The 114901-nt window shown below is 71.1% G+C and carries 94 protein-coding genes, 2 tRNA genes and 1 rRNA gene (1 of these 97 cut by a window edge); 37 read left to right on the top strand and 60 right to left on the bottom strand.

Annotation, left to right across the window (positions count from 1 at the left end; translation table 11 throughout):
* The 4 genes from RWH44_RS04515 to RWH44_RS04530 form a co-directional block, all read right to left on the bottom strand.
* Nucleotides 1-116: ribosomal RNA gene (locus RWH44_RS04515) — 16S ribosomal RNA — on the bottom strand; the annotation flags it as partial.
* A 543-nt stretch (nt 117-659) separates the two neighbouring features.
* Nucleotides 660-2003 carry a glycosyltransferase gene (locus RWH44_RS04520; RefSeq protein WP_316003632.1) on the bottom strand — a complete coding sequence of 448 codons (1344 nt, stop codon included), beginning with the start codon at nt 2001-2003 and terminating at the stop codon, nt 660-662.
* On the bottom strand, nt 2000-2992 hold the full coding sequence (locus RWH44_RS04525; RefSeq protein ID WP_316003633.1) for a glycosyltransferase family protein: 993 nt from the start codon (nt 2990-2992) through the stop codon (nt 2000-2002). Before RWH44_RS04525 ends, RWH44_RS04520 begins: the two co-directional genes overlap by 4 nt.
* Nucleotides 2989-3930, bottom strand: a complete 942-nt coding sequence (locus RWH44_RS04530; RefSeq protein ID WP_316003634.1) for a WcbI family polysaccharide biosynthesis putative acetyltransferase — start codon at nt 3928-3930, stop codon at nt 2989-2991. The genes RWH44_RS04525 and RWH44_RS04530 overlap by 4 nt, the downstream gene beginning before the upstream one ends.
* Nucleotides 3931-3997: 67 nt before the next feature.
* Here RWH44_RS04530 and RWH44_RS04535 point away from each other — a divergent pair, with 67 nt between their 5' ends.
* From RWH44_RS04535 to RWH44_RS04550, 4 genes are read left to right on the top strand one after another with little or no spacing between them, the layout of a single operon-like run.
* On the top strand, nt 3998-5137 hold the full coding sequence (locus RWH44_RS04535) for a glycosyltransferase (protein WP_316003635.1): 1140 nt from the start codon (nt 3998-4000) through the stop codon (nt 5135-5137).
* Nucleotides 5137-6270 (top strand): glycosyltransferase, encoded by a 1134-nt coding sequence (locus RWH44_RS04540; RefSeq protein WP_298877085.1) that lies wholly within the window; start codon nt 5137-5139, stop codon nt 6268-6270. Before RWH44_RS04535 ends, RWH44_RS04540 begins: the two co-directional genes overlap by 1 nt.
* The gene (locus RWH44_RS04545; protein WP_316003636.1) at nt 6264-7271 is read left to right on the top strand and encodes a hypothetical protein; all 1008 of its coding nucleotides are present in this window, start codon (nt 6264-6266) and stop codon (nt 7269-7271) included. Before RWH44_RS04540 ends, RWH44_RS04545 begins: the two co-directional genes overlap by 7 nt.
* An 8-nt stretch (nt 7272-7279) precedes the next feature.
* The gene (locus RWH44_RS04550; RefSeq protein WP_316003637.1) at nt 7280-8089 is read left to right on the top strand and encodes a glycosyltransferase family 2 protein; all 810 of its coding nucleotides are present in this window, start codon (nt 7280-7282) and stop codon (nt 8087-8089) included.
* A gap of 10 nt (nt 8090-8099) precedes the next feature.
* Here the strand turns inward: RWH44_RS04550 and RWH44_RS04555 are convergent, their stop codons facing one another.
* From RWH44_RS04555 to RWH44_RS04575, 5 genes are read right to left on the bottom strand one after another with little or no spacing between them, the layout of a single operon-like run.
* Nucleotides 8100-9257 carry a serine hydrolase domain-containing protein gene (locus tag RWH44_RS04555; protein WP_316003638.1) on the bottom strand — a complete coding sequence of 386 codons (1158 nt, stop codon included), beginning with the start codon at nt 9255-9257 and terminating at the stop codon, nt 8100-8102.
* Complete coding sequence (locus tag RWH44_RS04560; RefSeq protein ID WP_316003639.1) at nt 9254-10213, bottom strand: glycoside hydrolase family 68 protein; 960 nt, start codon at nt 10211-10213, stop codon at nt 9254-9256. Before RWH44_RS04560 ends, RWH44_RS04555 begins: the two co-directional genes overlap by 4 nt.
* A 33-nt stretch (nt 10214-10246) precedes the next feature.
* Nucleotides 10247-11071, bottom strand: a complete 825-nt coding sequence (locus RWH44_RS04565; protein WP_298875823.1) for a carbohydrate ABC transporter permease — start codon at nt 11069-11071, stop codon at nt 10247-10249.
* Nucleotides 11068-12039 (bottom strand): carbohydrate ABC transporter permease, encoded by a 972-nt coding sequence (locus RWH44_RS04570; protein ID WP_316003640.1) that lies wholly within the window; start codon nt 12037-12039, stop codon nt 11068-11070. Before RWH44_RS04570 ends, RWH44_RS04565 begins: the two co-directional genes overlap by 4 nt.
* Entirely contained in the window at nt 12039-13391 is a 1353-nt protein-coding gene (locus RWH44_RS04575) for an ABC transporter substrate-binding protein (protein WP_316003641.1), read from the bottom strand. Before RWH44_RS04575 ends, RWH44_RS04570 begins: the two co-directional genes overlap by 1 nt.
* 178 nt (nt 13392-13569) lie before the next feature.
* On the opposite strand from RWH44_RS04575, the gene RWH44_RS04580 reads away from it, so the two are divergent.
* The gene (locus RWH44_RS04580) at nt 13570-14592 is read left to right on the top strand and encodes a LacI family DNA-binding transcriptional regulator (protein WP_316003642.1); all 1023 of its coding nucleotides are present in this window, start codon (nt 13570-13572) and stop codon (nt 14590-14592) included.
* 183 nt (nt 14593-14775) lie between these two features.
* On the opposite strand, the gene RWH44_RS04585 is transcribed toward RWH44_RS04580, so the two are convergent.
* The 4 genes from RWH44_RS04585 to RWH44_RS04600 are packed head-to-tail and all read right to left on the bottom strand — an operon-like array spanning nt 14776 to nt 19644.
* Complete coding sequence (locus RWH44_RS04585; RefSeq protein ID WP_437127267.1) at nt 14776-16539, bottom strand: glycoside hydrolase family 13 protein; 1764 nt, start codon at nt 16537-16539, stop codon at nt 14776-14778.
* Nucleotides 16497-17423 (bottom strand): carbohydrate ABC transporter permease, encoded by a 927-nt coding sequence (locus tag RWH44_RS04590; RefSeq protein ID WP_316003643.1) that lies wholly within the window; start codon nt 17421-17423, stop codon nt 16497-16499. The genes RWH44_RS04585 and RWH44_RS04590 overlap by 43 nt, the downstream gene beginning before the upstream one ends.
* Nucleotides 17420-18334: a carbohydrate ABC transporter permease gene (locus tag RWH44_RS04595; RefSeq protein ID WP_316003644.1), complete on the bottom strand. Its 915-nt coding sequence runs from the start codon at nt 18332-18334 to the stop codon at nt 17420-17422. Before RWH44_RS04595 ends, RWH44_RS04590 begins: the two co-directional genes overlap by 4 nt.
* A complete protein-coding gene (locus RWH44_RS04600) occupies nt 18331-19644 on the bottom strand; it encodes an ABC transporter substrate-binding protein (RefSeq protein ID WP_316003645.1) in 1314 nt (437 codons plus the stop codon). The genes RWH44_RS04595 and RWH44_RS04600 overlap by 4 nt, the downstream gene beginning before the upstream one ends.
* A 111-nt stretch (nt 19645-19755) precedes the next feature.
* Here RWH44_RS04600 and RWH44_RS04605 point away from each other — a divergent pair, with 111 nt between their 5' ends.
* Together RWH44_RS04605 and RWH44_RS04610 are read left to right on the top strand one after the other, a co-directional pair.
* Nucleotides 19756-20985 carry an ROK family protein gene (locus RWH44_RS04605; protein ID WP_316003646.1) on the top strand — a complete coding sequence of 410 codons (1230 nt, stop codon included), beginning with the start codon at nt 19756-19758 and terminating at the stop codon, nt 20983-20985.
* An 84-nt stretch (nt 20986-21069) separates the two neighbouring features.
* Entirely contained in the window at nt 21070-22353 is a 1284-nt protein-coding gene (locus tag RWH44_RS04610) for an alpha-amylase family glycosyl hydrolase (RefSeq protein ID WP_316003647.1), read from the top strand.
* 269 nt (nt 22354-22622) lie between these two features.
* Here RWH44_RS04610 and RWH44_RS04615 read toward each other — a convergent pair whose 3' ends face one another.
* Nucleotides 22623-23273: a response regulator gene (locus tag RWH44_RS04615; RefSeq protein WP_298875852.1), complete on the bottom strand. Its 651-nt coding sequence runs from the start codon at nt 23271-23273 to the stop codon at nt 22623-22625.
* Nucleotides 23270-24964, bottom strand: a complete 1695-nt coding sequence (locus tag RWH44_RS04620) for a sensor histidine kinase (RefSeq protein WP_316003648.1) — start codon at nt 24962-24964, stop codon at nt 23270-23272. Before RWH44_RS04620 ends, RWH44_RS04615 begins: the two co-directional genes overlap by 4 nt.
* A gap of 115 nt (nt 24965-25079) precedes the next feature.
* Here RWH44_RS04620 and RWH44_RS04625 point away from each other — a divergent pair, with 115 nt between their 5' ends.
* Nucleotides 25080-26606, top strand: coding sequence for a CitMHS family transporter (locus RWH44_RS04625; RefSeq protein WP_298875854.1), 1527 nt, complete (start codon nt 25080-25082; stop codon nt 26604-26606).
* A gap of 141 nt (nt 26607-26747) precedes the next feature.
* Here the strand turns inward: RWH44_RS04625 and RWH44_RS04630 are convergent, their stop codons facing one another.
* The 7 genes from RWH44_RS04630 to RWH44_RS04660 form a co-directional block, all read right to left on the bottom strand.
* Nucleotides 26748-29990, bottom strand: a complete 3243-nt coding sequence (locus RWH44_RS04630; RefSeq protein ID WP_316003649.1) for a LamG-like jellyroll fold domain-containing protein — start codon at nt 29988-29990, stop codon at nt 26748-26750.
* Nucleotides 29991-30129: 139 nt separating this feature from the next.
* A complete protein-coding gene (locus RWH44_RS04635) occupies nt 30130-31143 on the bottom strand; it encodes a LacI family DNA-binding transcriptional regulator (protein ID WP_298875859.1) in 1014 nt (337 codons plus the stop codon).
* Nucleotides 31136-32677, bottom strand: coding sequence for a sugar ABC transporter ATP-binding protein (locus RWH44_RS04640; RefSeq protein WP_437127277.1), 1542 nt, complete (start codon nt 32675-32677; stop codon nt 31136-31138). The genes RWH44_RS04635 and RWH44_RS04640 overlap by 8 nt, the downstream gene beginning before the upstream one ends.
* Before the next feature lie 43 nt (nt 32678-32720).
* Nucleotides 32721-33740, bottom strand: coding sequence for an ABC transporter permease subunit (locus RWH44_RS04645; RefSeq protein WP_316003651.1), 1020 nt, complete (start codon nt 33738-33740; stop codon nt 32721-32723).
* Nucleotides 33740-34783 carry an ABC transporter permease gene (locus RWH44_RS04650; protein ID WP_316003652.1) on the bottom strand — a complete coding sequence of 348 codons (1044 nt, stop codon included), beginning with the start codon at nt 34781-34783 and terminating at the stop codon, nt 33740-33742. Before RWH44_RS04650 ends, RWH44_RS04645 begins: the two co-directional genes overlap by 1 nt.
* Nucleotides 34780-36354, bottom strand: coding sequence for a sugar ABC transporter ATP-binding protein (locus tag RWH44_RS04655; RefSeq protein WP_316003653.1), 1575 nt, complete (start codon nt 36352-36354; stop codon nt 34780-34782). Before RWH44_RS04655 ends, RWH44_RS04650 begins: the two co-directional genes overlap by 4 nt.
* Nucleotides 36355-36477: 123 nt before the next feature.
* Complete coding sequence (locus RWH44_RS04660; RefSeq protein WP_316003654.1) at nt 36478-37455, bottom strand: ABC transporter substrate-binding protein; 978 nt, start codon at nt 37453-37455, stop codon at nt 36478-36480.
* Between the two features lie 248 nt (nt 37456-37703).
* Between RWH44_RS04660 and RWH44_RS04665 the strand changes: the two genes are divergently transcribed.
* Complete coding sequence (locus RWH44_RS04665) at nt 37704-38264, top strand: flavin reductase family protein (protein ID WP_298875877.1); 561 nt, start codon at nt 37704-37706, stop codon at nt 38262-38264.
* 135 nt (nt 38265-38399) lie between these two features.
* On the opposite strand, the gene RWH44_RS04670 is transcribed toward RWH44_RS04665, so the two are convergent.
* Nucleotides 38400-39290: a DUF808 domain-containing protein gene (locus tag RWH44_RS04670; protein WP_316003655.1), complete on the bottom strand. Its 891-nt coding sequence runs from the start codon at nt 39288-39290 to the stop codon at nt 38400-38402.
* Nucleotides 39291-39443: 153 nt separating this feature from the next.
* Between RWH44_RS04670 and RWH44_RS04675 the strand changes: the two genes are divergently transcribed.
* Genes RWH44_RS04675 through RWH44_RS04685 form a run of 3 tightly spaced genes read left to right on the top strand, consistent with a single transcriptional unit; the run spans nt 39444 to nt 41022 of the window.
* Nucleotides 39444-40034, top strand: a complete 591-nt coding sequence (locus RWH44_RS04675) for a molybdopterin-dependent oxidoreductase (RefSeq protein WP_316003656.1) — start codon at nt 39444-39446, stop codon at nt 40032-40034.
* Entirely contained in the window at nt 40031-40762 is a 732-nt protein-coding gene (locus RWH44_RS04680) for an FAD-binding oxidoreductase (protein WP_316003657.1), read from the top strand. The genes RWH44_RS04675 and RWH44_RS04680 overlap by 4 nt, the downstream gene beginning before the upstream one ends.
* Nucleotides 40762-41022: a DUF6510 family protein gene (locus RWH44_RS04685; RefSeq protein WP_316003658.1), complete on the top strand. Its 261-nt coding sequence runs from the start codon at nt 40762-40764 to the stop codon at nt 41020-41022. Before RWH44_RS04680 ends, RWH44_RS04685 begins: the two co-directional genes overlap by 1 nt.
* Before the next feature lie 70 nt (nt 41023-41092).
* Here RWH44_RS04685 and RWH44_RS04690 read toward each other — a convergent pair.
* From RWH44_RS04690 to RWH44_RS04700, 3 genes are all read right to left on the bottom strand, one after another.
* Nucleotides 41093-41181: transfer RNA gene (locus RWH44_RS04690), tRNA-Ser, on the bottom strand.
* A gap of 101 nt (nt 41182-41282) precedes the next feature.
* A complete protein-coding gene (locus RWH44_RS04695; protein WP_316003659.1) occupies nt 41283-42572 on the bottom strand; it encodes an LCP family protein in 1290 nt (429 codons plus the stop codon).
* Nucleotides 42573-42938: 366 nt separating this feature from the next.
* Nucleotides 42939-43023: transfer RNA gene (locus tag RWH44_RS04700), tRNA-Ser, on the bottom strand.
* Between the two features lie 84 nt (nt 43024-43107).
* On the opposite strand from RWH44_RS04700, the gene RWH44_RS04705 reads away from it, so the two are divergent.
* Nucleotides 43108-44358, top strand: coding sequence for a DUF2254 domain-containing protein (locus RWH44_RS04705; protein WP_316003660.1), 1251 nt, complete (start codon nt 43108-43110; stop codon nt 44356-44358).
* 13 nt (nt 44359-44371) lie between these two features.
* Here RWH44_RS04705 and RWH44_RS04710 read toward each other — a convergent pair whose 3' ends face one another.
* Complete coding sequence (locus RWH44_RS04710; RefSeq protein WP_316003661.1) at nt 44372-45265, bottom strand: HAD family hydrolase; 894 nt, start codon at nt 45263-45265, stop codon at nt 44372-44374.
* The gene (serS, locus tag RWH44_RS04715; protein WP_316003662.1) at nt 45262-46530 is read right to left on the bottom strand and encodes a serine--tRNA ligase; all 1269 of its coding nucleotides are present in this window, start codon (nt 46528-46530) and stop codon (nt 45262-45264) included. The genes RWH44_RS04710 and serS overlap by 4 nt, the downstream gene beginning before the upstream one ends.
* Before the next feature lie 166 nt (nt 46531-46696).
* Between serS and RWH44_RS04720 the strand changes: the two genes are divergently transcribed.
* Nucleotides 46697-47986, top strand: a complete 1290-nt coding sequence (locus tag RWH44_RS04720; RefSeq protein WP_316003663.1) for a diacylglycerol/lipid kinase family protein — start codon at nt 46697-46699, stop codon at nt 47984-47986.
* A gap of 201 nt (nt 47987-48187) precedes the next feature.
* Nucleotides 48188-49558 (top strand): cryptochrome/photolyase family protein, encoded by a 1371-nt coding sequence (locus RWH44_RS04725; protein ID WP_316003664.1) that lies wholly within the window; start codon nt 48188-48190, stop codon nt 49556-49558.
* Between the two features lie 6 nt (nt 49559-49564).
* Here the strand turns inward: RWH44_RS04725 and RWH44_RS04730 are convergent, their stop codons facing one another.
* From RWH44_RS04730 to RWH44_RS04745, 4 genes are all read right to left on the bottom strand, one after another.
* Complete coding sequence (locus RWH44_RS04730) at nt 49565-50917, bottom strand: hypothetical protein (RefSeq protein WP_298875908.1); 1353 nt, start codon at nt 50915-50917, stop codon at nt 49565-49567.
* A complete protein-coding gene (locus RWH44_RS04735; RefSeq protein ID WP_264632209.1) occupies nt 50914-51333 on the bottom strand; it encodes a hypothetical protein in 420 nt (139 codons plus the stop codon). Before RWH44_RS04735 ends, RWH44_RS04730 begins: the two co-directional genes overlap by 4 nt.
* Before the next feature lie 117 nt (nt 51334-51450).
* Nucleotides 51451-51876: an Asp23/Gls24 family envelope stress response protein gene (locus tag RWH44_RS04740; RefSeq protein ID WP_316003665.1), complete on the bottom strand. Its 426-nt coding sequence runs from the start codon at nt 51874-51876 to the stop codon at nt 51451-51453.
* 123 nt (nt 51877-51999) lie between these two features.
* Nucleotides 52000-52248, bottom strand: a complete 249-nt coding sequence (locus tag RWH44_RS04745) for a hypothetical protein (RefSeq protein ID WP_316003666.1) — start codon at nt 52246-52248, stop codon at nt 52000-52002.
* A 115-nt stretch (nt 52249-52363) separates the two neighbouring features.
* On the opposite strand from RWH44_RS04745, the gene RWH44_RS04750 reads away from it, so the two are divergent.
* Nucleotides 52364-53413: an LLM class flavin-dependent oxidoreductase gene (locus RWH44_RS04750; protein WP_316003667.1), complete on the top strand. Its 1050-nt coding sequence runs from the start codon at nt 52364-52366 to the stop codon at nt 53411-53413.
* 195 nt (nt 53414-53608) lie between these two features.
* Here RWH44_RS04750 and pheA read toward each other — a convergent pair whose 3' ends face one another.
* Nucleotides 53609-54571 (bottom strand): prephenate dehydratase, encoded by a 963-nt coding sequence (gene pheA, locus RWH44_RS04755; RefSeq protein WP_316003668.1) that lies wholly within the window; start codon nt 54569-54571, stop codon nt 53609-53611.
* Nucleotides 54572-54700: 129 nt separating this feature from the next.
* On the opposite strand from pheA, the gene pgm reads away from it, so the two are divergent.
* A complete protein-coding gene (gene pgm, locus RWH44_RS04760; protein ID WP_298875943.1) occupies nt 54701-56347 on the top strand; it encodes a phosphoglucomutase (alpha-D-glucose-1,6-bisphosphate-dependent) in 1647 nt (548 codons plus the stop codon).
* 687 nt (nt 56348-57034) lie between these two features.
* Here the strand turns inward: pgm and RWH44_RS04765 are convergent.
* The 12 genes from RWH44_RS04765 to RWH44_RS04820 form a co-directional block, all read right to left on the bottom strand.
* The gene (locus RWH44_RS04765) at nt 57035-58081 is read right to left on the bottom strand and encodes an NAD(P)-dependent alcohol dehydrogenase (RefSeq protein WP_316003669.1); all 1047 of its coding nucleotides are present in this window, start codon (nt 58079-58081) and stop codon (nt 57035-57037) included.
* Between the two features lie 138 nt (nt 58082-58219).
* Nucleotides 58220-58855: a bifunctional 4-hydroxy-2-oxoglutarate aldolase/2-dehydro-3-deoxy-phosphogluconate aldolase gene (locus RWH44_RS04770; RefSeq protein WP_316003670.1), complete on the bottom strand. Its 636-nt coding sequence runs from the start codon at nt 58853-58855 to the stop codon at nt 58220-58222.
* Nucleotides 58852-59862 carry a sugar kinase gene (locus RWH44_RS04775; protein ID WP_316003671.1) on the bottom strand — a complete coding sequence of 337 codons (1011 nt, stop codon included), beginning with the start codon at nt 59860-59862 and terminating at the stop codon, nt 58852-58854. Before RWH44_RS04775 ends, RWH44_RS04770 begins: the two co-directional genes overlap by 4 nt.
* Nucleotides 59862-60710: a 5-dehydro-4-deoxy-D-glucuronate isomerase gene (kduI, locus tag RWH44_RS04780; RefSeq protein ID WP_316003672.1), complete on the bottom strand. Its 849-nt coding sequence runs from the start codon at nt 60708-60710 to the stop codon at nt 59862-59864. The genes RWH44_RS04775 and kduI overlap by 1 nt, the downstream gene beginning before the upstream one ends.
* A 65-nt stretch (nt 60711-60775) precedes the next feature.
* Nucleotides 60776-61540, bottom strand: coding sequence for a 2-dehydro-3-deoxy-D-gluconate 5-dehydrogenase KduD (gene kduD / locus RWH44_RS04785; protein ID WP_316003673.1), 765 nt, complete (start codon nt 61538-61540; stop codon nt 60776-60778).
* Nucleotides 61537-62388 (bottom strand): fumarylacetoacetate hydrolase family protein, encoded by an 852-nt coding sequence (locus tag RWH44_RS04790; protein WP_316003674.1) that lies wholly within the window; start codon nt 62386-62388, stop codon nt 61537-61539. Before RWH44_RS04790 ends, kduD begins: the two co-directional genes overlap by 4 nt.
* The gene (locus RWH44_RS04795; protein ID WP_316003675.1) at nt 62382-63581 is read right to left on the bottom strand and encodes a glycoside hydrolase family 88 protein; all 1200 of its coding nucleotides are present in this window, start codon (nt 63579-63581) and stop codon (nt 62382-62384) included. The genes RWH44_RS04790 and RWH44_RS04795 overlap by 7 nt, the downstream gene beginning before the upstream one ends.
* Nucleotides 63582-63599: 18 nt before the next feature.
* Entirely contained in the window at nt 63600-64274 is a 675-nt protein-coding gene (locus RWH44_RS04800) for a DUF624 domain-containing protein (protein WP_316003676.1), read from the bottom strand.
* Nucleotides 64275-64276: 2 nt separating this feature from the next.
* Entirely contained in the window at nt 64277-65191 is a 915-nt protein-coding gene (locus tag RWH44_RS04805; protein ID WP_298875968.1) for a carbohydrate ABC transporter permease, read from the bottom strand.
* Nucleotides 65191-66129 (bottom strand): carbohydrate ABC transporter permease, encoded by a 939-nt coding sequence (locus RWH44_RS04810; protein ID WP_316003677.1) that lies wholly within the window; start codon nt 66127-66129, stop codon nt 65191-65193. The genes RWH44_RS04805 and RWH44_RS04810 overlap by 1 nt, the downstream gene beginning before the upstream one ends.
* A gap of 69 nt (nt 66130-66198) precedes the next feature.
* Complete coding sequence (locus tag RWH44_RS04815; RefSeq protein WP_316003678.1) at nt 66199-67500, bottom strand: ABC transporter substrate-binding protein; 1302 nt, start codon at nt 67498-67500, stop codon at nt 66199-66201.
* Entirely contained in the window at nt 67497-69515 is a 2019-nt protein-coding gene (locus RWH44_RS04820; RefSeq protein WP_316003679.1) for a DUF2264 domain-containing protein, read from the bottom strand. Before RWH44_RS04820 ends, RWH44_RS04815 begins: the two co-directional genes overlap by 4 nt.
* 150 nt (nt 69516-69665) lie before the next feature.
* Here RWH44_RS04820 and RWH44_RS04825 point away from each other — a divergent pair, with 150 nt between their 5' ends.
* From RWH44_RS04825 to RWH44_RS04835, 3 genes are read left to right on the top strand one after another with little or no spacing between them, the layout of a single operon-like run.
* Nucleotides 69666-71588 (top strand): heparinase II/III domain-containing protein, encoded by a 1923-nt coding sequence (locus tag RWH44_RS04825; protein WP_316003680.1) that lies wholly within the window; start codon nt 69666-69668, stop codon nt 71586-71588.
* Nucleotides 71585-72685 (top strand): substrate-binding domain-containing protein, encoded by a 1101-nt coding sequence (locus RWH44_RS04830; protein ID WP_316003681.1) that lies wholly within the window; start codon nt 71585-71587, stop codon nt 72683-72685. Before RWH44_RS04825 ends, RWH44_RS04830 begins: the two co-directional genes overlap by 4 nt.
* A complete protein-coding gene (locus RWH44_RS04835; RefSeq protein ID WP_316003682.1) occupies nt 72682-74274 on the top strand; it encodes an acyltransferase in 1593 nt (530 codons plus the stop codon). The genes RWH44_RS04830 and RWH44_RS04835 overlap by 4 nt, the downstream gene beginning before the upstream one ends.
* An 81-nt stretch (nt 74275-74355) precedes the next feature.
* On the opposite strand, the gene RWH44_RS04840 is transcribed toward RWH44_RS04835, so the two are convergent.
* Nucleotides 74356-78219, bottom strand: a complete 3864-nt coding sequence (locus RWH44_RS04840) for an RICIN domain-containing protein (RefSeq protein ID WP_316003683.1) — start codon at nt 78217-78219, stop codon at nt 74356-74358.
* A 145-nt stretch (nt 78220-78364) separates the two neighbouring features.
* Nucleotides 78365-79411, bottom strand: coding sequence for a LacI family DNA-binding transcriptional regulator (locus RWH44_RS04845; protein ID WP_316003684.1), 1047 nt, complete (start codon nt 79409-79411; stop codon nt 78365-78367).
* Nucleotides 79412-79521: 110 nt separating this feature from the next.
* Between RWH44_RS04845 and RWH44_RS04850 the strand changes: the two genes are divergently transcribed.
* The 6 genes from RWH44_RS04850 to RWH44_RS04875 all read left to right on the top strand — a co-directional run bounded on the left by RWH44_RS04850 (nt 79522) and on the right by RWH44_RS04875 (nt 86685).
* A complete protein-coding gene (locus tag RWH44_RS04850) occupies nt 79522-80445 on the top strand; it encodes a carbohydrate ABC transporter permease (RefSeq protein ID WP_298875988.1) in 924 nt (307 codons plus the stop codon).
* On the top strand, nt 80442-81380 hold the full coding sequence (locus RWH44_RS04855) for a carbohydrate ABC transporter permease (RefSeq protein WP_298875990.1): 939 nt from the start codon (nt 80442-80444) through the stop codon (nt 81378-81380). The genes RWH44_RS04850 and RWH44_RS04855 overlap by 4 nt, the downstream gene beginning before the upstream one ends.
* A 90-nt stretch (nt 81381-81470) precedes the next feature.
* Nucleotides 81471-82820: an ABC transporter substrate-binding protein gene (locus RWH44_RS04860; RefSeq protein ID WP_316003685.1), complete on the top strand. Its 1350-nt coding sequence runs from the start codon at nt 81471-81473 to the stop codon at nt 82818-82820.
* Between the two features lie 72 nt (nt 82821-82892).
* Nucleotides 82893-84413, top strand: a complete 1521-nt coding sequence (locus tag RWH44_RS04865) for an alpha-N-arabinofuranosidase (RefSeq protein WP_316003686.1) — start codon at nt 82893-82895, stop codon at nt 84411-84413.
* Between the two features lie 14 nt (nt 84414-84427).
* Nucleotides 84428-86149, top strand: a complete 1722-nt coding sequence (locus RWH44_RS04870) for a glycoside hydrolase family 35 protein (protein ID WP_316003687.1) — start codon at nt 84428-84430, stop codon at nt 86147-86149.
* Between the two features lie 98 nt (nt 86150-86247).
* Nucleotides 86248-86685 carry a cupin domain-containing protein gene (locus RWH44_RS04875; RefSeq protein ID WP_316003688.1) on the top strand — a complete coding sequence of 146 codons (438 nt, stop codon included), beginning with the start codon at nt 86248-86250 and terminating at the stop codon, nt 86683-86685.
* A gap of 160 nt (nt 86686-86845) precedes the next feature.
* Here the strand turns inward: RWH44_RS04875 and RWH44_RS04880 are convergent, their stop codons facing one another.
* Entirely contained in the window at nt 86846-87862 is a 1017-nt protein-coding gene (locus tag RWH44_RS04880) for a LacI family DNA-binding transcriptional regulator (RefSeq protein ID WP_298876003.1), read from the bottom strand.
* Nucleotides 87863-88002: 140 nt separating this feature from the next.
* On the opposite strand from RWH44_RS04880, the gene RWH44_RS04885 reads away from it, so the two are divergent.
* The 4 genes from RWH44_RS04885 (at nt 88003) to RWH44_RS04900 (ending at nt 93297) form a co-directional block, all read left to right on the top strand.
* Nucleotides 88003-90066 (top strand): beta-galactosidase, encoded by a 2064-nt coding sequence (locus RWH44_RS04885; RefSeq protein WP_316003689.1) that lies wholly within the window; start codon nt 88003-88005, stop codon nt 90064-90066.
* Nucleotides 90063-90992 carry a carbohydrate ABC transporter permease gene (locus RWH44_RS04890; RefSeq protein ID WP_298876007.1) on the top strand — a complete coding sequence of 310 codons (930 nt, stop codon included), beginning with the start codon at nt 90063-90065 and terminating at the stop codon, nt 90990-90992. The genes RWH44_RS04885 and RWH44_RS04890 overlap by 4 nt, the downstream gene beginning before the upstream one ends.
* The gene (locus RWH44_RS04895; RefSeq protein WP_298876009.1) at nt 90989-91894 is read left to right on the top strand and encodes a carbohydrate ABC transporter permease; all 906 of its coding nucleotides are present in this window, start codon (nt 90989-90991) and stop codon (nt 91892-91894) included. The genes RWH44_RS04890 and RWH44_RS04895 overlap by 4 nt, the downstream gene beginning before the upstream one ends.
* Nucleotides 91895-91968: 74 nt before the next feature.
* Nucleotides 91969-93297 (top strand): ABC transporter substrate-binding protein, encoded by a 1329-nt coding sequence (locus RWH44_RS04900; protein WP_316003690.1) that lies wholly within the window; start codon nt 91969-91971, stop codon nt 93295-93297.
* 169 nt (nt 93298-93466) lie between these two features.
* Here the strand turns inward: RWH44_RS04900 and RWH44_RS04905 are convergent, their stop codons facing one another.
* Nucleotides 93467-94747, bottom strand: a complete 1281-nt coding sequence (locus RWH44_RS04905) for an MFS transporter (RefSeq protein ID WP_316003691.1) — start codon at nt 94745-94747, stop codon at nt 93467-93469.
* A gap of 68 nt (nt 94748-94815) precedes the next feature.
* On the opposite strand from RWH44_RS04905, the gene RWH44_RS04910 reads away from it, so the two are divergent.
* Nucleotides 94816-95400 (top strand): TetR/AcrR family transcriptional regulator, encoded by a 585-nt coding sequence (locus RWH44_RS04910; protein ID WP_316003692.1) that lies wholly within the window; start codon nt 94816-94818, stop codon nt 95398-95400.
* 142 nt (nt 95401-95542) lie between these two features.
* On the opposite strand, the gene RWH44_RS04915 is transcribed toward RWH44_RS04910, so the two are convergent.
* The gene (locus tag RWH44_RS04915) at nt 95543-96508 is read right to left on the bottom strand and encodes a LacI family DNA-binding transcriptional regulator (RefSeq protein WP_316003693.1); all 966 of its coding nucleotides are present in this window, start codon (nt 96506-96508) and stop codon (nt 95543-95545) included.
* Nucleotides 96509-96558: 50 nt separating this feature from the next.
* Here RWH44_RS04915 and galT point away from each other — a divergent pair, with 50 nt between their 5' ends.
* Both galT and galK read left to right on the top strand, forming a co-directional pair.
* Nucleotides 96559-97734: a galactose-1-phosphate uridylyltransferase gene (galT, locus tag RWH44_RS04920; RefSeq protein WP_316003694.1), complete on the top strand. Its 1176-nt coding sequence runs from the start codon at nt 96559-96561 to the stop codon at nt 97732-97734.
* Nucleotides 97731-98882 carry a galactokinase gene (galK, locus tag RWH44_RS04925; RefSeq protein WP_316003695.1) on the top strand — a complete coding sequence of 384 codons (1152 nt, stop codon included), beginning with the start codon at nt 97731-97733 and terminating at the stop codon, nt 98880-98882. Before galT ends, galK begins: the two co-directional genes overlap by 4 nt.
* Before the next feature lie 188 nt (nt 98883-99070).
* On the opposite strand, the gene RWH44_RS04930 is transcribed toward galK, so the two are convergent.
* The 4 genes from RWH44_RS04930 to RWH44_RS04945 all read right to left on the bottom strand — a co-directional run bounded on the left by RWH44_RS04930 (nt 99071) and on the right by RWH44_RS04945 (nt 103556).
* Nucleotides 99071-100054 (bottom strand): LLM class F420-dependent oxidoreductase, encoded by a 984-nt coding sequence (locus RWH44_RS04930; protein ID WP_316003696.1) that lies wholly within the window; start codon nt 100052-100054, stop codon nt 99071-99073.
* A 376-nt stretch (nt 100055-100430) separates the two neighbouring features.
* Entirely contained in the window at nt 100431-101399 is a 969-nt protein-coding gene (locus RWH44_RS04935; RefSeq protein WP_437127278.1) for a DNA-methyltransferase, read from the bottom strand.
* A complete protein-coding gene (lplAB, locus tag RWH44_RS04940) occupies nt 101396-102445 on the bottom strand; it encodes a lipoate-protein ligase LplAB (RefSeq protein ID WP_316003698.1) in 1050 nt (349 codons plus the stop codon). The genes RWH44_RS04935 and lplAB overlap by 4 nt, the downstream gene beginning before the upstream one ends.
* Nucleotides 102446-102614: 169 nt before the next feature.
* On the bottom strand, nt 102615-103556 hold the full coding sequence (locus tag RWH44_RS04945; RefSeq protein ID WP_316003699.1) for a DMT family transporter: 942 nt from the start codon (nt 103554-103556) through the stop codon (nt 102615-102617).
* A gap of 71 nt (nt 103557-103627) precedes the next feature.
* Here RWH44_RS04945 and RWH44_RS04950 point away from each other — a divergent pair, with 71 nt between their 5' ends.
* Nucleotides 103628-104536, top strand: a complete 909-nt coding sequence (locus tag RWH44_RS04950) for a LysR family transcriptional regulator (protein WP_316003700.1) — start codon at nt 103628-103630, stop codon at nt 104534-104536.
* Between the two features lie 178 nt (nt 104537-104714).
* On the opposite strand, the gene RWH44_RS04955 is transcribed toward RWH44_RS04950, so the two are convergent.
* Nucleotides 104715-105563, bottom strand: coding sequence for an alpha/beta fold hydrolase (locus tag RWH44_RS04955; RefSeq protein ID WP_316003701.1), 849 nt, complete (start codon nt 105561-105563; stop codon nt 104715-104717).
* Nucleotides 105564-105679: 116 nt separating this feature from the next.
* Here RWH44_RS04955 and RWH44_RS04960 point away from each other — a divergent pair, with 116 nt between their 5' ends.
* The 3 genes from RWH44_RS04960 to RWH44_RS04970 all read left to right on the top strand — a co-directional run bounded on the left by RWH44_RS04960 (nt 105680) and on the right by RWH44_RS04970 (nt 109245).
* A complete protein-coding gene (locus RWH44_RS04960) occupies nt 105680-106141 on the top strand; it encodes a MarR family winged helix-turn-helix transcriptional regulator (RefSeq protein ID WP_316003702.1) in 462 nt (153 codons plus the stop codon).
* 8 nt (nt 106142-106149) lie between these two features.
* Nucleotides 106150-107511: an MFS transporter gene (locus RWH44_RS04965; protein WP_316004263.1), complete on the top strand. Its 1362-nt coding sequence runs from the start codon at nt 106150-106152 to the stop codon at nt 107509-107511.
* 123 nt (nt 107512-107634) lie between these two features.
* Nucleotides 107635-109245: a DHA2 family efflux MFS transporter permease subunit gene (locus tag RWH44_RS04970; protein WP_316003703.1), complete on the top strand. Its 1611-nt coding sequence runs from the start codon at nt 107635-107637 to the stop codon at nt 109243-109245.
* 64 nt (nt 109246-109309) lie between these two features.
* Here RWH44_RS04970 and RWH44_RS04975 read toward each other — a convergent pair whose 3' ends face one another.
* The 5 genes from RWH44_RS04975 to RWH44_RS04995 form a co-directional block, all read right to left on the bottom strand.
* Complete coding sequence (locus RWH44_RS04975; protein WP_298876051.1) at nt 109310-109621, bottom strand: winged helix-turn-helix domain-containing protein; 312 nt, start codon at nt 109619-109621, stop codon at nt 109310-109312.
* Nucleotides 109618-110049 (bottom strand): chemotaxis protein CheY, encoded by a 432-nt coding sequence (locus tag RWH44_RS04980; RefSeq protein WP_298876054.1) that lies wholly within the window; start codon nt 110047-110049, stop codon nt 109618-109620. The genes RWH44_RS04975 and RWH44_RS04980 overlap by 4 nt, the downstream gene beginning before the upstream one ends.
* Before the next feature lie 135 nt (nt 110050-110184).
* Entirely contained in the window at nt 110185-111441 is a 1257-nt protein-coding gene (locus RWH44_RS04985; protein ID WP_316003704.1) for an alpha-hydroxy acid oxidase, read from the bottom strand.
* 65 nt (nt 111442-111506) lie between these two features.
* Nucleotides 111507-112937 (bottom strand): rhamnulokinase, encoded by a 1431-nt coding sequence (locus RWH44_RS04990; protein WP_316003705.1) that lies wholly within the window; start codon nt 112935-112937, stop codon nt 111507-111509.
* Nucleotides 112934-114901, bottom strand: the 3' portion of a protein-coding gene (locus RWH44_RS04995) for a bifunctional aldolase/short-chain dehydrogenase (RefSeq protein WP_316003706.1). 69 nt of this gene lie beyond the right edge of the window; only the last 1968 of its 2037 coding nucleotides appear in the window; its start codon lies beyond the right edge, outside the window; it ends in the stop codon at nt 112934-112936. Before RWH44_RS04995 ends, RWH44_RS04990 begins: the two co-directional genes overlap by 4 nt.

Genomic DNA, 114901 nt, shown 5'->3' on the forward strand with positions numbered 1-114901 from the left:
TGTTACTCACCCGTTCGCCACTGATCCACCAAGCAAGCTTGGCTTCACCGTTCGACTTGCATGTGTTAAGCACGCCGCCAGCGTTCATCCTGAGCCAGGATCAAACTCTCCGTAAAAAAGAAATGCACACAACACCGGGAAAACGATGCTGCAGCGAGTTTGAAACTGACCAAAGAGAAACATCATTACTGACGTATCCATATGCCAACCCCCAAAAGGGCTGGTCTTTGATCCAAAGGAATTTCTCGCAATCCAACAAAAGTCAGACCGACGAGGAATAAATTGGCATTTGACAAGTGCACGCTGTTGAGTTCTCAAGGAACGGACGCACCCACAGAAACAGTCATCTCGACCTACCCGTGAGGCAGTTCACTACCTTCACGCCTTCCAGACACGACGAAACAGCTTCGAGAAACTGGTTTCAGGATGTGTGCCGAACGGCAGAACCCCAACTGTAGACCAGAGAATCGAAACTCTCAAGACCAGGTGTTGGGGGTGGTTCGCTACATGAGGGGCTGCGGGGCCTTTCGGCCGCTCCGCTCTCCCCTGTGGGGCGAACAAGTAATAAGTTACGCCCGAACCGCACCCCCGTCGAATCGAGACGACAGCCCGGGCGTGTCGCGCCGTCCGCAGTCGGCATGGGCATGCGCCGGTCGCGGTCAGACGAAGCGTGCGGGGCTCCCCCAGCCTCCGACCCAGGCCTCCACGTGCGGCTGCTGCCGGAGGACGTGCACGCCGGCCACGGAAACGGTTCGTCGGGCGAGTCCGAGGTCGTTCCCCCATCGTGCGGAGCGCCGACGCGCGCGTCTGCTGCGCGCCCGTCCCACGGTCACGCCCTCCGTCGTCGTCAGCACGACGGTGCCCACCTCGCCTTCACTCAGCACCGCCAACGCCGTGTCGAGATCCGCCCGGTCCACGACGACGAGCGGGACATCGAGCTCCAGAGTGACGCGCGCGTCGAGCGGGGTCCGATCCTCCCGAACGCGCGGGTCGTGCGCGAGCGCACTGCCGGCCGGGATGGCATCCATCGTCACCGTCGCCCGGGGGAAGGCCGCGAGGAACGAGTCGACGCAGACGAAAGCGGCCGGCGCGGTCAGGCCGCCGGGAACGCGCACCTCGAGGTCGGGCGTGCGCGGGAGCAGACCGCGGCCGGCGGATCCGTCGACGGGGATCAGGTGCGCGAGCTGGAGGCTCTGGCGATTACCCTCCGCCGCACGATCGCGGTCGTCGCGACCGGCCCAGTCGGGTCCGTCGTGCCAGGCCACGGCATCCGGGACGTGGGCGAATACCGCGCCGGCCTGCCAGGCGCGGTGCGCCCATTCCCAGTCCTCCCCCCCGTAAGCGGAGAACGCCTCGTCGAAACCGCCGACCTCGTCGAAGAACGCGCGGGAGCAGGCGAGGACCGCGCTGATGACGTAGCGGTAGGAACGGTCGTCGGCGCGGAGGAGGTCGCCGCTGTCGGCGTAGGCCTCTCGCAACCAGGCGGGCTCGGTCACCTCCACCGTCGGTGCCGCCTGGGCGATCGGCGCATCGACCGGCACGTCGGCGAGATCGGCGTGGCGGCGGCGCCCGACCGTGACCGCCTCGGGCAGCAGTGCCGGCAGACGGGTGAGCGTGCGCACGTACTCGGGCTCAGGCGTCGTGTCGGCGTCGAGGAAGCAGAGCACGTCGCCGGTGGCGACCGACGCCCCCAGGTTGCGCGCCGCCGCCGCGCGGAAGCCGCGGTCGTCCTGACGGACGAGACGGACGCCGTCGGGAACCACGGGCGGCTCGGGAGAACCGTCGTCGGCGACGACGATCTCGAGACGGTCCGCCGGGTGGTCCTGACGCGCGAGGGCGGCGAGCGTACGCGCCAGCTCCCGGGGCTGCGCATAGTGAGTGACGATCACGGTGACCCGCGGCGGCTCCGGCTCGCGGTGCGACACCAGGTCCCACCGGTTTCCCGGCACCCAGGGCATCCGGTCGTTCCAGTCCTCCGGGACCTCCGGGATGTCGGCGGTCATGACGCGCGCCCTCCCCACCACCGCAGGTAGGCACGTGCGGCGTCGGCGCGGCCGAACGGCAAGGGGGCGACACCGTGCCACGTCGACGACGCGTCCGCGCGGGCGTGCGCGATGGCCCCGGCGAGCGCCTCGGGCTCGACGACGGTGAGGGTGCCGGGGCGCAGGCTCGCCATCTCGTCGACGTAACGGTTGCGCACGGCCACCGGGCGGCGGCCCCATCCGATCCACGAGGTCAGCGAACCCGACGCCGACACGTGGCGGTGCGCGATCACGGGCACCGCGACGCGGGACACGCGCGCGGCCATGTCGGCGCCGTCGAGCCAGCCGGTGACCTCGACGGCGACGCCGGCGGCATCCGCTCGGCGGACGAAGGACTCGAGGTCGGCGGCATGGCCCTCCGAGGCACGGCCGAGCACCGCGAGTCGCGGAATCCCCGCGGCGACAGCGGCGGCGAGCGCTTCGTCGTGCCCCTTGCCGGGGTAGAAGTAGCCGAGCACGCCGATGGCGCCGTCGGAAGAGGCGGGGGCGGGGGCGGGCTCCTCGTCGACCGGGAGCGGCACGACGGCGACGGCCCCATCCCAGACGTCTTCCTCGCGGAGCAGCTCGCGTTCGTGCGCGCTGTTGACCGCGACGGCGCGTGCCGCCTCGGTGACCGCGCGGTAGAAGGCACGACGACGCGGTCGGTTGCGTTCGCCGTCGGACACCTGGGGCACGTCGTGCAGAGTGACGGTGAGCGGATGCCGGGAGGCCAGAGCCGCGACGGTGCGCGTCGCCTCCTCGGGAGAGGCGCCCCACAGGCGGTCGGTCACGTGGGCGTGCACCGGTGTTCCCGCGGCCAGCGCGGCGAGTGCGTCGGGGGTGACGATGCGGGTCCCGGGGTGCAGACGGACCACCTCGGCGGCGATGTCGCGGGCGTACACCGCGACCCCGTGCGGTCCGGGGTGCACGAGGAGCACCGGGGGTGCGGCATCCGCGTTCGGGAGACTCATGCGGCGGCCGCCCAGGTGGCGAGCAGCGGCGCCATGCGGTCGACGACCGCGGCCAGGAGCGCGGGACGCTCGCGGTAATAGGCGAGGTGGGCTTCGCGCACGGTCTCGGCCGGGAGGATCTCTCCGGCGACGATCCAGTCGGGGCGGGGCGCGGCATCCAGGTTCCAGGCATCGACCACCCACTCCTCGAGCGGCGCCCGCACCGACGCGAGGATCGGACGCCCCGGATCGACGGCACCGCCCGGTACGCCGAGGGCGGCGACGATCCGCTCGCCGAGCGGAAGGAACAGCGCGTTGCCGGGGTGGTTGACCGTGCGCGCGAGGTCTTCCACGACGGGATCGAACAGATCGGATGCCGTGACGTCGAGCCCGCGCGCCTCGCGGCGACGCAGTTCGGCGCGCGAGCCGTCCGCGATCTCGTGCACCGCGGCCGGACCGAGGGCGGCGGGGACGTCGAGGCGCGCCGCCTCGGCGACCGTCCGGACGTCGTGGTACGCCACCAGCGGCGGATCTTCGGGGAATTCGGGTAGGCGCAGCACCGCCTGGAACGGGTGCAGGCCCGCGAAGCGCACCGCCGGAACCGTGACGACGCGGGCGGACGGCGGCAGCGACGCCCGGAGCTGCGCGGTGCCGAGGGGAAGGCCCCGGTAGTCGTCGCGGACCGGCTGGCTGACCAGGAAAGACGCGCCCCGCAGCAGCTCGTGCACCCTCACGGCATCGTCGGCCGACAGCTCGTGCACCGCCGGCATCCGCACCGCAGGGAGGACGTCGGAGGAGACGACCAGGCGAAGCGACTCGGCCTGGCAGTTGCCGACGATCAGGCCGTAACCGGCGGGCAGCGGAGCGTCTCCGTAGAAGGCGGCGTAGTGGGCGCGGCGCGCTATCACCGCTTCGCCGTGGTCCGCAAGGCTCTGCACCCGCGTCGTCTCGCCGCCCATGATGTGAACGTATCCGTCGGTGTCATCGTCGTCCCAACCGCCCCGTTGCATTGCGATGTGCCTGGCGATGCGGTACACGCACCGTCACGCACGCCTGCACGAGGAGGAAGAGAAGATCGTCACCAGCACCGTCCCCCCGGTTAGAGTCGCCGCCGTCCCCTCGGGACATCCGTACGTCACCGCCGTCGCGGATCCCACGCACGTCACCCTGCTCGCCGATCCGCCTCCGCCGGGAGCCCCCGCCGGTCGCTGGTGGCCGCCGCAGATCCTCCTTCCGGAGTGGCTGCGTGACAACGCCGCGGATTTCGACCTGGTCCACGTGCATTTCGGCATCGAGTCGTATACGCCCGAGGAGCTCTCCGAGACCGTCGCCGCGCTGCGCGCGCTGAACCGCCCCCTCGTCTACACGGTGCATGACCTCGAGAACCCGCAGCTGCTGTCGCAGGAGGCGCACCGCGCCTCGCTCACGGTTCTGGCGGAAGCGGCCGACGAACTCATCACCCTCACCGGCACGGCCGCCGACGAGGTCTTCGCGTTCGCCCGGCGCCATCCCACCGTGATCGCCCACCCGACGCTGCTCGGCGATGCGGAGCGCCCCTCCGGCGTGGCCCACGATGCGACCCGCATCGGCGTGCACCTGCGCGATCTGCGCCCCAACATCGACGGGGTGGGCACGACGGCGACGCTCGTTCGCGCCGTGGCCGATCTGCGGGCCCAGGGGGCGCGTGTCGAGGCCGTGGTGCGGATGAACGAGAACGTCCGCGACGCGGAGGCTGCGGCATCCATCGATCTGCTCGCCCGCGACGCCGAGGGCGTCACCGTCGAGCGCGGGGAGCGCCTCGACGACGACGCTCTGGCCCGGTGGCTCGCCGACCTCGACGCGTGCCTGCTGCCCTACCGGCACGGCACCCAGTCGGGATGGGCGGAGCTCTGCTACGACCTCGCCGTACCGGTGATCGGCACGCGCGTGGGGCACATCGCCGCCCAGCACCCGGGCGACTTCCACAGCTTCGACGTCGGCGAACCCGTGTCGCTCGCCCGGGCGATCGTGGATGCCACGGACGCGGCGTGGTCGACCCCCGGATCGCCACGGCGGACGGCTGAAGTCGAACGCCGTCTCTCCGACCGCCTCGCCGAACGGGATGCCGTGTGCGCCGCGCATCTCGCGCTCTACCGACGCGCGACGGCGACGGAGGAGGCGGCGTGATGCGGACCGGGACGACCCTGCGGGTGCTGGTGGTGGCCCCCTCGCGCTACGCCCTGCGCCAGCCGCACGCCGGCGGCCTGGAGGCCTGCGTCTGGGATCGCGTGCGGTGGCTGCGGGAGCGTGGTCACGAGGTGACGCTGTGCGCCGCGGACGGTTCGGACTTCCTCGGCGACGTGCCCGAGTTCCGGCTGCCGACCCCGGAGTGGACGCGCCCCGAGGAGTCGTCCGACACCGAGTACCCCGCGGGGTACGCCGCTGCCGTCGACGCCGCGTACGACGCGGCCCTCGAGCGCTTGATCGCGGACCGCCACCTGTACGACGTGGTCGACAACCACAGCCTGCATCCGGCGCCCATCCGGTGGAGCCGGGAGGCCGGCATCCCGGTCGTGACGACGCTGCACACCCCTCCCCTGGAGCCGATGCTCGAGGCGGCCGCGGACGTGCGCGACAGCCCGCACCGCTTCGTCGCGGTGAGTCAGGCCACGGCGCGCGCGTGGTCGATCGAGGGCGTGGACGCGTTCGTCTTCCCCAACGGCATCGACACCGACCAGTGGACGCGCGGGTCGGGCGGCACGTCGTGGGTGTGGTCGGGGCGCGTCGTGCCCGAGAAGGCCCCGCATCTCGCGATCGAAGCGGCGCGCGAGGCGGGGGCGCACATCGTGCTGGCCGGCCGGATCGGCGACGTGGACTACTTCGAGCAGGAGATCGTGCCGCGCCTCGGCGTCCACGCCCGCTACGTCGGCCCGCTGCGCCAGCCCGATCTGTGCCGGCTCGTGGGGTCGTCGGCCGTCGCGCTGGTGACGCCGATGTGGGAGGAGCCGTTCGGGCTCGTCATCGCCGAGGCGCTGGCCACGGGCACTCCCGTCGCCGCGTTCGACATCGGCGGTGTCTCGGAGGTGCTCAACGGGATGCCGGGATCGGCGACCGTCGTACCGGGCGATATCGTCGCCCTCGCGAAAGCCGCCGCGGAGCTGGCCGCGCACGGAGCGCGCGAGCCGCTGACCCGTGTCTGGACCCGCCGCGCGGCCGTGCGGCAGCACTCGCTGGCCCAGCGCTACCGCGAGGTGGAGCGCGTCCTCGCCCACACCGCCCAACCGGTCTCGGTGCGGCGCGCACCGGCGGTGGCGTGGTGATCGGCTGGTACGTCCACCACCACGGCTACGGCCACGTCGCTCGCTTCCTGGCGGTGCAGCCTCACGTGCGAGTGCCCGTCGTGGCGTTCTCGTCGATGCCGCGCCCCTCGACGCTGCCCGCCGCGGTGGAGTGGATCGAGCTGCCTCCGGACGCGGATGAGTTCGAGAGCGCCGACGGCTCCCGGCGCGACCCGCGCGACGCCGACCCGACCGTGCGCGGTCACCTGCACTGGGCTCCGCACGGACACCCCGGTCACCGGTCCCGGCTGGCGGCGATCGCCACGGCATCCGTCGACCGGAACCTCGATGCCTTCGTCGTCGACGTGAGCGCCGAGGTGGTCGCGTTCGCGCGCCTGCTGGGGCTGCGCACCATCGCGGTGACCCAACCCGGCGCGCGCACCGATGCCCCGCACGCTCTCGCCTACGGGCTCGCCGACCGCATCGTCGCGCCCTGGGCGCACGGGGCCGTGCCCACCGCGGGTCTGACGGCGCACGCCGACCGGGTGATGTGGACGGGCGGCATCTCGCGCTACGACGGACGCGCCCCGGACGGCCCGCGCGAGGAGAGGTCTGTGCTCGTGCTCGGTCGCGTGCTCGAGGACGCGGTGCGGGAGGAGGCGACCGCACGCCTGCGCGAGCGCGGGTGGGACGTCACGGCCATCGGTCACGACGCCGCCTCGCGCGTGGACGACCCGTGGCCGCTGCTCTCGCGCAGCACGGTGGTGGTCAGCGCCGCCGGACAGAACAGCGTCGCCGACCTCGCGAGCGCCCGGGCGCGCGCGGTGGTCGTCGCGCAGGAGCGCCCGTTCGACGAGCAGGCCCACACCGCCGAGGCCCTCGAGCGCTGGGGCCTGGCACGACGGGCCGATACGACGGTTTCGGCCGACGCCCTCACGGCCCTCGTCGAAGCCGCCGCCGACGACGAACCGGACTGGTCGCGCTGGCAGGTGGCCGGAGGCGCCGAGCGCATGGCGGCCGCCGTCGAGGCGGTGCTGTCGTGAAGACAGCGGTGATCACGGTCGCATCGCGGGCGCGCGCGGAGCACCTCGCGCGCCAGCGTCGCGTGCTCGCGGAGGTCGCATCCGACCTCGTGCGCGTGGAGGCGTGGCTCGACGCGACGCCGCCCGACGGCATCCCGGATGCCGGCACCCTCACGTTGCACGTTCCGCCGGGGCCCCACGGCATGCGCGTGGGCGAGGGACGCAATCGCGCCGCCGCCGCGGCCATCGCCGCCGGCGCGGACCTGCTGGTGTTCCTCGACGTCGACTGCCTACCGGGGGCCGGGTTGCTGGAGTCCTATCGCGCCGCGGCCCTCGCTCACCCCGCCGCGATCCTGTGCGGAGCGGTCACGTACCTCTCGAGCGTGCAACGCCCCGAAACGGCCGCGGACCTGCCCTTCCTCGTGCGCCCGCATCGCGCCCGGCCCGCTCTCGCCCCGGGCGTGACACGGGCGGCCACCAACGCGGAGTACGACCTGTTCTGGTCGCTGTCGTTCGCCGTGACCCCCGCGACGTGGAGCACGCTCGGCGGCTTCCATGCGGGCTACGAGGGCTACGGCGCGGAGGACACCGATCTCGCGTGGACGGCGCGCGCCGCCGGCGTCGAGATGCGCTGGGTCGGCGGGGCGGATGCCTTCCACCAGTGGCATCCGGTGTCCTCTCCCCCGTGGCAGCACCTCGACGACATCCTGCGCAACGGCGCCACCTTTCACGAGCGGTGGGGATCGTGGCCGATGGGCGGGTGGCTGGAGGCCTTCGCCGCGGCCGGCGCGATCGAGCAGCGCGACGGCGTGTGGGAACGGGTCGCCACGCCCGCGTGAGGGCGGGGGGTCAGACCAGGGAGCGGAGGGCGTCGACGATGCGGGTGGCGCGGGGGTCGTCGGCCTCCATCCAGTTCGTCACGAACGCGAAGCCCACCCGGGCCGCGCGATCGGCGAAGGCGACCTGACCGCCCGCGCCGTCGTGGCCGAAGCTCGTGGGACCGAGGTACCGGCGTGCCTCCGAGTCGAGCTGGAACCCCGCCGCCCAGCGCGGCCAGGGGGCCGGGGCGGCGAAGACCGGGGCGCCCGCCGTCCGCTCGCGCGTGACGAGGTCGAGGGTGTCGTCGTCGAGCAGACGGATGCCGTCGGTCTCGGCGACCGTGGCCGACCACATCGCCGCGACCGCCCGTGCGGTGGCGACGGCTCCGGCGCCGGGGATGACCGCCGCGCGCACGTCGTCGGCGTTGAAGCCGTCGTCGTCGGTGACCAGCGTGGCCGGCAGCACCCCGCCGAGGGTCATCGCCCGGTCCAGCCAGTCGACGACCCCGGGAGCACGCTCCGCGGCCTGGCGCGCGACGAGGGCGGCGAGCGTCGGCCCCACCCGCAGGTGAGCCGCGGATGCCGCGACCTCGGTCGGCATCCCGAGCCAGGCTCCACCGCCCACGGCCTCGGCCATCGCCGCGAACGCGTCACCCGGTGCGACGCCGCCGGCCCGGCGCACGATCTCGCCCGACAGCCATCCGTGCGTGAGAGCGTGGTACGCCCACCCGGCGCCGGGCCCCCACAGCGGTTCCTGCTCGGCGCAGATGCGTGTCATGACCTCGAAATCGAGGAGCTGCTCGCGCGTGACGTCGACCCTCGGCGCCGAGACGCCCGCCCGGTGGGCGAGGGCGTCTCCGACGCTCACCCGGTCCTTGCCGTGCACCCCGAACTCGGGCCAGAGCTCGGCGAGAGGTCGATCCAGGTCGAGCAGTCCGTCTTCGACGAGGCGCGCCGCGAGGATCGACATGAGCCCCTTCGTGCACGAGAAGACCACCGAGGGGGTGTCCCTCTCCCAGGGCCGGCCGTCGCGGCTGTCGGCGGTGCCGCCCCAGACGTCAACGACGGAGCGGCCGTCGACGCGGACGGCGAGGGCGCCGCCCATCTCGGGCAGCCCCTCGAACGCGGCGGCGAAGGCGTCGCCCACCGCCTCGAACCCCGGGGCGACGAGGCCGTGCACCGCGGTCATCGAACGACCTCCGCGACGACGAGGCGGTCGCCGTCCCAGCGCAACGGGAGCGGGTCGGACAGGGTGCCGACGAAAGCTCCGTCGGTCGTGACGTTCTCGAAGGCCAGCATCACGGCCCGCCCGTCGGCGTCGTCGGCGACGACGCGGCCGCTATACAGGCGCTCGTCGGCGACCAGCGTCGCCCGCTCCACGGGGTACTGGCCCCGCGGGTCGTCGAGGGCGACGGCCCAGATCCCTCCGCCCCGACCCGCGCGCTCACCCGCGAGATGCGTGGCATCGCACGAGAAGACCAGGGCCCACCGACCCTCGATCTGCACCACCTGCGGAACCTCGAGGTGCGCGAACCCGGCGCCCGGCGTGCTGCGCGGCGGGCGGACCTCCCAGTGGTGCAGGTCGCGGGACCACGCGTGACCGATGACCCCGCGGTCGCGCTCGCGACCGTCCCGCGCGCGGGCCGTGACGAGCATGTGCCACCCGTCGCCGTCGGGATCGGCGAAGACCCACGGATCGCGCCACGCCTCCTCGTGCCAGGTGCCCGCGTCGAGCGTCTCGTACCAGCGCGCATCGGCCGCCACGACGACGTCGGGATCCTTCGTCCAGGTCGCGAGGTCGGTCGAGGTCGCGGCCAGCACCGTCTCGACGTTCGTGATCTCGCCGTCGCGCAGGAACCGCGATCCGGTGTAGAACATGCGCCAATCGGCATCCGCCCCGACGATGCTGCCGGTCCAGGTGGCCGTGGCATCCGGAGCGTCGCCGCCCGAGGGCTCCAGCACGGTGCCGTGCACGGTCCACGAGCGCAGATCGTCGCTCGTGGCGTAGCCCACGCTCGCGTTGCGGTGACGCAGGTCGGGGTCGCCCAGGCTCGTCGGCGCCTGGAGGAACATCATGTGGTGGGTGTCGCCGTCGCGGGCGAGCCAGAAATCCCAGACCCAGTGGTCGGGCAGCGTGAACGTCATGAGATCCGTTTCGAAGGTGGCGAGAGGGCGCGGTCAGCCCTTGACGGCGCCCTGCACGAGGGCGCGGATGAACTGCCGCTGGAACACGAGGAACAGCAGCACCGCGGGCGTGATGATGATGAGCGCCCCCGCGTTCAGCAGCGGGATGCTGAGCGAGTACTGCCCCTGGAAGAAGGTCAGCGCGCCCGCGACAGTGCGCTGGAGCGGGTCGGCGATGAGCACCACCGGGAGAAGGAACTGGTTCCACGTCCAGATGAACAGCAGGATCGCCAGGGCCGACAGCGCAGGGGCGGCCAGCGGCAGCTGGATGCTGCGGAACTCGCGCCACAGCGACGCCCCGTCGACCCGCGCGGCCTCGGACAGCTCGCGGGGGACGTTGATGAAGTGCGCGCGCATCCAGAAGACGCCGAAGGGCATGTAGAGGCCGATGAGGGGGAAGATCACGGCCCACGGGGTGTTCACGGTGCCCATCGACTGCGCCTGGTAGTACAGCGGGATGATGAGGGCCTCGAAGGGGATCGTGAGCCCCAGCACGAAGAACACCAGGATGCCGCGGCCGAAGCGCACCTGCAGGGAGCCCAGCGCGAAGCCCGCGAGGGTGGCGGCGACCAGGCTCAGGGGCACGACGCCCAGCACGATCACGAGGCTCGAGCCCATGAGCTGCCACACGTGACCGGTCTCGAAGGCGGTGGCGAAGTTGCCCCACTGGGGATCGGTCGGCCAGGTGAGGCCGGTGGGGTTGCGGTCGGCGGGCTGCAGCGCCGCCGAGAACATGCTGATCAGGGGCAGGAGCGTCACGATCGCGGCGACGCTGAGCAGGATGATGCCGAGCAGGCGCTCGGTACGGCTGGCGATCACGAGTCGCTCGCTCTCGAGAGGCGTTGGATGGGGAGCACCACGACCAGCACCAGCACCATGAGCACGATGCCGAAGGCGGAGGCCAGGCCCACGTCGCTCTGGGTGAAGCCGATGCGGAAGATCGACAGGCCCGGCACGAGGGTCGCGCGGCCGGGGCCGCCCTGGGTCGAGGTGTAGATGATGTCGAAGCTCGACAGCGCGGCGATGACCGTGACGGTGACGAGCACCGCGATCTCCTGCCGCAGGCCGGGCAGCGTGATGGTGAAGAACTCGCGCCACCACCCGGCGCCGTCGAGGCGGATCGCCTCGTAGAGCGACACGTCGATCTTGCCGAGGCCGGTGAGCAGCAGCACGGTGCACAGGCCCGTGAGCACCCACGACCCGATCAGGCCGACGGCCGGCAGAGCCGTGCCGTAGTCGGCGAGCCACGGGCGGGTGATCCAGCCGAGGCCGACCCAGCCGAGGATCTGGTTGACCGCGCCGGTCTGCGCGTACATCCACGACCACGCGATGCCCGCGGCGGCGAGGGGGATGATCTGCGGCAGGAACAGCACCGTCTGGGCCGCCGCCGCGAACGCCTTGAAGCGGATGCCGCGGATCAGGGTCGACAGCACGAGGCCGAGGCCGACGGGGATGAACGTGAAGAAGGCGATGAGGACGAAGGCGTTGCGGATCGCCCCGAGCAGGTCGGGGTCGGTGAACACCGTGAGGTAGTTCTCGACGCCCACCCAGCGGGCCACGCCGATGCCGTTCCAGTCGTAGAACGAGTACTGCACGCCCTGGATCAGGGGCCAGATCACGAACCCGATGTAGAAGCCGAGGGCGGGGACGAGCAGCAGCCATCCGGCGAGGGTCGCCCGCCGGGCCACTGCGCGTGCAGCGGCCCGGCGAACGGGTGCGGTCGCCGTCGCCGGGTCGGCGGCGTCTGGTCGAGGGGCCGCCGCGACGGCGACCGCACGGTCGGTCATTACTCCCCGACCTCGCTCTCGTAGAACTTCTGCACGCGGTCGACGAACTCCTGGCCGGTGATCTGACTGGTCACCAGCAGCTGCGACTCGGGGATGATCGAGCCCGCGTAGATGCCGGCGGTGGTGTTGGCCATGAAGTCGACCTGGCCGTTCTCGGCGCCGATCTGCGCCGACATCTTCAGCGCGTTCTCGATGAGCGAGCCGGCCTCGACCGTGGGCAGCTCCTGCGCCGGGTCGCCGCCGGGAGATGCGCCCGTGACGTCGACGATGATCTGACGAGCGGTCGGGTCGGTGTGCACCCAGTTCAGGAAGTACGCGACCTCGTTGATGTGCGGCGACTTGGCCGCGACCGAGAACGAGTTCGCCGCGCCCATGGCCACGTGATCGGCCCCGGCCTCGGCCGGCGGGACGAGGAAGAACTCGACGTTCGAACCGAGCGCCTTCTGGTAGTTCGCGGCCTCCCAGTTGCCGTTGAAGGTGAACAGGCCCTCGCCCGCCGAGAAGCGGCTGGTGAAGGTGAAGTAGTCGATCGCGTTGATGTCGGACGGGAAGTACCCGGCATCCGCCCATGTGCGCACGAGCTCGGCACCCTGCACGTTTCCGGACTCGTCGTAGCGCGCACCCGGCTCGTTGAACATCCATGACAGGAACTGGTCCTTGTCGACGTACTGGTTCATCGCGGCCTGGACCACGAAGTTGACCACGCCGTCCTTGTCGCCGGCCATGATCGGCAGGATGCCGGCGGCCTTGGCCTTCGCCATGTCTTCCTCGAGCTCGGCGAGCGTCTGCGGCGGGGCGTCGATGCCCAGCTGGTCGGCGAGCGTGGTGTTCATGTAGATGCCGGTGATGCTGTAGCCCAGGCCCAGCTGGTACAGCGAGCCGGACCCGCGGACGCCCTCGTCGTTCATGCGCAGCGGGGCGAGCTGCGAGGCGGGCCAGGCGTCCCACCCGTAGGCGTCGAAGTACGGATCGAGGTTGGCCACGAGACCGTCGCGCACGGTGTCGCCGAGGGTGGGGAGGCGGATGAGGTCGGGCGGGGTGGAGCTGGCGAGCAGCTTGGGGGCGTTCGCGGTGAGGTTCTGGAACGTGTCGCGGTTGATCGTGAAGGTGACGTTCGGGTGCTGCTTGGTGAACTCCTCGGTCAGCTTGTCGGTGACCGGGAAGCCCGTCTCGTCGGCGATGGTGAGCTCGACGGGGTCGCTCGTGAGCTCGGTGCTCACCTCGACGTCGTTCTGCGCGGTCGGTGCCGCGCTGCCGGGCGCGCACCCGGTGAGGGCAGCGCCGGCGAGGCCGGCGATGGCGAGCAGGGCGAGGGATGCCCCTCGACGCCGGCGCGGGATGCGGGTGTTCATGTCGACTCCTTCGTCTGTGCTGCGTGCCGGCGCTCGGGCTGTGCCGGCGGCGGACTGCTGGTGCGCTAACCTGTGCTGAAAGGATTTAGCACGATCATTCACGCAGACGCGCGGAGCGCTGTCAAGATCACTGCGAAGATCGTGACCGCGGCGCCGATGCCGCAGAACGGGAGCACCGATGGGCAAGAGGGTCACACTGGCCGACGTCGCCCGGCGAGCGGGCCTGTCGCCCGCGGCGGCCTCCATGATCTTGAACGGGCGCCCCGACACCCGCCTCTCGCAGGACGCGCACGAGCGGGTCCACGCCGCCGCCGCCGAGCTCGGCTATCGCCCCAACATGTCGGCCCGGGCGCTGCGCACCGACACCTCGCACACCGTCGGTTTCGTGTCGGACCTCGTCGCCACCACCCGCTTCGCGAGCGGCCTCATCAAGGGCGCGCTCGGCGCGGCGGAGGCCGCCGGCCAGGTCGTGCTGGTGGCCGAAACCGGGGGCGAGCCCGAGCGCGAGGCCGAGGCGGTCTCGGCCCTGCTCGACCGGCAGGTCGACGGCATCATCTTCGCCTCGATGCGCGCGCGCGAGACCTTCGTCCCGCGCCTGCCCACGGGGCTGCGCACCGTCATGCTCAACGCCACGAACGAGCTGCACCGCTGCAGCGTGCTGCCCGACGAGGAGACGGGAGGGCGACGCGCGATCGAGCTGCTCCTGGCGGCGGGGATCCGCGACGGCATCCTGCTCCTCGGATACGACGCGGATGCCGAGCGCGATCTGTTCCGCTCGGCTACGGTGGCGGCGCGCGTGCGCGGGATCTCCGCGGCGATGGCCGATGCGGGCGCGGCCTTCCTGCACGAGGAGTCGATCTGGCTGTGGGAGCCCGCGCCCGGCTACGAGTTCACGGCGCGCCTGCTCGCTGGGGGAATGCGCCCGCGGGCCATCGTGTGCCTCAACGACCGGCTGGCGTTCGGCGCCCTCCAGGCGCTGGGGGATGCCGGCCTGCGCGTACCCGAGGACGTCTCGCTGGTGTCATTCGACAACGACGAGCTCGCCGCGTACCTGCGTCCGGGCCTGACGACGATCGGCCTCCCGCACGAGGACATGGGTCGCCGCGCCGTCGAACTCCTGCTCGCCCCGGGCGGCCCGCCCGAGGGGCAGCACCTCGTCGAGATGCCGGTGGTGATCCGCGACTCGATCCGTCGCCCCTGAGTCGCGCCCGGCACACGCGGCCGCCAGGCGGCGTCGAGTGTCCAGAACACCCGGGGCCGTTCGGAATCCGTCCGGGTGTTCCGGACGGTCGGCGAGTGCGGCGAGCGGATGCCGTGTGCCGGGGCGTCCACGACGGATGTGCGGAAGCCCCGGCACCCGAGGGCGCCGGGGCTTCCGCGCGAGTCAGGCGCGTCGCATCCAGACCGTCGTCTCACCCGGCAGCGTGCCCCCCTCGACTGGGAGGCTCGAGACCACGACCTCGCCCGCGGGAAGCGGGGCGGGCTCGGTGCCGAAGTTCGTGACGACGGTCCACCCGTTGGGGCGCTCGAACGCCACGACGTCGTCGCCGGGGGTGTCGACCCAGGAGAGCTGCTCGTCGGTCTGCAGCTCGTGGCGAAGCGCCAGGGCGCGACGGTACAGCGACAGGGTCGAGGCGGGGTCCCCGTCCTGCACATCGACGGCAGAGGCACCGAACCACTCCGGCTGCGGCAGATGCGCTCCGCCCTCGCCGAACCCGAACGCCGCGCCCGACGCCGTCCACGGCAGCGGCACCCGGCATCCGTCGCGTCCGAGATCGACACCGGGGCTGCGGAAGAACGTGGGGTCCTGCCGCCGGTCGTCGGGGATGTCGGCGACCTCGTGCAGGCCCAGCTCCTCGCCCTGGTACAGGTACGCCGATCCCGGCAGCCCGAGCACGAACAGCGCCGCCGCACGCGCGCGACGCTCGCCGCGCTCGGCGTCGAGGGCCGGCGTGCGACCGCCGGAGAGCAGCCATTCGTTGCCGTGCTTGAGCGTCGGGCGGCCGTCGGCATCGCGCTCGGCGTCGGGCAGGCCGTAGCGCGTGGCGTGGCGCACGACGTCGTGGTTCGACAGCACCCACGTCGTCGACGAGCCCGACCGCGCGGCCAGGGAGAGGTTGTCGGCGACGATGCGGCGGAACTGTCCCGCGTCGAAGTCGGCCTCGAGAAGGTCGAAGTTGAACGACTGACCGAGGCTCTCGGCGCTCGCGTACAGCGGCACGCGCGAGGGGTGCACCCAGGCTTCGGCCACCGCGGTGCGAGGCGGGTCGTACGAGTTGAACACCGCGCGCCACTCGGCGTAGACCTCGTGCACGTCGTCGCGGTCGAGCAGCGGGTGGGTGCCGTCGATCGGCATCGCCTCGAGCTCCGCCCGCGAGGGAAGGGGCTCGCTGAGGTCCTTGGTCAGCATGTGCGCGACGTCGATGCGGAACCCGTCGACGCCGCGGTCGCTCCAGAAGCGCAGGGTCTTCACGAAGTCGGCGCGCACCTCGGGGTTCGCCCAGTTCAAATCGGGCTGCGAGACGTCGAAGTTGTGGAAGTACCACTGGCCGTCGTCGACGCGCTCCCACGCGGATCCGCCGAACACCGACTCCCAGTCCGTCGGCGGCTCCGCACCGTCGGGCCCGGTCCCCTCGCGGAAGATGTAGCGGTCACGCGCGGCGGAGCCGCGGCCGGCGGCGAGCGCCTCCTGGAACCAGGCGTGGTCGTTCGAGGTGTGGTTCGGCACGATGTCCACCACCACCCGGATGCCGTGGGCGTGCAGCTGCGCGATGAGCTCGTCCATGTCGGCCAGAGTCCCCAGCCGCGGGTCGACGTCGCGGTAGTCGGCGACGTCATAGCCTCCGTCGGCGAGGGCCGAGGGGTAGAAGGGACTGAGCCAGACGGCATCCACCCCCAATTCCGCCAGGTACGGAACGCGCGAGGTGATACCGGGGATGTCGCCCAGTCCGTCGCCGTCGGTGTCGGCGAAGCTGCGCGGATAGACCTGGTACACCACGGCCTGGCGCCACCAGTCGGGGGCGTCGGAGAGCTCGCGGGTGCGCGCTGCGGGGGCGGCGGTGGGTGCGGCGGTGGTCACGGTGTTCCTTTCGAGGGGATGGTCGGTCAGCCCTTGACGGCGCCCTGCGTGACGCCCGCCATGACCCATCGCTGGGTGAAGAGGTAGGCGACGATCGCGGGGGCCATGGCCATGAGGTACGAGGCGAAGGCGACGTTGTAGTTGTTGCTGAACTGCGTCTGGAAGAGGTTCTGGCGCACCGGGAGGGTCTGAAGCGCCGGATCGCTGATGATGAGCGAGGGCATCATGAAGTCGTTCCACGCGTAGAGGAACGCGAAGATGCCGACGGTGGCGCTCATCGGGGCGAGCAGCGGGAAGATCAGCCGCCAGAACGTCTGCCACGTGGTCGCACCGTCGATGCGCGCGCTCTCTTCCAGCTCGAGCGGGATCGAGCGCAGGAACGCGGTGAACAGCAGCACGCTGAAGCTCAGCTGGAACATCGTGGCGAGGATGATCACGCCCACGGGGTTGTCGAGCCCGACCCGGCCGGTGAGCTGGATCTGCGGCAGCGCCACGACGGGGAACGGGATGAACATCGCCGCGAGCAGGTAGAAGAACGAGTAGCGGAACAGCTTGCGGTCCCAGTTGCGGGCGATCGCGTACGAGGCGAAGGCGGCGAGGATGATCGTGGCCACGACCGTGCCCGCGGTCACCAGCAGCGAGATCGCGAGCCCCACCGGGAACTTCGTCAGCGTCCACGCCTGGACGAACCCGTCGAAGCTGATCGGCGACGGAAACGAGAAAGCGTTGCCGTCGACGACCTGCGTGCCGCTCTTCAGCGCCATCGAGACCGTGACGTACAGCGGCAGCAGGACGGTCAGGGCGCAGAGGATCAGGATGGTCGTCGTCGACCAGTTGACGCGCTCCGCGCCGACGCGGCGGAAATGACGACGCGGGGGCTCGGCGCCCTGGCGCTCGGGGACGGTGAGCTCGGCCTGCTCGAAGGCGAGGGCGGGCTGGTTGAGGGCGGTCATGACAGGGTGTTCCTTCCCCGGGTCAGCGAGAGCTGCAGGAGCGAGATGACGACGGCGACGACGAAGAAGAGCGCGGCGTTGGCCATCTGGTATGCGTAGTCGCCGCCGTTGAAGCCGAGGATGATCGACATCGCGACGCTGCGGGTCGCGGTGCCGGGCCCTCCCCCGGTCAGACCGACGATGATGTCGTAGGCGTTCAAGAAGCCCTTGAAGCCCAGGATGACGTTGATGACGACGTATCCGGCCACGAGCGGCAGCGTGATGCGCAGCAGCTGCTGGGTCTTGCTCGCCCCGTCGAGACCGGCGGCCTCGTACACGTCGCCCGGGACCGCGAGCAGTCCCGCGATGTAGATCAGCAGAGTGCCCGGGATCGCCTGCCACGCGGTGACGATGACGATCGCGACCCACGCGAGATCGGGGTTGGCGAGCAGGCTCGTCTCCAGCCACGGGATGCCGAGCGAGGCCCCGGCCTGCGGGACGGAGTTGCTGAACAGGAAGTTGAAGACGTAGGCGATGATGATGCCCGAGATCACCATCGGGATGACGAAGACCGTGCGCAGCGCCTTCTTGAAGCGGATCTGCGCGGTGAGCCCGACCGCCAGCAGGAACGCGGCGATGTTCACGACGATGACCGTCGCCACCGAGAACCCGAAGGTGAACAAGTAGGCCTGCAGGATCGCCGGGTCGCTGAAGATCGCGATGTAGTTCGTCAGCCCGGTGAAATTCCACTCCCCCAGACCGATCGAGTCGGTGAAGCTGAAGAAGATGCCGATGAGACCCGGGACCGTGATCGCGAGCGTGAACAGCGCGAGGGTCGGCAGCAGGAAGAGGTAGTAGATGGGCTCGACGCGGCGCGTGCTGCGACGAGCGGTCGCCTTGCCCCCCGTGACGATCGTCGTGGTGGTGGTCATCGCGCGGCCTCCTCGCCAGCGGCATCGTTCGTCGAGGCCGGGGGCTGGCGGAACGCCAAGCGCGCCCAGTCCTCGTCCATGGTGCGCAGGGTGGCCTCGGGCGAGGCGCCGAAGATCATCGCCTGGGCGTAGTTGAAGGTGGGGATGGTCTTGGGCACGAGCACCGAGGCGCCCTGGTAGATGCGCCCCTCGTCGTAGTACGGGATCATCCCGGCCACCCGCGGGTCGCTGGGCGACGGCGCGTCCTTCGTGGGCGCGAAGCCGAGCTGCGACTCGTTGTACGCCTCGATGATCTCGGGCTGATACAGGTACTCGAGGAAGTCGCGCGCGGCATCCTGGTGGCGGGAGGCCTCGGGGATGATCGCGGCGAGGTCCATGTTGACCCGCACCTTGAGGTCGTCGGGATCGTCGGTCATCGGCAGCGGGAAGGTGCCGACGGGCAGATCGGGCGACGTCTTCGCGATCTCGCCGAGCGCCCACGGACCCTGCAGGTACATCGCGGCCTCGCCCTGGGCGAACGCGAGGTTGCCGTCACCGTAGGCGCGGCTCTCGGCATCCGCGTTGGTGTAGTCCTGCGCGAGCTGGAGCATGCGGTCCATCGGCTCGGTGAAGTCTTTCGCGAACGACACCGACGAGTCGGCCCCGACCTCATCGCCCTCGGCGGCGAGGCCGTCGAAGAAGTCGATCACGTCGAGCGAGCCGCCGACCGAGTAGTCGTACCACCCCTGGGCGACGGTCCAGTCGTCTTTGAACGTGCCGTAGAACGGGGTGATGCCGTTCTGCTTGAGCGTGTCGGACACCTGCAGCAGCTCGTCCCACGTGGTGGGGACCGAGAGCCCCAGTTCGTCGAAGATCTGCGTGTTGTAGATGACGGATGCCGCCATCACCGAGTACGGAAGGGCACTGGTGCGCCCCTCGCACGAGCCGTACTGGTCCATGAGCGGCTGGAGGTCTTCGCGCACGCTCGCGGCGGCGGCGGTGCCGCTGAGATCACTGAGCGCGCAGCGCTGCACGAACCGGGCGACCTCGTAGTTGTAGTTGGCGAGCATGATGTCGGGCGGGTTGCCGCGGACGAAGCTCGCCGAGACGACGTCGACGCCGGAGCTGTCCATCTCCACGCGCACCTTGTCCTGCGAGGCGTTGTACTGCGCGACGACGTCGTTCATGAACGACAGCGCCTCGCGCTTGCTGAAGGTGAAGCGGATGGTCTCGCGCCCGTCGGCGGAGCATCCGGCGAGCAGACCCGCGCCCAGCACCCCCACCGCGGTCACGGCGAGCCATCGCCGCCCCGCTCTCGTCTTCGTCGACACCTGCGTCCTCCTCGCTGCACTGCGAATTTGTTGTGTCGCCGAGTAAATTTACTCGCCAAATCAACTTCGTGAGGGCAGTATTGCATCGGAGGCGAGAGGGGTCAAGACCGAATGACGGATGCCATCCCGGCGGCGGCCACGTTGCGCCGACGCAGCCTCGAGGGCGTCCTCGCCCATGCCTGGGACGCGGACGCGTTCACCGCGAGCGACGTGATGGGAGCCGTGGGCCTCACACGATCCACGACCATCGACGTGCTCGACGAACTCGTCGCGCGCGGACTCCTCGCCGAGATGCCGAACGCCCGCAGCGTCGGCGAGTACTCGAAGGGGCGCCCCGCGCGCCGTTTCGCGTTCCGCCCCGATGCGGCGGTGGTGGTCGGCGTCGACGCCGGCCGTGGGCACGTCACCGCCACCGTCGCCGATCTGCGCGGACACACGCTCTCGACCTCACGTCTCGCGGTCGACCCCGAGCGCGACTCCCCGGACCGGCGTCGACGTGCCGCCGAGGCGACGGTCGACGCCACTCTCACGCGCGCGCACCGCGATCGGTCCGACATCGCCGCGCTCTGCGTGGGCGTCCCCGCGCCGGTCGATCGGTCGGGCCGTTCCCCCCTCCACCACGACCGGTTCTGGGAGCGCATGAACCCGGGCTTCGTCGACACGTTCGCGGACTGGGCGCCGGTGGTGCGCGTCGAGAACGACGCGTCTCTCGCGGCCGTCGCCGAGCGGGCGCGCGGCGCCGCTGTCGGCGTCGACGACTTCATCGCCCTGCTCGCCGGCGAGAGGTTCGGAGCGGGGATCTGGGTCGACGGCCGGCTGCTGCGCGGGGCCCACGGCGGCGCCGGCGAGACCGTCGCCTTCGATCGGGTCACGGGTGTCGGCGGCGCCGAAGGCCTGGCTCCGCGATGCGTCGACGCGGCCCGCGCCGCCATCGCCTCCGGACGACTCCCGCCCGGATCGGCTCTCGCGAGCACCGACCCCGCGGCGCTCGACGCCAAGACCGTCCTCGACCTGGCCCGAGCGGGCGACGCCGGGGCGCTCGCGATCGCGCAGGAGGTGGGCGGCGCCCTCTCCATCGTCGCCGCGACCCTGGGCAGCCTGTTCGACGTGCGGAGGGTCGTCGTCTCGGGCGCGATCGCCGCGGGTGCCGAACCGATCATCGCGGCGGCCCGAGCCGCACTCCCCCGCGCTCTGGATCTGCCGGCGCCCGAGATCGTGGCATCCCCCCTCGGGGCCGACATCGTCTCGATCGGCGCGGTCGCCGCGGCCGTCGACGCGGCGCGGTCGCACGCGCTCGACCTGCTCGCCTTCGCCCCGACCGACGCCCGCGCGCGCGCCTGAACGCTCCCGTCCGCGGGCGCCCGGCCCGACGGCCGCGCCGCAACCCCGTCCCGCGATCCGCGAGACCTCGATAGCGTCGGGAACATGCCCGATTGGCCCGAACACGTCCTGTGGTGGCACCTCTACCCGCTGGGGTTCGTCGGTGCGCCGATCCGCGACGGCGTCGACCCGGATGCCGAGCCCGAGCACCGTCTGGACCGTCTCGAACCGTGGCTCGACCACGTCATCGAGCTCGGGCTGAACGGGCTGCTCCTCGGACCGGTCTTCGCGGCCGAGACGCACGGATACGACACCGTCGACCACTTCCGCATCGACCCCCGGCTCGGGGATGACGCCGATTTCGACCGTCTCGTCGCCGCGGCGCGGGAGCGCGGCATCCGGATCCTGCTCGACGGCGTCTTCAACCATGTGGGGCGCGGGCACCCGGCCTTCCGCGATCAGAGGGAGGACGGGCCGCAGCTCTTCCGCGGTCGGTGGATCGACGGCCGTTTCGAGGCGGACGTGTTCGAGGGGCATGACGCACTCGTCGCCCTCGACCACTCCTCGCCCGCCGTGGCCGACCTCGTCGTCGAGATCATGTGCCACTGGCTCGAACGGGGCGTGGACGGATGGCGATTGGATGCCGCGTACGCCGTTCCGCCGACCTTCTGGGCCGAGGTGCTGCCGCGGGTGCGGGAGCGCTTCCCCGGGGCGTGGTTCCTCGGCGAGGTCATCCACGGAGAGGCGGCACAGATCGTGCAGGAGTCGAGCATGGACTCCCTGACGCAGTACGAGCTGTGGCAGGGCATCTGGCACGGCATCGCCGACGGCAATCTGTTCGAGCTCGGCCACGCCATCGAGCGGCACGACGAGCTGCTGCGGGTGTTCGTCCCCCAGACCTTCGTGGGCAACCACGACGTCACGCGCATCGCCTCGGCGGTGGGGGTCGACCTCGTGCCGCACGCGCTCGCGGTGCTGTTCACCGTCGCCGGGACGCCGTCCGTCTACGCGGGCGACGAGTTCGGGTGGACCGCGGTGAAGGAGGAGCGCCTCGGCGGCGACGACGCCGTGCGACCGGAGTTCCCCGCGTCACCCGCCGACGCCGAGGGCGACGCGCGCATCTTCGAGGCGCACCGGGCGCTGATCGCCCTGCGGCGCCGCAAGCCGTGGCTGTGGCGTGCGCACACCGACGTGGTCGAGCTCGCCAACACGGCGATCGTGCTGCGGACGGCGACCGCTGACGACGCGGTTGTGGTGGCGCTGAACATCGGCGACGAGCCGGTGACGCTTCCGGCCGCCGACGCCCGCGCGGTCGTCACCGGCGACGGGACGCTCGCCGACGGCCGGGTCGAGCTGGGCCCGCGGGGGTGGGCGGTGCTGGAGGCCTGAGCCCGTCGGACTCTCGCGACGCCCGGCGCCCCCAGGTCCCTGAGCCCGTCGAGGGGACCGGAACCCCCGCGACGCCCGGCGGCTTCGACAGGCTCAGCCCCCTCCCCTCCGCCTGACCTCTCCCCCGCACCCAGGTCCCTGAGCCCGTCGAAGGGACCGGAACCCCGCAATGCCAGGCGCCCGCAGGTCCCTGAGCCTGTCGAAGGGACCGGGACCCCCGCGACGCCCGGCGGCTTCGACAGGCTCAGCCACCCCTGCCGCCCCTGGCCTCACCCGCCGGCGCGGAACCGATGCTCGGGGCGCCCCGTGGAGCCGTAGCGCAGACTCACCTGAACGAGCCCCCGCTCCGCGAGCGCGGTGAGGTGACGCTGCGCCGTGGCTCGCGAGACCCCGATGCGCTCCGCCACCTCCGAGGCCGAGGCTTCCTCTCCGGCCAGCGCCGCCAGCACCGTCTGCTCGGTCGCCGAGCGCGCGAGCGATGCCCCCTCGCGCTCCCCCCGCATCAGGGCGGCCGCGCGGTCGATGTCGTCCTGCGAGAGGGGCCGGACGCTGCTCAGCAGGTTGCGGTACCGGGCGTAGCGTTCGAGGCGTTCGGCCAGAACGCGGGTGTCGAACGGCTTGACGAGGTACGCGAGGGCCCCGGCCGAGAACGCGCGGCGCACGGTCGCGGCATCCGTCGCCGCCGACAGCACGAACGCATCGGCGTCGATCGAGCGCACCAGGTCGATCCCGTCGCCGTCGGGGAGATAGACGTCGGCCAGCACGAGGTCGGGGGCGTGGGCTGCGATCGCGGCGCGCGCCTCGCCGACCGTGCGCGCCGGCTCGAGGGCGACGAACCCGGCGCGCGCGGCCACCGCCTCGCGATGGAGCCCCGCCACGCGGAAATCATCGTCGACCACCAGAACCCGGATGCCGCTCACGCGCCGCCATCCCCTCTCATCACGTCGTCCCCGCCTCGCCGTACATCGGGCAGGCGTGCCGCCACCACCGCCCCGTGCCCCGCACCGCCCGCGTCGACGACCCACACTTCTCCGCCGCGGCGCCGGGCGAACTCGCGCGACAGCGGCAGGCCGATGCCGAGACCGTGCACCCGGTCGGTGTCGGTGTCGGCGCCTCGCTCCCGCTGCGCGAAGATCTCGTCGACGTCGGCGATCCCACCCCCGCTGTCGGACACCGTCATCACCACGGCGTCGCGATCGTCGAGAACGCTCACCTCGACCGAGCGGGGCGCGGGAGCCGCCGCGGCGGCCGTCACGGCGTTGTCGATGAGGTTGCCGAGCACCGCCACGACGTCTTCGACGTCATCGATGGGCTCCCGCGAGAAGGTGTCGTCGGCCACGCGCAGTGCCACGCCCCGCTCGCGGGCAGCGAGCGCCTTGGCGCCGAGGAACGACTGCAGCATCGCGTCGCCCACGAGCTCGATCCCCGGCACGGCCCAGTCGACCGAGCCCCGGTCGACGAGGTCGGCGAGGAATCCGCGCGCCTCTTCGACGCGGCCCGCATCGAGCAGTCCCACGGCCGCGTGCAGGCGGTTCGCGTTCTCGTGTCGCTGGACGCGCAGGGCATCGCCCATGGCGCGCACGCTGTCGAGGCGGCCCGACAGGGCCATCACGTCGGTCCGGTCGCGCAGCACGGCCACGCGGCCGAGGGCGCGTGCCCCGCGGCGCACGGGCCGCACGTCGATGAAGACGACGCGGTCGCCCAGCGGCAGACCGGCGGACGCCCCGGGCCCCGACAGCGCCGCGGCGACGGCGGGCGCGAGACCGAGGTCGCCGAGGGGCCGGCCGACGGCGCCGGTCACGCCGAGGAGCCGCTCGGCGGTGGCCGTGCACACCCGCACGATCCCCGCCTCGTCCAGTGCGAGAACCCCCTCGTCCGCCCCCTCGAGCACGGCCGTCTGGGTCTGCACGAGAGCGGCGAGCTCCTCGGGCTGCACGCCCAGGGTGAGGCGCTCGAGCCGTCGCCGCATGAGCAGGGCCACGATCGCGCCGATGGCCACGGCGAGCGCGACCGCGACGGCGATGCCCGCGATCAGCGCCGGGAGATCGTCGAAGACGCTCGCCCGTTCGAATCCGACGCTCACCTCGCCCACCGGCGAGCCCCCGCCCGGAGGGTAGATCGGCACCTTCGCGCGCGCCGATTCGCCCAGCGTCCCGGTCTCCCAGGTCACCACCTCCCGACCGGCCAGGGCGTCGGCGAAGCTCGTGCTCACCACCTGGCCCAGTCGATCGGGGTCGGGATGGGCGAGGCGGATGCCGTGGTCATCGGTGATGACGACGAAGAGCCCTTGCGTGCGGCTCGTCACGTCGGCGGCGTAGTGCTGCAGCGCTCCCTCGCGGAGCGCGGCGGCGTCGGGGGTTCCGGGGTCGGCGGAGAACGCGGTCACGAGCGAGCGCACGTCGGGGGCCTCGGCGACCGAGCGTGCGATGTTCAGGGCCGACGAATCGGCCTCGGCCTTGAGCTGCTGCACGCCGAGCCACGCGAAGACGGCCGTGCACACCGCGACGACGACGAGTTGGGTCGCGACCTGCACCACGAGCATCCGGGTGGCGAACCGCATGCGCACCTCCCGGTCGGCGACGTCGTCGTGCGCGAAATGCGCAGAAGACACGGTACGCGCATAAGGGCGCTCAATGCGAGCAAACGCGCGCTCGAGGGTCCGGTGTCCGTACGGTCAGCAGATGGCTGGCGCACCAGGCGCCGATGTCCACGACGAAGGAGTCGCGATGACCCCCCTGATCCTTGCGGCTGAGGCCGAAGAGTACGCGGTGGCCTACACGCCCGCCGACGGCGTGCTCGTCGCCCTCGGCTTCCTCATGGTGCTGTCGTTCATGGCGCTGATCATGACGCGCCGGATGACCCCGATGGTCGCCCTCATCATCGTGCCGACCGTGTTCGGCCTGATCGCCGGCGCCGGTTTCGGTCTCGGCGACATGGTGATCGACGCGATCGGCAAGATGGCACCCACCGCCGCCCTGCTGCTGTTCGCGATCATGTACTTCGGCATCATGATCGACGTCGGCCTCTTCGATCCGCTCATCCGCGTGATCACGCGCTTCCTGGGCGACGACCCGGCGAAGATCGTGCTCGGCACGGCGATCCTCGCCGGCGCCGTCTCGCTCGACGGCGACGGCTCGACCACCTTCATCATCACCACCTCGGCGATGCTGCCGCTCTACCTGCGTCTGGGCATGAGCCCCGTCGTGCTCACCTGTGTCGCGGGCCTGATGAACGGCACGCTGAACATCGTCCCGTGGGGCGGCCCGACCGTCCGCGCGGCGACCGCACTGGGCCTGCAGCCCACCGACGTCTTCGTGCCGATGCTGCCCTCGCTGCTCGCGGGCCTGGTCGTCGCCCTCGCGTTCGCGTGGTTCCTCGGTCTCAGCGAGCGCAAGCGTCTCGCGGGCTCGGTCGACACCTCCAAGATCGACGGCCCCGGGGGCTTCGGCCGCCTGGGCGCACCGAAGATCTTCCGCGGCGCGGAGCACAAGCCCGGCGCCCTCGCGTCGCTGCGCACGGGCAACATCGTCACCGTGCGCGGTGGGCAGGGCGGCGTCGCCGCGCCGCAGCTCGTCGAGGCCGCCGACACCGCGATGGCCGACACCATGCTCGACCCCAACCGCGCAACGCTGCGCCCGAAGCTCATCTGGTTCAACCTCGCACTGACCGTCGCGGTCATGGTGCTGCTGGTGATGGACCTCTTCCCGCTCGCGTTCGTGTTCATGGTCGGCGCGGCGATCGCCCTCATCGTCAACTTCCCGAAGCTGCGCGGTCAGGCCGACGAGATCGTCGCGCATGCACCGAGCATCGTCGGTGTCGTGTCGATGGTCCTCGCCGCCGGCGTGCTGGTGGGCGTGCTCAACGGCACGGGCATGGTCACCGCGATGGCCGACTGGATCACGCAGGTGATCCCCTCGTCGATGGGCCCGTTCCTCGCCGTCATCACGGGTGTGCTGTCGATCCCGTTCACGTTCTTCATGTCGAACGACGCGTTCTACTTCGGCATCCTCCCGGTGCTCGCCGAGAGCGCCGCGAACTACGGCATCGCGCCGGTCGAGATGGCCCGCGCCTCGATCACCGGTCAGCCCGTGCACCTGCAGAGCCCGCTGGTTCCGGCGATCCTGCTGCTCGTCTCGCTCGCGGGCGTCAACCTCGGCGACCACCACAAGAAGGTGCTGTGGCGCGCGACCGTCGTCTCCCTCGTGATGCTCGCCGTCGGCGTGCTCGTGGGGGCGGTGCCGCTGCTCGGCTGATCGCGGCAGACGCGCGCGAGTCGCCAGGATTCGTCGCCACCGGAGGGCCGGAAGCGACAGATTCTGGCGACTCGCGCACCGGCGAAGACGGAGAAAGGGACCCGGATGCCACGGCATCCGGGTCCCTTCTCGTTCAGCGGATCAGGCGTCGGTGCGGCGCGGGCGACGCATCGCCCACACCACCGCACCGGCGACCAGCAGGAACGCGGCGAGCAGACCCGCACCCAGGGGCGCCTGCGCGCCCGTCGCGGCGAGCTGTCCCGCGGCGACCACGGTGATCGGCACGCTGCGGATCACCGAGCCGTCGGCCCCGGAGACCACGATCGTGTGCGCGCCCGCGGCGAGGTCGCCGGGGATCTGCACGTCGAACGTGACGCGGCCGGCCGCGTCGGCGGCGGGGATGCCGGCGATGCGGATCGGGTCGCTGCGCAGTTCCGCGGTGACCTGCTCACCCGCGGCGAGACCCGTGACGGTCACGCGCACGATCCCCCCGCGCTCGACCGTGGTGGTCGAGACGGACACCGAGGGGGTGGCATCCGGGGTGCTCGTGGCGGATGCCGACGGACCCGGTGTCCCGTCCGGCGTAGCCGTCGGCGAAGCACTAGGCGTGGCCGTGGGCGTCGCGGTCGGCGTCGGCGTGGGCGTGGCCGTAGCGCTAGGCGTCGGCGTGGCCGTCGGCGTCGCGGTCGGCGTCGCGGTCGGCGTGGCCGTCGGCGTGGGCGTGGCCGTCGGCGTAGGCGTAGGCGTGGGCGTGGGCGTAGGGGTCTGCGCCGCAACCTCTGATGCCGACAACGCGCGGTCGTACAGCGAGAACTCGCGCAACTGTCCCTTCAGCAGGTTGTCGTTCGTGTAGACCGATTTGCCGATGTAGTTGGCCAGCGTGCTGCCGCCGCCGATGTCGCCGGGTCGGACGGTGACGTTGGTGTTCACCGCGACCTGCTGACCATCGAGGTACAACCGTGCCGTCGACCCGCTCAGCGTGTAGGCCAGCGTGACCCAGCGGTCGCGCGGGAGAGCCGCGGTGGACTTGGCCTCCTGCTCCCCGCTCCAGTTGCCGTTGGACAGAGCGGCCCGATACACGCTGTTGCCGGTGGCGAACAGGTAGCCGTTGCCGGCTCCGTTCCCGCCGGTGTTGCCGAGGCCGTACAGGAAGTACGGATTGCGCTGCGCCGCGTCCACCCGCACCTGTGCGGTGACGGTGAAATCGTTCACCCCCGCGAGCACGTTGTCGGGGAGGTCGATGTAGTCGTCGACGCCGTCGAGCGTCAGCGCGCCATTGCTCCACGCGGCATTGCCCGTGATCTGCGCGTCACGACCCGCACCCGAGCGGTCGTGCAGCGTGCTGCCCGACCCGTCGGTGAAGTCGTAGCTGAGCAGCTGCCCCTGGTCGTTCGCCTCGAGAGGCTGCGGCAGGTTCGCGCGCAGGGCGGCCAGTTCGCCGGCCGTGACGGGCATGACCGTGCCGTGGCGCGGGCTGGCGGGAAGGCGGTAGCTCGCCGGCACCTTCCAGTCGGGGTGGGCGATGTCGGACGTCGCGAGCGGGATGTACCCACGGCCGCCGTACTCGTCGACGAACAGGTAGTACTTGTCGCCGTTGACGTCGCCCGGGTTGGACGTGAAGATGCTCGGCCCCTCGACCGCTCCGGTGCCGGCGTTCTTACCGATGCACGTGGTGACGGGTGACCACTTGTCCAGCGGTGCGGTCAGCACGGGCGAGCTCTCCTGGATGATGTCGGTGCAGCCCGTGACGCCGCCCTCGTCCTTCGTGAAGCGCTGGTAGACGCCGTTCGCCTTGATCACGGTCGAGTCGATGCGCGACGTGCCGCCCTGCCAGACCTTCGTGTCGCTGAAGGTGACGAAGTCGCGCGTGGTGGCGTACAGCATGCTGTTGGCCACGTTCGAGGTGTGGTCGGGGTCGTCGGTCGGGTAGATCTTCGACGCCCAGAACACGACGTACTCGCCGAGCGAGTCGTCCCAGTAGGCCTCGGGGGCCCAGGTGTTGCCCGCGGTGTCGGGCGAGACCTTCACGTGACGCTGGTCGCTCCACGTGATCAGGTCGTGCGACTCCCACACCTCGATGTACTTCGAACCCTGTCGCTGCGCGCGATCCCAGTCCCCGTTGCGGCCGATCGAGAGGTCGGTCGCGATGAGGTAGAACGTGTCGCCCTCGGGAGAGCGGATGAGGAACGGGTCGCGCAGACCCTTCTCCCCGTACGTCGAGGTGAGCTTGGCCTGTCCGTTGTTCAGCTCGGTCCACGACAGGGCGTTGTTGCCGTTGCTGGCCGCGAAGTAGATGTTCTCTCCGGCGACGGAGTTGCCCGTGAAGTAGGCGAACGTGTACCCCGCGAACGGCCCGATGTCGGCGGACTTGCGGACGGCAGCCGAGAACGTTCTCCTGAGGGTCACGGCACCCTTCGTGACGGATGCCGTGAGCGCGACGGTCGTGTCGGCATCCGGCCGCGTGACGTCGCCGTCGTCGGTGATGACGTCGGTGTCGGCCGACGACCAGGTGACGTCGAGACCCTGCGAGGAGGCGGGCAGCGTCAGGTTGCCGCGCACGTCGTCGATGTTGGTCACCGTGAGCGCGTCGAGCGCCGCCTGGGCGGACGCGGTGTCTTCGGGCGTCTTCACGAGCCCCTTGACCTCGTCGGCGGACAGCGCGTGGTCGTACACGCGGAAGTCGCGAAGGCTTCCGGCCAGGCGCTTGTCGGGTGTGTAGTTCGATCGTCCGAGGTAGTTCGCCGTGGTCGTGCCCCCGCCGATCGAACCCGGCGTGATGGTCGTGTTGGTGTTCTCGGCGATCTGGGTTCCGTCGAGGTACAGGCGCGAGGTCTTGCTGTCGGCGTCGAGCGTGTAGGTCAGGGTCTTCCAGACGCCGCGCTCGAGGTTGCTCGACCCGCGGGTCTCCTGCTCGGTCGACCAGTTGCCGCTCGCGATCCCGGTGCGCGTCGGGTCGCCCGTGGCGAAGAGGTAGCCGTTGCCGTACCAGGACGTGGTGTTTCCGAGGCCCCAGATGAAGTAGCTGCCGGACTGCTCGGGGCGCACGATCACGTCGGTGCTGACCGTGACCGAGGTGAGCCCCTTGAGGATGTCGTTGGGAAGGCGCACGTAGTCGTCGGCGCCGTCCAGGCGCACGCCGTCGGCGCCGCTCAGGGTCGGGTCGCCGACGTATGCAGCGTCACGACCGTTGCCGGACGTGTCGTGCGCCACGGTGCCGGACGTCTCGTCGAGGGAGTAGGAGACCACCAGCCCCGAGGACGGGACGGCCGCGAGGGCGATCAAGGGGACGGCGATCGGTGCCGCGACGAGCGCGGCGACAACCGGAACGGCGAGCGTCCAGGAGTGGCGACGGCGTGGGGAAGCCGTCCGATGGAGCGTGAGCACGGGACTGGGAGTCCTCTCGTGAATGCGACATTGCATGCACCGTCGTCGATGACGGATGCCAGAATGTTAGCGCTCACACTCCTGTTGACGTCAACATCTCCGCCGAAATTCGCCCGCGGGCCGGCGATGGCGAGGGCCGTCAGGGACGGCTCGGGGCGGAGTCCCGCACCACGAGACGGGTCGGCAGAGGCGTGCTCTCGCTGACGGTGTCGGGCTCCTCGACCATCAGCAGCACCTTCTGCATGAGGATCTCGCCGAGGGCGGCGAAATCCTGCCGCACCGTCGTGAGCGAGGGGTACACGAAAGACGCCTCGGGGATGTCGTCGAACCCGACCACGCCGATGTCGTCGGGTACGCGCAGCCCGCGCTCCCGCAGCGCCGACAGCACGCCGATCGACATCTGGTCGTTCGCGACGAAGATCCCCTCACCCGGGGCGAGGTCGGTCTCGGAGGCGATGCGATAGCCGCTCGCGGCCGTCCAGTCGCCGTGCAGAGGCGGGGTCGACTGCGCCCGGGCGGAGGCGATCTCCTCACGCCACCCCCGCAGTCGTTCGATCGCGTCGGGGTTGCGCGCGGGTCCCGCGATGTGACGCACCGTCGTGTACCCCGACTCCAGCAGGTGCCGCACGGCCGCGCGCGCGCCGCGGTACTGGTCGATCGCCACCAGCCGGGGGTGGGGCCGCGGGGTCGCCGCCGCGGCGACGACGGGCACGTCGAGTTCGAGGGCCTGCACGGCGGCGAGCACTTCGGCGTCGATGACGATGAGCACGATGGCATCCACCCGCTGCTTCAGCAGACCGTCGATCGCGATCCGCACCTCGGCGACATCGGTCTGGGCGGAGCTGATGGCATCCACGTTGTAGCGGGCGGCGCGGGCGGCGAAGTTGAAGTTCATCGCGATCGACGAGGGCCCGTAGTCGACCGTGCCCGGGGTGACGAGCCCGATGGTCCGCGTCCGCCGGGTGACGAGGGCCCGGGCGGCGGGTGAGGGACTGTAGCGCAGCTGGGCGATGGCCTGCTCGACGCGCGCCCTGGTCGCCGGCCGCACGTTCGGCATGTCGTTGAGCACGCGCGACACCGTCTGGTGCGAGACCCCGGCGAGCCGGGCGACGTCGAAGATGTTCGCGGTGCGGGAGGCCTTGTCGTCAGCCACCGCCGCCGCCTTCCGGGGTGGTGTGGCCCGCGACGAGGGCGAGCAGCGCATCGGAGGTGAGGCCGGTCGCCGGCACGATCTGGGCGAGGACACCGTCGCGCATGACGGCGACGAGGTGGGCCACCCGCAGCACCTCGTCGAGTTCGGCCGAGATGTAGACGATCGATAGGCCGTTGTCGCTGAGCTCGCCGACCAGCCGCTGGATCTCGGCCTTGGCTCCCACGTCGATGCCGCGGGTGGGCTCGTCGAGCACGATGAGTCGCGGCGAGAGCGCGAGCAGCCGCGCGAGCAGGACCTTCTGCTGGTTGCCGCCCGAGAGCGTCGAGACGGGGCGATCGATGTCGGCGGGACGGATGTGCAGCGCCTCGACCCAGCTGACCGCCAGCTCCCGCCGACGGGCCGTGCTCAGGCGGTGGAAGATCCCCCGCTGCGCCTGCAGCGCGAGGGTGATGTTGTCGAGCACGCTGAGGTCGCCGATGATGCCCTCCGTGCGTCTGTTCTCCGACGAGTAGGCCACGCGGCGGCGGATCGCCTCGCGGGGGGTGTCCAGGCGCACGAGATCGCCGTCGATCGCGACCTCGCCGGCATCGGGACGGTCCACGCCCGTGATCGATCGCGCCAGTTCGGTGCGCCCCGACCCGAGGAGCCCCGCGACGCCGATCACCTCCCCCTCGCCGATGTCGAGGTCGGCCTCGCGCAGACGCGTTCCGGATGCCAGTCCCCGCGCGCTCAAGACGCTCGGCCCCTCCGCGGGCTCCGCGAGGCGCTGCCCGAGCGGGGCGAGGGCGTCGGCGGCGGCGCCGAGCATCTTCTCGACGAGGTCGATGCGCAGCAGCTCGCGCGTCCCGTACTCGCCGACCAGGCGCCCCCCGCGCAGCACCGTCACCCTGTCGCAGATCTCGTAGACCTGGTCGAGGAAGTGCGAGACGAAGACGATCGCGATCCCCTGCGCCTTGAGGTCGCGGATGACGCGGAACAGCTCGGCGACCTCGTCGGCATCCAGGCTCGAGGTGGGCTCGTCGAGCACGAGCACCTTGACCTCGGTCGACACGGCGCGCGCGATGGCGACGAGCTGCTGCACGGCCAGCGGATGAGAGGAGAGGACCGACGCGGGATCGACCTCGACGCCCAGCGCCTCGAGCGCCCTCTCGGCGCGCACGCGCATCTCGCGGTGGTCGATCACGCCGAAGCGGCGGGGCTCGCGCCCGAGCGAGATGTTCTCAGCGACGGTGAGGTTGGGCAGCAGGTCGATCTCCTGGTACACCGTCGAGATCCCGCGCGCCTGCGCGTCGGCGGGCGAGGAGAAGCGCATCCGCTGCCCGTCGAGCAGGATCTCGCCGTCGTCGAGTCGCAGGGCCCCGGTGATCGCCTTGATCAACGTCGACTTGCCGGCGCCGTTCTCGCCCATGAGCGAGTGCACCTCGCCCGCCCGCAGGCGGAAGTCGACGTCGGCGAGGGCGCTCTCGACCCCGAAACGCACCGTCGCTCCGCGCACCTCGAGGAGGGGCGGAGCGACGGCGGACATGGGCTCCATCATGCCCGCGCCCGGGCGGGAGTGCGAACGCGTCGAGAGCGTGTCACCGCCGCAGCGCCGACCGCGAGACGATCACGCGCTGGACGACGACGAACAGCAGCAGCAGCGCGCCGACGGTGATGCGCGTCCACGACTGCTCGGCACCGGAGAACGAGATGATCGTGCGGATGAGGCCGTAGACGAACACGCCGATCATCGAGCCGATGACGAAGCCGCTGCCACCCGTGAGGAGCGTGCCGCCGATGACCACCGCGGCGATGGTGTCGAGCTCCGTCCCCACGCCGTTCAAGGGGTACCCCGCACCCGAATAAGCGGTCAGCACGATGCCGGCGAGACCGGCGCACACCCCGCTGATCACGTAGACCGACAGCTTGGCGCGCACGACCGGGAGCCCCATCAGCCGAGCCGACTGCTCGTTGCCGCCGACCGCGTAGACGGTCCGCCCGAAGCGCGTAAAGCGCAGCACGAAGGCCGCGATCGCGACGGTGAGCAGCGCGATCACCCCGGTCGGCGTGATGTACCAGCCCGCGAACGAGAAGCGCGTGGACTGCAACCACAGCAGTCCCTCGTTGTCGACCTTGATCGACTCGAGGCTCACGACGAACGCCAGGCCGCGTGCGAGGAACATGCCGATCAACGAGGCGATGAACGGCTGGACGTCGAAGAACTGCACGAGCACTCCGATGAGCAGGCCGATCGCCGCGCCGATGAGGACCATCGCGGGAAGGGCCACAGCGACCGGGACCCCGTCGGACAGCATCTTCGCGCACAGGATGCCGGTGAACGCCATGACCGCGCCGACCGAGAGGTCGATGCCACCGGTCAGGATGACGAAGGTCATGCCCACGGCCAGCACGAGCAGATAGGCGTTGTCGAGGAGGATCGACGACAGGATGCGGGGCAGCTGGAAGTTGGGGAACCACCACATCGCCCCGGCGATCATGACGACGAGGATGACGACGGCCGCGAACACCGGCACCCACGAGACGTGGCGGCTGAGGAAACGGCGGTAGGGGCTCACGGGCACGGTGGCCGCGCGGCGCTCTTCGGTGAGAGTGGCCATCAGGACAGCACCTTCGCATCGGGACGACGGGACAGGGGGCGGACGGCGCTGCGGCCGGCCGTGTGGAGGAACGCGCGGAAGCGGCGCGACTGCAGCAGCACGACCACCAGCACGGCCGCGGCCATGAACACCGGACTGACCGCGGGCGGCACGCCCAGGAAGGTGATGGTGCTCTTGAGCGTCTGGATGGTGAAGACGCCGACGACCGTGCCCGCGATGCTGAACTTGCCGCCCGCGAGCGAGGTACCGCCCAGGACGACGGCGAGGATGGCATCCAGTTCGATGTAGAGGCCGGCCGCGTTCGCATCGGCGGCCATGATGTTCGAGCTGTAGAGGATGCCGGCCATCCCGGCGAGCGCGCCGCTGGCGATGTAGGCGCCCCAGATGATGCCGCGCGAGCGCACGCCCGCGAGGCGGCTGGCCTCGGGATTGATGCCCACCGCCTCGGTGAGCATGCCCAGCGCCGTGCGCCGTTCGAGCACGCCCACCACGACCACCGCCGCGAGGGCCACGAAGAACGCGAAGGGCAGCCCCAGCACGTACCCGCCCGCGATGAACTTGTAGGGGTCGCTGTTGATCGTCGTGATGAACCCGCCCGTGATGAGCAGGGCGACGCCGCGGCCCGCGAGCATCAGCACGAGGGTGGCGATGATCGGTTGGATGCCGAGCACCGACACGAGGAAGCCGTTCCAGACGCCGAGCAGCAGGGCGACGCCGACGGCGGCGGCGATTGCGGTGAAGACGACGCCGAGGTTGCCGGAGTCGGGGGCGGCCTCGATGATCGTCAGCGCCACCGCTCCGGAGACCGCCATGATCGCGCCCACCGAGAGGTCGATGCCCCGGGTGGCGATGACCAGCGTCATGCCGAGGGCGACGAGCATCAGGGGCGCGCTGTTGCGCAGGATGTCGATGAGCGACCCGTAGAACTGACCGTTCTGCACGGTGACGCTGAGGAAGGACGGCCGCGAGATCGTGTTGATCGCGATGAGGGCGATCAGCGCCGCGATCGGCCAGACGAGGCGGTGAGTGAGGAATCTCTTCATGCGATCTTCTCCCGATCGGACGACGGTGTCTCGGGGACGGTGACGGGGGCGCCCTCGGGCTGCCCGTCGGCGATGTAGGCCACCAGGCCGTCGAGGTCGACGTCGAGGGTGGCGAGCTCGCCGATCTTACGACGGTCGCGCAGAACGGCCACGCGCTGCGCGATGCGCAGCACCTCCTCGAGCTCGGAGGAGATGAAGACGACGGCGAGACCCTTCTCGGCGAGCTCGGCGACCTTGCGCTGGATGTCGGCCTTGGCGCCCACGTCGATACCGCGGGTCGGTTCGTCGAGCACCAGGAGCTCGGGGGCCGTGGCCAGCCAGCGGGCGAGCAGCACCTTCTGCTGGTTGCCGCCGGAGAGGTTGCGGATGAGCGCGTCGGGGTTGGCCGGCCGCACGCCGAGGGCGGTGATGTACTCGTCGACGAGCGCCTGCTTCTCGGCCGCCTTCATGCGGCGCAGCGGCCCGCGCCGGGCCTGGACGCCGAGGATGATGTTCTCGGCCACCGTGAGGTCGCCCACGATCCCCTCGGCGCGTCGGTCCTCCGACGAGAACGCGATGCCCCGGTCGAGGGCGTGCCGAGGCGAGCCGGTGCGCGCCGGCGTCCCCGCGACCTCGATCGTGCCCTCGTCGGCGCGATCCGCGCCGGCGAGGAGGCGGGCGAGCTCCGTACGGCCGGATCCCAGCAGGCCCGCGAGTCCGACGATCTCGCCCCCGTACACGTCGAGGTCGACGGGCTCGAGCGCGTTCTTGCGTCCGAGGCCGCTCGCGCGGAGCACGGGGATGCCCGAGCGGTCGATCGATCGTTCGGCGCTGGCCGAGATGGCATCCAGCTCTCCGAGCTCGCGGCCGATCATCTTGGCGACGAGTTGCTCGCGACCGAGCTCGCCCACGGGGTACTCCCCCACGAGCGCGCCGTTGCGCAGCACCGTGAGGCGGTCGGAGATCTCGTAGATCTGGTCGAGGAAGTGCGAGACGAAGAGGATCGCGACGCCCTTGTCGCGGAGGTCGCGGATCACGCCGAACAGTTGCTCGACCTCGCCCCGGTCGAGGCTGGAGGTGGGCTCGTCGAGCACGAGCACCTTGGTGTCGACCACCATCGCGCGGCTGATGGCGACCAGCTGCTGAACCGCGATGGAGTGACTGGCCAGGATCGAGCGGGTGTCGATGTGCACCCCGAGCTCGGCCAGGTGGGTCGCTGCGGCGGTGTGCGTCGCCCGCCAGTCGACGACTCCGGCCCGGCGCACCTCCTCGCCGAGCATCACGTTCTCACCCACGGTGAGGTTCTGGCAGAGGTTGACCTCCTGGTAGACGGTCGCGATGCCCGCGGCTTGGGCGTCGGCGGTCGAGCGGAACTGACGCTCGTCGCCGTCGACACGGATGGATCCCTCGTCGATGCCGTAGACACCGGTGAGGGCCTTGATGAGGGTGGACTTCCCGGCGCCGTTCTCCCCCATGAGGGAGTGCACCTCTCCCGGATAGAGGGTGAAGTCGACGCCGTCGAGCGCCTTCACCCCGGGGAATCGGATGCTGATGCCGCGCATGGCCACGACGGCGGCACGTTCGCTTGTCATGCTCGATCGCTTTCTGAAGAGCGGTGGAGCGTGCGGGGCCGGGTGACCGGCCCCGCACGCGGGGAGGGATCTGCAGCGAGGGATCCGTGCCGCCGAGGGGAGTCGGCGGCACCGGAGCCGCGATCAGTAGGGGCGGCTGTCGAGAACCTTCTTGGCCTGCTCCTGGTCGAACGCCTGGTCCTCGACGATGTAGCTCTTGTCGACGGACTCCCCCGCGACGACCTTCTTCACGACCTCGGCGGTCTTCTCCCCCAGCAGCGGGTTGCACTCGACGATGTAGTTGAACTCGCCGTTGGAGAGGGCGGTCATGCCGTCCTTCACCGCGTCGATGGTGACGATCTTGATGTCGGTGCCGGGCTTCATGCCCGCGGCCTTGATGGCTTCGAGGGCGCCGAGACCCATGTCGTCGTTGTGTGCGAAGAGCAGGTTGATCTGCGAGCCGTACTTCTGCAGGAAGCCCTCCATGACCGTCTTGCCGTCGGCGCGGGTGAAGTTGCCGGTCTGCGAGTCGAGGACCGTGATGTCGGTGCCCTTGACGGCCGAGTCGAAGCCGGTGGCCCGGTCGGTCGCCGCCGACGAACCGGTCGTCCCCTCGAGCACGACCATGTTGGTGGGGGTCGATCCGAAGTTGTCGGCGACCCACTTGCCGGCGGTCTCGCCCTCCTTCTCGAAGTCGAGGCCGATCCAGCTCGCGTACAGATCCTCGGATGCCGAGACGGTGCGGTCTTCGAGGATGACGGGGATGTTGGCATCCTTCGCCTCCTTCAGCACGTCGTCCCAGCCGTCGGTGACGATGGGGGCGAGCACGATGGCGTCGACGCCCTGGTTGATGAAGCTGCGCACGGCGGCGATCTGCGCCTCCGGCTTGTTGTCGGCCGCGTTGAAGATCAGGTTGAAGCCGTTGGCCTCGCTGAACGCCTCCTTCATCGACTCGGTGTTGGCGCTGCGCCAGCCGCTCTCCGACCCGGTCTGCGCGAAGCCGACGGTGATGACGCCGTCACCGCCGCCACCCGCGCTGCCGCCGCCACCGGCGCAACCGGTCGCCGTGAACGCGATCGCTCCGACCAGCGCGATCCCCGTGATGATCTTCTTCGCCTTCATGATGAAACCTCCTCGTTTCGCCGGCTCCGATGCCGGTTCATGTGATGCAGCCCCTCGGGTGAGCCGTGTGGGAATGTTAGCGCTCACACAAAGGGCGCTGTCAAGTAAAAACAGGCCCTCTGACATCACGGATCGGTAAATGTGAAGCCTCACAAATGCCAAGACGGGAGGTTTCTCTCGAAGAGGAGCGTTTCCCCGTGTTGCGCCGGACGGCGCCGGTTCACCCGCGAACGCCTACCGTCGTAGGTATGACTTCGCTTCCGCACAGCACCCCGGAGAGCACGCCCGCCATCGGCACCTCGGTCTCGGCGGACGACTTCAAGCGCGCGTTCCGCGGCCACCCCGGCGGCATCGCGGTCATCACCGCCTACGGCGAGAACGGCCCCGTCGCCCTCACCGCGTCGAGCGTGTCGTCGGTCAGCGCCGACCCGCCGCTGCTGATCTTCTCGGTGTCGGCCCTGTCATCGGCGACGCCGACGATCATCGCCGCCGACACGATCGTGGTGCACCTGCTCGACGCCGAAGACATCGGCCTCGCCCGCGCCGGAGCCACGAGCGGACTCGATCGCTTCGCCGACACCTCGACCTGGTCGCGCCTGGCGACGGGCGAGCCGGTGTACCACGGCGTGCGGGCGTGGCTGCGCTGCAAGATCGTCAGCCGCATGGATGCCGGCGGCTCCACCGTCATCGCCGCTCAGGCCCTGCAGGTCGACGTCGAACGCGACCTCGAGCCGGGCGAGCCGGGAGCCGCACTGGTGTACCACAACCGCGCGTGGCACCGCCTGGGCGAGCACTCGCGGCTCGACTGACCCGCACCCCGCGGACGGGGCGTCCGATCAAACGCGCCACGTCGCACGCCGCGGCGGGTGCGCTCGGCGACATCGCGTGGTGCGGGCGCGACCTCGCGTCCGGCCGTGGGGCGGAGCACCGGCGACGCCTGGGCCTCAGTGCGCGGCCGGCTCACCGCGGCGTGCGACGCGCTGGACCCCCGTGACGATCCCGACGATGATCAGGCCGAGCACCAGTCCGAAGATCGCCGACATCGCCGTCTCCACGATCCACACGATCACCGGCCCCGCCGCCTCGATCGCGTGCGTGACGAGGTGGACGAGCTCGTACGGGCCGGCCCAGAACGTCTCCTCGAGGTTCTGCAGCACGAGGTGACCGCCGACCCACAGCATCGCGACGGTGCCGATGACGCTGATCACGCGGAACACCGCGGGCATGGATGCCACGACCCGCACCCCGAAGCGACGGACGCCGCGTGAGGGACTCTTCATGAACCGGAGCCCGATGTCATCCACCTTCACCAGGAGCGCGACGGCGCCGTAGACGACGAGCGTCATGGCCAGGCCGATCACGAGAAGGGAGGCCAGCGTCATCCAGATGCTCAGGCCCGGGTCGAGGCTGGAGAGGGCGATGAGCATGATCTCGGTGCTGAGGATGAGGTCGGTGCGCACCGCGCCGAGGACGAGCTTCTTCTCGTCGCGGGGTTCGTCGGATTCGTGCTCGCCGTGGCCCGCCCCGAACCACTCGAGCACCTTCTCGGCGCCCTCGAAGCAGAGGAAGCAGCCGCCGATGATGAGCAGGTAGGGCAGCACCCACGGCGCGAAGGCGGTCAACAGCAGCGCGATCGGGATGATGATCACGTACTTGTTGATGATGCTGCCGAGCGCGATCTTCCACACCACGGGCAGCTCCCGGGCGGGAGTGAGCCCCTGGACGTACTGCGGCGTCACCGCCGCGTCGTCGATCACGACTCCGGCCGTTTTCGCGCTCGCGCGCATCGCCGCGCTGAGGATGTCATCGACGACGGCGAGCAGACCGACCGACATATGCGTATCTCCCGGGGGTGAGGGATGCGACGCGTGCACGCCGCGGGACGACACTAGCGGGTGCCCACGATGACGGGCGGCGGGCACCTGCCCCTGTTGACACGCGTCGGCTCTCATTAGGGTGATGCTCACGGGATCGGCAGGGGGAAGCGCATGTCATTCATCACTCGAGGCTTCGGCGGCCGCCGTCGGGAGCGCGATCCCCGCCTCCCTCCGGGCCAGACGCTCGTGGGCGACTGGCCCGTGCTGTCGGCCGGGCCGACTCCCCGTATCGCCGACGACGAGTGGGAGTTCGCCGTCGGCACCGAGAACGGCGCGCACCGCTGGACCCGTGACGAGCTGCAGGCCCTCGGTATGGAGGACATCACCGTCGACATCCACTGCGTCACGCACTGGACCAAGCTCGACATGCCGTGGCGCGGCGTCTCGCTCGACCGGATCTTCGCCGAGGTCGACACCGCCCACCGCTACGTGATGGTGCACTCGTTCGGCGGGTACACGACCAATGTCGCCCTCGACGACCTCCTCGGCGGCAGGAGCTGGATCGCCTTCGAGGCCGATGGAGCGCCCCTCACGCCCGAACACGGCGGCCCCGCCCGTCTGCTCGTTCCGCACCTGTACTTCTGGAAGAGCGCGAAGTGGGTGCAGGGCCTCATCACGATGCCGACCGACAAGCCCGGGTTCTGGGAGCAGAACGGCTACCACCTGCACGGCGACCCGTGGCGTGAGGAACGCTACGGGTGAGCCGGCGCACGGCATCCTGGCACGTCGCGACCGTCGCCGACACGCGGCCCGAGACCTCGACCGCACGCCGGATCGAGCTCGAGGTCCCGACCTGGCCGGGCAACGACGCGGGCTCGCACCTCGACGTGCGCCTGACCGCGCCCGACGGGTATCAGGCGAGCAGGTCGTACTCGATCGCGTCGTCGGGCGAAGGCCCGCGGATCACGCTCGCGGTCGACGAAGTGCCAGACGGCGAGGTCTCGCCCTTCCTCGTGCGCGACCTCCGCGTCGGCGATCAGATCGAGGTGCACGGCCCACTCGGGGCGTTCTTCGTGTGGATGCCGTCGGGCGACCCCTCGCCGGTGCAGCTCATCGCGGGAGGGTCGGGGGTGGTGCCGTTGTTCGCGATGGCATCCGCTCACGCGGCGAGCGGCGACGAGGCGGAGTTCCGGTTGCTGTACTCGGTCCGCTCCCCCGACGACGCGTTCTTCTCGGACGAGCTCGACGCCCTCGCGGGCGAGCGGCTCACCCTCGACCTGGTCTACACGCGCCAGGCGCCGCCCGGGGCGCAGGTGCCGCCGGGCCGGCTCACCCCGGAACGCCTCGCTGCCGCGGTGGCGCCGCCGCAGAACAATCCCCGCGTCTACGTGTGCGGACCCACCCCGTTCGTCGAGGCCGTCGCGGGCTGGCTCATCGACGCAGGCCACGACCCCGCCCGCATCCGCACGGAGAGGTTCGGAGGTTCGTGATGGCCCTTCTCGACGGCAACGCCCTGGCCGGGCGCCTCGACGACCTTCTGGGGTGGGATGCCACCGGCTCCGAGGTGCGCTGCACGCACTGCGGACTCCGCGGTCTGCTCGCCACGGCCGCCGTCTACGCCTCCGCGATGGGCGCCGTCGTGCGGTGCCGATCCTGCGACGCGGTGCTTCTCACGGTCGTCGATGCCCCGGACGGTCGTTCCTGGCTCGGGATGCCGGGACTCAGCGCCGTGGAGCTGCGGCGCGGGTAGAACCCGGTGGTCGGCGCGGCCGACGGCATCCGGGAACGAGAAAAGCCCCGGCGAACCGGGGCTTTTTCTGCGGAGACGGAGGGATTTGAACCCTCGGTCCCCTTACGGGGACTCCACCTTAGCAGGGTGGTGCACTAGGCCTGACTATGCGACGTCTCCAGGTGATCGAGCCTTGCGGCGCGAGCACACCGGTCAATACTAACCGGATGCCGCCCGGCATCCGAAACCGAGGTCCGGATGCCGGGCGGCGGGGCCGGGCGTCACTGACGCACGTTGCCGTTCGAGCAGGTCGCCTGCGCGGCGGTCTGGCCCGCGATGCCCTCGGGGAGCACGACCGTGCCGGAGGTCGATCCGGGGGTCGGGGTCGGGTCGGCGCTCGCGGTCGGGGCGTCGGACGGCGCCTGAGTCGCGGCGTCGGTCGGCGCCTGCGTGGCGTTCTCCTCCGCGATCACGCCGTTGCCGTCGCTGAGGTTGCCCGACAGCTGCAGGGGCTGGTTCGCGGCCAGGGCCGCCCACAGGGTGTCTGCGTCTTCGCTGTCGGGGACCACGCGGTTCGCGTCGTACGGGTCGGTGTAGGTCGGGTACTGGATGAAGACGATCTCGCTGAAGGGGACGTCCTTGACCGCGGAGGCGATCTGCACGAGCGTCAGCGGGTTGGTCAGAGACGTCGACGGATCGACGTTGCGCAGCGCGGTCGAGGCCAGCTTGTACAGCGTCGCCGGGTTCGAGAGCACTTCCTGGCTCTTGAGCTTGTTCGCCAGGCGCGACATGTACTGCTGCTGGTTCGAGATGCGGCCGAGGTCGCCGCCGTCGCCGACGCCGTGACGGGTGCGCAGGAACTGCAGGGCGTCGAGACCGACCACGGTGCGCATTCCGGCGGGCCAGTCGATGCCCGTGTAGGGGTCCTTGATGCCGTTGGCGATGCAGACGTCGACGCCGCCGATGGCATCCGTGATGTTGATGACGCCGCCGAAGCTGACCTTCGCCGCGAAGGGGATCTCGAGACCGCTGAGCTCGGAGATCGTCTGCACGACGCACGAGAGTCCGCCGTAGGAGTAAGCGCTGTTGATCTGCTGCTTGCTCATCGCCGAGTGCTCGACGCCGTCCTTGTCGGTGCAGGAGGGGATCGGCACCATGAGGTCGCGCGGGAACGAGATGACGGTCACGCGGCGCGGCGCATCAGAGATGTGCACGAGCATGTTGACGTCGTTGAGGCTGCCCTCCGAGTCGGCTCCGGTGCACCGGTCGCCGAAGAGCTGCGCGAAGTCGGGCTCGCACTCGTCGGTGCCGATGAGCAGCATGTTCACGCCGCCCTTGAGCTCTCCGAGGTCGGGCGGAACAGCCGGCTGGTTCTTCAGTTCGACGGCGTCGGCGGTGAAGCTGCGGGTCAGGTCGACCGCCGCGTACGCCAGCACCGTTCCCCCCGAGACGAGGAGCACGGCGAGCACGATGGCGAGACCGCGGAACAGCTGGCCGAGCGGCCCGGGCGAGGTGAGCCGCCCGTGGCGGGCGACGGTCCTCTGACCGCGCGGGGTGTTCGTCTTGCTCACTCGGGTCCTTTCACGACGGATGCCACCGGCCCGGCAGCACGTCGACCCCGGCGCGGCAGCCGGAAGTCGTGGCAATACTAGGGATCCGCGGCTGTGAATGCCGTGAAGACCTGGCGTTTCACCCGTTCAGCGTGGGCCCGACGTCGCCCGACTCCCGCTCAGCCGGTCATGACGAAGAACGGCGGACCCCTGCGGGGCCCGCCGTTCTTCGTTGCGGAGGGTGTGGGATTCTCCCCACCGCCCCTCCACGCGCCGCTCCGCGACGCGCGGAGCCTCCGGCGGCGTGGGCCCAACGTCGTTCGACTCCCGCTCAGCCGGTCATGACGAAGAACGGCGGACCCCTGCGGGGCCCGCCGTTCTTCGTTGCGGAGGGTGTGGGATTCGAACCCACGGGACATTGCTGCCCACTGGTTTTCAAGACCAGGTCCATCGGCCGCTCGGACAACCCTCCTGGACGACCCGAGTCTACCGACGAGTCCGCGAGGGCGCGTCCAGCCCCGGGCGGAGGGGAAACGGGCTGACTATCGTCGGCGAGATGGCCCCCTCGACGCGCAGCACCCTGGCATCCTTCTTCCTCCGCCTCGGGCGGCAGGTGTGGGTGCGGGCGGCCCTGTTCACGCTGATCGCGATCGCCGTGGCCCTGGCCGCCCGGTTCGTCGGCCCGCTTCTGCCCTTCTCATTCAGCTTCGGCCTCGCCGACGGCGCGGTGGACTCGCTGCTGCAGATCATCGCCACGGCGATGCTGACGGCGAGCACCTTCTCGGTGACCGCGATGGTCACCGCGTTCTCGTCGGCGACCACCACCGCCACCCCGCGCTCGACGCAGCTGCTGATCGCCGACCCCACGTCGCAGAACGCCGTCTCGACGTTCGTCGGCGCCTTCGCCTTCTCGCTCGTCGGGATCGTCGCCCTCTCCACGGGGTACTACGGCCGCCAGGGGCGGACCATCCTGTTCGTCGCGACGCTCGTCGTCATCGTCATCGTCGTCTTCACGCTGCTGCGCTGGATCTCGCACCTCGCCACCTTCGGGCGCATGGCCGACGTGATCGACCGCGTGGAGAAGGCGGCCACCACCTCCCTCGAACTGCACGCGGAAGCACCGACCCTCGGCGCCCGACGCGGCATCACCGTCCCCCCGGATGCTGTGGCCGTCCACGCCGACGAGGTCGGATACGTCACACATGTCGACGTGGCCGGGCTCGACCGGCTCGCGACCCAGCACGAGGTCGAGATCCACGTGCGCGCGACCGCCGGTCGTATCGCCGATGCGCGGATGCCGCTGGCCGCGGTCGTGGGAGACGCGGACGACGACGTGCGCGCCGGCATCCGCCGGGCGTTCCGCATCGAGCACCACCGCACGTTCGAGCAGGATCCGCGGTTCGGCGTCATCGCCCTCACCGAGATCGGCAGTCGCGCCCTGTCGGCGGCCACGAACGACCCCGGGACCGCGATCGAGGTGATCGCCGCCCTGCAGCGGGTCTTCACGACAGGCCTGTCGACGCGACCCGACGACGAGGTCGTGCACGAGCACGTCTTCGTCACCCCGACGCGACTGCGCGATCTCATCGACGACGCCTTCCGCCCGCTCGCGCGCGACGGCGCAGCCGACGTGGAGGTGCAGGTGCGCCTGCAGAAGTGTCTCGCCTCGCTCGCGGCATCCGCTCCCGCTCACGCGCACGAGTTCCGGGATGCCGCTCGGGCGGCCTCTCAGCGGGGTTGCCGGGCGTTGGATCGGGCGGACGCCCGATCGCTGCGCGCGGCGGCGAGGGAGGCGTGGGGTTCCTGATGGAACCGGCGGGTCAGAGCGCGCGGAGGATCGCGGCGACGCCGCCCTCGGTGACCGACAGACCGACCTCGCCCGCGGCGGCGTGCACCTCGGGCGGACCCTGGTGCATCGCGATCGCGCGACCGCCGTTGCGGACCGCCCACTGCATCATCTCGATGTCGTTGCGGCCGTCGCCCATCACCAGCACGCGCTCGGGAGCGATGCCCAGCCACCCGCGCACGAGCTCGAGCGCGGTGGACTTGTCGACGCCCTGGGGGGCGATGTCGAGCCACGCGGTCCAGCCGATCGCGTACGACACCTGGCTGAGTCCGATGCGCTCGACCAGCTCGAGGAAGTCCTGGTCGGTCTGCTCGGGAGCCACCACGACGACGCGGCACACCGGTTGACCCGACAGCTCCGCGAAGGTCACCTTGTTGGCTCCCTCGAGATTCCAGTCGTCGAGGTAGTCGGTGAACAGTCGCTTGCCGTCGGGAAGCTCGACGAGGAAGTGCGCACCCGCCAGGTGCTCGCCGAGCAGCGTCAGCACTTCGGAGGGGTCGAAGGTCTCGACGTGGGCGCGCCGGTAGTCGCCCCCATCGCCGTCGCGTCGCATCACGATCGCGCCGTTCGAGCACACGGCGTACTCGGGACGGATGCCGAGGCGCTCCATGATCGTGTGGGTGCTGTCCCAGCTGCGACCGGTGGCGAGCATGACCTCGTGACCGACCGATTGCGCGTGGGCGACGGCGTCGACCACACCGGGGCTGAGCCTGTCGTCTTCGAGCAGGACGGTGCCGTCGATGTCGAGCGCGATGAGCATGCGCTCGACACGGGCCTCGTCGGCCAGGTCGGCGACGACGTCGGCCGCCTCCTGCTTCGGGGCGCTCTCGACGGCGCCGGTGGCGGGGAGTGCGGCCTCGTCGGTCATGCGATCGGCTCCATGACCTCGAGGCCGCCCAGGTAGGGCCGGAGGACCTCGGGCACGGTGACCGAGCCGTCTTCGCGCTGATGCGTCTCGAGCAGCGCGACGATCCAGCGGGTGGTGGCGAGGGTGCCGTTGAGGGTCGCGACCGGCTGCGTCTTGCCGCCGTCGGCGGGACGGAAGCGGGTGTCGAGGCGCCGCGCCTGGTACGTCGTGCAGTTCGAGGTGCTCGTGAGCTCGCGATACGCGTCCTGGGTCGGGACCCAGGCCTCGATGTCGAACTTGCGCGCGGCGCTCGACCCGAGGTCGCCCGCGGCGACGTCGATCACGCGGTAGGCCAGCCCGAGGTCCTGCAGCATGCCCTCCTGCATGGCGACCAGACGGTCGTGCTCGGCCTCGGCATCCGCGGGGTCGGTGTAGACGAACATCTCGAGCTTGTTGAACTGGTGCACGCGGATGATGCCACGGGTGTCTTTGCCGTAGGAGCCGGCCTCGCTGCGGTAGCACGTGGACCACCCGGCGTAGCGCTTCGCCCCGCGCTCGAGGTCGAGGATCTCGTCCATGTGGTAGCCGGCGAGGGGGACCTCGCTCGTGCCCACGAGGTAGAGGTCCTCCTTGGGCAGGTGGTACACCTCGTCGGCGTGCTGGCCGAGGAAACCGGTGCCGCGCATGACCTCGGGCCGCACGAGCGTCGGCGGGATCATGGGCGTGAAGCCGGCCTGCAGCGCTCGGTCGAGGGCGAGGGTCATGAGCGCGAGCTCGAGGCGCGCGCCGATGCCGGTGAGGAAATAGAAGCGGCTGCCCGAGACCTTCGTGCCGCGCTCCATGTCGATCGCGCCGAGCAGCTCGCCGATCTCGAGGTGATCGCGGGGCGTGAAGTCGTAGGAGGGGACCTCGCCGTGGGTCCGGAGCGTGACGAAGTCGTCTTCACCGCCCGCGGGCACGCCCTCGAGCACGATGTTCTCGATCTTCGACAGCGCAGCCTCGGCGGCCTCTTCGGCGGCGGTCACGGCGTGCTGCGCGGCCTTGACCTGCTCGCTGAGCTGCTTGGCCTCGGCGACGAGAGCGGCCTTCTCGTCTTTCGGGGCCTGCGCGACGCGCTTGCCGTGCGCGTTCTGCGCGGCGCGCAGCTCTTCGAAGGCGGTGATGGCGGCGCGGCGGTCGCGGTCGGCGGCGAGGGCCTCGTCCACCGAATCCGGCGACTCCCCGCGGGCGATCTGGGAGCGCTTCACGAGCTCGGGATCTTCACGCAGCAGAGTCAGGTCGATCACGCGTCCATCCTACGGTCGCTCCCGACCGCTCCTTCCGCCTCGCGCGGGCCGCGCTCGGGCGCGGAACCCCGGGCGTGTCCGCGCGGGGCATGGTCGTGCGGCATCCGGTCGTCAAGCCCACCCGTCCGGCCCGGTCGGGCGACCCCCGCGGTCCTATGGTGGAGCCATGGCCGCCCCTGACGAGCCGCGTGACGACGCGGAGTCCCCCGAGAACGTCCCCTCCGACGCGCCCGCCGAGGTGAAAGCCGACGCCGCCGCCGCAGACGGGTCGAGCGAGCACTTCGAGTCCGCGCGGCTCGCCGACGACACCGACGACCACCCCCGCAAGGACGCACCCCACCCCAAAGACGCGGCGGAGCCCGACGACGTCATCCATCAGCCCGAGGACATCGACCCGGATTCGTCGGCCGACCTGCCCGGCAAGGCGCAGCGCGTGGATGCCGAGGGCTCCGAGGCTCCCATGGACGCCGAACGCGCCGAGGCCAAGCGCGCCGCCCTCGTCTACAACCCGACCAAGGTGGATCCGGAGACCCTGCGCGCCCGCGTGGCCGAGCTCGCGGCCGCGGCCGGCTGGGCCGAGCCCCTCTTCTACGAGACGACCGTCGACGACCTCGGCGACGACGCCACCCGCGCCGCCCTCGACGAGAAGGTGGATGCCGTGCTCGTGGCCGGCGGCGACGGCACCGTACGCGCCGTGGCCGAGGCGCTCACCTCCACGGGCGTCCCGCTCACGATCGTGCCGAGCGGAACGGGCAACCTCCTCGCGCGCAACCTGAACCTCCCGCTCGCCGACACCGACGCGATGATCCGCGCGACCTTCGAGGGCGACATCCAATCGATCGACACCGGGCTGGCCCGTATCCGCCGCGCCGACGGCGGGGTCGAGGAACACGGGTTCTCGGTCATGGCCGGAATGGGCCTGGACGCCGCGATGATCCAGAACACCCGCGACGACCTGAAGAAGCAGGTCGGTTGGGTCGCCTACGTCGACGGCGCCGCCCGCTCCCTCGTGGGCGCGAAGCCGTTCCGTGTGATGTACCAGCTGAACGGTCACCGACTGCACTCGGCGAAGGTGCACAGCGTGCTCTTCGCGAACTGCGGCGCCCTCCAGGGCGGCGTGGCCTTGATCCCCGACGCCTCGATCGCCGATGGCCGCCTCGACGTGGCCGTGCTCCAGCCGACCGGGGTGTGGGGCTGGCTGGGCGTGTGGCGGAGCATCGTGTGGGACAACTCGGTGCTGCGCAAGTTCCGCGCCGGCCGCCGCGTGCTCGAGCGCCGCAAGGACTCCTCGGTGCGCTATCTCCGGGGCACGGGCATAGAGCTCGCGACCGCCCCCGCGCAGCCGATCGAGCTCGACGGCGACGAGTTCGGCGAGGCGACGCGCATCTACACGCGCATCGTCGCGGGCGGTCTCATCGTGGCGCTGCCGAAGGGGCACGACACGTCGTCGCTCTGACGCGCGGCGTTCCGACGGCGAACGCGGCATCCGGCATCCGGCGAGATGACATAAGTCGGCCGAGATCCCTTGCTTCGACGTCGAGTCTCGGGTGCTCTCGGCAGGGATGGGTGATCTCGGCGACGGCGCGGCCCATGGGGAGCGGCCGTGAGCGGGTGTCAAGCCCGGAGGGGCGGATGCCGTGGTGGATAGCGTCGGGGAATGGCAACGCCTTCGATCGTGTGGTTCCGTGACGACCTGCGCCTGACCGACAACCCCGCGCTGCGCGCCGCGCTCGACCGCGACGAGCCGATCGTGGCGCTGTACGTGCTCGACGAGGAATCCGACGGCGTGCGCGAGATCGGCGGAGCGGCGCGGTGGTGGCTGCACGGATCGCTGGCATCCCTCGGCGAGCGCCTGAGCGAACGCGGCTCATCGCTCGTGCTGCGGCGGGGCGCGGCGGCGAAGGTGCTTCCGGCGCTGGTCGACGAGATCGGCGCCGGCGCCGTGTTCTGGAACCGTCGCTACGGCGGGGCAGAGCGCGAGATCGACGCCGGCATCAAGGAGAAACTGCGCGACGACGGCGTGACCGTGGCGTCGTTCGCGGCGAACCTGCTGTACGAGCCGTGGACCGTGCGCACGCAGTCCGACAAGCCGTACGGCGTGTACAGCCCGTTTTCGCGCGCGGTGCAGAAGCTGCCCGCGCCGCGCCCGCCCCTGCCCGAGGCCCGCAAGGTGCCGGGGGTGTCGGCATCCATCGACTCCGACGACCTGTCGTCGTGGGGCCTGCTGCCGACGAAGCCCGACTGGGCCGGCGGGCTGCGCGAGATGTGGGAGCCGGGTGAGCCGGCTGCGAAGGCGCGTCTGAGGGAGTTCCTCGACGACGACCTCGGCGACTACTCGAAATACCGTGACGAATTCGCCGGAGGCGCGACGTCGAACCTGTCGCCGCGTCTGCGCTGGGGAGAGCTCAGCCCGTACCAGGTGTGGCACGACACCCTCGAGCACAAGGGGTCGGGGCAGCACGCGCAGAGCGCGAGCGGCTTTCTCTCCGAGATCGTGTGGCGCGAGTTCGCGTGGCACGTGACGTACCACTCGCCCGACATCGCCACCGTGAACTGGCGGCGCAATTTCGACGACTTCCCCTGGCCGAAGCTCAACCGCTCGCACCTCGAGACGTGGCAGAAGGGCGAGACCGGGGTCGCCGTCGTGGACGCGGGGATGCGACAGCTGTGGAAGACCGGCGTCATGCACAATCGCGTGCGCATGGTCACGGCATCCTTCCTCATCAAGAACCTGCTGATCGACTGGCGGCACGGCGAGCAGTGGTTCTGGGATTGCTTGGTCGACGCGGATGCCGCGAGCAACCCCTTCAACTGGCAGTGGGTCGCGGGGTCCGGCGCCGATGCTGCTCCGTACTTCCGCGTCTTCAACCCCGACACGCAGCGCAAGAAGTTCGATCCGCACGACGCCTACGTGCGGGAGTGGGCGCCGGAGTACCTCGGCGAGAGTCCGCCGGAGCCGATGGTCGACCTCGGCGAGACCCGCAAGCGCGCCCTCGACGCCTACGCGCAGGTGCGGCACGGGGGCTGAGCCGACTCAGCGCCAGGGATCGACCGGATTGCCCGCGTCGAAACGCGCGAGGAACTGCGCCATCTCGTCGACCACACGCTGCTCGTTGCTCTGCATGTCCTGCAGCACGAGGTCGAGGTTCTGCGCCCCGGTCGTCACATCCCAGGCGAGATTGCGCAGGAGGTCGTAGAGAAGGGTGCGCAACGCGCCCCAGGCGCCGGAAGGTCCGCTCGCGCCGATACCCAACGCGCCGTCGCGCGCTACGCAGCTCATCGAGGCGCTCAGGAGCGCGGTCGCCGAGCCGGAGAGCTCCGCCGAGATCGTGGGCAGGTACGTCGAGCTGATCTCGATGACGAGGGAGGGCTCGATGATGATGACATCGGAGGAACTCGCAGGATCATCCTGGACGAGGGGCGCCGACAGGTCGTACGACGACTGCTGGGACTGCACCGCGGTGAGGTTGTTCGAGAGGTTCTCGTCGAGCAGGGTCTCCTCGTGCGCGATGCCCTCGTTGAGTGCGCGCAGCGCCTCTTCGAACGTGGACAGCACGGCGGCGGCATCCGCTCCGGTGATCGTCTCCTTCTCGGGGTCCTGCTCGCTCGAACCCTGGACGACCTGGATCCCCAGGCCCACCACCTCGAACACCGCACCCGCGCCCGGCACGAACAGCTTGGCGCCCTGCGCCGCCCAGCCCGCCACCTTCAGCGCGATCTCGTACCCTTCGGTGGCGCCGGATGCCGCGAGCTCCTCCGACGCATCCACGCCCGCCTGGACGATCTGTCGCACGTTCTCCCGTGCGGACTCCCAGAGTTTCTGCTCCGCGGCGAGCGCGGCCCCGAGGACGACCGAGAGCCCGTGCAGCCCGCCGATGACGGGTCCCAGCTGCGAGACGAAGCGGGATTTGAACGCGGCGATGGCGGCGCCCGACATGGCGTCGCTGTTCTCCATGACGAGCGCGATGTTGCCGGCGATGAGTCCGGCACCGACCTGAGCGCCCTCGGACGCCGCCGCGGCACCCGACAGCTTCCGCGTGACGGCCACCGCGGAGGCCACCTCGCCCTCGATCGTGCCGGGATCGGGGAGGTGGAGCCAGGGGGCGATGGCCTCGTCGATGCGGGAACGGATGCTGTCGAACGCCGCGCCGAATTCCTCGTCCTTGCCGCCGCCGACGAAGATGTCGGCGATGAAGTTGTCGCTCGACCAGTCTCCGCCGCCCTCCCCGTCCGGCCCGGGCCGGGTGACCGTGTAGTGCGCGCTCGACGAGTCGATCTCGTAGGAGTCGCCGTTGATCTCCCATCCGGACGGGCTGGTGCGCATGTAGGCGTCGATGGCCGCGCGCTTGAATCGCGGAATGAGAGCGGAGACGTCCGTCGAGCTCATCGTTGCGCACCCGCCGAATCGCGCGCACCGTCGCCCTCGGGCAGCGCGGCTCGTCGTCGTGCCGCCAGCAGGGTCAGGCCGGTGCCGAACACCGCGACCAGACCGATCCACGTCATCCGAGACTGCCGCGCCTCGCCGCAGAGCCCCTGCGCCGTCGCGTCCGCCCGCGCCGCCAGCTCGACGCTCGGGTTCTCTCCCTCATCGATGTAGCCGACGCTCTCGAGCCAGCGCTCGGTCACATCGGACTGATCGTCCGCGCGGTCGCCGACGAGACTGGCCCCCGACACGGAGGACAGCAGGGGTCGGCACTGCAGGTCGCCGACCCCGTTGCTCAACCCCACGGAGGTCGGGGCGAAACCCAGGAACCCCGCTCCTACGATGGTCGCACCCGCCACGACCGGACTGATCCAGCGCATTCATCCCCCTTGAATCCACGTCGCCCTCCAACCTATGCGCGAGCATTGCTTGGCGGAAGGCCCACCGCCCAGGCGAAGGGGGCGCCACCTCGCGGTGACGCCCCTTGTCGACGGATGTCAGTTGACGCGCTGCTCGTCGGCGTCGTCCTCGTCGTCGTCGCCCGGGATGAAGACGTCGACCACGGTCACGTTGATCTCGGCGACCTTCATGCCCACCAGCTCGGTGATGGCCTGGTGCACGGCCGCGCGCACCTTCGAGGCCACGCGCTGCAGCTGCTCGGGGTAGTCGACCTGGATCGAGATGTCGGCGGCGACCTCGGTCTCGCCGACCTCGACGCTCACGCCCTGGGCGTGGTCCTTCGCGCCGACGGCCTGGCGGATGTTGCCGATCACGCGGGCGGCGCCGCCACCGAGGGCGTGGACGCCGGGAACCTCGGCCGCGGCGATGCCGGCGACCTTGGCGACGACGGCGTCGACGATGACGGTCGAGCCGCCGTCCTTCGTGGCGGGCGTGGGGGTGGCGGTGGTGGTGTTCTCAGCCATGTTCGCTTCCTTCCGTCGTTTCCGGAACCGTGTGTTCCGCGATGTCATAGGTGAGACGCGCGCCGGAGGGGATTCGTCACGGATTTCTTCCTGGGAGAAAGCTGAGGACGGATGCCGCGGGCCTCAAACGCCGTCCCAGTCGATCGACGGGGCCTGTTCGTCGAGCGTCGCGTCACCGTTCTCCTCGGTCCACGACACGACCCGGGTGTGCGGGGTGAACATCACGCTCACGTCCCGCTCGCCCACCACGACGAAGCGCACGAAACGACCGCCGTCGTGCACGGCAGCCTCGATGCGGTCTTCGAGTTCGACGATGTCCTGCCCGGGCGCGAGCGAGAACGTCGCGTCGTCGACGGTCATCACGGTGCGCATACGGTCGCTTCTTCGCTCATGCGCGGCACGATAAGAACCTCGCCGATCGACGGTCAGGGGGGTTGCGCCCCCGCGTGAGGGGAATACGCTCTCTGCCCGGCGCGTTGCCTCCGGGGTGAACGACGCGATCCCCTCCCTCTCCGTTCTCGACCTCGTGCCCGTGCGCCACGGGCAGACCAGTGCACAGGCGGTGAGCGCCGCCCTCGACCTGGTCGAGGTCGCCGATCGCCTCGGCTACCGCCGCTACTGGTTCGCCGAGCACCACAATATGCCGTCCGTGGCATCCACGACTCCCCCCGTGCTCATCGCCGCCGCCGCGGCACGCACGAGCCGCATCCGCGTGGGATCGGGTGGCGTCATGCTGCCCAACCACTCACCGCTGATCGTCGCCGAACAGTTCGCCGCTCTCGAGGCGCTCGCCCCCGGCCGCATCGACCTCGGCATCGGCCGCGCGCCGGGCAGCGACCCGGTCATCACCCAGCTGCTGAATCGTTCGGGCACCACGAGCGACGTCTCGCGCTTCCCCGACCACGTGACCGACATCATGGCGCTCACCTCGCCCGAGGGCGCGACGGTGCGATTCACCTCGGGCACCGAGTACCAGGTGAAGGCGACGCCGGCGGCATCCGGGATGCCGCAGGTGTGGCTGCTCGGATCGAGCGACTACTCGGCGCAGCTCGCGGCTTCGTTCGGTCTGCCGTATGTGTTCGCGAATCACTTCGCCGGCGAGGGGCTCGACCGGGCGCTGCACCTGTACCGCGACCAGTTCGTGCCGAACGAGACCGGAGAGGGTCCCCGCACCTTCGTGACCGCCAACGTCGTCGCCGCCCCCACCGCCGAAGAGGCGGAGGAACGCGCGGTGCCGCAGCTGCGCATGATGGCGCGCCTGCGCACCAACAAGCCGCTCGTGCCGCTCGAGACGGTCGAGCAGGCGAAGGCCGACCCGTTCGACGCGATGGCCGAGTCGATCATGGCCTCGACGCGGCAGAAATGGTTCGTCGGGACGGGCGCCGACGTGCAGGGCCAGCTCGCCGCCTTCGCCGCGCGGCACGGCGTCGACGAGATCATGGTGTCCCCCGTGGCGGGGGCGTACGACGGCGAGGGAGCGGAGGGCCGGGCCCGGACGCTCGAGCTCATCGCGACGCCGGCGGCCGTGGCGGCCTGAGGCCCGCCGCGCCGGCCCGGGGCCTGCCCGGGAGTGAAGCCGCGACCCGGTGAGCCGTCGTGCAGAGTCCGTCGGCGACACGCCGGGGTACGGCATCCGGAACAGGCCTCCCGAGAGGACGGTCGCCCCGCGGCCGGGCGGCGCCCGCGCGCCGGGACCGCGGCTGAGGCCCGGTGACCCGCGGTGGGGCGGGGGTCAGGCCTCGGGTTCGCCGCTGAGCAGGCCGCGGAGCCAGTCACGCGCCTCGACGAAGACATCGTCGCCGTAGCGGGGCGGATAGCGCACGATCGCGCGGTCGGCCCGGGCGTAGGACCCGAGGAAGATGACCTTCGGGCTGAAACGACGAAGGCCGAGCAGGGCGTCGGCCATGCGCTCGTCGAGCACGTGACCGTCGGCGTCGATGACGAAGCGGTAGCGACCGAGGGCGTCGCCGATGGGCCGGGATGCCAACAGGCTCAGGTTGATCCCACGCGTGGCGAACTGCTCGAGCAGCTCCAGCAGGGCGCCCGGGTGGTCCTCGGGGAGCTCGACGATCAGGGAGGTCTTGTCGGCGCCGGTCGGAGGCGCGGGCGCCACGGTGCGGCTGACGAGCACGAAGCGGGTCACCGCGTTGGGGTTGTCGCCGATGTTCTCGGCCAGGACCGTGAGGTCGTGGTGCGCGACGATGCCGGGGGCGGCGATCGCGGCGTCCGCGGCGCTCGTGCCGTCGAGCACGCCCAGCGCGCTCGCGACGTTGCTCTCGGCGGGCAGATGGGCGTGCGCGGGGACGTTCCGGCTCAACCAGCCGAGACACTGCCCGTAGGCGACGGGGTGCGCGGCGATGAGCGAGACATTCGCGAGGGTCGCGCCGGGGCGGCCGACGAGCACGAAGTTCACGGGCACGAGGTACTCGCCCACGATGCGTAGTCCCGGGACCGTGGCCAGCGCGTCCTGCGCCGTGGAGACCCCACCGTCGACGGAGTTCTCGATCGCGATCATCGCGGCATCCGATCGACCTTCGACGACATCCGCCAGCGCCTCGCCGACGTTGCGGACCGGACGCCAGATCTGATCGCGCGCCTCGGGCACCTGGGCGAGGGCCGCCTCGGTGAAGGTCCCGGCCGGCCCCAGGTAGCTGTAGGTACGGCGGGCGGGCACGGTCTCTGTGTCGGGCAGCACGGCGTACAGCCTAGACCGGCGACGCACGGACCCCCTCCGGGGCGGTCGGGGGCCGCCGCCCGGCGACGGATTCGCCGAGAATGCGCAACAGCGTGTGCGCATGTCGGAGGGAGCGGGCAGACTGGGCGCATGAGCAGTCGCGCAGGACAGCCCGCCGAGGCATCCGATCTCATCGACATCGACGAACTGATCGCCGCGTATTACGACCGCAAGCCGGATGCCACGGTGCCCGAGCAGCGCGTCGCCTTCGGCACGAGCGGCCACCGGGGATCGTCGCTGAGCACCAGCTTCAACGAGGACCACATCCTCGCGACCACCCAGGCGATCGTCGACTACCGCGCGGCGCAGGGCATCACCGGGCCCCTGTTCCTCGGACGCGACACGCACGGACTGTCGCTCCCGGCGGAGCGCAGCGCCATCGAGGTGCTCGTCGCGAACGGCGTCGACGTGCGCGTCGACTCCCGCGACGCGTGGGTGCCGACCCCGGCGCTGAGCCACGCGATCCTCACCTACAACCGCGACCTGGCCGCCGACGACCCCGGTCGCGCCGATGGCATCGTCGTCACCCCCTCGCACAACCCCCCGCGCGACGGCGGCTTCAAGTACAACCCCCCGCACGGCGGCCCCGCCGACACCGACGCCACGGGGTGGATCGCCGACCGCGCGAACGCGCTCATCACGGCCGGCCTCGAGGGCGTGCACCGCACGCGTCACGCCGACATCGACCTCGACACCCTGGGCCAGTACGACTTCCGCGACGCGTACGTGCGGGATCTGGCATCCATCATCGACGTCGACGCGATCAAGAGCGCCGGCGTGCGCATCGGCGCCGACCCGCTCGGCGGAGCCTCGGTGGAGTACTGGGCGCTGATCGCCGAGGTCTACGGCCTCGACCTCACCGTGGTGAACCCCGAGGTCGACCCGACGTGGAAGTTCATGACGCTCGACTGGGACGAGAAGATCCGCATGGACCCCTCCTCCCCCTCCGCGATGGCCTCGCTGGTCGCCGCGCGCGACGAGTACGACATCCTCACGGGCAACGACGCCGACGCCGACCGGCACGGAATCGTCACGCCCGACGCCGGGCTGATGAACCCCAACCACTACCTGGCCGTCGCGATCGACTACCTCTTCTCGCACCGCGAGGGCTGGCCGACGGATGCCGCGGTCGGCAAGACGCTGGTGTCGTCGATGATCATCGACAAGGTCGCCGCCTCACTCGGCAAGACGCTGCTCGAGGTCCCCGTGGGCTTCAAGTGGTTCGTGCCGGGCCTGCTCGACGGCTCCGTCGCCTTCGGCGGCGAGGAATCCGCCGGGGCGTCGTTCCTGCGCAAGGACGGAACGGTCTGGACCACCGACAAAGACGGCATCCTGCTCTGCCTTCTCGCGGCCGAGATCCTCGCCGTCACCGGCAAGACGCCGTCGCAGCGCTACGCCGAGCTCGAGGCCGAGTTCGGCGCCTCGGCCTACCAGCGCGTGGACGCCCCCGCGACGCCCGCGCAGAAGTCGGCCCTGTCGAAGCTGTCTCCGGATGCCGTTTCGGCCACGGAGCTGGCCGGAGAGCCCATCACGGCGAAGCTGTCGCACGCGCCGGGCAACGGTGCGGCGATCGGCGGCCTGAAGGTGCAGACGGAGTCGGCCTGGTTCGCCGCCCGCCCCTCGGGCACCGAGGACGTCTACAAGCTGTACGCCGAGTCGCTCCGTGGCGAGGACCACCTGCGCGAGGTGCAGGAGGAGGCGCGGGCCGTCGTCTCGGCCGCCCTGGGTCAGGCGTAGCACCGTCGTCGAAGCGGCGCCGTCCTGGGGGCGGCGCCGCTTTCGCGCGTCCGGGCTCCGGGCGGTCGGTGGGTGCCGCTCTCGCGCGTCCGGGCTCCGGGCGGTCGGTCGGTACCGCTCGCGCGCGTCCGGGCTCCGGCCCGGCCGGGCGGGCGGTGCCGCTCGCGCGCGTCCGGGCTTCGGCCCGGCCGGGCGGTACCGCTCGCGCGCGGGGCGGTGCCGCTCGCGCGCGTCCGGGCTCCAGCCGGCCGGTGGGTGCCGATAAACGCCGATCCGTGCGAAACACGCGGCGACGCCGCGTTCCTGGCCAGGGAGAGCGTTTGTCGGCGATGAGGCTGCAGGGCGCCGCCGCGGCGGAACCGCGGCGGGCGTGCACACAGCGGTCCCGGCCACCGCGTCGATAAACGCCGATCCGCGCGAGACACGCGGCGACGCCGCGTTTCTGAACAGGGAGGGCGTTCATCGGCGATGAGGCAGCAGGGCGCCGCCGCGGCGGAACCGCGGCGGGCGAACGCACCGTGGTCCCGGCCACCGCATCGATAAACGCCGACCCGCGCGAGACACGCGGCGACGCCGCGTTTCTGAACAGGGAGAGCGTTTATCGGCGTCAGGGCGGAGCAGCGGGATGCCGCGGCCCCGACGCTCCGCAGAACGTCGGGGCCGCGGCATCCGGTGCCGGAGACGGAGTCAGGCGGGGGCGAAGGTCTTCGCGTCGATGACGAAGCGGTAGCGCACGTCGCTCTTCAGCACGCGCTCGTAGGCCTCGTTGATCTGATCGGCCGAGATGAGCTCGGTCTCGGGCGCGATGCCGTGCTCGGCGCAGAAGTCGAGCATCTCCTGGGTCTCGCGGATGCCGCCGATGCCCGAGCCCGCGAACGAGCGGCGGTTGGCGAACAGCGTGAAGACCTCGATGGGCAGCGGCTCCGGCGGGGCGCCGACGTTGACCATCGTGCCGTTGCGAGCGAGCAGGCCCAGGTACTTCTTGAGCTCGAGCGGCGCGCTGACGGTGTTGACGATGAGGTCGAACGTGTTCTTCAGCGACGAGAAGGTCTCGTCGTCCTTCGTGGCGTAGTAGTGGTCGGCGCCCATCTTCAGGCCGTCGTCCTTCTTGCTGAGCGTCTGCGACAGCACGGTGACCTCGGCGCCCATGGCGTGGGCGATCTTGACGGCCATGTGGCCGAGTCCGCCGAGGCCGACGACGGCGACCTTCTTGCCGGGGCCGGCGTTCCAGTGGTTCAGCGGCGAGTAGGTCGTGATGCCCGCGCAGAGCAGGGGCGCGGCCTTCTCGTACGGGATGGACTCGGGAACGCGCAGCACGAAGTCCTCGTCGACGACGATCTTCTCGCTGTAACCGCCCTGGGTGATCGTGCCGTCGACGTCCTTCGCGCCGTAGGTTCCGATGTTGCCCTTGAGGCAGTACTGCTCCTCGCCGGCCAGGCAGTTCTCGCACTCGCGGCACGAGTTGACCATGCAGCCGACGCCGACGCGGTCGCCGACCTTGTGCTTCGAGACATCGGAGCCGACCTCGGCGACCGTGCCGACGATCTCGTGGCCGACGGTCAAGGGGTAGGGCACGTCGCCCCACTCGCCGCGGATGGTGTGGATATCGGAGTGGCAGATGCCGGCGTAGGCGATGTCGATCAGGACGTCCTTCGGGCCGACCTCGCGGCGCTCGATGGTCGTGGGCTCAAGGGGTGAGGTCGCGGACGACGCCGCGTAGGCGTTGACGTGCATGGGTCTCCTCGGTGGGGGTCGATTCGGACGTATCGATCTTCTCCCGCCGACGCCCCCGCGGGTCGGGCTTGCACGGATGTGCGCGAAGTGCCAGGGATTGTCGCTTGCCGCCACCGGTGGGCGACGATTCCCGGCACCTCACGCGGAGACGGGTCGGGGGCGCGAGAGCAGGTGCGCCAGTCGCGGCAGCTGCGCGGCGTCTTCGAGGGCGGAGCCGACGGCCGCGACGCGCACGCCCGCGTCGAGGAAGACGGCGGCGTTGTCGGCGTCGAGACCCCCGGTCGCCACGAATCGCACGTCGGGGAAAGGTCCGCGGATGACGCGGAACCACGCGGGTGTGAGCCACGTCGCCGGGAACGCCTTGAGCCACCGCAGTCCGAGCGCCGTCGCCCGTTGCACCTCGCTGGGGGTGGCGACGCCGGGGAGGATCGGGATGCCGTGCTCGCGGGCCGCCATGACCACGGCGGGGTCGAGGCCGGGCGACACCAGGTAGCGGGCTCCGGCCGCGACGGCGACCGGCACCTGTGCGGGGTCGACGATCGTGCCGGCGCACACCGACAGCCCGCGCTCCGTCGCCGCGGAGGCCACGGCGCGCAGGGCATCCTCGTCGGCCGGGGTCTGCAGGGGAACCTCGACGGACCGGATGCCGAGATCCCACGCCGTGGTCGCGAGCTCGAGCGAGCGGTCCCGCCCCATCCCGCGCAGGATCGCCATGAGCGGCGCGTCGGCGAAGGCCCGGTCGAAGAAGGCGACGGTGTCGTCGGGAGGGGTCATGCGGGAGTCCTGTCGAGGGTGGGAGCGCCGAGGGTGGGGGCGTCGAGGGTGGGGGCGTCGAGGGTGGGGGCGTCGTGGATCGAGTCGCCGTAGGTACGGAGCGTGAGGGCGGCGCGTTCGTGCCCGGCCGAGAGGCGGGCGGAGGCGGCGAGGCCGCGAGCGCGGGCCGCGAGGTATCCCCCGGCGAACGCGTCGCCCGCGCCGACGGCGTCGAGCACCTCCACGCGCGGGGCGGGGACGAAGGTGTGCCCGTCGGCGGTGAAGACGGTGGCCCCGACCTCGCCGTCCTTGACGACGAGTTCGCTCACCGCGGGCAGGAGGGCGCGCACGTCGGCGTCGAGGGGCGTCGCCCACAGGGTCTCGGCCTCGTCGCGTCCGACGAAGACGATGTCCGCCGCGGTGGCGAGCTCCGCCAGCACCGGACCCGCGTCCGCCGCCGACCACAGGGCCGGGCGGTGGTTGACGTCGAAGCTCACCGTGACGCCGAGCGTTCGCGCCCGCGTCATGAGCGCGACGAGGAACGAGTGCGCGGAGGACGACAGCACCGCGGTGATCCCCGACACGTGCAGCACGTCGACGCCGTCGAGGGGGACCGTCGCGGCATCCGTCACCGAGAGGGCGGATGCCGCCGACCCGGCGCGGTAGTAGCGCACGCCGCGTCCGGGGTCTTTGACGTAGAGCCCGGTGGGTCGCCCGGGGTCGCGGACGACCCCCGCCACCTCGACACCGCGCGCGGCGACCTGCCGCAGCACGCGGTCGCCGAGGGCGTCGACCCCGAGCCGGCTGAACCAGCGGGCGGTCATGCCGCACGCGGCCGCGTGCGCGGCGACGTTCGACTCGGCGCCGCCGGCGTCGACGAGGAAGGTCGCGGCATCCACGACCCCTCCCCCGTCGGACGGCGCGAGCATCGCCATGGTCTCGCCGACGGCGAGGAGCACCCCCGCGGAGGCCCGAGACGAGGCGTCGGCGATCGCACGGGCGAGGTCGTCGGGCGTCACGGCAGCCATCAGCGCAGGTCGGTGATGGGGGCGGCATCCATGTCGTCGAAGGCCTGGTTCTCGCCCGCCATCGCCCACACGAACGAGTAGGCCGCGGTGCCCACGCCCGAGTGGAGCGACCAGCTCGGCGAGATGACGGCCTGCTGGTCGGCCACGATCAGATGCCGCGTCTCGTCGCGCTCGCCCATCAGGTGCACGACGCGGGCATCGTCGGGGAGGTCGAAGTACAGGTAGCACTCGGTGCGGCGGTCGTGCGTGTGGGCGGGCATGGTGTTCCACATCGACCCGGGATGCAGCTGCGTCACCCCCATCACGATCTGGCAGCTCTTCACGCCGTTCTCGTGGATGTACTGGTTGAGGGTGCGGCGGTTGCTCGTGACCTGGTCGCCGAGCTCGCGCACCGTCCCCTCGCCGGGCGAGACGAGAGCCGACGGGTAGGTCGTGTGAGCGGGTGCTGAGAACAGGTAGAACCGCGCACCCTCGCCCGTCGTGGCGTCGGCGTCGGCGAAGACCACGTCGCGAACGCCCCGGCCGAGGTACAGGCACGCGCCGGTGACGAGCTCGAACACCTCGCCGTCGGCGGTGACGGTGCCCGCCGCACCGACGTTGACGATGCCGACCTCGCGGTGCTCGAGGAAGTACTCGCTGCGGATCTCGGGGTACCCCGTGAGGGCGAGCTCCGTGGCCGCCGGAACGGCACCGCCGAGCACGATGCGGTCGTGGTGCGTGTAGGTCAGCCGCACCTCGCCGGCGACGAAGACGTCGTCGATGAGGAAGCGATCGCGCAGCTCGGCGGTGGTCATGCCCGGGATCTGCTCGGGGTGGGTGGCGTAACGCTGGGGGATGGACGCGGTCATGCGGGTCTCCTGGGGTCGATCCGGCGGGGCCGGGAGGGAAGGGGAAGCGGATCGGGCGGCGGGTGTCAGCGCACGAGCCATCCGCCGTCGACGGGGATGACGGCGCCGGTGACGTAGGCGGCGGCATCGGACGCGAGGAACACGAAGGCGCCCTGGAGGTCGGCGGGCGTGCCCCAGCGGGCGGCGGGGATGCGGGCGAGGATCGACGCCTCGCGGTCGGCGTCGGCGCGGATCGGGGCCGTGTTGTCGGTGGCCATGTATCCCGGCGCGATCGCGTTGACGGTCACCCCCGAGGAAGCCCACTCGTTGGCGAGGGCCTTGGTCAGCCCCGCGACGGCGTGCTTGGACGCCGCGTAGCCGGGCACGAGGATGCCGCCCTGGAACGACAGCATCGAGGCGACGTTGACGATGCGCCCCCACCCCTGGTCGATCATGCGGCGACCGGCGGCCTGGGACAGGTGGAACACCGCGTCGAGGTTGACCGCGAGCACGTCGCCCCAGTCCTGGGCGCTGTGCTCGGCGGCGGGGGCGCGGCGGATAGTCCCGGCGTTGTTGACGAGGACGTCGATGCGGCCCATCGCCTCGACGGCCTCGTCGATCGCGCCGGCGAGGTCGTCGCGCGATGCGGAGACGAAGTCGCGGCCGATCGTGTACACGCGGCGCCCGAGGCCGCGGGCGAGCTCGGCGGTGTGCGCGGCGTCACCGCGGTCGATGAGCACGAGGTCGGCGCCGGCCTCGGCGAGCGCGAGGGCCGCGCCCTGACCGAGACCGCGGCTGGAGCCGGTGACGACGGCGACGCGGCCGTCGAGGCGGAAGGTGTCGAGGATCATGCGTGCTCTCCCGGGGGTGCGATGAAGGTGGTCGTGAGCTCGCCGATCCCGCCGACGCGCACGGTCACGGCATCCCCCGCCCGTACGGGGCGGTGCGCGGCCTGGGCCGCGGCAAGCTTCTGCGGGGTGCCCGTCGACACGACGTCGCCGGGTTCGAGGGTGACGACCTGCGAGAGGTGGTGGATGACGACGGCGACCGGGAAGATCGTCGTCGCCGTCGACTGCGAGACCGTGACCTCGCCGTCGCGGACGACCTCGACGAGCAGATCCTGCGGGTCGACCTCGTCGGCGGTGACCACCCACGGCCCCAGCGGCGCGAAGCCGTCGAAGCACTTGCCGAGCGTCCACTGGCTCTGCGTGCGCTGCCATGACCGATCGGAGACGTCGTTGAGCAGCGTGTAGCCCGCCACGTACGACATGGCCTCGTCGATCGGGACCGCGTGCGCACGGCGCCCGATGACCACCGCGATCTCGCCCTCGTAGTCGACGTCGTCGGCCACGGCGGGGACCACCACGGCGTCGTTCGGCCCGGCGAACGTGTTCGGCGTCTTCGCGAAGACGTCGGGGGTGGCGGGATCGTCGGCGGTGGAGTCGACGCCGTCGGGCACGTGCCCGCGGTAGTTGTAGCCGAGGCAGAGCATCGTCCGCGGCACCACCGGCGCCTGCAGCGTGGAGGGGTCCAGCGGCGGCAGGGTCTCGGCATCCGTCCGCTGCACGAGGTCGCGGATGCCGTCGAGATCGGCGAACAGGTCGGGCAGCGGGCGCGGGCCGAGGTCGAGCGCGTGATCGCCTGAGGGTCCGGCCACCACCGCGACCGAGCGGTCGCCGACGCGCGCGAGCCTCACCACACCGGCCGCCATCCGGGGCGCGTGGCGCGGGCAAGGGCCTCGAGGTAGAAGTAGTCGCCCCAGAGGGTGCCCTCGTCGACGCCGACGTTCTTCGGCAGGTCGTAGACGCTGTGCAGCAGCACCGTGTCGGCATCCTCGGCCCGCGCGGGGGTGTACCGCGCGATGAGGGATGCCAGGATCCGATTGGCCGCGGCGCGCCAGCGTTCGGCCCCCTCGGCGTCGACCTCGGCGAGTTCGTACAGCCCGCACACGGCGATCGCGCCCGAGGAGCTGTCGCGCGGCGCGTCGGCGTCGTCGCCGTAGACGAGGTCCCAGAACGGCACGTCGTCGGCCGGGAGGTGCGCCAGGAAGTACTCGGCGCACGTGCGCGAGGCGTCCAGGAGCGAGGCGTCGCCGGTCGCGCGGTGGTTCATCGCGAACCCGTAGATGCCCCAGGCCTGACCGCGCGCCCAGCAGGAGTCGTCGAACGCGCCCTGCTCGGTGGCGCCGCGCAGGGGCTCACCGGTCTCGGCATCCCAGTAGAAGGTGTGGAACGTCGACCCGTCGGGACGCAGGATGTGCCGGCGCAGCTCGGCCGTGTGCCGTGCCACGACATCGCTGTAGCGGGAGTCGCCCGTCTGCTCGGCCGCCCACGTCAGCAGCGGCATGTTCATGAGGCTGTCGATGATCGTGCGCCCGCGCTGCGCGGGATCGGCCAGGTCGCCCCAGGCCTGGATGATGCCCGCCGAGGGCAGATAGCGCGCCATGAGGTGGTCGGCCGCGGCGAGCGCGCTCGCGCGGGCGTCCTCGTCGCCGAGGAGGCGCCAGGGCGCCACGCACGACAGCGTGTAGAGGAAGCCCAGGTCGTGCGTGTCGAGGTCGCGCTCCTCGCGCACCCGGCGACCGAAGTCGGCGGCGTGCGCGAGGGCGGCATCCCGGTAGACGGCATCTCCCGTGTGCTCGTACGCGATCCACTGCATGCCGGGCCAGAAGCTCGTCGTCCAGCCGCGGTTCTCGCCCTCGGCGAAGCCGGCGACGGCCGGCCGCAGCGGGTAGCGGTTGTCGCGCGTGGTGTCGTCGGGGTAGCGGATGCCGAAGGCGTCGATGTTCGCGCGGACGGTGTCGAACACCTGCGCGAGGGCGCGGTCGGTGTCGACGCGGGCGGTGTCGGCGCGGGCGGTGCCCACCCCGGCGGCGGGGGGAGAAGTGGTCATGCGGGGAGGTCCTTCGTTTCAGACGGCGGCGACGGTCGCGTCGGCCGGGAGCACGGGGCGGAGGCTGAAGCGGGCGTTGGCCCACACCAGGTAGAGCGCGGGCGCGGCGGTCAGCCCGAGGGCCAGGGCGGGAGAGGTGGTGAACAGCACGGCCTGGCCCACGAGCACGAGCAGGGTGACCGCGCTGAGGTACCAGCGGCGCACCGCGAGCACGGCGGCCGTCGACAGCAGCACGCGCAGGGGCGTGCCGGGGGCCTCGGCCAGTGCGGTCAGGGCGATCGGCGCCGTGGCCACGACGAGCAGCGCCACCGTCGCGCACAGCGGCACCACGACGACCGACCAGGATGCCGCCGACACGGCGCGCACGTCGACCAGGACGACCGCGAGGGCGAGGGCGACGATCGCGCCGATCAGGAGCGCCTTGGCGGCGGTGCGGCGCCACCCCGCCCAGAAGGCGCGGACGACGCGGGACTCCCCCAGCCCGTGGGCGCGGAACGTCGTGAGGGCTCCGGCGAGAGCGGGGGCGCACAGCGGGAGGGCGATCAGCAGCAGCGGCCACGACAGCGCCGGATCGGTGGTCAGGAGCAGGAACAGCAGCGGAGCGCAGCCGACGAGCAGCAGCACGTTGACCATGAGCCCGAGGTAGACCGTGGAGAACACGCTCGCGTAGGTGTCGTGGGAGATGCGTCGCATGATCAGCCCTTCATCCCGCTCGTGGCGATGCCCTCGACGAAATACTTCTGACCGAAGAGGAACACGATCGCGATGGGGACCACCGACATCGTCAGACCCGCGAACAGCAGCGCGTAGTTGGCGTCGTACAGCGTGCTGACGAAGCTCTGCAGGCCCAGCTGGATCGTCCACAGGTCGGGGTTGCGCAGGTAGATGAGCGGACCGAGGTAGTCGTTCCAGGTGTTCACGAACGTCAGCAGGGTGAGGCTCGCGATCGCGGGGACCGACAGGGGCAGCATGATGCGCGCCCAGATGCCGTACTCGCTGAGTCCGTCGAGGCGAGCGGCCTCGGACAGGTCCTCGGGGATGGTGTCGTAGTACTGCTTCATCAGGAAGACCCCGAACGCGCCGAAGGCCTGGATGAGGATGATCGCCCACAGGGTGTTCGACACCTTCAGGTTCGACAGCAGGATGAACTGCGGGATCATGTACGACTGCCACGGCACGGCGATCGTGCCGATGTACACGAGGAACAGCACGTCGCGGCCGGGGAAGCGCATCCGCGAGAAGCCGTACGCCGCGAACGAACCGGTCAGCACCTGCAGGAAGGTCACGACGACCGCGAGCAGGAGGGTGTTGCGGATCCACGTGAGCATGCCGGACTGCGTCCAGATGTCGACGTAGTTGCTCCACACCCACGTCTCGGGGAACCACTTCACGGGGGCGCTGAAGACGTCGTTCGGCGTCTTGAGCGAGCTCATGATCATCCAGAAGAAGGGCAGCAGCAGGGCCGCGGCCGCGACGATCATCACCGCGTAGCCGACGATGCGGCCGATGCGGCGGGCGGGGTGGGAGCCGGCGACCGGGCGACGGCGCGGCGGCTTGGCCCCCGCGGTGACGAGGGTGCGGGTGGCGTCGGGGACGAGGAGGTCGGTCATCAGGCGTCCCGCTTCTTGTTGATGAAGAACTGCACGAGCGTCACGACGATGCACAGGAGGAACAGCACGATGGATGCCGCGGAGGCGTAGCCGAACTGGTTCTCCTGGAAGCCCTTCTGGTAGATGAACTGCGACAGCACGAGCGTCGACTGTCCGGGGCCGCCCTGCGTCATGACGAGGATGAGGTCGAAGATCTTGAACGAGTTGATCGTGAGCATCACGGTCACGAAGAACGTGGTCGGACGCAGGCACGGCAGGGTCACGTTCACGAAGCGCTGCCAGACGTTCGCCCCGTCGACGCGGGCCGCTTCGTGCAGCTCGCGGGGCACGGTCTGCAGCCCCGCGAGGAACAGGATCATGTAGTACCCCATGTCGCGCCAGGTGCTGATGATGACCACGGCCGGCATCGCCCACTCCGACGAGGTGAGCCACCCGGGCGGGTTCTGCAGCCCGAAGAAGCGCAGGATCTCGTTGATCGGCCCGTACTCCGGGCTGAACAGGAGGTTCCACACCACTGCGATCGCCACGATCGAGGTGATGTAGGGGAAGAATGCGGCGGTGCGGAAGAAGGCCACCCCGCGCAGCTTGTTGTTCAGCAGCAGCGCGAGCCCGAGGGCCACGACCATGGTCAGTGGGATGTGCAGCGCCGCGTAGTAGAGCGTGTTCAGCAGGGCGATGCGGAAGCTGCCGTCGCCGATGAGGCGCTGGAAGTTCGCGATGCCGACGAACGCCGACGAGCCGAAGACGTTCCAGTTCGTCATCGACATGTAGAACAGCACGACGACGGGGACGAGCGTCAGGGCCGCGAAGCCGAGGAAGTTGGGGAGGATGAAGCTCCACCCGATGAGGGTGCTGCGCAGCGTCAGACGGGAGCGGCGCCGCGGCGGGCGGGGGTCCGTCTTCGACGCCCGGGGGCGCGTTTCGGCGATGGTCGCCATGGTGTCTGTCTCCAGATCGTGAGGGGCGACCGGCCCGGGAGGACCCGGGCCGGTCACCGACCTACGGGGTCAGCCGACGCCGACCTCGCTCTTGACGCGGTTCTCCGCGGTGGCGATGGCGTCGTCGATCGAGGTCGATCCCGACATCACGGCCGTGTGCAGGTCGAGCAGGATGTTCTGCACGGCGGCGGTCTTCGCCGAGGTGGGGTTCTCCTGCTTCGTCTCGTGCGTCGACCAGGCGAAGGTCGACAGCTCGTCGGTGGGCGCACCCGCGACCGCGAAGTAGGTGTCGGCGACGGCGGAGCTCGTCAGCGCCGGCGTGATCCCGAGGCCCGCGAGCACCTGCGCACCGTCTTCGCCGGCGGCGAAGGCCAGGAACTTCTTCGCGGCGGCGAGCTTCGTGGCATCCGCCGCCTTGTTGATCGCGAAGCCCGTGGGGTCGCCGAAGGTGACGGGGGTGTTCGACTCGCCCGTGGTCGAGGAGTCGTACTGCGGGATGGGCGCGAAGCCCCACGAGAAGGCGTCGGCCTCGCCCTTGGCCTGCTGGGCGATGAGGGTCGCGACGTACCAGGTGCCCATGGGCATCATCGCGGCCTGCTGCTTGCCGAACTCGGCCTGGTAGGTGAGCTTGTTGGCGGTGACGGTGTTGTACTCCACCTGGTCTCCGCCCGACTGCAGGGCCAGGGATCGCTCGTAGTACGGCTTCAGGTACCCGTAGTCGCCGGCCAGGATGTCGACGTCGGGCGACTGCGCGTTCGCGAAGCCCTGCACCGTCGACTGCCAGCTGTGCTGGTAGGTGCCCAGGGCCGCGGAACCGGCGGCGCCGAGCTTCGAGGTCAGCTGCTCGGCGGCCTTCTCGTAGTCGTCCCACGTCCACGACCCGTCGGGTTCGGCGACGCCCGCCTGGGTGAAGAGGTCCTTGTTGTAGAACAGCACCCAGGAGTCCTGGCGGTAGGGCACGGCCCACGTGGCGCCGTCGACCTCGAACGCCTGAGCGCCGCCGATGTCGCCGGGCAGCTCGACATCGGAGACGTCGGCGAGCTGACCGCCGGCCTGGTAGGTGATGAAGGTCTTGAGGTTCTTCTGCGTGATGATGTCGGGGCCCGAACCGGCGGCGAGGTCGGCCGTCATCAGGGTGTCGTAGTTGGCGGAGTCGTACTCCTTGACCTCGACGGTGATGTCGGGGTTCTCCTCGTGGAACTTGTCGGCGAGGGCCTGGAACTCCGGCGTGGTGCTGAGGCTCCACCCCGACATCGACAGCGTGACGGGGCCGCTCTGGGCGGGGGCCTCCGACGATCCGCCGCTGCAGGCGGTCAGCGACAGGGCGGCGACGATGCCCACCCCGGTCGCGACGACGATCTTGCGCTTCATGCGTGCTGCTCCTTTGCGATTGCGTGCCGGGCACCGCTTCGGGCCCGAGAGTGCCGGTGCGCCCCGCGCGGGGCTCCGGAGTCTGTGAGAGGGGTGCGCGTGCGCCGGCCGTCGGGCCAGGTCACCTCGACGACGGTGTCCTCGCCCGCGCCCTCGACCGCGAACAGCGGCTCCACCGCTTCGGCGATCGCGTCGCCCGTCAGGGCGACGAGCGCGGCGAAGGGCACGCCGACCACGGCATCCCAGGTCAGGACGGGGATGGCGGCCATGTCGCCGAGGGGGCTGGCCCCGCGGCGGATCGTCACGCGCGAGGTGGCCTCGGGAGTGAGGGCCCGGATGCCGGACACCCGGCCGTCGACCCGCGCTTCGGCCGAACCCGTCGAGGTGGCGTGCGCGGGCTCGGCTCCCGCGAGCGGCCACCCTCCCATCCGCACGCGCAGCGTGTCGAGGTCGACGCCCGGGGCGACGTGGTCGAGCCGCGCGATGCGCACCTCCCACGCGCCGCGGACGAGGGAGGTCACCGTCATCCGTCCGAGGGACTGCGCCGCGCCCGCGAGGCCGGCACCGTGCCGGTGCGTGGTGGGGGCGATGTCGACGAGGTGCACGTCGGATGCCGATGCGGCGATGCCGACGCCCTCGCGCACGATCGCGCCGAGCGGCTCGAGCGCCGTGCGGTGCGTGGCACGGCCCGCGGCGTCGACGAGGGCGACGGCCTGCTCGAGCGGATCGCTCCAGGCGAGGTCGTCGAGCAGCGGCGCCGTCGCGGTGGAGTAGCCGATACGGGCGTACAGCGGGGAGTCGGCCGTCCGGGCGCCGGGACGGGCCTTGTCGGTGCCGTGGTTCACGACGCGCACGATGCCGTCGGCGCGCGTTCCCGACACGATCCAGCCGGCCGCGGCGACGGCGCGCAGGTCGTCGGCCTCCGTGATCGGCAGGGGCTCGTCAGGGGCGGCCCAGACGTCGTGGTCGGCGGGCAGCAGGATGCCCATGAGGCCTTTGACCGCCCAGTAGGGCGAGCCGGGACCCGAGTACGACTGAGCGAGGGCCGGCCACTCGTGGTGCCATCCGAGCGTGAGCACGCGGTCGCCGTCGGGCGCGCCCCGGGCGACGAAGTGATCGACGATCGCGCCGGCCGCGTGGCGGAGGCGTCCCGCACCGGTCGAGGGGACCCCGGCGATGGCACCGGCCCAGAACGGCGCCGCGGCGGCGAAGCGGTAGATGAGGCTGCGCCCCTGCAGGAGGGGCGAGCCGTCACCGCCCACGAGGTGCACGGCGTCGAGGAGGAAGCGGTCCAGCCGCGCGACGTCGACGGCGCGACGCTCGTCGGCCAGCTCGGCCGCCCCCGTCATGCGGGGCCAGAGCACGGGGTAGACGTGCAGGGCCCAGCCGACGTAGTGGTCGAAGGCGCGCTCGTCGCCGTCCGACAGCCAGCCGTCCTCGCGCACGAAGGAATCGTGGCGGGCGAGATCGGCGGTGATGTCGGCCGCCGACCACGGGCCGCCGACCGAGCGCAGGAACGTCTGCACGACGATGCGGAACCACACCCAGTTCGTCTGCGGGTAGGTGTCGTCGCCCACGACGGGGGCTAGGTAGGCGATGACCCGATCCCGCGTACGTGCGTCGAGGGCGTCCCAGATCCACTCCCGCGTCAGATCCAGGGCGAGGGCGAGGGATGCCGCCTCGACCTTGGCCTGAGCGTGCTCGTCGATCCGCACCCAGCGGTCGGCCGCATCGGGGTCGACCCCCGTCCGCACTCCTTCGGCGAAGAAGGCGATCAGCTCGTCGACGCCCTGCCCGCGCGCTCCCGCGATGCGGAAACCGGCGAGGAGGAAGACCCGGGCGAAGCCCTCGAGACCGTCGACGGCGGCGCCGTACCCGCCCGCGTCGCCCGGGAAGACGATGCGCCCGTGACCGTCGCTCGCCTGCCGCATCGCCGTGTCCAGCAGCGCATCGGCGACGGCGAGCCAGTCGCTGCGCTGCCCACCGGCGAGGCGGGGAAGAGCGGAAGTCGCCACGGGTTCTCCTTCGAAGGCCGTCCGTCCACCGGGGTCACGAGGTGAACGTTGGCGAGCGTATCAATCAGAAAACAACACCACAACATCTTTTCTGAACTTTAATGATCGTTTATGATCGTTTCAGCGACGCACCCCGCCCGAAGGAGACCGATGCCGTTCCCCACCCCCGTGTTCCGCGGCCCCCTCGCCGCGATCGTCGACGGCGCTGAGGTGCGCCCACCGGATCGAGCGCTGCCGGTCGCCCCGGCGTCCGATCGCTCGGTGTGGGACCGCGCCGGCGGAACGGCCGACGGGGTCGGTATCGACGAGATCCTCGCCCGCGCGACGACCGAACGGACCACCCCCTGGCCTCAGCCCCGAGCCACCGACGCCGCCCGCGTGCACCGCGACGGCGATCGCACCGCGTGGGAGGCTGCCGCCTTCGAACGACAGCGGCGTCTCAGCCGCGCCGCCGTCGCCGCCGCCGTCACCCTCGACGAGGGGTGGATCGACGAGGTCGTCGACGGAGTGGTGCTGCTGTGCGAACAGAGCTCGTGGTGCTGGCCCGCTCACGACGACACCCGACGCGTGCACGGGGCGGTGCTCGCGACCGTGACCGACCCGTTCGTCGACCTCGGCGCGGGCGAGGCGGTGGCCCAGCTCGCCTGGATCGACCACCTGCTCGGGTCCGCCCTCGACTCCCGGGCCCCCGGCGTCCGCGCCCGGATCCGTCACGAGGCGCGCGTGCGCGTCTTCGACCCGTTCCAGCGGCGACGCGATTGGCACTGGATCGGTCTCGACGGCGACGTGCACAACTGGAACCCCTGGATCCACGGCAACGTCATCGTCGCGGCCCTGCGCCTGCTCGACGCCCCCGCCGACGCGGAGGAGCGCGACCGGGTTGTGGGCCTCGCGGTCGAAGGGCTCGATCGGTACGTCGCCGCCCTGCCCGCGGACGGCGCGATCGACGAGGGCTACGCGTACTGGTGGAACGGCGCGTGCCGGGCGCTCGAGGCGCTCGACGTGCTCGCCCACGCGACCGCCGGAGCCGTCGACGCGACGGGCATCGCCTCGCTGCGCGAGACCGTGGCCTTCCCCCACCGCTCGCACCTGGGCGGCGACTGGTTCGTCAACCACGCCGACGGCCAGGCCCGCCCGCCCGCCGATCAGCCCTGGCACGCCCTGCACCGCGCCGCCCGGCGCTACGGCGACGACCACGCCGCCGCCCTGGCCGCGAGCCACCGGCATCCGGGATCACCGGCGGCGACCGAGCGCGAGGGCCTGGGCCGACTGCTGCGCGGACTCACCGATCCCGCCTGGGTGACGGCATCCCCCGCCTCCCCTCCCCTCCCGCGCGACGTGTGGCTGCCCTCGACCGAGGTGCTGCTCGCGCGCGGCGAGGGAGGCTCCGCCGCCGGCCTCGCGCTGGTCGCGAAGGGCGGTCACAACGCCGAGCACCACAACCACAACGACGTCGGCTCGTTCCTCGTCGCCGTCGACGGCGTGCCGGTGATCGTCGACGCCGGTCGTCCCACCTACACCGCGGCCACCTTCGGCCCGGACCGCTACGACATCTGGACCATGCAGAGCGCATGGCACAACCTGCCCGTCGTGCGCGGGCGCACGCAACCGGCGGGGAGGGATGCCGCCGCGCGCGGCGCCGCGGCCGAGATCACCGAGGAGCGCACGACGTTCTCCGTCGACCTCGCGGGCGCATACCCCGGAGCGGGGCTGGCCTCGTGGCGGCGGCGCGCGACACTCGACCGCGGGGAGAGCCTCGTCGAGATCCTCGACACGTGGAGCTTCGCCGACGGCGCCTCCACCGACTCCGACACCGTGGTGCACCTGATCGTCGCCGGCACCGTGCACCTCGAGCCCGACGGCGCGCGGGTCTGGCCGATCGACGGAGCCCGCCCGGTGCGTCTGCGCTGGCCGAGCGACGTCGAGGCGACCGCGCGGGCGCGCGACCTCGACGATCCGATGCTCGCCGAGGTGTGGGGCGAGCGACTCACGCGCCTCGCCCTGCCCCTCGCATCCCGCACTCAGCTCCGGCTCACGGTAGAACTGGACACACCGATCGAGGACCTCCCATGACCGACACCACCGGGCATCAGCCCCTGGCCGCGGAACGCCGCGCCCACATCCTGAGCGCTCTGCACAGCGACGGCGCCGTGCGGATCTCGCAGCTCACCGAAGACCTCGGGGTCGCCACCGTGACGCTGCGCCGCGACCTCGCCCAACTCGAGAAGGAGGGGGTCCTGCGGCGAGTGCACGGCGGCGCCGTGGCCGGGGAGAGCACCCCGACGCGCGCCCATCCCTCGGCCGACGAGACGCAGGCCGGGTCGATCGCGGTCCTGGTCCCCTCCCTCGCGTACTACTGGCCCGGGGTCGTGCGCGGCATGGAGACGGCCGCGCAACGCCTCGGCTACAAGATGCTGCTGCGCGGAGCCTCCTACGAGTTGCAGGACGAGCGGCCCGTGCTCGATCGCCTCGTCGCGAACGGCGACGTGCGCGGTCTGATCGTCGCTCCCAACACCGACACCGCCCACGCGGGCGACGTCATGAGCTGGCTGGCCGACTGCCCGGTGCCGAGCGTCCTCGTCGAGCGCGACGCCGTGCGCGGGGCGGGCGGCATCCCGATGGAATCGGTGACGACCGATCACGCGCTCGGAGCGCTGCTCGCGGCGCGGCACCTCGCGACCCTGGGCCACCGCAAGGTGGGGCTGATCCTCTCGCGCCACTCCCCCACGTCGCGCAAGATCGCGGCGGGATGGCAGACCGCGTGCGAGGAGCTCGCCCTCACTCCCGCCGACCACTTCGAGCAGACCCTGCCCGATCGCACGAGCCCCGACTTCTCCGACGTGGTCAACGCGACCCTCGACTCGGCGCTCGCCACCGGCGTCACCGCCCTGCTCGTGCACTCCGACCCCGAGGCGATGGCCTTCGTCGACCTCGCCTTGACCCGCGGGATCTCGGTGCCCGACGACCTGTCGATCATCGCGTACGACGACGAGGTCGCCCAGTTGTTCACCCCGGCCCTCACGGCCGTGAGCCCGCCCCGGGCGAGCGTCGGCGAGGCCGCCGTGGAACTCCTCGCCCGGCGCATCGCCGAGCCGGACCGTCCCGTGCATCGCGTGCAGCTGAGCCCGCGGTTGAACGTGCGCGCCTCGACGGCGGCCCCGCGATCATGAGCACGCCCTCGGCGCGCGACTTCTCGCCGTGGACGTTCGCCGCCGAGGCCCCACCCGAGGAGCGGGAGCGCGCCCGTGCGCACCTGGCCGCGCTCACGGGCGCGCATCCCGGGTGGCGCATCGGCGACGACGTCTTCCTCTCGGAGCACGCCGGCATCGATCCGGAGGCCTTCGCGATCGGCGATCGCTCGTACGTCGCCACCGGCGCCTATCTCACCGGCACGGTGAGCATCGGCGCGGACTGCTCGATCAACCCCTACGCCGTCGTGCGTGGTGACGTGCGTCTCGGCGACGCGGTCCGCGTCGGCGCACACACCTCGATCATCGGCTTCAACCACTCCTTCGAGCCGGGCACCGAGGTGTTCCGCCAGCCCCTGACCTCGCGCGGCGTGCGCATCGGGTCGGATGTATGGATCGGCTCGCACGTCGTCGTGCTCGACGGCGTCACGGTCGGCGACCAGGCGGTGCTGGCGGCCGGCGCCGTGGTGACCAAGGACGTCGCCCCCGGCGCGATCGTGGCCGGCAACCCGGCCCGCATGCTGCGGTGGCGCGTCCCTCCCGCGCGGGAGGCCGATCCGCTTCGCACCGAACTCGCCCGCTTCGCCGACCGCGCCCGCGACGAGCTGCCGGCGATCCTCGATCGCGCCGGCGCCGAGGGAGGCTTCCGCGATCACCCGGGGGCGACCTCCTCGCTGCGCGCACTGTGCGACGCGGTCGAGCTCTCCGCGCTGCTGCACGACGCCCCTCCCCGCGGCGACGATCGCGCCGGATGGATCGAGCGGATCGCGGCGCACCAGCGCCCGGCCACGGGCCTCACGACCGACGCGGCCACGCTCTGGGACGACCCCGACGCGGCGTACGGCGTGCTCAGCGCCGGGTACGCCCTCGACCTCCTGGGCGGCCGCTTCGCCCACCCGCTCGCCGACGTCGTCGAGGCGGATGCCGCGGGCCTGGTCGCGCGACTCGACTCCCTGCCGTGGGACACCGACCCCTGGCGCGCCGGACACCACGTCGACGCGATCGGCACGGCCCTGCACTGGAGCGGTCGGCGGCGGGATGCCATCCCCCCGGGATTCGCCGAGGCGCTGTTCGGGTGGCTCGCCCTCCGCGCCGATCCGGGCACGGGCATGTGGGGTCGCCCCGGCGTCGACGGCGACCTCCGGCTGCTCGTCAACGGGTTCTACCGCGCCGCGCGCGGCACCGTCGCGCAGGTCGGCCTCGACGTCTCGCATCCCGAGGCCGTCGTCGACACGGTGCTCCGGCACGCCCGCGACGACCGGTGGATGCGCCCCGACCGTCGCGACGCCTGCACCGTGCTCGACATCGCGCATCCGCTGTGGCTGACGCGCGCCACGGGATACCGCCGCGACGAGGTGCGCACCCTCGCCGACGATCTGCTGCGACACGCGCTCACCGGCTGGCACGCGCAGGCGGGCCTCTCCTTCCGTCTGGATGCCGGAGAGCCGAGCCTGCAGGGCACCGAGATGTGGCTCGCGATCGTCTGGTACCTCGCCGATCTGCTCGAGTGCTCGGACGCGCTGGGCTACCGCCCGCGGGGCGTGCACCGCCCGGAGCCCGCTCCGCGCTGACCGCGTCGGTCCCCGCACAGATGACGCGGCCGCGCCGCTCGCTCCGAGGCGAACGACGCGGCCGCGTGTTCTGGGGGGGGGTCAGCTCTCCGTGGAGCCGGCTCCGCGACGGCGGCGCCACAGCACCAGCCCGCCGAGCAGGAGCAGGAGCACCGCTCCCGCACCCGTCACGGCGAGGCCCTCGGCGTGCATGCCCGTGTTCGCGAGGCCCGCGGACGAGCCGCCCGCCGTGGTACCCGAGCCCGCGGACGAGCCGGAGCCCGCGTTCGACCCGTTACCCGCGTTCGAACCGTTACCCGCGTTCGACCCGCCGCCGGCACCCGCGCCCGCGCCCGGGTCGATGCCCGTACCCGTACCCGGGTCGGTGCCCGTGCCCGGTTCGACCGGAGCCGCCTCGGGCACGATCGCCGCCGAGCGAGCCGACGCAGCGGTGTACCCCGGAGCGGATGCCGTGACCTCGACCGAAATGTCGCGGCCCTCGTCTGCGGCGGTCAGCGCGTAGGAGTCCGCCGTGGCGCCGTCGATCGCCGTGCCGTCGCGCAACCACGCGAACGACAGCGTGGCATCCGCCGGATCGGTCGCGGCGGTCGCCCGGACCGTCGAGCCGACCCGCGGCTCGCCCGTGAGGGTGGGCGTGTCGACGCCGACCGTGCGCGAGACCGTGACCGTGTAGGTCTGCTCCGTGCCGTCGGGCGCCGTCACCCGCACCGACCCGACACCGCCGGCGGCTCGCGCCGTCTCGGCTGCGTCACCGGGCTGGGTGATCTCGACCGCGGCATCCTGGTCGACGGCGAGAGCGTGCAGCTGCGGCCACGCCGAACCCGTCGAGGCGACGGTGTACTCGAACACCTTCGGGTCGAAGCCCGCCAGGGGCTCGTCGCCGACGGTGAGGCGAGCGAGGTCGGCGACGCCGGCGGGCGAGGCCGTGGCCGCGTAGATCTCGACCTCCGAGACGATCATGTGCGTCTGCGGGCGGGCGTTCAGGATCACCCGCACCTCGTCGGCCGCACCCGTGACGGGGACGTCGACCTTCGGCGCACCGTTCGCGGGCGTCGGAACGGCGACCTCGTCGCCCTGCACCCAGTCGCCCCCGCTCACGCGGTGGTCGACGCGCAGGGTCGTGGGCCAGCTGAGCGAACCACCGTCCTTGAAGAACTGCACCGACACGTGGCTGAGGGTCTCGCGCTTCGCGAGGACGTAGCTCAGGGTGTCCTGCGTGTTCTTCGCACCGCCGCGCCAGTTCGACCAGCCCTTGTCGGTGGTGATGCCATTGATGGTGTTGCCGACGGGGTAGCCCGACTCGGTGTAGGTCGCCGAGGGTGCGCTCTGCGGGGCGACGTTGTTCTCTGCCGCCTCCGTGACGATGACGGTCAGCTTCGCGTCGAGACGCTCACCGGCGGGGCCGGTTGCGACACCGGGCACCGAGACGGTCCCGGGCTGCGCGAAGGCGGAGTCCGCCACACCGTCCCAGTTCCATTCCACGGGGAGGGAGAAGCCCGCACCCGACGGGGAGAGCTCGGCCTGCACCGTGGTGTCGGCCTGACTCTGGACCGCGTCCAGGGCGCTCCCGGCGGCGACAGTGATCGAGGCGGGACGCGTTGCGGTGTAGGGACCGACCTCGACCGTCGCCGTCGCCTCGAAGGCGCCGCCGAACAGGTCGGTACCCGTTCCCCGGACCGTGACCGTCCCCGGACGCGAGACGTCGACGCCGTCGAGCTGCCAGGTCACCGAAGCGCTGCGCTGGATGCCGCCGGCGTACCGGACCGTCACGGTCGAGGGAAGGGTTGGCGCCACGTCCACGGCCGTGGCAGCGGACACCGGGTCGGTGCCGACGATGGTGGTGCCGGCGATCTTCCACTGCTGGTTTCCGCCGCCGTTCGACGTCCACAGGCCCACGGTCGCGCCGGGGGTGGTGCTGGCCTGGTTGACGTCGAGCACGCGCTCGCTCGCGACGTTCAACAACGAGAAGTACTCGCCGTCGATCGTCGACGCCATCCACTGCGTCGCGGGATCGCCCGCGGCCGCGGCCGGGTCGGCATCCACCAGAGCCGTGCCTCCGTTGCGGGATGCCAGGAACTTCCCGGTTCCGTTCTGGAGCGTGAAACGGTGGCGGTTCGTCCCCTCGCCGTCGATGGTGCGCACGGTCCACGACTGCGCCTGCGCAGCCTCGACCGTCGTCGCGTTGGCGCGGATCGCAAGCCCCGAGGAGGCGTCGAGGGCCAGACCGCTCTGCAGGCCCGAGAGCTGCACCGTCTGGCCGTCGCGGAACGCCGCGGCATCGGCCGAGACGCCGGAGACCCCGTCGATGACGAACGTCGTGACCGACTTCGCCGGCACGGTGAGGGTCGCCGTACGGGTCGTCGGGTCGACCGCCACCTTCGCGCCCTCCTTGAGCGCGTTGACGGTGGGCTCGTCGACCGTCGACTGGGTGGTCACGACGGGGGTGACCGTGGCGCCGGGGGCGATCGTCCCGAAGTCGCTCAGGTCGATCTGCACGGTCTTCTCGGAGGCGTCGGAGTTGACGTGCACGATCGTCGCACCCTGACCGTCGGCGTCGACCGCGGCGGTCGACTGCGCGTTGTCGGTCGACATCAGTCGGTCGCCCGGGTGGATGTAGTGCGTGAAGTTGCGGACGGTGTTGTACTTCTCGTTCGTCAGCACCTTGCACGACGGGTCCGCCTCGCCGTCGGCGATGCGGCGGAGCGACTTCCCCTCGGCGTTGCAGTCGAAGTCGATGTAGACGCTGCCCCAGTTGAGGTTCTCGACCTTCTGCATGTTGTAGAGGTCTTCGACCGGCTGCCAGAACACCCACGCGCTCGGCTCGAGCTCGCGGAGGTCGCCCACGATGTGCTCGGCCATTCCGATGCCGTTGTTGATGTCGTTGGTCGTGAAGCCGCCGGCGGTCCAGTTGCCCTCGACCTCGCTCATCCACAGCGGCTTGTCGGCGGCCTTGGCGATGTCGCGCACGACCTGGCGACCGCTGGTGCCGTAGGTGTGCACGTTGAGCTGGTCGACGAGGCTCTTCGACTGCGCCGACCAGGTGTTCCAGTTCGACGCGAAGATCCCGGGGTTGGTCTCGTCCATCGCCGAGATGACGGCGTCGGTGGTGGTGCTCGGCTGGGCGAGGCGAGCGGCGAGCGCCTTCACCATCGCGTCCTGGGCCTGCGGACCGATGTGCGCCCCCTCCTGGCGTCCGCCGGTGGGCCATTTCGCCCCATTGGGGATCTGGGTCTGCCAGTAGTTCGTGTTCGGCTCGTTGAACGGGTCGATCGTGTCGAACTGGATGCCGTGGGCCTTCTCGAGCTCATCGACGACGTTCACGAGGTACCCGGCGAATTTGTCCATGTCGGCCGGAGCGAGCTGCTCGCTCGTGGCGTTGTTGATGCCGCCCGAGACGTAGCCGCTCTGGGTGAGGAAGTACGGAGGCGAGTTGCTGAACGCCTCCCAGTGGGTGACCTTGTCCTTGAGCGCATCGATCCACCACCGCTGGGCGGAGTCTGCGTCGAAGTCGTAGGCGTTCGGGTCGTCCGGGTTCCACGCGGCCTTGTACCGATCGCGGTCGTCGTAGTCCGACGTGATGGCGCCCTGGGCGTCGCTCGCCGGCAGGTCGGGGTTCCAGAATCCGGGAACCGCACCGCCGGGCCGCAGGTACGCCGGAACGTCGGAGGCGTTGCCGCCGCCGATGTTGTAGCGCGCGATGTTGAGGTTCAGGCCCTCTTCGCCGAACACGGCGTCGAAGAGCTTCTGACGCACATCGGCCGGGTAGTTCCCGGTCGCGTTCGCGAACCACACCAGGCTCGTCCCCCAGCCCTCGAAGGGATCCGCCGCCGTGGCGGGGTTAGGGGTGATGCGCACGGTGGATGTGGTGGCCGCCGCAGCGGGCGCCGCGGGAGCGACGGTCGTGGCCGCGACCCCGCCGGCAGCCAGGGCGACAGCGCAGGTCATCGACAACAGTCGAGCTGACTTCATCGTCATTCCGATCCGGCCGCCACAGTGCGGCCTCGCAGGTGGTGATGTTGACGTCAACATGTTGACGTCAACACTCAACCTAGCGGACGGCCTCGACGGGCACAACGCCCCGAGGGCGCCCTCAGCGACGAGGGCCGGAACTCGCCCGCACGACCAGCGAGGTCGGCACGAGGGTGCGCGCGTGCTCGCCGCCACTGCCCTCGATGTCGGCGATGAGGGCGGTCATCGCCTCCTCGCCCACGCGCTCGAAGCGCTGGCGGACGGTCGTGAGCGGGGGCCAGAAGTTCGCCGACTCGGGCATGTCGTCGAAGCCGACGACACTGACCTCGCCGGGCACGGCGCGCCCCGTCTCGTGCAGGGCGCGGATGACGCCGAGCGCCATCTGGTCGTTGGCCGCGAAGACGGCCGTCACGTCGGGCCTCGCCGCCAGCGCGAGGCCGATGCGGTGCCCCGACTCGGCCGTCCAGTCGCCGATCTGCACGTCGGGCACCCGGCATCCACGCTGCTCGAGGGCGGCGCGCCAGGCGTCGCGGCGACGTTCGGCGGCGAATGACTCCGGGGGCCCCGACACGTGCCACACCGTCTCGTGGCCGAGGTCGAGCAGGTGCTCCGTCGCGAGCCTCGCCCCCTGAGCCTGATCGTTGTCGACCACCGCGTAGGGATAGTCGGCGCTGGAGTCGACGACCACGACGGGCAGCCCCGACGGGATCGACAGCTCGTTCTCACCGAGGCGGTGCGTCTCGATCAGGATGACGATGCCGTCGACGGCGTGCTCGCGCAGGCGGAGGAAGGCACCGGACACGTCGGACTGCGAGGCCGACTGCACGGTGATGAGGGTGATCGAGTACCCGGATGCCGCCGCCATCGACGCGAGGGCGTCGAGGGTGCGCGTGTTGCCGTAGGAGCTGAGCGAGAACATAATCACGCCGATGCTGCGGAAGCGCCCCGAGCGCAGGGCGCGCGCGGCGCTGTTGGGGCGATAGCCCAGCGCCGACATGGCGTCGAGCACGCGCTGCCGCGTCTCGGGGTCGACGTTCGCGCGCTCGTTGGCCACGCGCGAGACGGTCTGACCGGACACCCCCGCGGCCGCGGCCACGTCGGCCATCGACACCTCCCGACGACGCTCGCGCGTCGGGATCGCGGCCGACGTCGTCGTCGTTTCGCTCATGCCTGCCCCCTCGGGATGTTGACGTTGACACCTTAGCGCGCGGGGGTTATGTTTACGTCAACATCCCGACGACCCGGCCGGGATGCGCACCAACGAAGAGGCACCGGACGATGACGACCACCGCGGCACCCCCGCCCGCCCTGCGCACCCCGCGGCGCAAGCGGCGCGCACGAATCGACGATAGAGGCTGGCTGTTCGTCGCCCCCTTCGCCCTCGTCTTCGCGCTCGTGTTCCTGGCTCCGCTGGCGTACAGCGTGTACCTGAGCCTCTTCCGCGACCAGCTCATCGGCGGCAACGCCTTCGTGGGCTTCGAGAACTACGTCACCGCCTTCGGCGACCCCAAGTTCTGGGACGGCTTCGGCCGCGTGGCGGTGTTCCTCGTGGTGCAGGTGCCGGTCATGCTGCTGCTGGCGCTGGCCGCGGCCCTCGCGATCGACAGCGCCCGCCTGCACGCCGCCGGCTTCTACCGCATCGTCATCTTCCTCCCCTACGCCGTGCCGGCCGTCGTCGCCGTGCTCATGTGGGGCTACATCTACGGCGATCAGTTCGGCCTGACCCGCAACCTCAACGACCTGCTCGGCGGACAGTTCGTGCAGCCCTTCCTGCCCGAGTGGATGCTGCTGTCGATCGGCAACATCGTCACCTGGCAGTTCGTGGGCTACAACATGCTGATCTTCTACTCGTCGCTGAAGACCATTCCGAACGAGCTCTACGAAGCGGCATCCATCGACGGGGCGGGCGCGTGGCGCACGATCTTCTCGATCAAGATCCCCGCGGTGCGCGGCGCCATCGTCATCGCCACGATCTTCTCGATCATCGGCAGCTTCCAGCTGTTCAACGAGCCCAACATCCTCAAGCCGCTGGCGCCGAACACGATCTCGACGTTCTTCACGCCGAACATGTACGCCTACAACCTGTCGTTCGCCGGCCAGCAGTACAACTACGCCGCCACGATCGCCATCATCATGGGCGTCATCACCGCGGTGATCGCCTACGTCGTGCAGCTGCGCGGCTCACGTCAGGAGGCGCGATGACCACCGCGACCGCACCCCGCACCGACACCGTCGCCGTGACCACGCCCCGTTCCGGCCGCAGCCGCGCGCGCTTCGCCCGCACCTCGCCGACGCACAGCAAGAAGTCGATCGTGCTGAGCATCGTCATGGGCCTGTACCTGCTGTACACGCTCGTGCCGCTGTTCTGGCTCGTCATCAACGCCACCAAGACCCAGCCCGACCTCTTCACCACGTTCGGCCTCGGCCCCGGCAACAGCTTCGCCCTGTTCGACAACATCGCCCAGACGCTGACCTACCGCGACGGCATCTTCGTCCGCTGGCTCGGCAACACCCTGCTCTACGTCGTCGTCGGAGCGGGCGGGGCGACGCTGCTCGCGACCCTCGCCGGGTACGGTCTGGCCAAGTACAACTTCCGCGGCCGCAAGGCGGTGTTCGCCGTCGTCCTCGGCGCGATCGCCGTGCCCGGAACGGCGCTCGCGGTGCCGACCTTCCTGCTGTTCAGCCAGCTCGGCATCACCAACACCCCCTGGGCGATCATCATCCCCTCGCTCATCAGCCCCTTCGGGCTGTACCTGATCTGGGTGTACGCGACCGACGCGATCCCCACCGAGCTGCTCGAAGCCGCGCGCATGGACGGCGCGGGCGAGTTCCGCACGTTCTTCACCATCTCGATCCGCCTGCTCACGCCGGGCATCGTCACCGTGCTGCTGTTCGCGGTCGTGGCGACCTGGAACAACTACTTCCTGCCGTTGATCATGCTCAGCGACCCCACCTGGTACCCGCTCACCGTCGGGCTCAACCAGTGGAACGCGCAGGCCATCGGCGTGGGCGCCCAGCCCATCTACAACCTCGTGATCACCGGGGCGCTGCTGTCGATCATCCCGATCGTCGCCGCGTTCCTCGTGCTGCAGCGCTTCTGGCAATCGGGCCTGAGCGCGGGCAGCGTCAAGCAGTGATCCGCTGACCCCCCACACCGCCTCGTCCCGGTCACGGGACGTCGCACCTGCAACCGCAACACATCCACAACAACGAAGTAGAGGAATCCGATGACATTCATGCGCAAGGGCTCCGCCGTGCGGCGGACCGTCTTCGCCGTCGCCGCCACCGCTCTGTCGGTCGGCGCGCTCACCGCGTGCTCCGGCGGCAACGCCGGCGGCGCAGCCGCCGGCTCGGCCGACGACATCGAGAAGGCCCTCGAGGCCGGCGGCGAGATCACGTACTGGTCGTGGACCCCCTCGGCCGAGGCGCAGGTCGCCGCGTTCGAGAAGAAGTACCCCAACGTCAAGGTGAACTACGTCAACGCGGGCACCAACACCGAGGAGTACACCAAGCTCCAGAACGCCATCAAGGCCGGCTCGGGCGCCCCCGACGTCGTGCAGATCGAGTACTACGCCTTCCCGCAGTTCGCGCTCTCCGACTCGCTGCTCGACCTGTCGTCCTACGGCTTCGGCGACCTCGAGGGCGACTACGCGTCGGGCCCGTGGGGCTCGGTCGACTTCGACGGCAAGATCTACGGCCTCCCGCAGGACTCGGGCCCCATGGCCCTGTTCTACAACAAGAGCGTCTTCGACCAGTACGGCATCTCCGTGCCCACCACGTGGGACGAGTACTACGCCGCGGCGCAGAAGCTGCACGCGGCCGACCCGACCAAGTACATCACCGCCGACACCGGCGACTCGGGCTTCACCACCAGCATGATCTGGCAGGCCGGCGGCACGCCCTTCTCGGCCGACGGCACCAACGTCACCATCGACCTGCAGGACGACGGATCGAAGAAGTTCGCCGACAACTGGAACCGTCTCATCGAGGGCGGCCTGCTCTCCGACACCCCCAGCTGGAGCGACGAGTGGTTCAAGGGCCTCGGCGACGGCTCGATCGCGTCGCTCGTGATCGGCGCCTGGATGCCCGGCGTGCTCGAGAGCTCCGTCGAAGACGGCGCGGGCAAGTGGGCCGTGGCCCCCATCCCGACCTACGACGGCCAGCCCGCGACCGCTGAGAACGGCGGCGGCGGTCAGGCCGTGACCAAGCAGAGCAAGAACCCCGCTCTCGCGGCCGGCTTCCTGAAGTGGCTGAACAACGACGAGGAGAGCCTGCAGATCTTCGCCGAGTCGGGTGGCTTCCCCTCCACGACCGCGCAGCTGAGCGACCCCGCCTTCGTCGACAAGGCGTCGGACTACTTCGGCGGACAGCAGATCAACCAGGTGCTCACCCAGGCGTCGAGCGACGTGGTGAAGGGCTTCAGCTACCTGCCCTTCCAGGTCTACGCCAACAGCATCTACAGCGACACCGTCGGCCAGGCCTACGCCAACAAGAGCGACCTGAACGCCGGTCTGACGACCTGGCAGGACCAGCTCGTGCAGTACGGCAACGACCAGGGCTTCTCGGTCAACAAGTAACACCTTCGTCGGGGCGGGTCGCATCTGTCGTATGCGGCCCGCCCCTTCCCCTTCCCACCAGGAGAAACCCGAATGACCTCCCCCACCCGCATCGCCGTCGACCGCCGTACGGCCGGAGCTGCGGTTCCCCGCCGCCTGTTCGGCTCGTTCGTCGAGCACATGGGCCGTTGCGTGTACGACGGCATCCACTCCCCCGGGCACGACAGCGCCGACGCCGCCGGCTTCCGCGCCGACGTGCTCGAGCTCGTGCGCGAGCTCGGCGCCACGGTCGTGCGCTATCCGGGCGGGAACTTCGTGTCGGGCTACCGGTGGGAAGACGGCGTGGGGCCCCGCGACGAGCGCCCCGTGCGACTGGACGCCGCGTGGCACAGCACCGAGACGAACCAGGTGGGTCTGCACGAGTTCGCCGAGTGGGCGGATGCCGCGGGCCTCGAGGTCATGGAAGCGGTGAACCTGGGCACGCGCGGCGTCGCCGAGGCCGCCGACTTGCTCGAGTACACGAACCACCCCTCCGGCACGGCGCTGAGCGACCGGCGCCGCGCGAACGGACGCGACGAGCCGTTCGGCATCCGCCTCTGGTGCCTCGGCAACGAGATGGACGGGCCCTGGCAGATCGGCCACAAGACCGCCGACGAGTACGGACGCCTCGCCGCGGAGACCGCGCGCATGATGCGCTTCATCGATCCGAATGTGGAGCTCGTCGCCGCCGGCAGCTCGAACCACGAGATGCCCACGTTCGGCGAGTGGGAGCGCACCGTTCTCCGCCACACCGCCGGCCTCGTCGACCACATCTCGGTGCACGCCTACTACGAGGAGGACCCCGCCGACCCGGCGAGCTTCCTCGCCAGCTCCGCCGCCCTCGACCGCTACATCTCCGACGTCGTCGACATCATCGACGAGGTCGGCGCCACGACCCCCGACGGCGGGACGATCGGCATCAGCGTCGACGAGTGGAACGTCTGGAACCAGACCCGCTGGAACGAGGTCGACAAGCCCCGCGTCTTCACCGGCGACTGGCCCGTGGCCCCGCGTCTCATCGAGGACGACTACACCGTGACCGACGCGGTCGTCGTCGGCTCCCTGCTCATCACGCTCATCCGCCGCTCGGACCGAGTCTCGATGGCAAACCTCGCGCAACTCGTGAACGTCATCGCCCCGATCCGCACCGAACCGGGCGGCGGTGCGGCCTGGCGCCAGAGCACCTTCCACCCGTTCGCCCTCACCGCGAAGGCGGCATCCGGTCGCGTCGTCCTCCCCCGCATCGAGGGCGCCGTCATCGACACGGCCCGCCACGGCGAGGTCGACGCGGTCGACGCCGTCGCGACCGTCGACGGTGACGCCGTCTCGGTCTTCCTCGCCCACCGCGACCTGGACGCCTCCACCCCGGTCGAGCTCGACCTGGGGCCGGTCGCCGAGGTCGAGGCGGTGGTGGTCACGATCCCCGAGGGCGGCGACCGCCACACCACCAACTCCGCGGGCGCCGAGCCCGTCGCCCCCGCGCCGCTCGCCCTCGAGGCCGGTGCGGACGGCATTCTGCGCTTCACCCTCCCCGCCCTCGCCTGGGTGCGCCTGACCGCGCGCCTCACCGACTGACCCCGAAAGACACCGTGACGACCTTCACCATCGGCGAGACCGACTTCCTGCTCGACGGGCGACCACACCAGGTCATCTCGGGCACGCTGCACTACTTCCGCATCCACCCCGAGCACTGGGCCGACCGCATCCGCACGGCCAAGGCGATGGGCCTGAACACCATCGAGACCTACGTCGCGTGGAACGCGCACGAGCCGGTGAAGGGCGAATGGGATGCCACGGGGTGGAACGACCTGGGTCGATTCCTCGACCTGATCGCCGCGGAGGGGCTGCACGCCATCGTGCGCCCGGGACCGTACATCTGCGCGGAATGGCACAACGGCGGGCTGCCGGTGTGGCTCACCTCGACGCCCGGGATCGGCATCCGTCGCTCGGAGCCGCAGTTCGTGGAGGCGGTGACGCAGTACCTGCGCCGCGTGTACGAGATCGTCGCTCCCCGCCAGATCGACCGCGGCGGCAACGTCGTGCTGGTGCAGATCGAGAACGAGTACGGCGCGTACGGCTCCGACAAGGAGTACCTGCACGAACTCGTGCGGGTGACCAAGGAGGCCGGCATCACCGTGCCGCTGACCACCGTCGACCAGCCCATGCCCTGGATGCTCGAGGCGGGGAGCCTGCCCGAGCTGCACCTCACCGGCTCGTTCGGATCGCGCTCGGAGGAGCGCCTGGCGACCCTGCGCGAGCACCAGACCACGGGGCCGCTGATGTGCAGCGAGTTCTGGGACGGCTGGTTCGACTGGTGGGGCAGCATCCACCACACGACCGACCCCGCGGCATCCGCTCACGATCTCGACGTGCTGCTCGCGGCCGGCGCCTCGGTGAACATCTACATGGTGCACGGCGGCACGAACTTCGGCACCACCAACGGCGCCAACGACAAGGGCCGCTTCGACCCGATCGTCACCTCGTACGACTACGACGCGCCGATCGACGAGTCGGGCCACCCGACGGCGAAGTTCCACGCGTTCCGCGAGGTCATCGCGAAGTACGCGCCCGTGCCCGACCTGGTGCCCGCGCCCCGGCCCGAGGCGCCCGTGTTCGAGGTCGCCCTCTCGGGCGAGGGCGAGTGGATGCCGGCATCCGCCGATGCGGCCCCCACCGACTCCCCCGCCACCTTCGAGCAGCTGGGCCACCTCGGCCCCCTCGTGCGGTACGACGTCGACCTGCCGTCGTTCACCGGGGTCGCGGCACTGGTGTTCGACGAGGTGCGCGACCTCGCCTGGGTGCACGTCGACGGCGTCGCCGTGGGACGCCTCTCGCGCGCACTGCGCGAGCGTGCGCTGATGATCCCCGCCGGCGCCCGACTGACGGTGCTGGTCGAGGATCAGGGACGCGTGAACTACGCCGACCGGCTCGGCGAGGCGAAGGGGCTCATCGGCGCGGTGACGGTGAACGGCGCCCCGCTCACCGGATGGACCGCCACGCCGATCGATCTCGACACCGTCGAGGGCTCCGGCACGGGGACGGCCGGTCGGGCGTTCCTGCGCGGGGCGTTCGACCTCGAGGCGCCCGCGGATCTGTTCCTCGACACGACGTCGTGGGGCAAGGGCTTCGCGTTCGTCAACGGCTTCTTCCTCGGCCGCTACTGGAACAACGTCCCGCAGAACACGCTCTACGTGCCGGGACCGGCGACCCGCACCGGGGCGAACGAGATCGTCGTGCTCGAGCTCGAGCACGCGATCGAGGCCGTGGCGCGCTTCGTCGCAGCGCCGTCGCTCGGTCAGCTCGAGGAGTAGCCCCGCGTGAGGTGCCAGAATTCGTCGCCTAGGGAGTCTCGAAGCGACGATTCTTGGCACCTCGCGCGGGTCTCCGTCCGGCGACTGAAAGGGACACGATGAGCGACTACGAGATCACCGACATCGGAGCGATGGACGCCTGGCGCGAGCACTTCGGCGGGTTCGTGCCGGAGCGCTCGCGCGACGGACGACGCGTGGTCGATCACGAGCTGGCGATGCAGTTCATCGGCATGACCGCGAACGCCCTCCTGCCCGGTGAGGATGCCGGCTACTGGCACACGCACGGCCGAGTCGAGGAGCTCTACGTCTTCCTCGAGGGGCGAGGGCAGATGGGTCTCGACGACGACGTGGTCGACGTCGGTCCCGGCAGCGTCGTCCGCGTCGGCCAGGGGGTGTGGCGCGTGTGGCGCGCCCTCCCCGAGAGCCCCGGCGAGTTGCGGTGGCTCTGCATCCGCGCGGGAGGGGAGGCCCTGCCGCACATCCCCGACGACAGCGCCCGTGACGCCGACCGGCCCATGCCGTGGGCGGTCGGCTGAGCGCACCCCCGGGTCGGGGCGCCACCCCTGACATCCGCCTCGACGCGCGATGAGGCGGCACGTCCCCGGCGGATGCGCGGCGACCTGGCAGCTGAGCGTGCGGTGACGGCGAGGTGCGTGGGGGCCCGCTTGCACAGCGGGGAACGGGTCTGAGAGAGGCCTACGCCGAGGCGCGCCAGACCACCGGAGCGTCCAGCAGGATGCCGCCGGCATCGGCGACCCCGCCCGACAGCTGAAGCAGCACGGCCTCGGCGGCGGCCGCACCCAGCCCCTCCGCGGGCTGGTCGACGGTGCTGAGCGGAGGGTCCGTGCGCAGCGCCCAGGCGCTGTCATCGAAGCCCACGACGCCGACGTCGTCGGGCACGCGCCGGCCGGCCGCGCGCAGGGCCTGAACGGCGCCCGCGGCAACGGCATCCGACGCTCCGAAGACGGCGTCGAGGTCGGGGGCGCGCTCGAGCAGACGCCGCATTCCCGCCTCGCCGTCGGCGAAGGCGTACAGCGGCACGGGTTCGACGAGGCTCTCGTCGAAGTCGGGGCCGAGGGCCTCGCGGAACCCGGCGAGACGGTCGCTGCCGGAGTCGCGGTCGAGGGCGGCGGCGATCATCCCGATGCGGCGACGGCCGGTCTCGCGCAACTTGCGGGTGATCGCCCGTGCCGCGCCGAGGTTGTCGATGCCCACCCAGGGCCGCGAGATCCCCGGCGGGTGGCCGACGTAGGCGACCGGGAGCCCGAGACGCTCGACGACGTCGGTGATGGGGTCGTGATGACGAGCCGAGACGATGACCGCCCCGTCGACGAAGCCGCCGCTGAGGTAGCGCGCGACGCGGTCGGTGTCGCGATCCGTGTCGACGACGACGCACACCATCTGGTAGTCGGCCTGCGACAGGGCGGTGTTCGCCCCGAGCATGATGCCGCCGATGTTGGGGTCTTCGAGGAACAGCGAGTGCGGCTCGTGCACGATGAACCCGACCGCCTGCGTGCGCTGACGCACGAGCGTGCGAGCGGCGTTGTTGGGGACGTAGCCGACCTCGCGGATGGCCGACTGGATGGCCTCGCGCGCGTGATCGGAGACGTAGCCGCCGTTGAGGACGCGGCTCACCGTGCCCCGCGACACCCCCGCGGCCTTCGCCACGTCATGCACCGTGCTGCGCCGGCGCCCGGGCGGAGGAGGCGTCATGAGGGTCAGCCTATCGGCAGCGGGGAGTTGACGACCGTGCAGCGCCGTGTCAGTATGTGCACGTTCACACATTCTGACCTGTCATTCCGGATCGCGAGTGTGTGCACGTTCACAGAACCCCGCAAAGGAGCGCCCACCGGATGCTTGCCGTCGACCATCTGGCCCCGCTGGATCGCGAGAGCGATCGAGCGACCGACTCGATCCGCGAGGGCTCCGCCCTGGACGCCCTGACCCGCGAGGGTCTCGTGTTCGGCTGCGACTACAACCCCGAGCAGTGGGACCGCGCCGTGTGGGACGACGACATGCGCCTCATGCGCGAAGCGGGCGTGGACCTCGTGGCCGTCAACATCTTCGGCTGGTCGTGGATCAACCCCGACCACGGGGTCTGGAGCTTCGACGAGCTCGACGAGGTCATGGACCTCGCGCACGCCCACGGCATCCGGGTGAACCTCGGCACCGCGACGGCGTCGCCGGCGCCGTGGGTGACCACGCGGCATCCCGAGATCTTGCCGGTGGCCGAGGACGGCACGCGCCGCTTCCCCGGCGGGCGCCAGGCCTACTGCCCGAGCTCGCCGGTCTTCCGCTCCCACGCCGCCGAGCTCAGCCGTCGCGTCGTCGAGCGCTACGCCGACCACCCGGCCCTGGCGATGTGGCACGTGTCGAACGAACTCGGATGCCACAACGCCCTGTGCTACTGCGACGCCAGCGCCGCGGCCTTCCGCGAGTGGCTGCGCGCGCGCTACGGCACGGTCGCCGCACTCAACGCGGCGTGGGGGACGTCGTTCTGGAGCCAGCGCTACAGCGACTGGGCCCAGATCCTGCCGCCGATGGCCGCCCTCTCGCTGCGCAACCCCGGCCAGCTGCTCGATTTCCAGCGCTTCTCGTCCGACCAGCAGCTCGAGCTGTACCGCGCCGAGGCCGCGATCATCCGCGCGCGCAGCACCGCCCCGGTCACGACGAACTTCATGGTCACCGCGCACATCCGCGCGCTCGACTACTTCTCGTGGGCGGGCGAGATGGACGTCATCGCCAACGACCACTACCTCGACCGTCGACTCCCCGACCCTCTCGCGGAACTGTCGTTCGCGGCCGACCTGACGCGCGGCATCGCCGCGGGCACGCCGTGGCTGCTGATGGAGACCTCGACCGGAGCGGTCAACTGGCAGCCGCATAACCTCGCCAAGGGCGAGGGCGAGCTCCTGCGCAACGTCGTGTCGCACGTCGCCCGCGGCGCCGACGGCATCTGCTTCTTCCAGTGGCGCGCCTCGGCCCAGGGTGCCGAGAAGTTCCACTCCGCCCTCCTCCCCCACGCCGGCACCGACACCGCGCAGTGGCGCAGCGTCCTCGAGGTGGGCCGCACCCTGCGCCGGCTCCAGCCGATCGCGGGAACGCGCGTGGCCTCGGATGCCGCCGTGCTCTTCGACTGGGAGAGCTGGTGGTCGATCGAGAACGAGGGTCGCCCGAGCGAAGACCTGCGTTACCTCGACCAGGTGCACGCGGCGCACGCGGCGCTGTCCGCGGCCGACATCTCGACCGACGTCGTCTCGGCCTCCGCGGACCTGTCGGCCTATCGCTTGGTCGTCGTGCCGGCCTTGCACCTCGTGCGCGACGCCGACGCCGAGGCGATCGCCCGCTTCGTCGAGAACGGCGGCACGGCCGTGATCACCTTCGCCAGCGGCATCGTCGACGAGCGCGACCGCGTGCGTCTCGGCGGCTACCCGGGCGCGTTCCGCGACCTGCTCGGGATCGTCTCCGAGGAGTTCGCGCCGCTCGGCCCCGGCCAGGTCGTCGCCCTCGACGACGGCTCGATCGGTTCGGTGTGGTCGGAGCGCCTGCGCTCCGTCGACGCGGAGGTCGACGCCCGTTTCGTCGACGGCCCCGCCGCAGGCCTGCCCGCCCGCACCCGCCGCACGGTGGGGGCGGGGTCCGCCTGGTACCTCGCCACCCTGCCCGCCGCCGAGACGTACCGCGATCTGCTCTCGCGGATCGCCCGGGACGCCGGCATCCGTACCGTGGAGGCCTTCCCCGGAGTCGAGGTCGTCCGCCGCGCCGGCGAGGACCGCGCGTTCACCTTCGTCATCAACCACACCACCGAGTCGGTCGAGATCGCGGCGCACGGGCGCGACGCCCTCACCGGCGAGAGCGTCGACGGCCCCGTCACGGTCGCCGGTGGTGCCGTCCGCATCATCGAGGAGGCCTCGTGACCACCACCGCTCCCGCCCCCGCGCGGGCCGACCGCTCGGACGCACCGCGGCCACGCCGCGCGCGCGTGCCGTTCAAGAGCGCGATCGTCATCCTCCTGGCTCCGTTCGCGGTGCTGTTCGCGCTGTTCTACGTGCTGCCGATCGTGTTCGCGATCGGGCAGTCGCTGCTGGTGGTGCGCCGCGAGGGCACCTTCGGCAAGGCCGAGCTCGTCTTCGGCGGCCTCGCGCAGTACGCCCTGGTGTTCCAGAACGAGGCGTTCTGGGCGTCGATGCTGCGCATGCTCGCCTTCGGCGTGGTGCAGGTGCCCGTCATGCTGGGCCTCGCGCTCATCTTCGCGCTGCTGCTGGATTCCCCCCTGCTGAAGGGCAAGCGCTTCTTCCGTCTCGCGTTCTTCGTGCCCTACGCGGTGCCAGGCGTGATCGCGGCGATCATGTGGGGCTCGCTGTTCTCGCCCAACCTGTCGCCCTTCACGGCCCTGACCAAGAACGTCGACTTCCTCGGCGCCGACCTCGTGCTCTGGTCGATCGCCAACGTCGTCACCTGGGTCTACGTCGGCTACAACATGCTGATCATCTACTCGTCGCTGCTGTCGATCCCCAGCGAGATCTACGAGGCGGCACGCCTCGACGGCGCGGGCCAGTTCCGCATCGCGTGGTCGATCAAGATCCCGCTCGTGCGCCCGGCGATCGTGATGACGGCGATCTTCTCGATCATCGGCACGCTGCAGCTGCTCGCCGAGCCCCAGGTGTTCCGCTCGTTCAGCTCCGCCGTGACGAGCACGTTCACCCCCAACATGACCGTCTACGCCACGGCATCCATCCCCAACGCCAACCTCGCCGCGGCGTTCTCCGTGGTGCTGGCCGTGACCACCTTCGTGCTGTCGTTCGGCTTCATGAAGTGGATGCAGAAGAAGGGCAACGCATGAGCGCCGTCACCACCTCCCGTCGCCCCCTCGGCACCCGCGCGGGCGCCCCGCGCTCGGGCGCAATCCGCGAACCCCTCGTCTCGCGCACCTCGGCGATGCTCGTCATGGCCGTGTTCACGGTGTACTTCCTGCTGCCGCTGTGGTGGCTGCTCGTGGCCTCGAGCAAGAGCACCGGCGACATCCTCACCACGAACCCGCTCTGGTTCGCCGACATGCGCCTGTTCTCGAACATCGGCGACCTCTTCGCCTACCGCGACGGGATCTTCCTGCGCTGGCTCGGCAACTCGCTGCTGTACGCGGGCCTCGGCGGAGCGGTGGCCACGCTGCTGGCCGCCATGGCCGGCTACGCGCTGGCCAAGTACCGCTTCCCGGGCCGCGAGCTCGTGTTCGACGTGGTACTCGGCGGCGTGCTGGTGCCGGCGACCGCGCTCGCCCTGCCGCTGTTCCTCATCTTCAGTCAGGTGCAGCTCACCAACACCTTCTGGGCGGTGTTCCTGCCCTCGCTGGTCAGCCCGTTCGGGGTGTACCTCGCCCGCATCTTCGCGGCATCCTCCGTCCCCGACGAGCTGCTCGAGGCGAGCCGCCTCGACGGCGCCGGCGAGATCCGCACGTTCTTCACGGTGAGCCTGCGACTGATGAGCCCCGCGCTGGTCACGATGTTCCTCTTCCAGTTCGTCGCGATCTGGAACAACTTCTTCCTGCCGCTCATCATGCTGCGCAGCGAAGAGCTGTTCCCCGTGGTGTTCGGCCTCTACGGCTGGAACAACCAGCTCAACCAGATCCCCGAGCTGCGCGGCCTCGTGCTCATCGGCGCACTGCTGTCGGTCATCCCCCTCATCGTCATCTTCCTGCTCCTCCAGCGCTTCTGGCGCAACGGTCTCGGGACCGGCGCGCTGAAGTGATCCCGTCGGCGGCCCCGGCCGCCTCCACCCCGGACGCAAACGGCGCGTCCGGGCACCCAGAGAAAGGCATTCCCATGAAGCACAGAATCCTCGCGGCGACATCCGGCGTCGCCCTGTCGGCTCTGCTCCTCGCCGGTTGCGCCGGAAGCGGGAGCGGCGACGACGCCGCCGCCGCGGCCGACTGCGCCCCCGCCGACGGCCCCGTCACGCTCGAGTTCACCTCGTGGATCCCCGGGATCGAGAAGGTCGTCGAGATGTGGAACACGGAGAACCCCGACATCCAGGTCAAGGTGCAGACCGGCCCGAACGGCAACAACGGCACCTACCAGAACTTCTTCAACCAGATCGCGGCGGGCAACGCCCCCGACCTCGGCCAGATCGAGTACGACGCCCTCCCGAACTTCCTCGTGCAGGACGGCGTCGAGAACATCGCCGGCTGCTCCGACGTGGTCGCCGCGAAGGACCAGTTCGTCGGCTGGGCCTGGAACCAGGTCGCCCTCGGCGAAGACGGCGCCGTCTACGGCATCCCGCAGGACATCGGCCCGATGGCGCTGTTCTACCGCAAGGATCTCTTCGAAAAGAACGGGATCGCGATCCCCACCACGTGGGACGAGTACACCGAGGCCGCCAAGAAGATCCGCGCGCTCGGCGGCTACATCACGAACTTCTCGCAGTCCGACATCAACCAGTTCGCCGGTTTCGTGTGGCAGGCCGGTGGACAGTGGTTCGGCAACGACGCGGACGGCTGGACCGTCTCGCTCACCGACCCGGCGTCGGAGAAGGTCGCCGACTACTGGCAGTCGCTCATCGACCAGGACCTCGTCTCGACCTACCCCGCGTGGACCGACGAGTGGAACAACGCCTACAACTCCAGCCAGGTCTGGACCTGGAACTCCGCCGTCTGGGGCGCGAACTCGATCTCGAGCGGCGCTCCCGACACCGCCGGCGGCTGGGCCGTGGCCGATCTGCCGCAGTGGAACGCCGGTGACGCGGTCTCGGGCAACTGGGGCGGATCGTCGATCGCCGTGCTCAAGGGCAGCGAGCACCCCTACGAGGCGACGAAGTTCGCCCTGTGGCTGAACACCTCGGAGGAGGCGCTGACCGCGCTGAACGAAGAGGCCAACATCTACCCCGCCACGACCGAGGGTCTGAAGCTCCCCTCGCTCACGCAGGGCGTGGAGTTCTACGGCGGTCAGAAGATCTACGACGTCTTCGCCGAGGCCGCGACCGAGGTCACCCCCGACTTCGTGTGGGGCCCGACGATGACCAAGACCTACGCCGACGTCTCCGACGGCTTCAAGGCCGCGGTCAGCGGCAGCGGCACCCTCGCCGACGCCCTGCAGAAGGGCCAGGATGCCACCATCGGCGCCCTGGAGTCGCAGTCCATCCCCGTGAAGAAGTAACGCCTTCTCCCCGGCGACGCCCGCGGATGCTCCGGCATCCGCGGGCGTTCGGCATTTCCGGGCACTTTCGCGCGTTCGGGGCGCGATCCTTCGTCCGGGGCGTCATCCTCGCGCCCCGGACGGGGGAATGCGCCCCGAACCCGGGGAGGGTGGCACGCGGCGCGGCGCCTCACCCTGCGGCCGGCAGCGACGTCAGGGCATCCGCCTTCGTCTTCAGCGACGGGCTCGACAGGCGCGCCCGGGAGATGACCACGGCCGCGGCGACCATGAGCCCCGCGCCCAGGACGTAGGGCGCCGCGTGGGCGACGTGGGCGTAGAGCAGGCCCGCCAGCAGAGGCGCGACCGTCCCGACCGCGGCGTTGAGCGACTGCGCGGCTCCCGCGATCCAGCCCTGCTCGTCGTCGCCGACGGCGTTGGAGAGCAACCCGTCCATGGTGGCCTGCGCAGCCCCCTGGCCGGCGGCGAGCGTCAGCGCACCCACGACGAACAGCCACGGTTGCGCGAGGATCGACGCGACCCCCGCGAGCGCGACCAGACCGATCGCCTGGGTGACGATGCCGCTGACCACCACGCCCCGTTCGCCGATGCGCGGCAGGAGGAACCCGAGCAGGACGCCCTGGATCGCGATGTCGATGACGCCGACGCACGCGGTGAGCAGGCCGATCGCGGTGGGACTCCACGAGATGGCGTCGAGGGCGAGCACGCTGAAGTTGTTCACGAAGAAGCCGAACGGCAGGCCCACGAGGATCAGGCCGACCATGAGCCCCCGCAACTCCGGCCGGCGGAAGACGCCGCGGAACACCGCGAACGGGTGCACCGCGCGCAGATCGAGGGCGGTGATCCGCTTGTCGGGGACGAGGCTCTCGGGCAGCAGGAAGATGCTCAGGATGGCCACCGTCAGCGCGAGGCCCGCGGTGACGAACACCGGCAGGTCGACGTCGATCGCGGCGAGCGTGCCGCCGAGAGCGGGGCCGACCATCGTGCCGATGCCGGCCGTCGCCCCGAGCACACCGAAGCGGCGCGCACGTTTCTCGGGCGGGGTGATGTCGGCGAGGTAGGCGAAGAGCGCGGGGAGGTCGCCCGCGGTCACCCCCTGCACGATGCGCCCGAGCAGCAGCACCCACAGGGCGCCCCCGATGCCGAAGAGCAGGAAGCCGAGGGCGGCGCCGAACCCGGCGACGATGATGACCGGCCGACGGCCGAAGCGGTCGGAGATGCGACCGAGGAACGGGGCGACGAGGAACGCGCAGAGGGCGTTGACGGTCTCGAGGATGCCGACCCACACGGCGAGGTCGGTCGGGTTCGAGACGTAACGGAGCACCACGAAGGGCAGCACCGGAAGCACGACGGTCATGCCCGCGGTGGTGAGGGTCGTGAGGACGATGAGCATGGTCCACGCGCGACGGCCGTCGCGGACGGGGAGGGAGGTGGGGGAGGAAGTCGTAGTCACGCCGTAACTGTACTCGTACCAGTTTTGGTGTCAACACAGTTCTGGAGCGACGCCGGTAGAGTGTGTCCATGAGCGCAGATCTCGGACGCCGCGAACGCAAGAAGGCCGCGACGCGGAAGGCCATCTCCGACGCCGCGACGCAGCTCTTCGTCGAGCGCGGCTTCGACGAGGTCAGCATCCGCGAGGTCGCCGACGCCGCCGACGTGTCACCCACGACCGTCTTCGCGCACTTCCCGCAGAAGGAGGCGCTCGTCTTCGACGAGGACGACGCCCAGCGCGACATGCTCGTCGCGGCCGTGCGCGACCGCCCGGAAGGCACGTCGGTGTCCGACGCGCTGCGCGACCTCTACCGGCGCGAGCTCATCGGCCTCGCCTTCGATCCCACGGGCGCGCACCGTCGGCAGTTCATGCAGCTCATCACCGACACCCCCGCGCTGCGCGACTACGCCTCGCGCATGTGGCTGCGCCACGAGGACGCCCTCGCCGCGGCCATCGCCGAGACGACCGGCCAGAGCGAGCCGGATGCCGAGACCCGCGTGTACGCGCGGATGGTGCTGCAGCTGCAGATCCTCGCCTTCGAGCACGACGACGCCGCCGCGACCATCGAGGCGGGCTTCCGGATCTTCGAGCGCGGGTGGCGCGAGCCGCGCTGACGGCGCGCGCCCGGGACTCCGGCCCGGCGGAACACAGGCTCCACGACAGAGGCTCACGCCCTTCGAAGAGCCGCCGTTCGCATTGGCCGAGGCGCACTCCACGCCCCGGGGCGACTCGGCCGAGAACCCGGCCCGCCGCGCGTCAGACCTCCGCGGTGCTCCGGCGCACGACCACCGATGCGGGCACCGTCTCGGCGACCGGTTCCCCGCCCTCGATCGCGCCGACGAGCGCTGCGACGGCGCGCCGACCGAGGGCGTCGAAATCCTGGCGCACCGTGGTCAGGGGCGGGCGGAACTCCGCGGCATCCGCGACGTCGTCGAACCCGACGACGCAGACGTCGTCGGGAACGCGCCGGCCCGCGTCGGCGAGGGCGCGGAGGGCACCGAGGGCCATCTGGTCGTTGGCGACGAAGATCGCCGTGGCCTCGAGCAGCTCCGAGACCGAGAGATGACCGGATGCCGAAGTCCAGTCGCCGCGGACCGGCTCGGGCGCGACGACCCCGGCGTCGGCGAGCGCCTCGCGCCAGCCGCGCTCGCGCTCCGCGGCGGCGAACGAGCGCGCGGGCCCGGCGAGGTGGTGCACCGTGGAGTGGCCGAGCTCGAGCAGGTATCGCGTCGCGGCGCGCGCCCCGCCGGCGTGATCGGTCTGCACGATCGAGAAGCGCTCGTCGGGCGGGGAGTCGACGACGACGAGGTGCAGATCGGCGGGCGGCTGGGTGTCGCGCGCGAGCTCGGTCGCCTCGTTCAGCACGACGGCCCCGTCGACGCCCTGCGAGCGCAATCGGGCGAAGGCGTCGTGGATGCCGCGCTCCCCCACCGTCACCACGGCGAGCGCGTAGTCACGGGCGGCGGCGGCTTCGGAGATGGCCTGCAGCATGCGGGAGTTGCCGACGGAGGCGAGGGTCGACACGACGAGGCCGATGGTGGAGGTCTGACCGGTGCGCAACGCGCGCGCAGCGCGATGCATGCGGTACCCGAGGTCGGCCATGGCCTTCTCGACCCGGACCCGGGTGGCGGGATCGACGCGGGGGCTGCCGTTGGCCACGCGCGACACGGTCTGCGCCGAAACTCCGGCCCTCTCGGCCACGTCGGCCATCGATACGCGCATCGCTCCCCCTCCGTGTTGACGATATCACGCCCCGGATGTAGCGTGTTATCGTGAACACGGACAGCCTCACCGCGGTGCCCCTCGGGGCCGGAGTCGTCAAGCGACCCACCCGCCTCGCCGACGGCCGCGAACTCATCTACTTCGACGACCCCGGCACGACGCTCGGCGCTGAGCGCGCGGTCGACGCCCGCACGCTCGACCCGCGCCCGACGACGGCGACGATGCGCCAGGACATCCTGACCGGCGACTGGATCACCGTCGCATCCAATCGTCAGAACCGCGCGTTCCTGCCCCCCGCGCACCTCGATCCGCTGTCGCCGCAGACGCCGACGAACCCGTCGGAGATCCCCTCGCTCTACGACGTCGCGGTGTTCGAGAACAAGTCGCCGTCGTTCGGCCCCGCCCTCGACACGGCGACCGCCGACGCGCCGGCCGCCGTCGACCCGCCGCGCAGCGACGACGACCTCGAGCACCTCGGCCTCGGCCGCACCCGCACCTCGGTCGGTCGCTGCGAGGTCGTGTGCTTCAGCCCGGAGCACGAGGGCTCGTTCGGATCCCTCTCGCGCACCCGCGCCCGCACCGTCATCGAGGCGTGGGCCGACCGGACCGCGGCGCTGTCGGCTCTGCCCGGCATCCGTCAGGTGTTCCCGTTCGAGAACCGCGGGCAGGAGATCGGCGTCACGCTCCCCCACCCGCACGGGCAGATCTACGCCTACCCGTACGTGACCCCGCGCACGCACCGCCTGCTCGACACGATCTCGCGCACCTCCGCCGATCTGTTCGCCCGCATCCTCGACTTCGAGCAGGCCGGCGAGCGCGTCGTGCTGCGCGGTGAGCACTGGACCGCGTTCGTGCCGTTCGCCGCCCGCTGGCCCATCGAGGTGCACGTGCTGCCGCACCGCCACGTGGCCGACCTCGCCGAGACGACCGACGCCGAGCGCGACGAGCTCGCGCCCTTCTACCTGCGACTGCTGCGCGGCATCGACGCGCTGTACGACACCCCCACCCCCTACATCGCCGCGTGGCACCAGGCGCCGGTCGGACGGGGCCGGGATGCCGTGCGCCTCAACCTGCAGATCACCTCGCCCCGTCGCGCCGCCGACAAGCTGAAGTACCTCGCCGGATCTGAGGCCGCCATGGGCGCCTGGATCGGCGACGTGACCCCCGAGTCGCAGGCCGAGCGCCTGCGCGCCGCCCTCGACACCGTTCCGGAGGTGACGGCATGACCGCCGTCGACGACGCCCGCACCCTTCTCGCCACCGAGCCCGTGGGGGTGTGGTCGGCACCCGGCCGTGCCAACCTCATCGGCGAGCACACCGACTACAACGAGGGCTTCGTCTTCCCCTTCGCGATCGCGCAGCGCACCGCCGCGGCCGTCGCCCTGCGCTCCGACGACGTGATCCGCGTGCGCTCGACCTTCGCGCCCGACGCCGTCGAGGTCTCCCTCGCCGACCTCGACGACCGCATCGCCGCCGGTGGCCTCGACTGGGCCGGCTACCCGCTGGGGGTGGCGTGGGCGCTGCTGCGCGAAGCTCCGGATGCCACCCCCCGCGGCGTCGACATCGCCCTGGCCTCGGAGGTGCCGGTGGGCGCCGGGCTGTCGTCGTCGGCCGCGATCGAGGGGGCCGTGGCATCCGCCCTCAACGACGTCTGGAACGCCGGCCTCGACAAGGTCGCGCTCGCCCGCGTCGGCCGCATCGCCGAGAACGACGCCGTCGGCGCCCCGACCGGGATCATGGACCAGATGGCCTCGATGCTCGGGGTCGCGGACGCGGCGACGTTCCTCGACTGCCGCACGCTCGACACCCGCGCCGTACCCCTCGGCTTCGCCGACGCGGGGCTCGCGATCCTCGTCGTCGACACGCTCGTCGAGCACGCGCACTCCACCGGGGGCTACCGCGAGCGCCGCGAGGCGTGCGAGCGCGGGGCCGCGGCGTTCGACGTCCCGTCGCTGCGCGACCTCACCGTCGACGACCTGCCGCGCGCCGCCGAGATCCTCGACGACGTGACCTTCCGCCGCGTCCGCCACGTCGTGACCGAGAACCAGCGCGTGCTCGACACCGTCGCCGCCCTCGACGCCGACGGTCCCGCCGCGATCGGCGACCTGCTCGTCGCCTCGCACGCGTCGATGCGCGACGACTTCGAGATCTCGGTTCCCGAACTCGACCTCGCCGTCGAGACCACGCTGGCGTCGGGGGCGCTCGGCGCGCGCATGACCGGCGGCGGCTTCGGCGGGGCGGCGATCGCGTTGATCCCCGTCGGGCTCATCCCGGCGGCGACCGATGCGGTGCTGGCCGCGTTCGCGGCATCCGGCTTCCGCACCCCGAACGTCTTCACGGTGACCCCGTCGGAGGGCGCGCGCCGCGACGCGTGACGCGTCCCGCCCCCTCGATAAACGCTCGCTGCGCCGAGACACGCTCCCCACGAGCGTTTCCCGGCGCAGCGGGCGTTTTTCGCGGTGCTGTCGGCCCGCCCGCCGATGGATGCGTGAGTCGCCGGGGATCGTCGCCTCCCGGGCGGATGAGGCGACGGATCCTGGCGACGCGCGCCATGCGGCCGACGTCAGAGGTGCGGGACCACCTCGCGCTCGAAGAGCGAGATGCCCGAGGTGTCGTACGCGGCCTCGGGGAAGTAGTGGATCGCGTACCCGAGACCGTGGGCGGCGCGCTCACGCAGGCGCTCGACGATCTGCTCGGGCGTGCCGAAAGCGTCGGACGAGCGGTAGTCGGCCTCGATGGCATCCGCCCGCTCGTCACCCACGTGCGGGCGGAGGCGCGCGACGACCGCGGCCAGCCGCTCGTCGGCCTCCGCCTCGGTCTCGGCCACGATCGTGTTGAAGTTCGTCGAGCGGGTGATCTCGCCCGCGTCGCGACCGAGGGCCTCGCAGTGCCCGCGCAGCACCTCGGACTTGTGGTCGAACTCCTCGAGCGATCCGCCGAAGTTCGTGTACGAGGCGTACTTGGCCGCGATCTTGAGCGTGACCTTCTCGCCGCCGCCGGCGATCCACAGGGGGATGCCACCGGGCTGCAGCGGCTTCGGCTGCACGATCGCGCCGTCGACCTCGTAGTACTTCCCCGACAGGGTGGCCTCGCCGGTGGTCCACGCCTGGTGCATGATCTCGACGCCCTCGCGCAGGCGTCCGAGACGCTCGGCGATGGGCGGGAAGCCGTAGCCGTAGGCCTTCCACTCGTGCTCGTACCAGCCGCCGCCGATCCCCATCTCGGCGCGACCGCCGGAGATCGCGTCGACGGTCGCGGCGACCTTGGCGAGGTACGCCGGATTGCGGTAGCCCATGCACGTGCACATCTGGCCCAGGCGCACGCGGTCGGTGACGGCGGCGAACGCGGCCATCAGCGTCCACGCCTCGTGCGTGGCTTCGGCGCTGGGCACCGGGGTGGTGTGGAAGTGGTCGTAGACCCAGAGCGAGGACCACGGGCCCTCGTCGGCGCTCTGGGCGAGGGCGTTCATCACCCGCCAGTGCTCGGCGGGGTCGATCCCCACGAGGTCGAAACGCCAGCCCTGCGGGACGAAGATGCCGAATTCCATGGGCTTCACCCTAGGCGCAGGCGGCGGCACCCGGGGCGGTCGCGCCCGAACCCGCCGCGCCGGGTCAGGCCGATCGAGGATGGACGGGTCCAACCGCCCCCGGACAGGGTGCGCGAGGTACCGTCATGCGGACTCGACCGGCGACACGCCGCGCCGCCCCCGTCACGCACGGCGTGTCCGCCCCCGACTCCGCACGACGGCACACAGTCGTACCGAGCCGCCAACGGCCGACCCGCCTGCCCGAGCCGCGAACGGCCGTACCGTCATGCGGACTCCAGAGGCGACACGCCGCGACACCCCCGTCACGCACGGCGTGTCCGCCCCCGACTCCGCACGACGGCACCCCGCCCCACCGATCGGCGAACCCGGCGTCGCCTCAGCCCGAAAACGGCTCCAGCCGCTTGTGCATCACCGCGACAGCGTCGGCGTTGTCGTCGATGAGCACCGCGTCGCGGCCCAGCGGTGCGGCGACCGCGCCCAGCGTGCCGCTGCCGGCGAACATGTCGAGCACCCGGTCGCCCGGACGGCTCGAGGCCTGCACCATCCGGCGCAGCACGCCCTCGGGCTTCTGCGTCGGGTAGCCCGTCTTCTCGCGCCCCGTGGTCGGCACGATCGTGTGCCACCAGACGTCGGTGGGCATCTTCCCGCGCGCGGCCTTCTCGGCGGTCACCAGGCCCGGGGCCATATAGGGCTCGCGATCGACGGCATCCGAGTCGAAGAAGTAGCGCGCCGGATTCTTCACGTACACGAGGATCGTCTCGTGCTTCGTGGGCCAGCGGCGCTTCGTCTTCGCGCCGTAGTCGTAGGCCCAGATGAGCTCGTTCAAGAAGTGGTCGCGGCCGAAGAGCGCGTCGCACATGACCTTGGCGTAGTGCACTTCGCGATAGTCGAGGTGCAGGTAGAGCGTGCCGTCGTCGGCGAGCAGGCGCCAGGCCTCGATCAGCCGCGGCTCGAGGAAGCCCCAGTAATCGTCGAAGCGGTCGTCGTAGGTGCGCAGGTCGCCACGAAGGCGCGCGTATTCGCGACCGTGGAAACCGCGCTGCACCACCGGGGGCGGCGGCGGCTCCTCTTCGGGGAACGTCAGCATATTCGGATCGTCGACGGATGCCGCGTCCGAGGGCCCGGCGGCATCCGGGGTCTCGGCATCCTCGGGCTCATCTGCGGCCGGCGTCCACGTCGCCGACTCGACCGCTTTCGACCGGGTGCGCCCGGTGTTGAACGGCGGGTCGAGGTAGACGAGGGCGAACGACCCGTCGGGGTAGCGCGGGGTCACGGAGAGGTTGTCGGCGTGGTGGATCTCGACGCGGCCGGGGGCGGGGGCGTCGGGCGGGACCTCGACGCTCACGGGACGCGCTGCAGCCACGCGTCGGTGGTGAACTTCGTCTCGACCAGGGCTTCGGCCTCGGCGTACTCCTCGTCGGAGATGTGCCCCTCGGTCGCCCCGTACAGGGTGGTGAAGGTCTGGATGAAGCGGTCGATGACCTGGTCGCGCGCGAGGCCCGTCTGGCTGCGCAGCGGATCGACGCGCTTGGCGGCGGAGACCGTGCCCTTGTCGCTGAGCTTTTCGCGGCCGATGCGCAGCACCTCGGTGAGCACCTGACCGTCCATGTCGTAGCTGAGGGTCGCGTGGTGCAGCACTCCGCCGTTGGCGAGGCGCTTCTGGGCTGCTCCGCCGATCTTGCCGTGGGGGCCGGCGATGTCGTTGAGCGGCTGGTACACCGCGTCGATGCCGAGCGAGCGCAGCGCCTGCAGCACCCAGTCGTCGAGGAAGGCGTAGGAGTCGGCGAAGGTCATGCCCGCGACGAGGGATGCCGGGACGTAGAGCGAGTAGGTGATGATCGAGTTCGCGGCCATGAGCATCGCGCCGCCGCCCGAGATGCGGCGCACGACGTCGAAGCCGTGCTTCCCGGCGCCCTCGGGGTCGACCTCGTTGCGCAGCGACTGGAACGAGCCGATGACGACGGCGTTCTCGTTCCACTCCCACAGGCGCAGCGTGGGCTTGCGCAGCCCCGCGCCCACGCGGGCGGTGAGCACCTCGTCGAGCGCGAGGTTCATGCGCGGCGAGACCGGGGCGTCGTGCACGACCTCCCACTCGAAGTCGGCCCAGCCGGGGGCGGTCACGAGCGCACGACGGATCGCGGTCGCGACGGACTCGGGCGTGAAACCGAGCAGCTGCGCCCCGTCGGGCAGGGCGGCGCGGATCGCCGCGGCGATCGTGGGGACGTCGGACTCCACCGGCAGGCCGTTGACGGCCGCGTCGATGTCGTCGAGGGCGTCGTCGGGCTCGAGGAAGAAGTCGCCCGCGAGGTGGAAGCCGTGGATGCGACCCTCTTGCTCCTCGAGGTCGACGACGACCAGCTTGCCCCCCGGGACCTTGTACTCGCCGTGCATGGTTCCAGCCTACGGCGGCGGCGCGGCGGCCGGGACGGGGCGGGTCCCTCGGCCAGGCGCGCGGCGGCGCGGCGACGGCGCGGGCGCTGCGGCGCGCGGGCGCTGCGGCGGCGCACGGCTCACCGAGACGGCATCCCCCGACGAACGGTCGAAGGATGCCGCCGAGATGTCAGCGCCGTGCGGTTTCGGCGACCGAGGCGTGGGGCGCGGGCGCCGCGGCGCGCGCGCGACGGTGACGCCGCTCGATGGCCTGGCCCGCGTACGACGCGGCGACGATGAGCGCGGCTCCGGCGAGCCCGGGGACCCCCACCGCTTCCCCGCCGACGACAACGCCCACGGCGAGCGCCCACACCGGTTCGGTGCCCATCAGGATGCTCGCCCGCGTCGCCGAGGTGCGGCGTACGGCCCACAACTGCACGACGAACGCGAACACGGAGCACAAAAGCCCCAGGAACAGCACGCTCCCCCACCCGGATGCCGTGAGCCGGCCCACCGCGCGGGGGAGGTCGGCCCCGGCCACCGCCGACGAGGCCATCGCGCACACCGTCAGTTGCACGAGCACGACCGCGAGGGTGCTGTCGCCCCGTCCGCGCGTGAGCCGGGCGCTCGCGGTGACGTGGACGGCGCGCACCACGGCGGCCGCGATGACGAGGGCATCGCCGAGGGTCGGCATACGGAGTCCTCCGCCGGAGACGAGCAGGGCCACTCCGACCACGGCCGCCACGGCGGCGACGAAGTACGACCGCGGGAGCCATGACCGCGCCGCGAGGCTCTCGAGCACCGGGGTGAACACGAGGGCGAGGCTGATGAGCAGACCCGCATTGGTCGCGGAGGTGAGGTGCACCCCCCAGGTCTCGAGGCCGATCACCGCCGCCTGCGAGCAGCCCAGCACCGCGGCGATCGCGAGGCCGCGGCCGCGCGGCATCCGTTCCCGTCGCGCGACGCAGACCACCCCCAGGGCTGCGGCCGCGACGAGGAAGCGGAGGGCGACGGCCGGGGCGACGCCGACCTCGGCGGCGAGCTCCTTCGCGGCGAGGAAGCTCGCGCCCCACACCGCCGCCACGGCGATGAGGAGCACGTCGACGACGATCTCGGGCGGGCGGCGGGTCATGCGCCCAGCCTCGACGGTGGCACCCGGAAGAACAACGACCTCCTGCTTCACAATCCCGTAAGTTCGGACTTATGGATGCCGCTCACCTCCGCCTGCTGCGCGAGCTCGGCGACCGCGGCAGCGTGGCCGCCGTCGCCGCGGCGCAGCACGTCTCGGCATCGGCGGTGTCGCAGCAGCTCGCGCATCTCCAGGCCCGGGTTCCCGTGCCGCTGACCGTACGCCGCGGGCGGACCCTGGTCCTCACCGCGGCGGGAGAGGCGCTCGCCGCCGCCGGAACACGCGTCGATGAGGCGCTCACCTCCGCGCGTGAGGCGGTCGGCGCCTTCCTCGAGAGCGATGAGCGACCGGTGCGGGTATCGGCCTTCCACAGTGCGGGGCTCGCGCTGTTCGGTCCGCTGCTGCGCGAGCTGGACGGCATCCCTCCCCTCCATCTCGCCGACGCCGACGTGGCGCATCGCGACTTCCCGGGGCTCACCGCCGACCACGACCTCGTGATCGCGCACCGCCTCGCTCACGACGCCCCCTGGCCCGTCGATCGGGTGGTGGCGACACCACTGCTGACCGAGGCGCTCGACATCGCCCTGCCCGCGACCCACCCGCTGGCCCGGCGGGAGAGGCTGCGCGCGATCGATGTCGCGGACGAGCGGTGGGTGTCGGTGCATCCCGGCTTCCCCCTGGCGGGCGTCCTCGATCACCTCGCGGCGCACGTCGGCAGACCGCTCGACATCGCCCACCGCATCAACGAGTTCTCGGTCAGCGCCGAGGTCGTGCGCGCGGGAGCGGCGATCGCGGTCCTCCCCCGGACGACGACCCTGCCGCTCGCCGGGTCGGGGCTGGTTCTGCGCCCGCTCGTCGACCTGCCCCTCGTGCGCCACGTCGACGCCCTCGCGCGACCAGACGCCGTCGCGTACGCGGCGGTCCGGCGCGTGCTGCGGTCGCTGCGGACGGTGGCGGCGCGGGCGACGGATGCCGCGGGCTGAGGGACAGCTGCGGAGAGACCGGACCCATCGACAGGCTCAGGGTCCTCGGGTAGCCAGGTGGCTGAGCTCGTCGAAGCCACCGGACACCGCGGGGCCCGGACCCTTCGACAGGCTCAGGGTCCTGCGTGCCGCGGGGGCCCGGACCCTTCGACAGGCTCAGGGTCCTGCGCGCGGGGAGTCAGGCGCGGGTCGGCATCCGGTGATCGAGCCACGCGAGCAGATCGGCCCGCACCTCGGCCTGCTGCGCCTCCGCGAAGATCTCGTGCCGGGCACCCGGATAGACGAGCGTCGTCACGTCGGTGAGCCCCGATCGCTCGCGGTAGGCGTCCGCCAGCCGGTGCACGCTGCGCGGACCCCCCACCGTGTCGTCGCGACCGACCATGAGCAGGATCGGCACATCGCGGCCGAGACCGCGGCGCGGGCGGCCGAAGATCTTGGCCGCCTCGATCGGCCCGAAGAGCTTCATGAGGGGCTCCGAGGTGGTGAGGGGATCGGCGACGAAGTCGCGCCCCACCTGCTCGTCGCTCGAGAGCCACTCCATCCCCGATCCGCGCTGGTGCTTCCACGGGGCATTGAGGTCGCCGGCGTTCAACGCCCCCGGCCAGCGGAGGGCCGAGCCGCTCAGCACGACGGCGTCGTAGGCGTCGGGATGCCGATCCAGCAGCATCTGGGCGAGGAAGGAGCCCCACGAGTGACCGAGCAGGATCAGCGGCAGATCGGGGTGCTCCTCGCGGATGAGCTGCGTGAAGGTCCAGACCGCGTCGAGAGCGGCCCCGTGACCGCCCGGCCCGAGCCGGCCGAGACGGCGATGATCGCCACCCCACTGCCGCAGACCGGTGCGCCCGTGGCCGCGGTGATCGTCGGCGTAGACCGTGTACCCGTCGGCGACCAGGGCGTCGATGAGCGCACCGTAGCGACCGGCGTGCTCGCCGACCCCGTGCAGCAGCTGCACGACGGCCCGCGGCTCGCTCGCTTCATGAACGTCGTAGACGATGGAGATGCCGTGGGCATCGACGAACTCGGGCATGGGGCGAGTGTAGGGGGCGGCGCGGGCCGCGCGGCCGGCACCGACAGGGTTCGGGCCGCGAAGCGCGGCATCCATTCCGTTAGCAAGCCTAATGAGCTACGCTGATGGTCAGGAACATGAATGATCGCGTCGACGAATCCCCCCTTCCCGACCTGAGTCATGACTTCAGCGCCGCGGCCTCCGAGCTGCGCATGGCCACGTTCCGTCTGGCCCGTCGCCTCCGGGCGCAGCGGGCCGTCGACACCATGAGCGACGGGCAGTTCGCCGTCCTCGCCGCCCTCACGGTGCATGGTGCGCACACGCTCGGCCAGCTGGCCGACCGCGAGCGCGTCACCGCCCCGTCGATGAATCGGACGGTGTCGTTGCTCGAGGAGGCGGGCTACATCAGCCGCATCCCCGACGAGGTCGATCGTCGCCGCGTGACGATCGACCTCACCGACTTCGGGCGCACGATCGTCGACGAGACCGTCCGACGCCGTGACGCCTTCGTGGAGGAGGCCCTCGCCGAGCTCTCCGCCGAGGAACGCGACGCGCTGGCCCGTGCCGCGGTGATCATGAGGAAGGTGGCCGACAGGTGAGCTCGTCGATGTTCCGGTCGCTGTCGATCTTCAACTACCGCGTCTGGTTCATCGGCGCCCTCGTCTCCAACATCGGAGCCTGGATGCAGGCGACGGCCCAGAACTGGGTCGTGCTCACGCAGCTCACCGACAACGATGCCGCCGCCATGGGCGTCACCATGGCGCTGCAGTTCGCCCCTCCCCTGCTGCTGGTGGGGGTGACGGGATGGGTGGCCGACCGTTTCGACCGCCGCAAGCTCATCATGTGCACGCAGACGGCACTGCTCCTGCTCGCGGTCACCCTCGGCATCCTGTTGCTGACCGGGGCCATGACGCTCCCGCTGATGTTCGGGTTCGCGCTCGCGCTCGGCATCGTCACCGCCTTCGACAACCCGGCTCGCCAGGCGTTCGTCTCCGACGTCGTCGCGCAGGAGAACGCCTCGAACGCCGTCGCGCTGAACGCCGCGTCGTTCAACACGGCACGACTGATCGGTCCCGCCGTCGCGGGGGTGATGATCGTCGCGATCGGCACCGGATGGGTGTTCCTGGTCAACGCATTCACGTTCCTCGCGATGATCTCGGCCCTGCTGATCATGCGCCCGCACGAGCTCGTGACGCACCACCGACGCGGCGGACCCGCTCGCCTCGCCGACGGGTTCCGCTACGTCGCCCGGCGACCCGATCTCGTGGTGATCTTCGTCATGGTCTTCCTGCTCGGGGCGTTCGGCATGAACTTCCCGATCTTCGCCTCGACGATGGCGCTGGAATTCGGCCGGGGCGCCGACGGGTTCGGCCTGCTCAGCTCGTTCGTCGCGATCGGCTCGCTCTCCGGGGCGCTGCTGGCGGCCCGACGGGAGCGCGCCCGCATGCGCGTGGTGATGCTCGGCGCGGGCGGCTTCGCCGCGGCATCCCTCCTCTCGGTGCTCGCCCCCTCGTACGAGACCTACGCGGCGACCCTGGTCCTCACCGGGTTCTGCGTCGTGACCACCCTCACCACGGCCAACGGCTACGTGCAGACCACCACCGATCCCGCCCTGCGCGGACGCGTGCTCGCGCTCTACATGGCGATCCTGCTCGGCGGCACCCCCGTCGGAGCTCCCATCGTCGGGGCCGTGGCCGCCGAGTTCGGACCCCGCGTGGCGATCGCCCTCGCCGCCGCCGTCGCCCTCATCGCGTGCGCCATCGGGATCACGTGGACCCTCGCCTCGGGGCGCGTTCACCGCCACGAGACGAAGCGGTTCCGGCTCACCATCGACGAGACACGGCCGATCGCGACCGTGGCGCCCGAGCCGGAGGACTTCAGCGACGAGATCGCGGGGACGACACCCATCGCACTCCCGTCCGGCGAGCGCCCCGCGCGGATCGCCCCGCGGCCGCGGCACGGCGCCTGACGTTCGATCAGCCCCACCGCGGCGTCGCGCGACCGACGGGATGCCGGAGGTCTTCGCGAGAGCGACGCCGCGGATGCTCCGCAAGCCCTTTCCCTCGATAATCTAGCTAGATAATCTAGCGACATGACCGGAAACATGGCTGGGCGCCGCTGGGCGGGCCTCGTCTTCATCAGCATCGCCGTCTCGCTGATCATCGTCGACTCGACGATCGTCAACGTCGCCGTGCCCTCGATCGTGGAGGAGCTGAAGATCTCCTCGACCGAGGTGCAGTGGGTCCAGGAGGCCTACACCCTCGTCTTCGCCTCGCTGCTGCTGGTCTTCGGCAGTCTCGCCGACCGCTTCGGGCGGCGCCGACTGATGCTCCTGGGCGTCGTCATCTTCGGCGCCGCCTCGATCGCGGCCGCCCTCGCGCCGACCGGTGGCCTGCTGATCCTGGCCCGGCTCGTCCAGGGCGTGGGCGGGGCGATGATCCTGCCCACGACGCTGTCGATCATCAACGCCACCTTCCGCGGCCGCGAACGGGGCATCGCGTTCGCCGTGTGGGGCTCCACCATCGGCGGCATGGCGGCCGTCGGTCCGCTGCTGGGCGGATGGCTCACGACGGCGTTCTCGTGGCGATGGGCGTTCGGCATCAACATCCCGCTCGGGCTCGTCATCGTCGTCGGCGTGCTGTTCACCGTCGCCGAGTCGCGCAGCGACCGCGTCGAACGCATCGACGGCGTCGGCGCGCTGCTGTCGGTGCTGACCATGGCCCCGCTCGTCTTCGGGCTCATCGAGGGCCGCACCTACGGCTGGTGGACGCTCGACACCGCTCCGACGATCGGCGACTGGACCTGGTCGTTCGGACTGTCTCCGGTCCCCCTGGCGTTCGCCGTGGCCCTCGTCGCCCTCGTCGCCTTCATCGCGTGGGGCGTGCGGCGCCAGCGCCGCGGGGAATCGACCCTGCTCGCCTTCGGCCTGTTCCGCATCGCCTCGTTCCGTAACGGCAACATCGCGGCCGCCGTCGTCTCGCTCGGCGAGTTCGGCATCATCCTCGCCCTGCCGCTCTGGCTGCAGTTCGTCGTCGGGTTCGACGCCCTGCAGACGGGCCTGCTGCTGCTCTCGCTCGCCGTCGGCTCGTTCGTGGCCAGCGGCATCGCCGGTGCGCTGAGCGGCCGCGTCGCCCCCGTCTGGATCGTCCGCGGCGGTCTGCTGGCGGAGATCATCGGCGTCGCGGGAGTGGCGTTCACGATCGGACCGGATGCCGCGTGGGGACCGCTCGTCCCCTTCCTCTTCGTCTACGGGGTCGGCGTCGGACTCGCCACCGCGCAGCTGACGGGCGTCGTCCTCGCGGAGGTGCCGCCGTCCGCCAGCGGGCAGGCGTCGGGCACGCAGTCGACCTCCCGCCAGCTCGGCGCGGCCCTCGGCGTCGCGGTGCTCGGCACCGTGCTGTTCTCGACCACGGCGGGGGTGCTGGCATCCACCCTCGACGATCGCGGGATCCCGGCCGCCCAGCGCGACCAGGTCGTGTCGCAGGTGGTCGACAGCGCGGGGGCGGCGATCGCGGGCCTGGCCGCCTCGCCCGAGACGCAAGACCTCGCGATCAACGCGCGGGCCGCGTTCAGCGACGGCACCCGCGCGGCCGCGTTCACGGCGGCGGGCTTCCTCGTGCTCGGACTCGCCTCGACGCTGACCCTCGGTTCGGGCGCGCAGCGCCGCGAAGAGCCGGAGGAGAGCGTCGACGCGCGGGCCTGACGGATCCCGCGAAATCCCCTCCGCCGACGGCGAGCCGCGGCGAGCCGGGCGCGGGCGCCCGCCGTCACTCCGGGATGCCGGCGATCTCGCGCAGGGTCGCGAGGTGGCGTCGCCACGCCGCGCGCCCCTCCTTCGTCATGGTCAAGGAGGTGCGCGGCATCTTGCCCGCGAACGACTTCCCCACCGACAGGTATCCCGCCGCCTCGAGGGCCGAGACCTGCTTGCTCAGCGCCGAGTCCGTGATCTCCACGGCATCCCGCACTTCTTTGAAGCTCAAGGTCGTCGCGCGGTCCAGCGCCGCCAGGATCGAGAATCGCACGGAGTTCTGCAGCAGATCGTCGAGGCGGTGGCGCGGGTGCGGGGCGGCGGTGGTCACGATCGCGCCTCACGCGCCGCGCAGAAGAACGCGACGACCAGGACGAGACCCGATGCCGCGCCCGCCAGCACCACCGATCCGTGAGCCCAGATGACGACCGACAACGCCACCGCATACGAGGCGAACCAGCTCGCGATGTAGACGGTCCACCGGCGACTGCGGGCGAACGCGGAGCGCCCCTGGATGCTGATGACGAAGAAGAGGATCAGTGCGAACATCACGGCCAGGGTTCCGACGTAGGCGAGCCCGAAGGCGTCGCCGGTCGCGAGCGCCATGGCGAAGGTGCCCATCGACGTGGCGACGCCGAGGGCCACGATGAAGGTGATGTACGGCCAGCGCGTCGCGTCGTGCGCGGACCGGCTGAGACGCTCGGCGCGGTGCAGCAGCGAGCGCGCATCCGCCGCGGTGACAGTGGGGGGAACGTCCATGGGATGGATCCTTTCGACCCTTCGACCATCCCACGTACTTTCCATTTTGGCAAGTACTTTCCGCCTAGCGCATCGCCGTCCGCGAAGCCGTCACCCCAGCGCACGGGCGCATCCGGGGCGACGGCGCATCGAGAGTCACACCCGCGCGTCGACCGCCTGGTCGGCGACCGGCACCAACCGGGTGAGCTGGGTGACGTGGCGCGGCTCGAGCTCGTCGAGCGACGAGACGCCGAGGAGAGTCATGGTGCGCTCGATCTCGCTGCGCAGGATCGCGATGGTGCGGTCGACGCCCTGACGTCCACCGGCCATGAGGCCGTAGAGGTAGGCGCGGCCGATGAGGGTGAACTTCGCGCCGAGGGCGATGGATGCCACGATGTCGGCGCCGTTCATGATGCCGGTGTCGACCATGACCGTGGCGTCCTTGCCGACCTCGCGCACGACCTTCGGCAGCAGATGGAACGGGATGGGTGCACGGTCGAGCTGGCGGCCGCCGTGGTTGGAGAGCACGATGCCGTCGACCCCGAGGTCGACCAGGCGTGCGGCGTCGGCGACGTTCTGCACGCCCTTGACGACGATCTTGCCCGGCCACATGCCGCGGATGACGTCGAGGTCGTCGTAGCTGATGGTCGGGTCCATCGCGGCGTTCAGCAGCTCGCCGACGGTGCCGCCGGTGGTGCTGAGCGAGGCGAACTCGAGCTTGGGGGTGGTGAGGAAGTCGACCCACCACCACGGGCGCGGGATCGCGTTGACGATCGTGCCGACCGTCAGCTGCGGCGGGATCGAGAAGCCGTTGCGCTTGTCGCGCAGGCGGGCGCCGGCGATGGGGGTGTCGACGGTGAACTGCAGGGTGTCGAACCCGGCCTTGGCCGCGCGCTCGACCAGGCCGTACGAGATGCTGCGGTCCTTCATGACGTACAGCTGGAACCAGTTGCGCCCCACGGGGTTGGCCGCCTTGACGCCCTCGATGGAGGTGGTGCCGAGGGTCGACAGGGTGAACGGGATGCCGGCGGCCGCCGCCGCGGAGGCCCCCGCGGTCTCGCCCTCGGTCTGCATCAGACGCGTGAAGCCGGTGGGCGCGATGCCGAAGGGCAGGGCGGAGGGGCCGCCGAGGATCTCGCACGAGGTGTCGACGTTCGCCGCGGGCCGCAGGATGTCGGGGTGGAACTCCACGTCTTCGAACGCACGACGGGCACGGTCGAGCGACAGCTCGCCCTCGGCGGCGCCGTCGGTGTAGTCGAACGCCGCCTTCGGGGTGCGGCGCTTCGCGATCGTGCGGAGGTCGGCGATGGTCAGCGCGGCGTCGAGGCGACGCTTGCGCGCGTCGAGCTCGGGCTTCTTGAACTGCATGAGCTCGAGGAGCTCGCCGACCTTGGGCAGCTGACGCTGAACCATGGAGATCTCTCTTTCGTGTGGTCTGACCACATAGTACGCCCCGCCCTCACGAGCGGGAAGGGGGCTCAGGTGCGGGGGTCGAACCGCCGCGGGGGAAAGGCCTCGGCGACGCGCCGGCGCAGGTCTTCCAGCGAGACGCCGTCGCCGAAGCACCCGAGCGCACGTGCCTGAACGAGCACGTTGCCCAGCGCGGTCGCCTCGACGGGCCCGGCCAGCACCGGCAATCCGCTCCGGTCGGCGGTCGCCTGGCACAGCAGGGCATTGAGCGCACCACCGCCGACGAGATGGATGACGTCGATCTCCCGATCGGCCAGGTCACCGGCGGTGCGGACGGTGCGGGCGAAGGCGTCGGCGATGCTCTCGACGATGATCCGGGCGAAGCGCGCGCGATCGGCGGCGCCGGGCGACGGCATCCCGAGCAGGGCGGCGATGCGGGCAGGCATGTCGCCGGGGCTGGCGAGAGCGCCGTCGTCGGCGTCGAACAGACGCGCGGGCGCCGGCTCCTCGGCCGCCGCGGCGAGGAGCGACGGCAGGTCGACCGCCTCGCCGTCGCCCTCGGACCACGCCCGCACCGTCTCGCTCAACAACCACAGTCCGGTGACGTTGTGCAGGAATCGCACGCGCCCGTCGACCCCGCCCTCGTTCGTGAAGTTCGCCGCGCGGGCGGCATCCGTCACGATCGGGGCGGGGAGTTCCAGACCGACGAGCCCCCACGTCCCGCACGAGATGTAGGCGGCGTTCGGCGTCGACAGCGGCACCGCGACGACGGCCGACGCCGTGTCGTGCGATCCGACCGCGATCACGGGCAGGTCGCCGTGCTCGTCGGCGACGCGCCCGACCGTCTCGCCCGGATCCACCAGCGTCGGAAGAACGCGCGAGGGGATGCCGAGCGCCTCGGCGAGGGAGTGATCCCACTCCCCCGTGCGCACGTCGAGCAGACCCGTCGTCGACGCGTTCGTGCGCTCGGCGACGCGACGGCCGGTGAGCCGCTCGGCGAGGAGGTCGGGGATCAGCAGGCTCACCTCCGCGTCGGCCACGCGCGGGTCGGCGGCGTACTGGTACAGGGTGTTGAACGGGAGGAACTGCAGACCGTTGCGCCGGTACAGCTCCTCGAACGGAACGACCGCATGCACGGCATCCACCCCGCGGGCGGTCCGCTCGTCGCGGTAGTGGAACGGCTCGGCGAGCAGGCCGCCGGGGCCGAGCAGACCGTAGTCCACCGCCCACGAATCGATGCCCACGCTCTCTATCGCCGGTTCCCGCCGTCGGGCCTCGGCGAGCCCGTCGCGCACGTGGCCCCAGAGGGCCTCGATGTCCCAGTGCCACCCGTCGGCGCGCTGCACCGGACCGTTCGGGAAGCGCGCGACCTGCTCGAGCTCGAGCACGCCGTCACCGACCCGCCCGATCATCACGCGACCGCTCGTCGCGCCGAGGTCGACGGCGGCGACGGCCCGGACGGTGCCCGGCATCGCCCCGACCGGCTCGCCGGCACTCATCGCAGGAACGCCGCCGCGACGCCCGAGTCGACGGGCACGTGCAGACCCGTCGTGCGCGAGAGCTCGGGCCCGGTGAGCACGTAGACCGCGTCGGCGACGTTCTCGGGCACGACCTCGCGCTTGAGGATCGTGCGGTTGGCGTAGAACTGGCCGAGGTCCTTCTCATCGACACCGTAGGTCGCGGCGCGGTTCGCGCCCCAGCCGGCGGCGAAGATGCCCGAGCCGCGCACGACACCGTCGGGGTTGATGCCGTTGACCCGCACGCCGTGCTCGCCCAGCTCGACGGCGAGGAGGCGCACCTGGTGCGCCTGGTCGGCCTTCGTCGCGGAGTAGGCGATGTTGTTGGGACCGGCGAACACGGAGTTCTTCGACGAGATGTAGATGACGTCTCCGCCCATCTTCTGCTCGATGAGAGCCTTGGCCGCGGCCTTCGAGACGAGGAACGACCCCTTGGCCATGACGTCGTGCTGCAGGTCCCAGTCCTTCTCGGTGGTCTCCAGCAGCGGCTTCGACAGCGAGAGTCCGGCGTTGTTGACGACGAGGTCGATGCCGCCGAAGGCGAGGACGGTGGCGTCGATCGCGGCCTGCACGCCCGCAGCCTCCGCGACGTTGGCGGCGACCCCGATCGCGACGTCGGTGGAGCCCAGCTCGGCGGCGACGGCCTGGGCCTTGGCGAGGTCGAGGTCGGCGACGACGACGCACGCACCTTCCGCGGCGAGGCGGGTCGCGATGGCCTTGCCGATTCCGGACGCCGCACCCGTGACGAACGCGATGCGCCCCTGGTGGGTCTTGGGCTTCGGCATCCGCTGGAGCTTCGCCTCTTCGAGCGCCCAGTACTCGATGCGGAACTTCTCGGCATCCGAGATCGGGGCGTAGGTGGAGAGAGCCTCGGCGCCGCGCATGACGTTGATGGCGTTGACGTAGAACTCCCCCGCCACCCGGGCGGTCTGCTTGTTCGCGCCGTACGAGAACATGCCCACCCCGGGCACGAGAACGATCAGCGGGTCCGCTCCGCGGATCGCGGGGCTGCCGACGTCGGCGTGCGCGTCGTAGTAGGCCTGGTAGTCGGCGCGGTACTCCGCGTGCAGCTCCTGCAGGCGCGCGATCGCGGCCTCGACCGCGGCGTCGGCGGGCAGGTCGAGGATCAGCGGCTTGACCTTGGTGCGCAGGAAGTGGTCAGGGCAGCTCGTGCCGAGCGCGGCGAGGGCGGGCGCCTTCTCGGATGCCAGGAAGTCCAGCACCACGTCGGCGTCGGTGAAGTGACCGACCATCGGCTTGTCGGTCGAGGCGAGACCGCGGATCGTCGGGGCGAGGGCCGCGGCCTTGACCCGGCGCTCCGCCTCGGGCAGCGCCGCGAACCCGTCGCGGACCCCGCCGAACGGCTCGGCCGCACCGCGCTCGTCGATGTACGCCTGTGCCGTGTCGATAATCCACAGGCTGTTCTGCTCAGCCTCCTCCGACGTGTCACCCCACGCGGTGATGCCGTGACCGCCGAGGATCGTGCCGATCGCCTGCGGGTTCGCCGCCTTGATCGCTGCGATGTCCAGACCCAGCTGGAACCCGGGACGACGCCACGGCACCCACACCACCTTGTCGCCGAAGATCTTCGCCGTCAGTTCCTCGCCGTCGGCGGCGGTGGCGATCGCGATCCCGGCATCGGGGTGCAGGTGGTCGACGTGCGCGGCATCCACGAGTCCGTGCATCGCGGTGTCGATCGAGGGGGCAGCCCCGCCCTTGCCGTGCAGGCAGTAGTCGAACGCGGCGACCATCTCGTCCTCCCGCTCGATGCCCGGGTAGACGTCGACGAGCGCGCGCATGCGGTCCAGCCGCAGCACCGCGAGCCCCTTCTCGGTCAGGGTGCCCAGGTCGCCCCCGGATCCCTTGACCCACAGCAGTTCCACCGGCTCGCCGGTGACGGGATCGATGTCGGTGCCCTTGGCAGAGGTGTTGCCGCCGGCGTAGTT

The organism is Microbacterium phycohabitans (assembly GCF_032464935.1).
GTDB lineage: Bacteria > Actinomycetota > Actinomycetes > Actinomycetales > Microbacteriaceae > Microbacterium > Microbacterium phycohabitans.

Excerpts from the sequence above, each read along its gene's own strand:
- RWH44_RS04520 (WP_316003632.1), bottom strand. The coding sequence starts at position 2,003 with ATGACCGCCGACATCCCGGAGGTCCCGGAGGACTGGAACGACCGGATG.
- RWH44_RS04525 (WP_316003633.1), bottom strand. The coding sequence starts at position 2,992 with ATGAGTCTCCCGAACGCGGATGCCGCACCCCCGGTGCTCCTCGTGCAC.
- RWH44_RS04530 (WP_316003634.1), bottom strand. The coding sequence starts at position 3,930 with ATGGGCGGCGAGACGACGCGGGTGCAGAGCCTTGCGGACCACGGCGAA.
- RWH44_RS04535 (WP_316003635.1), top strand. The coding sequence starts at position 3,998 with ATGCGGTACACGCACCGTCACGCACGCCTGCACGAGGAGGAAGAGAAG.
- RWH44_RS04540 (WP_298877085.1), top strand. The coding sequence starts at position 5,137 with ATGCGGACCGGGACGACCCTGCGGGTGCTGGTGGTGGCCCCCTCGCGC.
- RWH44_RS04555 (WP_316003638.1), bottom strand. The coding sequence starts at position 9,257 with ATGACCGCGGTGCACGGCCTCGTCGCCCCGGGGTTCGAGGCGGTGGGC.
- RWH44_RS04560 (WP_316003639.1), bottom strand. The coding sequence starts at position 10,213 with ATGACGTTCACGCTGCCCGACCACTGGGTCTGGGATTTCTGGCTCGCC.
- RWH44_RS04570 (WP_316003640.1), bottom strand. The coding sequence starts at position 12,039 with ATGACCGACCGTGCGGTCGCCGTCGCGGCGGCCCCTCGACCAGACGCC.
- RWH44_RS04575 (WP_316003641.1), bottom strand. The coding sequence starts at position 13,391 with ATGAACACCCGCATCCCGCGCCGGCGTCGAGGGGCATCCCTCGCCCTG.
- RWH44_RS04580 (WP_316003642.1), top strand. The coding sequence starts at position 13,570 with ATGGGCAAGAGGGTCACACTGGCCGACGTCGCCCGGCGAGCGGGCCTG.
- RWH44_RS04585 (WP_437127267.1), bottom strand. The coding sequence starts at position 16,539 with ATGGGTCATGGCGGGCGTCACGCAGGGCGCCGTCAAGGGCTGACCGAC.
- RWH44_RS04590 (WP_316003643.1), bottom strand. The coding sequence starts at position 17,423 with ATGACCGCCCTCAACCAGCCCGCCCTCGCCTTCGAGCAGGCCGAGCTC.
- RWH44_RS04595 (WP_316003644.1), bottom strand. The coding sequence starts at position 18,334 with ATGACCACCACCACGACGATCGTCACGGGGGGCAAGGCGACCGCTCGT.
- RWH44_RS04605 (WP_316003646.1), top strand. The coding sequence starts at position 19,756 with ATGACGGATGCCATCCCGGCGGCGGCCACGTTGCGCCGACGCAGCCTC.
- RWH44_RS04610 (WP_316003647.1), top strand. The coding sequence starts at position 21,070 with ATGCCCGATTGGCCCGAACACGTCCTGTGGTGGCACCTCTACCCGCTG.
- RWH44_RS04625 (WP_298875854.1), top strand. The coding sequence starts at position 25,080 with ATGACCCCCCTGATCCTTGCGGCTGAGGCCGAAGAGTACGCGGTGGCC.
- RWH44_RS04640 (WP_437127277.1), bottom strand. The coding sequence starts at position 32,677 with ATGGAGCCCATGTCCGCCGTCGCTCCGCCCCTCCTCGAGGTGCGCGGA.
- RWH44_RS04645 (WP_316003651.1), bottom strand. The coding sequence starts at position 33,740 with ATGGCCACTCTCACCGAAGAGCGCCGCGCGGCCACCGTGCCCGTGAGC.
- RWH44_RS04650 (WP_316003652.1), bottom strand. The coding sequence starts at position 34,783 with ATGAAGAGATTCCTCACTCACCGCCTCGTCTGGCCGATCGCGGCGCTG.
- RWH44_RS04655 (WP_316003653.1), bottom strand. The coding sequence starts at position 36,354 with ATGACAAGCGAACGTGCCGCCGTCGTGGCCATGCGCGGCATCAGCATC.
- RWH44_RS04660 (WP_316003654.1), bottom strand. The coding sequence starts at position 37,455 with ATGAAGGCGAAGAAGATCATCACGGGGATCGCGCTGGTCGGAGCGATC.
- RWH44_RS04665 (WP_298875877.1), top strand. The coding sequence starts at position 37,704 with ATGACTTCGCTTCCGCACAGCACCCCGGAGAGCACGCCCGCCATCGGC.
- RWH44_RS04670 (WP_316003655.1), bottom strand. The coding sequence starts at position 39,290 with ATGTCGGTCGGTCTGCTCGCCGTCGTCGATGACATCCTCAGCGCGGCG.
- RWH44_RS04675 (WP_316003656.1), top strand. The coding sequence starts at position 39,444 with ATGTCATTCATCACTCGAGGCTTCGGCGGCCGCCGTCGGGAGCGCGAT.
- RWH44_RS04685 (WP_316003658.1), top strand. The coding sequence starts at position 40,762 with ATGGCCCTTCTCGACGGCAACGCCCTGGCCGGGCGCCTCGACGACCTT.
- RWH44_RS04705 (WP_316003660.1), top strand. The coding sequence starts at position 43,108 with ATGGCCCCCTCGACGCGCAGCACCCTGGCATCCTTCTTCCTCCGCCTC.
- RWH44_RS04710 (WP_316003661.1), bottom strand. The coding sequence starts at position 45,265 with ATGACCGACGAGGCCGCACTCCCCGCCACCGGCGCCGTCGAGAGCGCC.
- RWH44_RS04720 (WP_316003663.1), top strand. The coding sequence starts at position 46,697 with ATGGCCGCCCCTGACGAGCCGCGTGACGACGCGGAGTCCCCCGAGAAC.
- RWH44_RS04725 (WP_316003664.1), top strand. The coding sequence starts at position 48,188 with ATGGCAACGCCTTCGATCGTGTGGTTCCGTGACGACCTGCGCCTGACC.
- RWH44_RS04730 (WP_298875908.1), bottom strand. The coding sequence starts at position 50,917 with ATGAGCTCGACGGACGTCTCCGCTCTCATTCCGCGATTCAAGCGCGCG.
- RWH44_RS04735 (WP_264632209.1), bottom strand. The coding sequence starts at position 51,333 with ATGCGCTGGATCAGTCCGGTCGTGGCGGGTGCGACCATCGTAGGAGCG.
- RWH44_RS04740 (WP_316003665.1), bottom strand. The coding sequence starts at position 51,876 with ATGGCTGAGAACACCACCACCGCCACCCCCACGCCCGCCACGAAGGAC.
- RWH44_RS04745 (WP_316003666.1), bottom strand. The coding sequence starts at position 52,248 with ATGCGCACCGTGATGACCGTCGACGACGCGACGTTCTCGCTCGCGCCC.
- pgm (WP_298875943.1), top strand. The coding sequence starts at position 54,701 with ATGAGCAGTCGCGCAGGACAGCCCGCCGAGGCATCCGATCTCATCGAC.
- RWH44_RS04765 (WP_316003669.1), bottom strand. The coding sequence starts at position 58,081 with ATGCACGTCAACGCCTACGCGGCGTCGTCCGCGACCTCACCCCTTGAG.
- RWH44_RS04770 (WP_316003670.1), bottom strand. The coding sequence starts at position 58,855 with ATGACCCCTCCCGACGACACCGTCGCCTTCTTCGACCGGGCCTTCGCC.
- RWH44_RS04775 (WP_316003671.1), bottom strand. The coding sequence starts at position 59,862 with ATGGCTGCCGTGACGCCCGACGACCTCGCCCGTGCGATCGCCGACGCC.
- kduI (WP_316003672.1), bottom strand. The coding sequence starts at position 60,710 with ATGACCGCGTCCATCCCCCAGCGTTACGCCACCCACCCCGAGCAGATC.
- kduD (WP_316003673.1), bottom strand. The coding sequence starts at position 61,540 with ATGATCCTCGACACCTTCCGCCTCGACGGCCGCGTCGCCGTCGTCACC.
- RWH44_RS04795 (WP_316003675.1), bottom strand. The coding sequence starts at position 63,581 with ATGACCACTTCTCCCCCCGCCGCCGGGGTGGGCACCGCCCGCGCCGAC.
- RWH44_RS04800 (WP_316003676.1), bottom strand. The coding sequence starts at position 64,274 with ATGCGACGCATCTCCCACGACACCTACGCGAGCGTGTTCTCCACGGTC.
- RWH44_RS04805 (WP_298875968.1), bottom strand. The coding sequence starts at position 65,191 with ATGACCGACCTCCTCGTCCCCGACGCCACCCGCACCCTCGTCACCGCG.
- RWH44_RS04810 (WP_316003677.1), bottom strand. The coding sequence starts at position 66,129 with ATGGCGACCATCGCCGAAACGCGCCCCCGGGCGTCGAAGACGGACCCC.
- RWH44_RS04815 (WP_316003678.1), bottom strand. The coding sequence starts at position 67,500 with ATGAAGCGCAAGATCGTCGTCGCGACCGGGGTGGGCATCGTCGCCGCC.
- RWH44_RS04825 (WP_316003680.1), top strand. The coding sequence starts at position 69,666 with ATGCCGTTCCCCACCCCCGTGTTCCGCGGCCCCCTCGCCGCGATCGTC.
- RWH44_RS04830 (WP_316003681.1), top strand. The coding sequence starts at position 71,585 with ATGACCGACACCACCGGGCATCAGCCCCTGGCCGCGGAACGCCGCGCC.
- RWH44_RS04835 (WP_316003682.1), top strand. The coding sequence starts at position 72,682 with ATGAGCACGCCCTCGGCGCGCGACTTCTCGCCGTGGACGTTCGCCGCC.
- RWH44_RS04840 (WP_316003683.1), bottom strand. The coding sequence starts at position 78,219 with ATGACCTGCGCTGTCGCCCTGGCTGCCGGCGGGGTCGCGGCCACGACC.
- RWH44_RS04845 (WP_316003684.1), bottom strand. The coding sequence starts at position 79,411 with ATGAGCGAAACGACGACGACGTCGGCCGCGATCCCGACGCGCGAGCGT.
- RWH44_RS04850 (WP_298875988.1), top strand. The coding sequence starts at position 79,522 with ATGACGACCACCGCGGCACCCCCGCCCGCCCTGCGCACCCCGCGGCGC.
- RWH44_RS04855 (WP_298875990.1), top strand. The coding sequence starts at position 80,442 with ATGACCACCGCGACCGCACCCCGCACCGACACCGTCGCCGTGACCACG.
- RWH44_RS04860 (WP_316003685.1), top strand. The coding sequence starts at position 81,471 with ATGACATTCATGCGCAAGGGCTCCGCCGTGCGGCGGACCGTCTTCGCC.
- RWH44_RS04865 (WP_316003686.1), top strand. The coding sequence starts at position 82,893 with ATGACCTCCCCCACCCGCATCGCCGTCGACCGCCGTACGGCCGGAGCT.
- RWH44_RS04875 (WP_316003688.1), top strand. The coding sequence starts at position 86,248 with ATGAGCGACTACGAGATCACCGACATCGGAGCGATGGACGCCTGGCGC.
- RWH44_RS04880 (WP_298876003.1), bottom strand. The coding sequence starts at position 87,862 with ATGACGCCTCCTCCGCCCGGGCGCCGGCGCAGCACGGTGCATGACGTG.
- RWH44_RS04885 (WP_316003689.1), top strand. The coding sequence starts at position 88,003 with ATGCTTGCCGTCGACCATCTGGCCCCGCTGGATCGCGAGAGCGATCGA.
- RWH44_RS04895 (WP_298876009.1), top strand. The coding sequence starts at position 90,989 with ATGAGCGCCGTCACCACCTCCCGTCGCCCCCTCGGCACCCGCGCGGGC.
- RWH44_RS04900 (WP_316003690.1), top strand. The coding sequence starts at position 91,969 with ATGAAGCACAGAATCCTCGCGGCGACATCCGGCGTCGCCCTGTCGGCT.
- RWH44_RS04910 (WP_316003692.1), top strand. The coding sequence starts at position 94,816 with ATGAGCGCAGATCTCGGACGCCGCGAACGCAAGAAGGCCGCGACGCGG.
- RWH44_RS04915 (WP_316003693.1), bottom strand. The coding sequence starts at position 96,508 with ATGCGCGTATCGATGGCCGACGTGGCCGAGAGGGCCGGAGTTTCGGCG.
- galK (WP_316003695.1), top strand. The coding sequence starts at position 97,731 with ATGACCGCCGTCGACGACGCCCGCACCCTTCTCGCCACCGAGCCCGTG.
- RWH44_RS04930 (WP_316003696.1), bottom strand. The coding sequence starts at position 100,054 with ATGGAATTCGGCATCTTCGTCCCGCAGGGCTGGCGTTTCGACCTCGTG.
- lplAB (WP_316003698.1), bottom strand. The coding sequence starts at position 102,445 with ATGCACGGCGAGTACAAGGTCCCGGGGGGCAAGCTGGTCGTCGTCGAC.
- RWH44_RS04945 (WP_316003699.1), bottom strand. The coding sequence starts at position 103,556 with ATGACCCGCCGCCCGCCCGAGATCGTCGTCGACGTGCTCCTCATCGCC.
- RWH44_RS04950 (WP_316003700.1), top strand. The coding sequence starts at position 103,628 with ATGGATGCCGCTCACCTCCGCCTGCTGCGCGAGCTCGGCGACCGCGGC.
- RWH44_RS04955 (WP_316003701.1), bottom strand. The coding sequence starts at position 105,563 with ATGCCCGAGTTCGTCGATGCCCACGGCATCTCCATCGTCTACGACGTT.
- RWH44_RS04960 (WP_316003702.1), top strand. The coding sequence starts at position 105,680 with ATGAATGATCGCGTCGACGAATCCCCCCTTCCCGACCTGAGTCATGAC.
- RWH44_RS04965 (WP_316004263.1), top strand. The coding sequence starts at position 106,150 with ATGTTCCGGTCGCTGTCGATCTTCAACTACCGCGTCTGGTTCATCGGC.
- RWH44_RS04970 (WP_316003703.1), top strand. The coding sequence starts at position 107,635 with ATGACCGGAAACATGGCTGGGCGCCGCTGGGCGGGCCTCGTCTTCATC.
- RWH44_RS04980 (WP_298876054.1), bottom strand. The coding sequence starts at position 110,049 with ATGGACGTTCCCCCCACTGTCACCGCGGCGGATGCGCGCTCGCTGCTG.
- RWH44_RS04985 (WP_316003704.1), bottom strand. The coding sequence starts at position 111,441 with ATGGTTCAGCGTCAGCTGCCCAAGGTCGGCGAGCTCCTCGAGCTCATG.
- RWH44_RS04990 (WP_316003705.1), bottom strand. The coding sequence starts at position 112,937 with ATGAGTGCCGGCGAGCCGGTCGGGGCGATGCCGGGCACCGTCCGGGCC.